Annotated in this window: 113 protein-coding genes, 1 tRNA gene, 2 rRNA genes and 6 pseudogenes (1 of these 122 running past the window's edge); 57 read left to right on the top strand and 65 right to left on the bottom strand. The window is 65.8% G+C overall.

Translation table 11 applies throughout. From position 1 onward, the window contains the following. Nucleotides 1–2: 2 nt before the first annotated feature. From pheT to rpmI, 5 genes are all read right to left on the bottom strand, one after another. Nucleotides 3–2,501, bottom strand: coding sequence for a phenylalanine--tRNA ligase subunit beta (pheT, locus tag AC1MH0_RS13395; RefSeq protein ID WP_480963187.1), 2,499 nt, complete (start codon nt 2,499–2,501; stop codon nt 3–5). Continuing rightward, entirely contained in the window at nt 2,498–3,592 is a 1,095-nt protein-coding gene (gene pheS, locus AC1MH0_RS13390) for a phenylalanine--tRNA ligase subunit alpha (protein WP_480965743.1), read from the bottom strand. The genes pheT and pheS overlap by 4 nt, the downstream gene beginning before the upstream one ends. Nucleotides 3,593–3,614: 22 nt before the next feature. After that, nucleotides 3,615–3,944, bottom strand: a complete 330-nt coding sequence (locus AC1MH0_RS13385) for a GIY-YIG nuclease family protein (RefSeq protein WP_121885696.1) — start codon at nt 3,942–3,944, stop codon at nt 3,615–3,617. 334 nt (nt 3,945–4,278) lie between these two features. Next, entirely contained in the window at nt 4,279–4,644 is a 366-nt protein-coding gene (gene rplT / locus AC1MH0_RS13380) for a 50S ribosomal protein L20 (protein ID WP_056054375.1), read from the bottom strand. 19 nt (nt 4,645–4,663) lie between these two features. Further along, the gene (gene rpmI / locus AC1MH0_RS13375; protein ID WP_031395289.1) at nt 4,664–4,867 is read right to left on the bottom strand and encodes a 50S ribosomal protein L35; all 204 of its coding nucleotides are present in this window, start codon (nt 4,865–4,867) and stop codon (nt 4,664–4,666) included. A 168-nt stretch (nt 4,868–5,035) separates the two neighbouring features. Here rpmI and AC1MH0_RS13370 point away from each other — a divergent pair, with 168 nt between their 5' ends. After that, nucleotides 5,036–7,171 carry an AsmA family protein gene (locus AC1MH0_RS13370; RefSeq protein WP_480963186.1) on the top strand — a complete coding sequence of 712 codons (2,136 nt, stop codon included), beginning with the start codon at nt 5,036–5,038 and terminating at the stop codon, nt 7,169–7,171. 590 nt (nt 7,172–7,761) lie between these two features. Here the strand turns inward: AC1MH0_RS13370 and AC1MH0_RS13365 are convergent. Next, nucleotides 7,762–8,601, bottom strand: a complete 840-nt coding sequence (locus AC1MH0_RS13365; RefSeq protein ID WP_480963185.1) for an inositol monophosphatase family protein — start codon at nt 8,599–8,601, stop codon at nt 7,762–7,764. 90 nt (nt 8,602–8,691) lie between these two features. On the opposite strand from AC1MH0_RS13365, the gene AC1MH0_RS13360 reads away from it, so the two are divergent. After that, entirely contained in the window at nt 8,692–9,231 is a 540-nt protein-coding gene (locus tag AC1MH0_RS13360) for a peroxiredoxin (protein ID WP_480963184.1), read from the top strand. Between the two features lie 93 nt (nt 9,232–9,324). Further along, nucleotides 9,325–10,380 (top strand): GGDEF domain-containing protein, encoded by a 1,056-nt coding sequence (locus tag AC1MH0_RS13355; protein ID WP_480963183.1) that lies wholly within the window; start codon nt 9,325–9,327, stop codon nt 10,378–10,380. A gap of 416 nt (nt 10,381–10,796) precedes the next feature. Here AC1MH0_RS13355 and AC1MH0_RS13350 read toward each other — a convergent pair whose 3' ends face one another. Both AC1MH0_RS13350 and AC1MH0_RS13345 read right to left on the bottom strand, forming a co-directional pair. Next, nucleotides 10,797–11,411 (bottom strand): YbhB/YbcL family Raf kinase inhibitor-like protein, encoded by a 615-nt coding sequence (locus tag AC1MH0_RS13350; RefSeq protein WP_480963182.1) that lies wholly within the window; start codon nt 11,409–11,411, stop codon nt 10,797–10,799. 3 nt (nt 11,412–11,414) lie between these two features. Further along, entirely contained in the window at nt 11,415–11,927 is a 513-nt protein-coding gene (locus AC1MH0_RS13345; protein ID WP_480963181.1) for a hypothetical protein, read from the bottom strand. 100 nt (nt 11,928–12,027) lie between these two features. On the opposite strand from AC1MH0_RS13345, the gene AC1MH0_RS13340 reads away from it, so the two are divergent. Together AC1MH0_RS13340 and AC1MH0_RS13335 are read left to right on the top strand one after the other, a co-directional pair. Then, nucleotides 12,028–12,453: a DUF1810 domain-containing protein gene (locus AC1MH0_RS13340; RefSeq protein ID WP_480963180.1), complete on the top strand. Its 426-nt coding sequence runs from the start codon at nt 12,028–12,030 to the stop codon at nt 12,451–12,453. A 95-nt stretch (nt 12,454–12,548) separates the two neighbouring features. After that, entirely contained in the window at nt 12,549–12,674 is a 126-nt protein-coding gene (locus AC1MH0_RS13335; RefSeq protein WP_259457500.1) for a hypothetical protein, read from the top strand. Nucleotides 12,675–12,794: 120 nt separating this feature from the next. Here AC1MH0_RS13335 and AC1MH0_RS13330 read toward each other — a convergent pair. After that, nucleotides 12,795–13,441: pseudogene (locus AC1MH0_RS13330) on the bottom strand (DsbA family oxidoreductase). Nucleotides 13,442–13,509: 68 nt separating this feature from the next. Between AC1MH0_RS13330 and AC1MH0_RS13325 the strand changes: the two are divergent. Continuing rightward, nucleotides 13,510–14,127, top strand: coding sequence for an alpha-ketoglutarate-dependent dioxygenase AlkB (locus tag AC1MH0_RS13325; RefSeq protein ID WP_480963179.1), 618 nt, complete (start codon nt 13,510–13,512; stop codon nt 14,125–14,127). Nucleotides 14,128–14,137: 10 nt separating this feature from the next. On the opposite strand, the gene gyrB is transcribed toward AC1MH0_RS13325, so the two are convergent. The 7 genes from gyrB to AC1MH0_RS13290 form a co-directional block, all read right to left on the bottom strand. After that, nucleotides 14,138–16,669 carry a DNA topoisomerase (ATP-hydrolyzing) subunit B gene (gyrB, locus tag AC1MH0_RS13320; RefSeq protein ID WP_480963178.1) on the bottom strand — a complete coding sequence of 844 codons (2,532 nt, stop codon included), beginning with the start codon at nt 16,667–16,669 and terminating at the stop codon, nt 14,138–14,140. A 514-nt stretch (nt 16,670–17,183) separates the two neighbouring features. Continuing rightward, nucleotides 17,184–17,984, bottom strand: a complete 801-nt coding sequence (locus AC1MH0_RS13315; RefSeq protein WP_480963177.1) for an OmpA family protein — start codon at nt 17,982–17,984, stop codon at nt 17,184–17,186. Between the two features lie 87 nt (nt 17,985–18,071). After that, nucleotides 18,072–19,304, bottom strand: a complete 1,233-nt coding sequence (locus AC1MH0_RS13310) for a DNA replication/repair protein RecF (RefSeq protein ID WP_480963176.1) — start codon at nt 19,302–19,304, stop codon at nt 18,072–18,074. 179 nt (nt 19,305–19,483) lie between these two features. After that, nucleotides 19,484–20,287: a Coq4 family protein gene (locus tag AC1MH0_RS13305; protein WP_480963175.1), complete on the bottom strand. Its 804-nt coding sequence runs from the start codon at nt 20,285–20,287 to the stop codon at nt 19,484–19,486. Nucleotides 20,288–20,489: 202 nt separating this feature from the next. After that, nucleotides 20,490–20,918 (bottom strand): type II toxin-antitoxin system PemK/MazF family toxin, encoded by a 429-nt coding sequence (locus tag AC1MH0_RS13300; RefSeq protein WP_480963174.1) that lies wholly within the window; start codon nt 20,916–20,918, stop codon nt 20,490–20,492. A gap of 8 nt (nt 20,919–20,926) precedes the next feature. Next, a complete protein-coding gene (gene dnaN, locus AC1MH0_RS13295) occupies nt 20,927–22,045 on the bottom strand; it encodes a DNA polymerase III subunit beta (protein WP_056017955.1) in 1,119 nt (372 codons plus the stop codon). 130 nt (nt 22,046–22,175) lie between these two features. Then, nucleotides 22,176–22,829 (bottom strand): outer membrane protein, encoded by a 654-nt coding sequence (locus AC1MH0_RS13290; protein ID WP_480963173.1) that lies wholly within the window; start codon nt 22,827–22,829, stop codon nt 22,176–22,178. A 140-nt stretch (nt 22,830–22,969) separates the two neighbouring features. On the opposite strand from AC1MH0_RS13290, the gene AC1MH0_RS13285 reads away from it, so the two are divergent. The 4 genes from AC1MH0_RS13285 to AC1MH0_RS13270 all read left to right on the top strand — a co-directional run bounded on the left by AC1MH0_RS13285 (nt 22,970) and on the right by AC1MH0_RS13270 (nt 26,475). Then, on the top strand, nt 22,970–23,653 hold the full coding sequence (locus tag AC1MH0_RS13285) for a histidine phosphatase family protein (RefSeq protein WP_480963172.1): 684 nt from the start codon (nt 22,970–22,972) through the stop codon (nt 23,651–23,653). Nucleotides 23,654–23,838: 185 nt separating this feature from the next. Then, nucleotides 23,839–24,291, top strand: coding sequence for a hypothetical protein (locus tag AC1MH0_RS13280; protein ID WP_480963171.1), 453 nt, complete (start codon nt 23,839–23,841; stop codon nt 24,289–24,291). A 224-nt stretch (nt 24,292–24,515) separates the two neighbouring features. Beyond that, the gene (rlmN, locus tag AC1MH0_RS13275; RefSeq protein WP_133029590.1) at nt 24,516–25,724 is read left to right on the top strand and encodes a dual-specificity RNA methyltransferase RlmN; all 1,209 of its coding nucleotides are present in this window, start codon (nt 24,516–24,518) and stop codon (nt 25,722–25,724) included. After that, on the top strand, nt 25,717–26,475 hold the full coding sequence (locus AC1MH0_RS13270; RefSeq protein WP_480963170.1) for a sulfite exporter TauE/SafE family protein: 759 nt from the start codon (nt 25,717–25,719) through the stop codon (nt 26,473–26,475). Before rlmN ends, AC1MH0_RS13270 begins: the two co-directional genes overlap by 8 nt. Here AC1MH0_RS13270 and AC1MH0_RS13265 read toward each other — a convergent pair. Both AC1MH0_RS13265 and AC1MH0_RS13260 read right to left on the bottom strand, forming a co-directional pair. After that, nucleotides 26,466–28,010, bottom strand: coding sequence for an ABC transporter permease/substrate-binding protein (locus tag AC1MH0_RS13265; protein WP_480963169.1), 1,545 nt, complete (start codon nt 28,008–28,010; stop codon nt 26,466–26,468). The two genes, AC1MH0_RS13270 and AC1MH0_RS13265, sit on opposite strands and share 10 nt — an antisense overlap. 10 nt (nt 28,011–28,020) lie before the next feature. Continuing rightward, on the bottom strand, nt 28,021–28,794 hold the full coding sequence (locus AC1MH0_RS13260; protein ID WP_480963168.1) for an ATP-binding cassette domain-containing protein: 774 nt from the start codon (nt 28,792–28,794) through the stop codon (nt 28,021–28,023). Nucleotides 28,795–28,842: 48 nt separating this feature from the next. Between AC1MH0_RS13260 and AC1MH0_RS13255 the strand changes: the two genes are divergently transcribed. Further along, nucleotides 28,843–29,634, top strand: a complete 792-nt coding sequence (locus AC1MH0_RS13255) for an SDR family oxidoreductase (RefSeq protein ID WP_480963167.1) — start codon at nt 28,843–28,845, stop codon at nt 29,632–29,634. Between the two features lie 144 nt (nt 29,635–29,778). Here the strand turns inward: AC1MH0_RS13255 and AC1MH0_RS13250 are convergent, their stop codons facing one another. Next, a complete protein-coding gene (locus tag AC1MH0_RS13250; protein ID WP_055881974.1) occupies nt 29,779–30,075 on the bottom strand; it encodes a 4a-hydroxytetrahydrobiopterin dehydratase in 297 nt (98 codons plus the stop codon). A 48-nt stretch (nt 30,076–30,123) separates the two neighbouring features. Here AC1MH0_RS13250 and AC1MH0_RS13245 point away from each other — a divergent pair, with 48 nt between their 5' ends. The 4 genes from AC1MH0_RS13245 to AC1MH0_RS13230 are packed head-to-tail and all read left to right on the top strand — an operon-like array spanning nt 30,124 to nt 32,851. Next, complete coding sequence (locus AC1MH0_RS13245; RefSeq protein WP_480963166.1) at nt 30,124–30,534, top strand: metallopeptidase family protein; 411 nt, start codon at nt 30,124–30,126, stop codon at nt 30,532–30,534. Next, nucleotides 30,531–31,103, top strand: a complete 573-nt coding sequence (gene ccmA, locus AC1MH0_RS13240) for a heme ABC exporter ATP-binding protein CcmA (protein ID WP_480963165.1) — start codon at nt 30,531–30,533, stop codon at nt 31,101–31,103. The genes AC1MH0_RS13245 and ccmA overlap by 4 nt, the downstream gene beginning before the upstream one ends. After that, complete coding sequence (locus AC1MH0_RS13235; protein WP_480963164.1) at nt 31,100–31,741, top strand: heme exporter protein CcmB; 642 nt, start codon at nt 31,100–31,102, stop codon at nt 31,739–31,741. The genes ccmA and AC1MH0_RS13235 overlap by 4 nt, the downstream gene beginning before the upstream one ends. A 9-nt stretch (nt 31,742–31,750) precedes the next feature. Next, the gene (locus AC1MH0_RS13230) at nt 31,751–32,851 is read left to right on the top strand and encodes an oxidoreductase (RefSeq protein WP_480963163.1); all 1,101 of its coding nucleotides are present in this window, start codon (nt 31,751–31,753) and stop codon (nt 32,849–32,851) included. 139 nt (nt 32,852–32,990) lie between these two features. On the opposite strand, the pseudogene AC1MH0_RS13225 reads toward AC1MH0_RS13230, so the two are convergent. From AC1MH0_RS13225 to AC1MH0_RS13190, 8 genes and pseudogenes are all read right to left on the bottom strand, one after another. Further along, nucleotides 32,991–33,617 (bottom strand): annotated as a pseudogene (locus AC1MH0_RS13225) (WecB/TagA/CpsF family glycosyltransferase); the annotation flags it as partial. A 294-nt stretch (nt 33,618–33,911) separates the two neighbouring features. Continuing rightward, nucleotides 33,912–35,513, bottom strand: a complete 1,602-nt coding sequence (locus AC1MH0_RS13220; protein ID WP_480963162.1) for a hypothetical protein — start codon at nt 35,511–35,513, stop codon at nt 33,912–33,914. Next, nucleotides 35,513–36,883, bottom strand: a complete 1,371-nt coding sequence (locus tag AC1MH0_RS13215) for an O-antigen ligase family protein (RefSeq protein WP_480963161.1) — start codon at nt 36,881–36,883, stop codon at nt 35,513–35,515. Before AC1MH0_RS13215 ends, AC1MH0_RS13220 begins: the two co-directional genes overlap by 1 nt. A 9-nt stretch (nt 36,884–36,892) precedes the next feature. Next, nucleotides 36,893–38,020: a glycosyltransferase gene (locus tag AC1MH0_RS13210; protein ID WP_480963160.1), complete on the bottom strand. Its 1,128-nt coding sequence runs from the start codon at nt 38,018–38,020 to the stop codon at nt 36,893–36,895. Continuing rightward, nucleotides 38,017–39,186, bottom strand: coding sequence for a glycosyltransferase family 4 protein (locus tag AC1MH0_RS13205; protein ID WP_480963159.1), 1,170 nt, complete (start codon nt 39,184–39,186; stop codon nt 38,017–38,019). The genes AC1MH0_RS13210 and AC1MH0_RS13205 overlap by 4 nt, the downstream gene beginning before the upstream one ends. Then, nucleotides 39,183–40,532, bottom strand: coding sequence for an oligosaccharide flippase family protein (locus AC1MH0_RS13200; protein WP_480963158.1), 1,350 nt, complete (start codon nt 40,530–40,532; stop codon nt 39,183–39,185). The genes AC1MH0_RS13205 and AC1MH0_RS13200 overlap by 4 nt, the downstream gene beginning before the upstream one ends. Beyond that, nucleotides 40,529–41,539: a glycosyltransferase family 2 protein gene (locus AC1MH0_RS13195; protein WP_480963157.1), complete on the bottom strand. Its 1,011-nt coding sequence runs from the start codon at nt 41,537–41,539 to the stop codon at nt 40,529–40,531. Before AC1MH0_RS13195 ends, AC1MH0_RS13200 begins: the two co-directional genes overlap by 4 nt. Next, nucleotides 41,536–42,765 (bottom strand): glycosyltransferase family 4 protein, encoded by a 1,230-nt coding sequence (locus tag AC1MH0_RS13190; protein ID WP_480963156.1) that lies wholly within the window; start codon nt 42,763–42,765, stop codon nt 41,536–41,538. The genes AC1MH0_RS13195 and AC1MH0_RS13190 overlap by 4 nt, the downstream gene beginning before the upstream one ends. Nucleotides 42,766–42,866: 101 nt before the next feature. Between AC1MH0_RS13190 and AC1MH0_RS13185 the strand changes: the two genes are divergently transcribed. After that, nucleotides 42,867–44,771, top strand: coding sequence for an acyltransferase family protein (locus tag AC1MH0_RS13185; protein ID WP_480963155.1), 1,905 nt, complete (start codon nt 42,867–42,869; stop codon nt 44,769–44,771). On the opposite strand, the gene AC1MH0_RS13180 is transcribed toward AC1MH0_RS13185, so the two are convergent. Continuing rightward, the gene (locus AC1MH0_RS13180; protein ID WP_480963154.1) at nt 44,755–46,230 is read right to left on the bottom strand and encodes an O-antigen ligase family protein; all 1,476 of its coding nucleotides are present in this window, start codon (nt 46,228–46,230) and stop codon (nt 44,755–44,757) included. The genes AC1MH0_RS13185 and AC1MH0_RS13180 overlap by 17 nt on opposite strands. A 336-nt stretch (nt 46,231–46,566) precedes the next feature. Between AC1MH0_RS13180 and AC1MH0_RS13175 the strand changes: the two genes are divergently transcribed. Beyond that, nucleotides 46,567–47,067: a Ros/MucR family transcriptional regulator gene (locus AC1MH0_RS13175; protein ID WP_480963153.1), complete on the top strand. Its 501-nt coding sequence runs from the start codon at nt 46,567–46,569 to the stop codon at nt 47,065–47,067. Between the two features lie 86 nt (nt 47,068–47,153). On the opposite strand, the gene AC1MH0_RS13170 is transcribed toward AC1MH0_RS13175, so the two are convergent. The 13 genes from AC1MH0_RS13170 to AC1MH0_RS13110 form a co-directional block, all read right to left on the bottom strand. Continuing rightward, complete coding sequence (locus AC1MH0_RS13170; protein ID WP_480963152.1) at nt 47,154–48,059, bottom strand: flagellar motor protein MotB; 906 nt, start codon at nt 48,057–48,059, stop codon at nt 47,154–47,156. Between the two features lie 4 nt (nt 48,060–48,063). Next, the gene (gene motA, locus AC1MH0_RS13165; RefSeq protein WP_056061555.1) at nt 48,064–48,927 is read right to left on the bottom strand and encodes a flagellar motor stator protein MotA; all 864 of its coding nucleotides are present in this window, start codon (nt 48,925–48,927) and stop codon (nt 48,064–48,066) included. 110 nt (nt 48,928–49,037) lie between these two features. Then, nucleotides 49,038–49,958 (bottom strand): flagellin N-terminal helical domain-containing protein, encoded by a 921-nt coding sequence (locus AC1MH0_RS13160; protein ID WP_480963151.1) that lies wholly within the window; start codon nt 49,956–49,958, stop codon nt 49,038–49,040. Between the two features lie 5 nt (nt 49,959–49,963). Next, complete coding sequence (gene flgK, locus AC1MH0_RS13155) at nt 49,964–51,310, bottom strand: flagellar hook-associated protein FlgK (RefSeq protein ID WP_480963150.1); 1,347 nt, start codon at nt 51,308–51,310, stop codon at nt 49,964–49,966. After that, on the bottom strand, nt 51,307–51,636 hold the full coding sequence (locus AC1MH0_RS13150; protein ID WP_426282793.1) for a rod-binding protein: 330 nt from the start codon (nt 51,634–51,636) through the stop codon (nt 51,307–51,309). Before AC1MH0_RS13150 ends, flgK begins: the two co-directional genes overlap by 4 nt. Then, nucleotides 51,633–52,739, bottom strand: a complete 1,107-nt coding sequence (locus tag AC1MH0_RS13145; protein ID WP_480963149.1) for a flagellar basal body P-ring protein FlgI — start codon at nt 52,737–52,739, stop codon at nt 51,633–51,635. Before AC1MH0_RS13145 ends, AC1MH0_RS13150 begins: the two co-directional genes overlap by 4 nt. Nucleotides 52,740–53,035: 296 nt before the next feature. Then, on the bottom strand, nt 53,036–53,716 hold the full coding sequence (locus AC1MH0_RS13140; RefSeq protein WP_480963148.1) for a flagellar basal body L-ring protein FlgH: 681 nt from the start codon (nt 53,714–53,716) through the stop codon (nt 53,036–53,038). Continuing rightward, the gene (flgG, locus tag AC1MH0_RS13135; protein WP_480963147.1) at nt 53,716–54,504 is read right to left on the bottom strand and encodes a flagellar basal-body rod protein FlgG; all 789 of its coding nucleotides are present in this window, start codon (nt 54,502–54,504) and stop codon (nt 53,716–53,718) included. Before flgG ends, AC1MH0_RS13140 begins: the two co-directional genes overlap by 1 nt. Nucleotides 54,505–54,517: 13 nt before the next feature. After that, on the bottom strand, nt 54,518–55,270 hold the full coding sequence (gene flgF, locus AC1MH0_RS13130; protein ID WP_120299608.1) for a flagellar basal-body rod protein FlgF: 753 nt from the start codon (nt 55,268–55,270) through the stop codon (nt 54,518–54,520). Nucleotides 55,271–55,294: 24 nt separating this feature from the next. After that, nucleotides 55,295–56,563 (bottom strand): flagellar hook protein FlgE, encoded by a 1,269-nt coding sequence (locus tag AC1MH0_RS13125; protein WP_480963146.1) that lies wholly within the window; start codon nt 56,561–56,563, stop codon nt 55,295–55,297. Between the two features lie 28 nt (nt 56,564–56,591). Then, entirely contained in the window at nt 56,592–57,272 is a 681-nt protein-coding gene (locus AC1MH0_RS13120; RefSeq protein WP_480963145.1) for a flagellar hook assembly protein FlgD, read from the bottom strand. Nucleotides 57,273–57,274: 2 nt separating this feature from the next. Further along, complete coding sequence (gene flgC, locus AC1MH0_RS13115; RefSeq protein ID WP_093400072.1) at nt 57,275–57,670, bottom strand: flagellar basal body rod protein FlgC; 396 nt, start codon at nt 57,668–57,670, stop codon at nt 57,275–57,277. Between the two features lie 18 nt (nt 57,671–57,688). Then, nucleotides 57,689–58,027, bottom strand: coding sequence for a flagellar basal body rod protein FlgB (locus tag AC1MH0_RS13110; RefSeq protein WP_353465287.1), 339 nt, complete (start codon nt 58,025–58,027; stop codon nt 57,689–57,691). A gap of 625 nt (nt 58,028–58,652) precedes the next feature. Here AC1MH0_RS13110 and AC1MH0_RS13105 point away from each other — a divergent pair. The 8 genes from AC1MH0_RS13105 to AC1MH0_RS13070 all read left to right on the top strand — a co-directional run bounded on the left by AC1MH0_RS13105 (nt 58,653) and on the right by AC1MH0_RS13070 (nt 64,944). Then, nucleotides 58,653–59,327 (top strand): motility protein A, encoded by a 675-nt coding sequence (locus tag AC1MH0_RS13105; RefSeq protein ID WP_480963144.1) that lies wholly within the window; start codon nt 58,653–58,655, stop codon nt 59,325–59,327. After that, on the top strand, nt 59,324–59,875 hold the full coding sequence (locus AC1MH0_RS13100; protein ID WP_480963143.1) for a hypothetical protein: 552 nt from the start codon (nt 59,324–59,326) through the stop codon (nt 59,873–59,875). Before AC1MH0_RS13105 ends, AC1MH0_RS13100 begins: the two co-directional genes overlap by 4 nt. Beyond that, the gene (locus tag AC1MH0_RS13095; RefSeq protein ID WP_480963142.1) at nt 59,872–60,366 is read left to right on the top strand and encodes a flagella basal body P-ring formation protein FlgA; all 495 of its coding nucleotides are present in this window, start codon (nt 59,872–59,874) and stop codon (nt 60,364–60,366) included. The genes AC1MH0_RS13100 and AC1MH0_RS13095 overlap by 4 nt, the downstream gene beginning before the upstream one ends. 99 nt (nt 60,367–60,465) lie before the next feature. Next, nucleotides 60,466–60,798 carry a flagellar biosynthesis anti-sigma factor FlgM gene (gene flgM, locus AC1MH0_RS13090; RefSeq protein WP_480963141.1) on the top strand — a complete coding sequence of 111 codons (333 nt, stop codon included), beginning with the start codon at nt 60,466–60,468 and terminating at the stop codon, nt 60,796–60,798. Further along, a complete protein-coding gene (locus tag AC1MH0_RS13085) occupies nt 60,785–61,102 on the top strand; it encodes a hypothetical protein (RefSeq protein WP_055881695.1) in 318 nt (105 codons plus the stop codon). The genes flgM and AC1MH0_RS13085 overlap by 14 nt, the downstream gene beginning before the upstream one ends. Before the next feature lie 186 nt (nt 61,103–61,288). Beyond that, nucleotides 61,289–62,134, top strand: a complete 846-nt coding sequence (locus AC1MH0_RS13080) for a lytic transglycosylase domain-containing protein (protein WP_480963140.1) — start codon at nt 61,289–61,291, stop codon at nt 62,132–62,134. 3 nt (nt 62,135–62,137) lie between these two features. Continuing rightward, a complete protein-coding gene (flhA, locus tag AC1MH0_RS13075) occupies nt 62,138–64,198 on the top strand; it encodes a flagellar biosynthesis protein FlhA (protein WP_480963139.1) in 2,061 nt (686 codons plus the stop codon). Continuing rightward, nucleotides 64,195–64,944: a FliA/WhiG family RNA polymerase sigma factor gene (locus AC1MH0_RS13070; protein ID WP_480963138.1), complete on the top strand. Its 750-nt coding sequence runs from the start codon at nt 64,195–64,197 to the stop codon at nt 64,942–64,944. Before flhA ends, AC1MH0_RS13070 begins: the two co-directional genes overlap by 4 nt. A gap of 2 nt (nt 64,945–64,946) precedes the next feature. On the opposite strand, the gene AC1MH0_RS13065 is transcribed toward AC1MH0_RS13070, so the two are convergent. From AC1MH0_RS13065 to AC1MH0_RS13055, 3 genes and pseudogenes are all read right to left on the bottom strand, one after another. After that, the gene (locus AC1MH0_RS13065; protein WP_480963137.1) at nt 64,947–65,354 is read right to left on the bottom strand and encodes a VOC family protein; all 408 of its coding nucleotides are present in this window, start codon (nt 65,352–65,354) and stop codon (nt 64,947–64,949) included. 284 nt (nt 65,355–65,638) lie between these two features. Beyond that, nucleotides 65,639–65,899, bottom strand: a pseudogene (locus tag AC1MH0_RS13060) (flagellin); the annotation flags it as partial. Between the two features lie 714 nt (nt 65,900–66,613). Then, nucleotides 66,614–67,021: pseudogene (locus tag AC1MH0_RS13055) on the bottom strand (flagellin N-terminal helical domain-containing protein); the annotation flags it as partial. A 258-nt stretch (nt 67,022–67,279) separates the two neighbouring features. On the opposite strand from AC1MH0_RS13055, the gene AC1MH0_RS13050 reads away from it, so the two are divergent. The 18 genes from AC1MH0_RS13050 (at nt 67,280) to AC1MH0_RS12965 (ending at nt 82,762) form a co-directional block, all read left to right on the top strand. Then, a complete protein-coding gene (locus AC1MH0_RS13050) occupies nt 67,280–68,581 on the top strand; it encodes a sigma-54 interaction domain-containing protein (RefSeq protein ID WP_480963136.1) in 1,302 nt (433 codons plus the stop codon). Further along, entirely contained in the window at nt 68,578–68,940 is a 363-nt protein-coding gene (fliE, locus tag AC1MH0_RS13045) for a flagellar hook-basal body complex protein FliE (protein ID WP_480963135.1), read from the top strand. Before AC1MH0_RS13050 ends, fliE begins: the two co-directional genes overlap by 4 nt. A 1-nt stretch (nt 68,941) precedes the next feature. Next, nucleotides 68,942–70,609 (top strand): flagellar basal-body MS-ring/collar protein FliF, encoded by a 1,668-nt coding sequence (gene fliF / locus AC1MH0_RS13040; protein ID WP_480963134.1) that lies wholly within the window; start codon nt 68,942–68,944, stop codon nt 70,607–70,609. Beyond that, nucleotides 70,606–71,616, top strand: a complete 1,011-nt coding sequence (gene fliG / locus AC1MH0_RS13035) for a flagellar motor switch protein FliG (RefSeq protein ID WP_480963133.1) — start codon at nt 70,606–70,608, stop codon at nt 71,614–71,616. The genes fliF and fliG overlap by 4 nt, the downstream gene beginning before the upstream one ends. Then, the gene (locus tag AC1MH0_RS13030) at nt 71,609–72,343 is read left to right on the top strand and encodes a FliH/SctL family protein (protein WP_480963132.1); all 735 of its coding nucleotides are present in this window, start codon (nt 71,609–71,611) and stop codon (nt 72,341–72,343) included. Before fliG ends, AC1MH0_RS13030 begins: the two co-directional genes overlap by 8 nt. Continuing rightward, nucleotides 72,343–73,668, top strand: coding sequence for a FliI/YscN family ATPase (locus tag AC1MH0_RS13025; protein ID WP_480963131.1), 1,326 nt, complete (start codon nt 72,343–72,345; stop codon nt 73,666–73,668). Before AC1MH0_RS13030 ends, AC1MH0_RS13025 begins: the two co-directional genes overlap by 1 nt. A 1-nt stretch (nt 73,669) precedes the next feature. Then, nucleotides 73,670–74,095 carry a hypothetical protein gene (locus AC1MH0_RS13020; protein WP_480963130.1) on the top strand — a complete coding sequence of 142 codons (426 nt, stop codon included), beginning with the start codon at nt 73,670–73,672 and terminating at the stop codon, nt 74,093–74,095. 648 nt (nt 74,096–74,743) lie between these two features. Beyond that, the gene (locus AC1MH0_RS13015; RefSeq protein WP_480963129.1) at nt 74,744–75,436 is read left to right on the top strand and encodes a flagellar hook-length control protein FliK; all 693 of its coding nucleotides are present in this window, start codon (nt 74,744–74,746) and stop codon (nt 75,434–75,436) included. Between the two features lie 18 nt (nt 75,437–75,454). After that, complete coding sequence (locus AC1MH0_RS13010) at nt 75,455–76,087, top strand: flagellar basal body-associated FliL family protein (protein WP_480963128.1); 633 nt, start codon at nt 75,455–75,457, stop codon at nt 76,085–76,087. 3 nt (nt 76,088–76,090) lie between these two features. Then, a complete protein-coding gene (locus tag AC1MH0_RS13005) occupies nt 76,091–77,053 on the top strand; it encodes a flagellar motor switch protein FliM (protein WP_480963127.1) in 963 nt (320 codons plus the stop codon). Beyond that, nucleotides 77,050–77,340, top strand: a complete 291-nt coding sequence (gene fliN / locus AC1MH0_RS13000; protein WP_056054132.1) for a flagellar motor switch protein FliN — start codon at nt 77,050–77,052, stop codon at nt 77,338–77,340. Before AC1MH0_RS13005 ends, fliN begins: the two co-directional genes overlap by 4 nt. A 5-nt stretch (nt 77,341–77,345) precedes the next feature. Next, nucleotides 77,346–77,600, top strand: a complete 255-nt coding sequence (locus tag AC1MH0_RS12995; protein ID WP_056054129.1) for a flagellar biosynthetic protein FliO — start codon at nt 77,346–77,348, stop codon at nt 77,598–77,600. A gap of 200 nt (nt 77,601–77,800) precedes the next feature. Beyond that, nucleotides 77,801–78,547, top strand: coding sequence for a flagellar type III secretion system pore protein FliP (fliP, locus tag AC1MH0_RS12990; protein WP_480965742.1), 747 nt, complete (start codon nt 77,801–77,803; stop codon nt 78,545–78,547). A gap of 4 nt (nt 78,548–78,551) precedes the next feature. Continuing rightward, nucleotides 78,552–78,821, top strand: coding sequence for a flagellar biosynthesis protein FliQ (fliQ, locus tag AC1MH0_RS12985; RefSeq protein ID WP_055874447.1), 270 nt, complete (start codon nt 78,552–78,554; stop codon nt 78,819–78,821). Between the two features lie 127 nt (nt 78,822–78,948). Next, a complete protein-coding gene (gene fliR, locus AC1MH0_RS12980; RefSeq protein ID WP_480963126.1) occupies nt 78,949–79,722 on the top strand; it encodes a flagellar biosynthetic protein FliR in 774 nt (257 codons plus the stop codon). Next, nucleotides 79,722–80,864, top strand: coding sequence for a flagellar type III secretion system protein FlhB (gene flhB / locus AC1MH0_RS12975; protein WP_480963125.1), 1,143 nt, complete (start codon nt 79,722–79,724; stop codon nt 80,862–80,864). The genes fliR and flhB overlap by 1 nt, the downstream gene beginning before the upstream one ends. Nucleotides 80,865–80,921: 57 nt before the next feature. Beyond that, nucleotides 80,922–82,367: a flagellar filament capping protein FliD gene (gene fliD, locus AC1MH0_RS12970; protein WP_480963124.1), complete on the top strand. Its 1,446-nt coding sequence runs from the start codon at nt 80,922–80,924 to the stop codon at nt 82,365–82,367. Then, on the top strand, nt 82,349–82,762 hold the full coding sequence (locus AC1MH0_RS12965) for a flagellar export chaperone FliS (protein ID WP_335337806.1): 414 nt from the start codon (nt 82,349–82,351) through the stop codon (nt 82,760–82,762). The genes fliD and AC1MH0_RS12965 overlap by 19 nt, the downstream gene beginning before the upstream one ends. A gap of 3 nt (nt 82,763–82,765) precedes the next feature. On the opposite strand, the gene AC1MH0_RS12960 is transcribed toward AC1MH0_RS12965, so the two are convergent. The 5 genes from AC1MH0_RS12960 to argH are packed head-to-tail and all read right to left on the bottom strand — an operon-like array spanning nt 82,766 to nt 87,384. Beyond that, the gene (locus tag AC1MH0_RS12960) at nt 82,766–83,719 is read right to left on the bottom strand and encodes a zinc transporter ZntB (protein ID WP_480963123.1); all 954 of its coding nucleotides are present in this window, start codon (nt 83,717–83,719) and stop codon (nt 82,766–82,768) included. Next, on the bottom strand, nt 83,716–84,489 hold the full coding sequence (locus tag AC1MH0_RS12955; RefSeq protein WP_480963122.1) for a precorrin-2 dehydrogenase/sirohydrochlorin ferrochelatase family protein: 774 nt from the start codon (nt 84,487–84,489) through the stop codon (nt 83,716–83,718). Before AC1MH0_RS12955 ends, AC1MH0_RS12960 begins: the two co-directional genes overlap by 4 nt. Further along, complete coding sequence (gene lysA / locus AC1MH0_RS12950; protein WP_480963121.1) at nt 84,486–85,748, bottom strand: diaminopimelate decarboxylase; 1,263 nt, start codon at nt 85,746–85,748, stop codon at nt 84,486–84,488. The genes AC1MH0_RS12955 and lysA overlap by 4 nt, the downstream gene beginning before the upstream one ends. Nucleotides 85,749–85,759: 11 nt before the next feature. Then, nucleotides 85,760–86,002 carry a hypothetical protein gene (locus tag AC1MH0_RS12945; RefSeq protein ID WP_056061645.1) on the bottom strand — a complete coding sequence of 81 codons (243 nt, stop codon included), beginning with the start codon at nt 86,000–86,002 and terminating at the stop codon, nt 85,760–85,762. Then, nucleotides 85,999–87,384, bottom strand: a complete 1,386-nt coding sequence (argH, locus tag AC1MH0_RS12940) for an argininosuccinate lyase (protein WP_480963120.1) — start codon at nt 87,382–87,384, stop codon at nt 85,999–86,001. The genes AC1MH0_RS12945 and argH overlap by 4 nt, the downstream gene beginning before the upstream one ends. Between argH and AC1MH0_RS12935 the strand changes: the two genes are divergently transcribed. Beyond that, nucleotides 87,383–88,012, top strand: coding sequence for a TlpA family protein disulfide reductase (locus AC1MH0_RS12935; protein WP_480963119.1), 630 nt, complete (start codon nt 87,383–87,385; stop codon nt 88,010–88,012). The genes argH and AC1MH0_RS12935 overlap by 2 nt on opposite strands. A 204-nt stretch (nt 88,013–88,216) precedes the next feature. Here AC1MH0_RS12935 and AC1MH0_RS12930 read toward each other — a convergent pair whose 3' ends face one another. From AC1MH0_RS12930 to AC1MH0_RS12915, 4 genes and pseudogenes are all read right to left on the bottom strand, one after another. After that, complete coding sequence (locus AC1MH0_RS12930; protein WP_480963118.1) at nt 88,217–88,714, bottom strand: DUF427 domain-containing protein; 498 nt, start codon at nt 88,712–88,714, stop codon at nt 88,217–88,219. Continuing rightward, nucleotides 88,711–89,073: a thiol-disulfide oxidoreductase DCC family protein gene (locus AC1MH0_RS12925; protein WP_480965741.1), complete on the bottom strand. Its 363-nt coding sequence runs from the start codon at nt 89,071–89,073 to the stop codon at nt 88,711–88,713. Before AC1MH0_RS12925 ends, AC1MH0_RS12930 begins: the two co-directional genes overlap by 4 nt. Continuing rightward, nucleotides 89,070–89,621 carry a TspO/MBR family protein gene (locus tag AC1MH0_RS12920; RefSeq protein ID WP_480963117.1) on the bottom strand — a complete coding sequence of 184 codons (552 nt, stop codon included), beginning with the start codon at nt 89,619–89,621 and terminating at the stop codon, nt 89,070–89,072. Before AC1MH0_RS12920 ends, AC1MH0_RS12925 begins: the two co-directional genes overlap by 4 nt. 238 nt (nt 89,622–89,859) lie before the next feature. Continuing rightward, nucleotides 89,860–90,003, bottom strand: a pseudogene (locus tag AC1MH0_RS12915) (diaminopimelate decarboxylase); the annotation flags it as partial. Between the two features lie 274 nt (nt 90,004–90,277). On the opposite strand from AC1MH0_RS12915, the gene AC1MH0_RS12910 reads away from it, so the two are divergent. Next, complete coding sequence (locus tag AC1MH0_RS12910) at nt 90,278–90,544, top strand: hypothetical protein (protein WP_480963116.1); 267 nt, start codon at nt 90,278–90,280, stop codon at nt 90,542–90,544. A 62-nt stretch (nt 90,545–90,606) separates the two neighbouring features. On the opposite strand, the gene AC1MH0_RS12905 is transcribed toward AC1MH0_RS12910, so the two are convergent. From AC1MH0_RS12905 to AC1MH0_RS12895, 3 genes are all read right to left on the bottom strand, one after another. Further along, a complete protein-coding gene (locus AC1MH0_RS12905; protein WP_480963115.1) occupies nt 90,607–91,095 on the bottom strand; it encodes a potassium channel family protein in 489 nt (162 codons plus the stop codon). Between the two features lie 11 nt (nt 91,096–91,106). Continuing rightward, on the bottom strand, nt 91,107–91,349 hold the full coding sequence (locus AC1MH0_RS12900) for a hypothetical protein (protein WP_480963114.1): 243 nt from the start codon (nt 91,347–91,349) through the stop codon (nt 91,107–91,109). A 68-nt stretch (nt 91,350–91,417) separates the two neighbouring features. Next, nucleotides 91,418–91,810 carry a MerC domain-containing protein gene (locus AC1MH0_RS12895; RefSeq protein ID WP_480963113.1) on the bottom strand — a complete coding sequence of 131 codons (393 nt, stop codon included), beginning with the start codon at nt 91,808–91,810 and terminating at the stop codon, nt 91,418–91,420. A gap of 132 nt (nt 91,811–91,942) precedes the next feature. Between AC1MH0_RS12895 and AC1MH0_RS12890 the strand changes: the two are divergent. Further along, nucleotides 91,943–92,671 (top strand): annotated as a pseudogene (locus AC1MH0_RS12890) (GTP-binding protein). Nucleotides 92,672–92,866: 195 nt separating this feature from the next. Here AC1MH0_RS12890 and AC1MH0_RS12885 read toward each other — a convergent pair. Together AC1MH0_RS12885 and AC1MH0_RS12880 are read right to left on the bottom strand one after the other, a co-directional pair. Then, entirely contained in the window at nt 92,867–93,310 is a 444-nt protein-coding gene (locus AC1MH0_RS12885) for a DUF3617 domain-containing protein (RefSeq protein WP_480963112.1), read from the bottom strand. A gap of 348 nt (nt 93,311–93,658) precedes the next feature. Next, nucleotides 93,659–94,459: a haloacid dehalogenase type II gene (locus AC1MH0_RS12880; RefSeq protein WP_480963111.1), complete on the bottom strand. Its 801-nt coding sequence runs from the start codon at nt 94,457–94,459 to the stop codon at nt 93,659–93,661. Between the two features lie 238 nt (nt 94,460–94,697). Between AC1MH0_RS12880 and AC1MH0_RS12875 the strand changes: the two genes are divergently transcribed. Then, complete coding sequence (locus tag AC1MH0_RS12875) at nt 94,698–95,402, top strand: SDR family NAD(P)-dependent oxidoreductase (protein ID WP_480963110.1); 705 nt, start codon at nt 94,698–94,700, stop codon at nt 95,400–95,402. Nucleotides 95,403–95,532: 130 nt separating this feature from the next. Here the strand turns inward: AC1MH0_RS12875 and AC1MH0_RS12870 are convergent, their stop codons facing one another. Beyond that, nucleotides 95,533–95,844 (bottom strand): ArsR/SmtB family transcription factor, encoded by a 312-nt coding sequence (locus tag AC1MH0_RS12870; RefSeq protein ID WP_480963109.1) that lies wholly within the window; start codon nt 95,842–95,844, stop codon nt 95,533–95,535. A gap of 131 nt (nt 95,845–95,975) precedes the next feature. Here AC1MH0_RS12870 and AC1MH0_RS12865 point away from each other — a divergent pair, with 131 nt between their 5' ends. Together AC1MH0_RS12865 and AC1MH0_RS12860 are read left to right on the top strand one after the other, a co-directional pair. After that, on the top strand, nt 95,976–96,710 hold the full coding sequence (locus AC1MH0_RS12865; RefSeq protein WP_480963108.1) for an SDR family oxidoreductase: 735 nt from the start codon (nt 95,976–95,978) through the stop codon (nt 96,708–96,710). Between the two features lie 78 nt (nt 96,711–96,788). Next, nucleotides 96,789–97,115, top strand: a complete 327-nt coding sequence (locus AC1MH0_RS12860; RefSeq protein WP_480963107.1) for a hypothetical protein — start codon at nt 96,789–96,791, stop codon at nt 97,113–97,115. Between the two features lie 184 nt (nt 97,116–97,299). Here AC1MH0_RS12860 and AC1MH0_RS12855 read toward each other — a convergent pair whose 3' ends face one another. Continuing rightward, nucleotides 97,300–97,521, bottom strand: coding sequence for a hypothetical protein (locus AC1MH0_RS12855; protein ID WP_480963106.1), 222 nt, complete (start codon nt 97,519–97,521; stop codon nt 97,300–97,302). A gap of 326 nt (nt 97,522–97,847) precedes the next feature. On the opposite strand from AC1MH0_RS12855, the gene AC1MH0_RS12850 reads away from it, so the two are divergent. Both AC1MH0_RS12850 and AC1MH0_RS12845 read left to right on the top strand, forming a co-directional pair. Then, entirely contained in the window at nt 97,848–98,162 is a 315-nt protein-coding gene (locus AC1MH0_RS12850; RefSeq protein WP_480963105.1) for a phosphonate transporter, read from the top strand. Nucleotides 98,163–98,173: 11 nt separating this feature from the next. Next, complete coding sequence (locus AC1MH0_RS12845; protein WP_480963104.1) at nt 98,174–99,463, top strand: GGDEF domain-containing protein; 1,290 nt, start codon at nt 98,174–98,176, stop codon at nt 99,461–99,463. A gap of 86 nt (nt 99,464–99,549) precedes the next feature. On the opposite strand, the gene AC1MH0_RS12840 is transcribed toward AC1MH0_RS12845, so the two are convergent. Beyond that, nucleotides 99,550–99,714 carry a hypothetical protein gene (locus AC1MH0_RS12840; RefSeq protein ID WP_480963103.1) on the bottom strand — a complete coding sequence of 55 codons (165 nt, stop codon included), beginning with the start codon at nt 99,712–99,714 and terminating at the stop codon, nt 99,550–99,552. Between the two features lie 108 nt (nt 99,715–99,822). On the opposite strand from AC1MH0_RS12840, the gene AC1MH0_RS12835 reads away from it, so the two are divergent. The 6 genes from AC1MH0_RS12835 to AC1MH0_RS12810 all read left to right on the top strand — a co-directional run bounded on the left by AC1MH0_RS12835 (nt 99,823) and on the right by AC1MH0_RS12810 (nt 106,799). Then, nucleotides 99,823–100,629 carry an AMP-binding enzyme gene (locus AC1MH0_RS12835; RefSeq protein ID WP_480963102.1) on the top strand — a complete coding sequence of 269 codons (807 nt, stop codon included), beginning with the start codon at nt 99,823–99,825 and terminating at the stop codon, nt 100,627–100,629. A 618-nt stretch (nt 100,630–101,247) separates the two neighbouring features. Further along, nucleotides 101,248–102,216 (top strand): cytochrome c oxidase subunit II, encoded by a 969-nt coding sequence (gene coxB / locus AC1MH0_RS12830; RefSeq protein WP_480965740.1) that lies wholly within the window; start codon nt 101,248–101,250, stop codon nt 102,214–102,216. Continuing rightward, nucleotides 102,213–104,759 carry a cytochrome c oxidase subunit I gene (gene ctaD, locus AC1MH0_RS12825; protein ID WP_480963101.1) on the top strand — a complete coding sequence of 849 codons (2,547 nt, stop codon included), beginning with the start codon at nt 102,213–102,215 and terminating at the stop codon, nt 104,757–104,759. The genes coxB and ctaD overlap by 4 nt, the downstream gene beginning before the upstream one ends. Then, on the top strand, nt 104,756–105,157 hold the full coding sequence (locus AC1MH0_RS12820) for a hypothetical protein (protein ID WP_480963100.1): 402 nt from the start codon (nt 104,756–104,758) through the stop codon (nt 105,155–105,157). Before ctaD ends, AC1MH0_RS12820 begins: the two co-directional genes overlap by 4 nt. Next, nucleotides 105,154–105,774, top strand: coding sequence for a cytochrome c oxidase assembly protein (locus AC1MH0_RS12815; RefSeq protein WP_480963099.1), 621 nt, complete (start codon nt 105,154–105,156; stop codon nt 105,772–105,774). Before AC1MH0_RS12820 ends, AC1MH0_RS12815 begins: the two co-directional genes overlap by 4 nt. Continuing rightward, the gene (locus AC1MH0_RS12810) at nt 105,771–106,799 is read left to right on the top strand and encodes a c-type cytochrome (RefSeq protein ID WP_480963098.1); all 1,029 of its coding nucleotides are present in this window, start codon (nt 105,771–105,773) and stop codon (nt 106,797–106,799) included. Before AC1MH0_RS12815 ends, AC1MH0_RS12810 begins: the two co-directional genes overlap by 4 nt. 328 nt (nt 106,800–107,127) lie before the next feature. Here AC1MH0_RS12810 and AC1MH0_RS12805 read toward each other — a convergent pair whose 3' ends face one another. From AC1MH0_RS12805 to AC1MH0_RS12790, 4 genes are all read right to left on the bottom strand, one after another. Next, nucleotides 107,128–107,508 (bottom strand): hypothetical protein, encoded by a 381-nt coding sequence (locus AC1MH0_RS12805; RefSeq protein WP_480963097.1) that lies wholly within the window; start codon nt 107,506–107,508, stop codon nt 107,128–107,130. Nucleotides 107,509–108,331: 823 nt separating this feature from the next. Next, nucleotides 108,332–108,408, bottom strand: a tRNA-Met gene (locus tag AC1MH0_RS12800). Nucleotides 108,409–108,531: 123 nt separating this feature from the next. After that, nucleotides 108,532–108,646, bottom strand: a 5S ribosomal RNA gene (gene rrf, locus AC1MH0_RS12795). A 224-nt stretch (nt 108,647–108,870) separates the two neighbouring features. Continuing rightward, nucleotides 108,871–111,440: ribosomal RNA gene (locus AC1MH0_RS12790) — 23S ribosomal RNA — on the bottom strand (it continues 226 nt past the right edge of the window).

Raw genomic sequence — 111,440 nt, 5'->3', positions numbered from 1 at the left:
GCTTAGACGCGCAAGCTCGCGCCTTGTTTTGCGGCCGCTGCGACCACCTTGTCGGCGATCGCCTTGATCTCTTCGTCGGTGAAGCTCTTGGCGGTCGGTTGCAGGACGATCTCGACTGCGACCGACTTGTGGCCGTCCTCGACCCCTGCCCCGGTGAACACGTCGAACACGCGGGCCGAGACGATCGCGACCTTGTCCGCCCCCTTGACCGCGCGGACCAACGTGTCGGTCGCGAGCGCCGCCGGCACGAGGAACGCGAAGTCGCGGCGGACGGCTTGCAGCGCCGGCGGCGTGTAGGCCGGGCGCGCGAAGCCGGTCGCGCGCTTGGGGGGAATCGCGTCAAGGTAGACTTCTACCGCGGCGACGGCGCCGTCGAGGTCGAAGGCCTTCAGGACGGAGGGGTGGAGCATGCCGAAGCTTGCCAGCACCGTCTTCGGCCCGAGGCGGAGCGTACCCGACTGGCCGGGGTGCCATGCGTCGCCGGCCTCCCCCATCACTTGCAGGTTATCGACGGGCGCGCCCGAGGCGGCGAGAAGCGCCAGAGCTTCGGCCTTCGCGTCATAAGCGTCGAAGGTCGCCGCTTTCCCATCGCGCCAGCCACGGGGGCGGCGGTCGCCCGCGAGGACTACGCCGAGTGTCGCGCGTTCGGCGTCGGCCAGATAGCGGCGGCCGATCTCGAACAGGCGGACGCTCTGCTGGCCACGCTTGAGGTTACGCCCCGTCGCTGCGAGCAGGCCGGGGAGCAGCGACGGACGCATGACTTTCAGGTCTTCGCTGATCGGGTTGGCAAGCGTCCAGGCACCGCCGCCGAAGGGGGCTGCTTCGGCTTCGGAGAGGAAGCTCCACGTTACCGCCTCGTCGAGCCCTCGGGCCGCCGCCGCGCGACGCGCCCTACGTTCCAGTTTCTGCTCGGGCGTAGCGGTCGGCTTGGCGACGCCGGGCATGCGCGGGAGCGGCGTCGAGGGGATCGAGTCGATGCCCTCAATGCGGACGACTTCCTCGACGAGGTCGGCGGGGCCGTCGACATCGCGGCGCCAGGTCGGGATCGTGACCGGCCATTTGCCTTCGATCGTCGAGAACAGCGCGTCGCTGAACGCGTCGGCGGACTGGATCGCGCCGATCGTGAAGCCGAGCGACAACAAGGTTCGCGCCTGGCGTTCGGGGGCGACGTGGAGGCCACCGAGCTCTGCGCTGAGGCGCGGGTCGTAGTGCATCACGCGGGGTTCGAGCGGGGGTTGGCCAGAGCGCGTGACGTCGCTCGCCGTGCCGCCGCAGATGTGGAGGACGAGTGCGGTGGCGATCGCGAGGCCGTCTTCGAGGAACGCCGGATCGACGCCGCGTTCGAAGCGGCTGCGCGCGTCGGAGGTGAGCGTCAGCTTCTGCCCGGTGCGGGCGATATGGTCGGGATCGAAATACGCGCATTCGATCAGCACGTCGGTGGTGCCCGCGGAGACGCCCGAATGCTCGCCGCCCATGATGCCGCCGATGTCGTGCACGGCCGTGTCGTCGGCGATGACGGTCATGGTCGCGTCGAGCGTGTAGGTCTTGCCGTTGAGCGCGACGACCTGTTCGCCGTCCTTGGCCTTCCGCGCGACGAGGCCGCCGGAGAGTTTGGCGCGGTCGTAGACGTGCAACGGGCGGCCGAGGTCGATCATCAGATAGTTGGTGATGTCGACGAGCGCGGAAATCGGTTTCTGGCCGATCGCGATGAGGCTGCGGCGCATCCATTCGGGGGACTCGCCGTTGGTTACGCCGGTTACGGTTTGGGCGAAGAAGGCGGGGCAGCCCTCCGGATCGAGCGTTGCGACATCGGGTCCGGATCCAGCCGTTGCTCCGCCATTGCCGCGACGGTGGGGATCGAGTTCGCCGTCTGCCCCTGCCGCACCTTGGGTCCCGGCGTCCGCCGGGATGACGGAGGGGGTGGGAATGGTCAGTGGCGTCAACGTGCCGAGGCCGGCGGCGGCGAGATCTCGGGCGATGCCGCGGACGCCCATGCAGTCCTGGCGGTTGGGCGTGATCGCCACGTCGATGACCGGGTCGGTGAGGCCGGCATAGTCGGGGTACGGCGTGCCGATCGGCGCGTCGGCGGGCAGTTCGATGATGCCGTCATGATCCTCGCCGAGTTCCAGTTCGCGCGTCGAGCACATCATGCCGTTCGATTCGACGCCGCGGATGCTGGCGAGCTTCAGCGTCACGTCGAGCCCGGGGACGTAGGCGCCGGGCGCGCCGAACACGCCGACCAGGCCGGCGCGTGCGTTGGGGGCGCCGCAAACGACCTGGAGGGGTCCGTTACCGGCATCGACCGACAGGATCTGGAGCTTGTCGGCCTGTGGATGGCGTTCGGCGCTGAGCACTTTGGCGATCTTGAACGCGGCGAGCTTCTCACCGGGGTTCTCGACGCCTTCGACTTCGAGGCCGATGCGGGTCAGCGCCTCGACGATCTGGTCGAGCGTGGCGCTGGTTTCGAGGTGCTGCTTGAGCCAGCTTAGGGTGAACTTCATGCGCCGACTCCGCCGGACAAGGTGGGGACGTCGAGGCTCGAAAAGCCGTAATGCTTGAGCCAGCGGATATCGCCGTCGAAGAACGGGCGGAGGTCGTCCATGCCGTATTTGAGCATCGCGAGGCGGTCGATGCCGCAGCCGAACGCGAAGCCCTGCCATTCGTCGGGGTCGAGCCCGCAGGCTTCGATGACCTTGCGGTGGACCATGCCCGAGCCGAGGATTTCCAGCCAGCCATCGGGCTCGGCGCCGCCGACGACGCGCTTGCCCTTCACCAGCGTGTAGCCGACGTCGATCTCGACCGACGGCTCGGTGAACGGGAAGTAGCTGGGGCGCAGGCGAAGGACGATGTCGTCGCGCTCGAAGAACGCCTTCACGAAGGTTTCGAGCGTCCACTTCAGATGGCCGAGCGTGATGCCCTTGTCGATCACAAGGCCCTCGACCTGATGGAACATCGGCGTGTGCGTCGCGTCGGAGTCCGAGCGGTAGGTGCGGCCGGGGGCGATGATGCGGATCGGCGGCTTTTGCGCCAACATCGTGCGGATCTGGACCGGGGACGTGTGCGTGCGGAGGAGCGAGAAGGTCGTCTTCTCGTCGGCGGTGCCAGCGGCCTTCGCGTCGATCCCCTGCTGGAGGTAGAAGGTGTCGTGCATCGCGCGCGCAGGATGCGTCTCGGGGATGTTGAGCGCGGTGAAATTGTGCCAGTCGGTCTCGATCTCGGGACCGGTCGCGACCGCGAAACCAAGATCGGCGAAGATCTCGGCGAGTTCGTCCATGACCTGGCTGACCGGGTGGATCGTGCCGGCGGGCGTGGCGTCGGCGGGCAGCGTCATGTCGAGCGTTTCGCTGGCAAGACGCGCGTCGAGCGCGGCGCGTTCGAGCGTGGCTTTCCGCTCGGCGATGCCGTTGGCGACGGCTTCGCGAAGGCCCTGGATAAGCGGGCCTTGGACGAGGCGCTCGTCCGGGGTCATCTTGCCGAGCGTCTTCAGCAGCGCGGTGATCGTACCCTGCTTGCCGAGCGCCTCGACCCGACACGCGTCGAGCGCATCGAGCCCGGATGCGGCGGCGATCGCCGTCAGCATGTGGTCGCGCATCTGGTTCAGGTCTTGCGTCACGTCATACTCCCAGGGCGGGTTCGGTCAGGCGGGGCAGCCCGAGGCCGATACCCAGATCGTCCCAATTTTCGTTGCGCGCTTCGATCAGGTCGATCTTCCACGCTCTTCGCCACTCCTTTAGCCGCTTCTCGCGTACGATCGCGGCCTCCATCGTGTCGAACATCTCGTAATAGGCGAGACGCTTGATGCCGTACCGGCGAGTGAAGCCGGGGATCAACCCCTCTCGGTGCTGAACCAGCCTTGCGAGCAAGTTTGAGGTGACGCCAATGTAGAGCGTGCCGTGGCGGCGGGAGTGGAGGATGTAGACGCAGGGCTGGAAGGTTTCGCGCATTTCGTGCTCCCCTTGTGCCCGCGTGGCGGATCATTTTGATCCATCATCAACACTCCTGTCATCCCGGCGGACGCCGGGACCCACGGTAGCGGGCCGGGTGATGGTAGCACGTTATTGCCGGCTCCGCCGTAACCGTGGGTCCCGGCGTTCGCCGGGATGACGGATAGGGGTTAGGCGGAACGGAGGTTAGGGATCGAGGATTGAGTTTGCGGTTGCGGTTTGCATGGCGAAACCTCGCGTTCCACCAGCGCTCAAACACTTCACGCCCCCAAACGCAGAAAGGGCGCCGGTGGTCTCCCACCGACGCCCTTCTAAACCTCACCTCAGTCGCGGATTACGCGGCTTGGGGGAGAGCCGCCTTCACCTGGGCGACGATGGCGCTGAATGCAGCGCCCTCGTGCATGGCGATGTCGGCCAGGACCTTCCGGTCGAGTTCGATCCCTGCAAGCTTCACGCCGTGCATGAACTGCGAGTACGTCAGACCCTCGGCGCGGACGCCGGCGTTGATGCGCTGGATCCAGAGGCCGCGGAACGTGCGCTTCTTAACCTTGCGGTCGCGATAAGCGTACTGTCCGGCCTTCTCGACGGCCTGACGGGCGATGCGGATGGTGTTCTTGCGACGGCCATAATAGCCCTTCGCCTGAACCAAAATACGCTTGTGCTTGGCGCGGGTGGTAACACCCCGTTTTACGCGTGCCATTGTCTAATTCCTTCTCAGCTCAACGCAGGCCGTAAGGCGCCCAGGCCTTCACTGCTGCTGTATCGGCCTTCGACAGCAGCTTGGTGCCGCGGTTCTGACGGATGTACTTGCCGTTGTGATGCGCCAGACGGTGACGCTTGCCGGCGACGCCGTGCTTGAGCAGGCCGGTGGCGGTGAGCTTGAAGCGTTTCTTGACGCCGCTCTTGGTCTTCAGCTTGGGCATTTTTATCCTTTCGGTTACGAAGGAGGACGCTGAAATCGCCGCGGCAGCCCACACTGGCCGGGCGATTCGTAGAACGCGTTCCCTTCGAGGAAGCGGGCCGCATAGACGCAATGATCCGCCATATCAACCGTTGTGGAACTGACGCGGCTGTCGTGCGATAGGCGAAACATGGACGACAGCCCGACGCAGCCGATCGAGACCCCTTCCGCGACCCCGGAAGCAGCCTCTGCGCAAAAACGTCGCAAGCGGCGGATACTGCGCAACATCCTGCTCGGGATCGTCGCGGTCCTCGTCGCGATCTGGATGGTGCTGTACATCACCAAGGGGCGCTTCCTGAAGCACCCGTTCGAGCGCGTCGTCGGCTCGCTCACCCACCGTACGCTGACCGTGCGCGGCGATTTCCAGCTTTATTTCGCGCCGTTCCGCATCAAGCTGTACGCGGAGAACTTCACGCTCTCGAACCCCGACTGGGCGAGCAAGCCGAATCTGTTCCAGGCGGACAAGCTCGACACGCGGATCGCGCCGCTGTCGCTGCTCTTCGGCAAGCGACGCTTGTACTGGCTCGATCTCGTCAACGGCGCGGTCGACCTCGAGTGGAACGCGGCGCATTCGGCGAATACCTGGACGTTCTCGAACAAGAAGGGTGGCAAGCCGCTCGAATTCCCGCGGATCGATGTTGCCACGGTCACGGGCACGACGGTGCGCTATCTCGATCCCCGAATGCGCGTGCTGGCGGACCTCAAGGTCGCCGATATCCGCTCGGTCGACGCGACGATCGGCCGCGCGGTCGGGCTGACCGGCAAGGGGCGGCTGCGCGAGACGCCGTTCACGCTGACCGCGCAGTTGCTGTCGCCGGACGCGACCGCCAATCGCGGGCAGAACAAGCTGGTCGCGCGGGCGCGGGCGGCGGGGAACATCATCGACGTCGCAGGCACGCTACCGAGCATCGCCGATGTCGAGAACGTGCCGCTCGCCGTCACGGCACGCGGCGCAAACCTGTCGACGCTGCTGGGCGTGATCGACGTCGCGATCCCGAACACGCGGACCTACAAACTGCGCGCGCAACTCATCAAGCAGGGCGACGAATACGCCTTCACACACCTGCGCGGCTTTGCGGGCCGGACCGATCTCGCGGGCAAGCTGACAATTACCAACGGCGCGCGCATCCATCTCGATTCGGTGCTCACGACTAAGAGCCTCGACATCATCGATGCGGCCCCATTCATCGGCTTCAATCCTGACATCGTTGAGTCGAAGGGCGCGGTGGCGGCCGCTGCCGCGACGGGCGCCGCGCCGCAACGGCTGCTGCCCGACGGGAACCTGCCGGTTGCGACGATGCAGATCTTCGATGCGGACCTGAAATGGACGATCGGGGTGGTGAAGTCGCGCAACCTGCCGATCTCCAACATTGACCTGACGCTCGATCTGGAGCGTGGGCGGCTGGCGCTGTCGCCGCTGACCTTCTCGATGGCGCGCGGCAACGTGGCCTCGGACGTCATCTTCGACACGCGCGCACGGCCGAGCGCGGTGTCCTACGACATCCGCCTCGCGCCGACGCCACTGGGCCGGCTGCTCAAGGGCTATGGCCTGACCGAGGCCGGGACGACCGGGACCGTCAAGGGTCGCATCAAGCTTGATGGCCGGGGCGACTCGATCCACGATTCGCTGGCGTCGTCGCGTGGCCGGATCGCGTTCGTGTTGCCGTCGGGCGCGCTTTCGGTGCGCAACGTGCAGTTGGCTGAACTCGACATCGGCACGTTCGCGCAGCGGATGTTCCAGGGGAAGCTCGACGAGCCGGTACAGATCAATTGCGGACTGATCGGCTTTACCGTGCGCGGCGGTGTCGCGGCGGCGGACCCGATCCTGATCGACACGCGCAAGAACGTGATCGTAGGTCGTGGCGGTTTCAGCTTCCGCAACGAGGCGGTGGATCTGGCGTTTCGGGCGGATTCGAAGAAGTTCAGCCTGTTTGCCGGGCAATCGCCGGTTAGTGTCGGCGGTTTGTTCGCGGCGCCAAAGCTCAACGTGATCTCGAAGGACCTGCTCGCGCGGGTCGGCAGCGGGCTCGGGCTGGCGCTGGTGGCGACGCCGGTCGCGGGGATTCTGGCGTTCGTCGATGTCGGCGATGCGAAGTCTACCGCGTGCGGGCCGGTGCTCTCCGGGGCTACGGCGGCGGCGCAGCGGACCACCAAGGGCCAGCCGCGCGATGACGTGGGGCATGGGACGACCGCCAAGGCCGAGGACGGGAAGACGAATGCTGCGGAGAAGAAGGGGCAGCGGAAGAAGTTCCTGGGGATCTTCTGAGGGGCGGCGAGGATAGTACGCCCCTCTCCTAGCTTGCCCGTCTTGGCGTCAGGCGAGCGCCGGTTCCGATGGTTGGGCTTGTGCAGGCGGCGGCTAGCGTTGTGTGTCCATGGATCCCGGCGTCCGCCGGGATGACGGACCGGGTGTGATCAGGGCTTGGTGGTGAACATACGGGCCGGTTGCTGTCTGTGGCCAGTTGCTGTCTGTGGCCGGTTGCTGTCTGTGGCCGGTAGTCGCACGTAGGTGTGAAGTCGATGCGCTGTTCAAGCTTGATCGCAGCGTTCGAGCTGGATAGCGGCCTGGCCACGACGCGGCCATCGCTGAGCACTCACTCCTCACCACACCAACCCCGTCACCCCGGCGGACGCAGGGGCCCCTGGTTGTGTCAGCTCAGACAGCTAGCGCTCCGTGTCCGTGGGTCCCGGCGTCCGCCGGGATGACGGAGGGGGATGGTGATGTAGGGCTTTGCGGTTTGCGAGACTGCTGTTGTGCCCTTCCACTTGCGGCATTGGGAAGCGCCAATCGCGTGCCGGACGCCAGTACGTACGTCCTGCCCCCCCTAGCCCCTCCCGCACGCGGGAGGGGAACCTTTATCCATGGTCATGGCCGTCATGCGCATCGTGATCGTGGCCATCCTGCAAGCGGTGCATCGCCTCCAGCACGTCGTCCATCCGCGCCGGGTCGCCGATCGCCAGCACATGACCTTCGCTGTCTGCGGTCAGCGGGTCGCCGTTCCAGTCGCACATGCGCCCGCCCGCGCCTTCGACTACCGGCACCAGCGCGGCGAAGTCGTAGAGCTTGAGACCCGATTCGCAGACCACATCGAGATGGCCGCTCGCGAGCAGGCCGTAATTGTAGCAGTCGCCACCATAGACAGGCCCCTGCCGCGGGTTGCCGCCCGAGATCGCAGCGACCAGTGCCAAGTAGTGCGGCACGTCGACCTCGTCGAACAGATGCGGGCTGGTTGTGGCGATCGTCGACCCCGCTAGTTCGCGGCAGGTGCGGGTGCGGACAGGTACGCCGTTCAAAGTGGTCGGACGCCGCGCTACACCGACCCAGCGTTCACGCTGGATCGGCTGGTCGATGATCCCCAGCACCGGCCAGCCATCCTCGACCAGCGCGATAAGCGTCCCGAAGATCGCGCGGCCGACGGTGAAGCTGCGCGTGCCGTCGATCGGGTCGAGCACCCATTTGCGGTTGGTGACGCCCGGCTTCTCGCCAAACTCCTCGCCGACGATGCCGTCGCCCGAGCGTTCGGCGTCGAGCAGCCGGCGCATCGCGGTCTCGGCCTCGCGGTCGGCGCGGGTGACGGGGGACTGGTCGTCCTTGATCTCGACGCCGTGCTCATGGCGGAAATAGGGTCGGATGACGTGGCCCGCGGCATCCGCGAGGCGGTGCGCGAGATCGATATCGGCTTGGGTTACTGGCATATTTCCAGCCTATCGAGCGCGAGCGTCACGGGCAATGGACGGATCGATCACGCCAGCGTAGGTCATTGCGATCTAAACGGAGTATCATCCATGCGCCTCGTCTCGACACTTGCCACTGCCGCTGCCCTCCTCGTCGCGGCGCCTGCGCTGGCGGCACTCGCGCCCGGCGCCAAGGCTCCGGATTTCACCACGCGCGGCGCGATCGCCGGCAAGGTGTTCACCGTCCACCTCGCCGATCAGCTGAAGAAGGGCCCGGTCGTGCTCTACTTCTTCCCGGCGGCCTATACCGGCGGCTGCAACGCCGAGGCACATGCGTTTGCAGAGGCCATCCCGGCGTTCACCAAGGCGGGTGCGACCGTGATCGGCATGTCGGCCGACAATGTCGAGACGCTCAGCAAGTTCTCGGCCGAGAAGTGCGCGGGTAAGTTCGCGGTCGCCAGCGCCGGGCCGAACGTGGTCAAGGGCTATGACGTCGCGCTCGGCAAGCAGATGGCAGGGCGCGACATCACCAAGCGCACCAGCTACGTCATCGCCAAGGACGGCCGCATCGCGTTCGTTCACGACGAGATGAACCCCGAGGCACATGTCTCGACGACGCTTGCCGCAGTCCAGAAGCTGACGGGCAAGTAAGGATCGATACCGGACCGGCAAATACCTGCCGGTCCGGTGACATTATGATAACGCTTTCGGGTCTATCGCCTCTGTAGGGACGCGGGGGATAAGATGCGCGGTGTCAAAATAGCGGGTTCGTTGTCGCATTCGGAACCGAATGCCGCGCTTTTCGAGCGAATCGGACTGTTCCTGGACGAGCACAAACTCAGTCCAGACCCCGCTCATTACGCGTTCGCGTTCGCGGTGCTGTCGGCCCCCGACGGCGGGCTCGCAGAGGCAGTCGCGCGGGTCACACGCAACGGCGTCCGGTTGACCCGGTCGGATATCGAGCAGCTTGGCGGAACGGTCGTGGATGGACCTCCGCTCGCACTCCCGCGTCGCGCCGGCGAAAAGGAACGAGCCGCGGCGGATACGACGCCGGATACCGCCGTGGCGTTGGTGATCGAAACGCAACAGCAGGTCGACGGCTTCGCGCAGATCGTCCGGACGATACGCGAAGAGACGCACGGTTTCGGACGCGACCTGGCCGACAGTGCGGCGGCGATCACCCAACTGGCCGAAATCGATGGCGTTGCCGAGATCACGAGCACAATGATCAAGCGTATCCACGACAGCGAAGTCCGCTTGGCGGCGGCAACGGCGGAAACGGATTCGCTGCGGTCGAAATTGGCCGAAGCGCGCGACACGGCACGGCGCGACGTGTTGACCGGCCTGCCCAATCGACGCGCGTTCGAGGAAGCTTTCGCGGCACGCGACCAGGATGCCGGACCCTATTGCATCGCGTTGTGCGACATCGATCGGTTCAAGCGCGTCAACGACGTGCATGGCCACGCGGTCGGCGATCGCGTGCTCGTCGCGATCGGGCAGGCGATGGCCGTAGCCTGTGCGCCGCACCTCGTCGTGCGGCACGGCGGCGAGGAGTTCGCGATGCTGTTAGGTGGCGTAGACCTGGTCGATGCCGCGGCAATACTCGACTCGGTTCGCGCGACCGTCGCTGGCAAACGCTTTCGCAATCGCGAGACCGACACCGCACTCGGCATCATCACCGTATCAGCCGGCGTTACCGCCGTGCAGGCAGGCGAAGCGGTCGACACCGCGTTGCAACGTGCCGATCGCCTGCTCTATACCGCCAAGTCGGACGGCCGCGATCGGGTTTGCACAGGCTGATCCCGGTAATTGGCGTAATTCGCGACCGAGACATGGTGAGTTTCCCCAACTCGATTACCCTCAAATAAGATTATCCTGGATCTTCAAGAGGTTAAGAAACTGGCACGCGCCATGCAGATCAATCGATATCGGCAGCCGGATGGTCCGGCGCCCGGCCATCGAAGGACTATCTCATGTCGATCCGTTTCGAAACCGCTCAGCGTATTGCCTTCTCGCTCGTCGGCGCACTGTTCTTCGCAGCCGTCGCAGTCGGTACCGCCGTCCCGATCATCCCCATCGCCTGAGCGGGACACCCATCACCATGAACCGTAGCATCCTCATCGGCCTCATCGCCTTTTCGACCACCATCCTGCTGATCGCGACACAGACCGGCGACGTCCTCGCCTGACCGACGAGGCGCCTCTCGGGCATCGAGATCAGGCGGGCGTAGCCATTCCGACCGGCCCCACGGGGGCTTCTTCCTCACGCGAATAAGTCCCGATCAGCAGGCCCGCCGCCAGCACTTGGCCCGTGATGGCCTCGATCACCGCCGAGCGCCCCGGCGTGGTGCCAACCTCCCCTGCCCCCGCACCGATTGCAAAGACCTGGAATGCATAGCGATGCTCGCCGTGACCGCTGGGCGGATCGGGTAGCAACCAGCCTTCGCGCAAATAGGAATTACGACCGACATCAACGGTACCAACGCCTTCTCCGTCCGCGGTAATGGCGCCTTCCGCCAGATGACCCGCATCGGCTTCCAGACCCCAGACGATCGCGTGGACCAGAGGTTGTGGGGCCGGAGCATCGGCATCCTCGACGATCAGGACCATGCGCTCAGTCCCGACCGGCGGTTCGCTCCAGACGAGCGGCGGCGATACCCCTTCCCCATCCGCGGTGAAGCGAGGCGGCAGCCGAGCCTCATGCGCGAATGCCGGGCTGGTCAGATCGAGCGTCTCGAAATCCTCACCGAGTTGGACGATCGCAAGCTTGTCGGTGCCGGCACGCAGGCCGCTCATCGCGTGGCCAAGCCAAGCGGGGATGTGTTCGAGCATGACTTATCCTTCCGATGGGCAGGTTTCGGCACGACGCACAGGCGCCGCACCATCATACCAGTCGCTCTGCGGGCCCATCTTCGCAGCATCATGGTAGCAGACCTGCGTCTTGCCGCGCTTCGGGTCGACGATCACCGTCCAGTTGTGATCGCCGCAATTATGCTCTTCGCATCCCCAGGATGCGACCCGGTCGCCCATCTTGAAAACCGGCGTGGCAGGCCCCGATCGACCGCGGATCATCTCGCGCAGCTTCGCATCGCCGACCGCGTTGACGAGACCCGTCGCGACGTCGGTGCGGTCGTAGAAATCGACGCCACCGACGGCATCGTGCGGGTATTTGCCGACGTACGCGGTGACCGGCGTCGTCTGCGCCTGACCGGCGATGGGTGTAGGCGCGCGCGTTTCGGGCGGCGTGAAACCGCTGGGCGATGCGGTCTTCGTCGGGTCGTCGTTCTGTCCGCATCCGCCGGTGATGAGCGGCAGCACGAACGCCGCGACCGCGATTGCCCTCTTCATGATAGCACCATCGTCATCGCCTGATCTCCTGAACCCCCTGTGCAACGCATCGACGGGTATCGCGGTTGCGAAGACGACGGGGCACGACCATCTCGATCCTATGGCTCATGATCTCGACCGTTTCGTAATCGCGCAGGACGGTGTCTATTCGGAAGCGCTTGCCGAGTTGCGGCGGGGTGCGAAACGCAGTCACTGGATCTGGTTCATCTTTCCACAGATTGCCGGACTGGGGCAAAGTCCGATGGCCAGAACCTATGCGATCGCCTCCGCCGACGAGGCACGCGCCTATCTTGCGCATGAGATACTTGGGCCGCGCCTGATCGAGGTCACGCGCGCCGTGACTGCCGCAGAGGGCTCCGCAGAAACGATCCTGGGCGGGATCGATGCGGTGAAACTGCGGTCGTCGATGACGCTGTTCGCCGCGGTCGCAGACGATCCGGCACCGTATCGCGCGGCACTCGACCGGTTCTATGGTGGCAAGGGCGACCAGGCGACGCTGGACCTGCTTGCGGCGCACCCGCGATAAGACGGCCCGCGATAAGACGGCCCGCGATAAGACGGGTGTATCGTCGGCGAAAGGTGTAGCATTAAGCGGGGCCTTCCGCCCCATGAGGTATGGTCATGGCCAAGAGCCAGAAGAAATCCAGCAAGGAAGTGCGCAAGCCCAAGGCCGAAAAGGCACCCAAGGCGAACGCGTCCAACCCGACCACCAAGGGCAAGCCGGTCGAGATGACGACGCTGAACTGAGCGGTCGAACCGGGTGTGACCCCGGTAAGATCTCCGACCAAGTAATGACGGGGTGGCGCCCGTCGATCGGGTCGGTTTCACGGACTGTTATCAGCCCGCCGTGGCATGACCCGAATCTCGTCAGCCGGCCGCGGCGATCTGGCGTAGCGCCTGTTCGAAGACCTCGACCGGTTGGCCGCCAGAGATCAGATGCCGGTCGTTGATCACGATCGCCGGCACCGCGTTGATCCCGCGCGCGCGCCAGAGTGCCTCGGCCGCGCGGACCTCGTCGGCATAGCGGCCCGATCGCAGCACATCCCCGGCGGCGACCGGGTCGAGCCCGGCCTTCTGCGCGGCATCGATCAGCACTTCGTGATCGCCGGGGTCGGCATTGTCGGTAAAATTGGCCGTGAACAGCGCGTGCTTGAGCGCCGCTTGCCCTCCCTCGATCTGCGCCCAGTGCAACAGGCGGTGCGCGTCGAACGTGTTATAGATCCGGCTCGCTTCGGTCATCACCATCGTGAATCCCAAGTCGCGCGCGCGGTCGACGATCATTGCGCGATTGGCCGCCGACTGCTCGGCGTCGATCCGTATTTCTCCGCGATATGCTCGCCGATATTCTGGCCGCCAGCGGGCATCGCCGGATTGAGTTCGAACGGCTGGAAGACGATCTCCGCGTTGAGCGCATCTTCGGCGCGGACCAGAGCCTCCTCCAGCGCGCGCAGGCCGATGATGCACCACGGGCAGGCGATGTCCGAGACGAAGTCGATCTTGAGATGGGCGGTCATTTCAGTCTCCGGGATGCGTGCTTAGCGGTAGATTGCAGCGGTGGAGTCGGCAACCATGGGGTCTTCGGATGGGCAGGTTGCGTGCCTACATGCCGTCGATGGGAAACCCGACTTTGGATCTCTTCGGAACACCGCGCCTCCCCGGGCTCGCGTACCGCGACGCACTGCTCGACCAAGACGAGGAGGCGATGCTGATCGCCCGGATCGACGAACAGGATCTGGCGCCGTTCCAGTTCCAGGGGTGGCTGGGCAAGCGGCTGACCAAGTCGTTCGGTTGGCATTATGATTTCGACACCAGCCAGTTCGGTGCGACCGATCCGTTGCCCGACTGGCTGCTACCGATCCGCGCGCGCGCCGCTGCATTCGCCAAGCTGCCTGAGGAGGCGCTCGTCCAGGCGTTGCTGATCCGGTACGATCCGGGGGCCGGAATAGGCTGGCACCGCGACCGGCCGGTGTTCGAGCATGTCGTCGGCATTTCGCTCGGCGTGCCGACGACGATGCGGTTCCGGCGGCGCAAGGCGGGCGGTTTCGACCGGGCCGCCGTACCGCTGGCACCGCGGTCCGTGTACCATCTCAGCGGCGAGGCGCGCCACGACTGGGAGCACAGCATCGCCGAGATGGAGGTGACGCGCTGGTCGATCACCTTCCGCAGCTTCACCGCCAGCGAACGGCAGGACCGGCGCTGACGGTCGAAACTCAGACGTCGAGGTTGGCGACGTTGAGCGCGTTGTCCTGGATGAACTCGCGGCGGGGTTCGACGACTTCGCCCATGAGCTGGGTGAAGATCTCGTTCGCGCTCTCGGCGTTGACCGCGGTGACACGGAGCATCGAGCGGACCGACGGGTCGAGCGTGGTTTCCCAGAGCTGCTCCGCATTCATCTCGCCAAGGCCCTTGTAGCGCTGGATCGCGAGGCCCTTGCGCCCCGCGGTCAGGATCGCGTCGAGCAGGTGGCTCGGCCGCGAGACCTGCGTCGAGCCGCGTGCGGCGACGGCCGTGACCGAGCCGATCACGCCGGCCTCGGGCTCTGCACCCTCTTCGGCCTCGGGCTCCTCGGCCTGCGACGCCTTGCTGGCGGGGACGAGATTCGACGTGCGCGCATAGCTCTCGGCGTGCTCGCCCGACAGCGCGTGGAGTTTGCGCGCCTCGGCCGACACCAGGAAGCTGGCCTCGATGATGTGGTGATCGGTGACCCCGCGCCATGCGCGCTGGAAGTGGATGCCGCCGTCTTCGGTCAACACCGCGGTCCAGCGGGCATCGCCGTCGTCGAGTTCGAGACGACGGGTAACGATCTCCAGACGCGAGGTGCGGTCTTCGACCGACGCCTCGGGATCGAACACGCCGCCGAGCGCGAGTGCCTCGATCATCCCGGCGTCGTAGCGCTTGGGGACGTAGCGCATCAGCGTCCGCATCCGGCGCGCGTGATCGACCAGATCCTTCAGGTCGCGACCCGAACGACCGCCGCCGGGACCGTCGAGCACCATCGTGTTGACGCCCGCATCGACCAGATACTCGTCGAGCGCCGCGTCGTCCTTGAGGTACACCTCCGACCGGCCCTTGGTCGCTTTGTAGAGCGGCGGCTGGGCGATGTAGAGGTACCCGCCCTCGATGATCTTGGGCATGTGACGGTAGAACAGCGTCAGCAACAGCGTGCGGATGTGCGCGCCGTCGACGTCTGCGTCGGTCATGATGACGATCTTGTGGTAGCGCAGCTTGTCCGCATTGAAGTCATCGCGGATGCCGGTGCCCATCGCGGTGATGAGCGTGCCGATCTCGCGGCTCGACAGCATCCGGTCTTCGCGCGCGCGCTCGGTGTTGAGGATCTTGCCGCGCAACGGCAGGATCGCCTGGAAATGGCGATCGCGGCCCTGTTTTGCCGAGCCGCCTGCCGAGTCACCCTCGACCAGGAACAGCTCGGACTTGGCGGGATCGCGCTCCTGGCAGTCGGCGAGCTTGCCGGGCAGCGAGGCGATGTCCATCACGCCTTTCCGACGCGTCAGTTCGCGGGCGCGCTTGGCGGCTTCGCGGGCGGCGGCGGCGTCGATGATCTTCGCGACGATCGCTTTCCCGTGCGCCGGGTTTTCCTCAAGCCACTCGGCCATCTTGTCGGCCATCAAGCTTTCCAAAGGCTGGCGGACTTCGGACGAGACGAGCTTGTCCTTGGTCTGGCTGCTGAACTTCGGATCGGGCAGCTTGACCGAGACGATCGCGGTCAGGCCTTCGCGCATGTCCTCGCCGGTGAGCTGGACCTTCTCCTTCTTCAACATCCCCGATTTCTCGGCATAATTGTTGAGCGTGCGGGTCAGCGCGGCGCGGAACGCGGCCATGTGCGTGCCGCCGTCGCGCTGCGGGATGTTGTTCGTGAAGGCGAGGACGTTCTCGTAATACGAGTCGTTCCACTGGAGCGCGACGTCCATCGTGACGTCGTCGCGTGTGCCGCTGATCGCGACCGGCTCTGGCATCAACGGCACCTTCGCGCGGTCGAGATACTTCACGAACGCGGCGATCCCGCCCTCGTAATAGAGCTCGACGGTCTTCATCTCCTCGTGCCGCGCGTCGGAGAGGAACAGGCGGACGCCCGAGTTGAGGAACGCGAGTTCGCGATACCGGTGTTCGAGCTTGTCGAAGTCAAAATCGGTGATCTTGAAGGTGGCCGGCGACGGGAAGAAGGTCACGCGAGTACCTTTTTGACCCTCCGTAGCGGGTCCGACGACCTTCAATGGCGCGACCGCGTCACCGAACGCGAAGCGCATGTAATGCTCTTCGCCGTTGCGCCAGATCGTCAGGTCGAGCCATTCGCTGAGCGCGTTGACGACCGAGACGCCGACGCCGTGCAGGCCGCCCGAGACCTTGTACGCGTTCTCGTCGTTGGTGTTCTCGAACTTACCGCCGGCGTGGAGCTGGGTCATGATGACCTCGGCTGCGGACACGCCTTCCTCGGTGTGGATGCCGGTCGGGATACCACGGCCGTTGTCGGTGACGCTGACCGAACCGTCGGCGTTGAGGACGATATCGATCCGGTCGCAATGCCCGGCGAGCGCCTCGTCGATCGCGTTGTCGCTGACCTCGAACACCATGTGGTGGAGGCCGGAACCGTCGTCGGTGTCGCCGATGTACATGCCGGGGCGTTTGCGGACCGCGTCGAGGCCCTTCAGGACCTTGATCGAGTCCGCGCCATAGTCGCCCATGTTCGGGAGGTTGGGATTGTTGGTTTCGGGGTTGGATGCCATGCCGAGTATATAGGCATTCGGGGGCCGAAACGGAAGCGAAATGGCCTGTAGGAGTGAGGCGTGCCGCGCCGGAAGTGCACGAAGTGCAGACGCTGGGAGCGTTTTGCGGCGCGTGTGCACTTCGAGGGCCGGGCAGGCTGGTTTCGAGGGGGTTGGGATCGCCATGCGGGGATGGTGACAGCTTGCGCGCGTGTAGGACAGCGGTTCGGGCGATCCCCCCGCGGAGAAGCCACCACCCCGGCGGAGGCCGGGGCCCAGGTGGAAAGGTTGCAGTAACGAGGTGCCGCGCTTCGTTAGCGAGGCCCCCCAACTGGGCCCCGGCCTTCGCCGGGGTGGTACAGCTTGGGTCGGGCTTGTCCCACTCCCCTCGGGGAGAGGGAGGGAGGAGCCGCAGGCGACGGGAGGGTGAGGGGGAGTTGGGATCAGCCTCGCGAGCCTCACTCCCCTCTCCCTTCCCACCGCAAGGGCCGCGGGCCCCTTCCCTCTCCCCGGAGGGGCGAGGGAGTCCGTTGCGTCAGAACCGGTCGGCGCGCTGGCCTAGCAGGGTCACTTCGACGCGGCGGTTGAGGCGCATGCCGGCCGGCGTTGCGTTCGTCGCAACCGGGTCGTGCTCGCCGTGGCCGACGACGCTGAAACGGGCGCGGACGACGTCCATGTCGTCGAACGCCTGGCGGACGCTCGCTGCGCGACGCTCGGACAAGTCCTGGTTATGCGCGTCCGTCCCGCGCGAGTCCGTGAAGCCGTCGATCGCAACCCGGACACCGGGGTTGCCGCGCAGGTAGCGCGCGAGCGGCCGCAGCTTCTCGATCGCGCCGGGACGCAACACGTCGCTGTCGGTACGGAACAGCACGTCCTCCTGCAGCGTCAGCGTCGCGCCGCGCGGGGTCTGGCGGAAGCCGTAGTTGCGCATCGCGCCGCGGTCCCAGGTCGTGGTGGTCTCGACGATCGTCGTCGTGCCGCGGTCACCGCGATAGCCGCTCGGATCGCGGCCATACGCATCCCAGTCGAACCGGTCGCGGCGGGGGCCGGCGATCCGCGCGAATTCGCGGTTGGCGTCGTCGGCTTCGCGGCGGCTGATCCGCCCGTCGCCGTTCGCGTCGAAGTTCGGCATCACGAATGCGATGCCGCGCCGCGTATTGCGCAGTTCGGGGAACAGGATCGGGACGCCGGCGCCTTCGAGGCGATAGCCGGGGCGCGACCAGGGGGCGCGGCTCATGTCGTACCGGCCGCCGTCGCGGGCCTGCGCGAACGCCGGAGCGGTGGTTGCTGCGATCAGCATCAAGCCGAGGGCGGTGCGCGTAAACTTCCGGGTCATTGCTCTCTCTCCGTATCTTCGATGGACGGAGCTCTGCCCGCGCCCGCTTGAACGCGCGGTGACGTCGGTCGACAGCGCGCGTTCAGCCTAACGCCCGACCGCGATCCGCGTTGCCTGTGCGCCGATCGCGTCGAACAGCGCGTCTTCGGTGCCGGTCATCCACACCTGGCCGCGGCCTGCGAGGCGGGCGAACAGCGCCGCGCGGCGGGATGGGTCGAGGTGTGCGGCGACCTCGTCGAGGAGCAGGACGGGGGGCTGGCCGGTGCGTTCGGCGACGAGGTCGGCGTGGGCGAGGACGATGCCAAGGAGGAGCGCCTTCTGCTCGCCGGTCGAGGCGAGCGACGCGGCGCGGTCCTTGTCGAGGTGCGTGACGATGAGGTCGACTCGGTGCGGGCCGCTGAGCGTGCGCCCGGCAGCGGCGTCGCGCGCGCGGCCCTGGGCAAGGTCGGATTGCAGGCGCGTGGTGTCGCCAGCCCAGCCTTCGAGTGTCAGGCCGGCGCGGGGGAACGGGCCGTCGTCCTGATGCGCAAGCCTCGTACCGAGCAGGGTAACGGTCTCGCGTCGGGCCGCGTCGACCGCGGCGCCGTGCTCGGCCATCTGCGCTTCGAGTGCGGAGAGCCAGTCGCCGTCGGGGCGGCCTTCGTCGGCAAGCAGGCGGTTTCGCGCGCGCATCGCGGCGTCATAGCGGGCGGCGTGGTGGGCATGGCTCGGGGCGAGCGCGAGCGTGAGGCGGTCGAGGAAGCCGCGGCGCTCGCCGGCTGGCGCGACGAAGAGACGGTCCATCGCGGGGGTGAGCCACAGGATCGTGAGCCATTCGGCGAGCGCGTTGGCAGTAGTGGTGGCGCCCTGGATGCGGACGATGCGGCGTTCCGGGGCAGAGGCGAGCGTGCCGGTTGCGACGTCGACTTCGCCAACTGCGGGCGCCTCGCCCGGCTGCATCTCGTCCTCTTCTAACTCCCCTCCCGCTTGCGGGAGGGGTCGGGGGAGGGGCGCGTTTTCCTCGGGAGCGGACGCCAGTACGTACGTCGCGCCCTCCCCTAACCCCTCCCGCAAGCGGGAGGGGAATTCTGTTGCGCTCTTCTGCGAGCGCTCTGGAAACAGAGTGGCCGCTACGCCGAATCCGCCTGCCCCGCCTTGTCGCGCCATCTCGCCGAGTGCGGCTCTCCGCAGCCCACGGCCGGGCGCTAGCAGCGACACCGCCTCCAGGATATTCGTCTTGCCCGCGCCGTTCTCACCAGTCAGCACGACGAACCCTGGTCCCGGCGCCAGCGTCAGGTCGGCATGATTGCGAAAATCGGTAAGGACGAGGCGCGAGAGCATTGCCTCGGCCTTAGAGCAGTTTCGAAACCGATTGCATCGCCCTTTTCCGTCCGCCCTGAGCGAAGTCGAAGGCGCGGTTCAAGCGCCGGTACTTCGACTTCGCTCAGCACGAACGGGTAAGGGACCGATCCGATCACATCTGCGCTAGCGACACGTCCAGTCCGCTATCGAGCATCACGTCAGGCGGCGATCCGCTCCGGCGCGATCGCGGCTGCTGCGGTCGCGGCCTTCTGCGTGCTGAGATACGATGCGAGCGCCGGTCCGAGTTCGCGCTGCGCTCGCAGATACGCGACGGGCGTGACGATCCCTAGCCGTTCGCGCGCGGCCTCCAGCGGTTCGTGGAGCAGTTCGAGATAATCTTCGCCCGATACCCACTTCGCCTTGCGACCGTTACGATAGCCTTCCCAGACCGCCTTCGCGAACAGCTTGCTGCCGGTGACTCGCATGCTCTTCAATGCCGCCGCGGAGCCGATCAGCGCCCAGCCGAGCCCGCCAACCTGCGCGTAACTGAACGCGACGAGTGCCGCTTCGCCCATGCTTTCATCCGCCTTGTAGCCGGTCAGCACGTGCCAGATGTCGTGCGTGTCGCGCACCCGCCGGCCGAACCATGCATAGGGATGCGCCAGGTCGTCCTCGGACGGCACGAGCCGCGAGACCTCGACCAGCCCGTCCGCGGAATAGCCCGTCGTCTCGAGGAAATTGCGATACGCCGCCCCGACCGTGCCGGGCGCAAAGCTCGCGACGAACGCGGGGTCGGAGAAACGCTGCGCCAGTTCGACGCGGTCATAGGCGATCCGCCCGCCCTGCTCGGAAGCGATCAGCCGCGCGTAGTTCATCGGCGCATTGCCGACGTTCAGCGCGCGCATGATCCGGAACACCTGCGTCGTGTCGTCGCCGTTGGCGAGCAATTTCTTGATCGCATCGAACGCCGTACGCCAATCGCGACGACCGGTCGTACCGGGAAACGGAGGAAGCTTCGCCATCGAGTCGACTCCTTACTGACATTACTGTTAGTATCAGGTTCGACGGTGGGTTCAAACAAAAAAGGCCATCCCGCAGGATGGCCTTTCGATGACTGCGGCTTCACATGCTTGGTATCGCAATATGTGAAGCCGGCTGCCTGTTTCCAGACAGTCTCCAAGCCCGATACTTTCGCAGAGCGGGAACACTGAAACAGGTGGGCTGTCAAACCCGGTTTGTCAAGGAATCAAGTCCGAGTCCGAAAAGCATGGCTGTCCGAATATCCTGCAACTGTTCGCTAGATACGCGTCCCGTCAGCCACTTTCGCGCGGCCCCACCAGATGTTCTCGAGCCTTTGAACCGATCCAGCCGGTCCAGCGACACGGTCGTGATGATATCGCACTTCGCCCACATGGCGATGCTATCGAACGGCGGTGGAAGAGCCTCCGATAACTCGATCCTGCAGTGATAATTCTCGGTCATCCGAGGTGCCGTCGTGCTGAGCGGTATGATCGTCGCCAATCGTCCGCGTCGTCGCAACCGTGGGCCGACGATAATCACGGGCCGGGCCTTCCGCATCTCGGGTGAGATCACCACGTCCTCATAGCGGCACATGACGATCTCACCCGGTTCCGGATGATAGAGAAGCCCCATGCTGAGCGTTAAACGCGCATCGGCATCAGCACGTACAGCGCGGGCGACTTGTCGTTCTCGCGGATCAGCGTTGGGGCGGCGGCATCCGCCAAGTGCACCTCGACCATGTCGCCGTCGATCTGTGCGAGGATGTCCATCAGATAGCGGCTGTTGAAGCCGATCTCGAAAGGGAGCGCGACGTAATCGCCGGGGACTTCCTCCGCGGCGGTGCCGTTCTCGGGCGATGTGACCGACAACGTGATCTTGTCACGATCGAGCGCCATCTTCACCGCCCGCGTTTTCTCCGTCGCGATCGTGGAGACTCGGTCGACGCCTTCCATGAAGCTTTTCGGATCGATCTTGAGGATCTTGTCGTTGCCGGTCGGGATCACGCGGCTGTAGTCGGGGAAGGTGCCGTCGATCAGCTTCGAGGTCAGGATCGCCTGGCCGAGGTCGAAGCGGATCTTGGTCGGCGACAGCGAGACGCCGACCGAACCGTCGACCTCGTCGAGCAGTTTCCGAAGTTCGCCGATGCATTTGCGCGGCACGATCACGTCGGGCATCGATTCGGCGCCCTCGGGACGCGGCAGCGTGACGCGCGCGAGACGGTGGCCGTCGGTGGCGGCGGCCTTCAGCACCGGGTTCGAGCTGTCGCCATCCGCCACGTGGAGGAAGATGCCATTGAGATAATAGCGCGTCTCTTCGGTCGAGATCGCGAAGCGCGTCTTGTCGATGATCTGCTTGAGCGTCTCGGCGGGCAGTTCGAACTGGGTCGGCAGTTCGCCCTCGGCGATCACCGGGAAATCGTCGCGCGGCAGCGTGCCGAGCGAGAAGCGTGCGCGGCCTGCGACGATGCTCATCCGGCCTTCCGACGCGGCGAGCTGGACCTGCGAGCCCTCGGGGAGCTTGCGCGCGATGTCGAACAGCGTGTGCGCGGACACGGTGGTCGCGCCGGGCTGGTCGACGGCGGCTGCGATCGATTCGTTGATCTGGAGATCAAGGTCGGTCGCCATCAGCTTGAGCGTGCCCTCGGCAGTCGCCTCGATCAGCACGTTCGACAGGATGGGGATGGTGTTGCGCCGCTCCACCACGGACTGGACATGGCTCAGCCCCTTGAGGAGCGTTGCGCGTTCGATCGTCGCCTTCATCGTAATTCCCCCCGCCACCGCAGCCGGACTCGGGGCTGGGGGCAATCCGCAGATGGCTTACCCAACAACAAAGGGTCGGAGCAAGCGCCCCGACCCTTCTTTGATCACGGTAAACGTCGCGTTAAAGCGATCAGAAGCGGAAGCCGTAGCTCGCCACGACCTGATGACGGTCGGTATCGACGTCGAAGCGGCTGCTGGTGCCGCCGGTCGCATAGTCGATGTTGCCGCGCTCATAGTTCGAATACCGATATTCGAGCTTGGCATAGCTGTTCGGGCCCATCGCGTGCTCGGCGCCTGCACCGACGCGCCAGCCGCCGAGCTTGAAGTTGGTGTCGGTGGTCTGGCTGGTGCTGCCGGCGAGCACGCTCAGCTTCGAGTTGGTGTAGCCGCCCTTGACGTACAGCATCGTCGTCGGTGCGACGACATAGCCTGCACGAGCGCCGACATAGATGTCGCGGCCCTGCTTGACGCGGCCATAGCCGAAGTCGCTGGTGTAATCGTTGCGGTCGCTCTTCGCGGTCGAACCCGTCAGTTCGGCTTCGGCACCGAGCACGATGTTGTCCGAGGTCGCGATATCGTAGCCGATGCCGCCGCCGTACAGCAGGCCGTCGATCTTCTGGTCGTCGCGCCCGTTATTATTGGACACGCTGCTGCCGGCGCCGGTGTGATCGTAGCCGAGCGTGGCCTCGACGCGGGGGCCGGTGAAGGTCGGGTTAGTCTGCGCGAGGGCGGGGGCGGCTACTGCGGTGGTGGCGAGCAGCGAGACGGCGATGAGCGTACGCATTGGGGTTACTCCTTACTGATCTGGCGCCCCATTACGCGGGGCGGACCGCTCCAATGGACTAACCGCGCAGGCGTTGCATGAACCCCAGATAAACGCGGAAATCCGTTGCTTTTGCGCCACAGGGGGTTGAAACGCGGGCCATGATTCCAAGCCAACGGCAGGGTGAAAGCGACGCCCGATCAACCGATATTCTGGCCCCGCGGAAAGGTCGCGATTTCGTCGCGCGACACGGCGAAACCGTGTTCAATGCGGCGCACCGGCTGCAGGGGGATGCCGCGCATACGCCGTTGACGCGCGCTGGCTTTGCGCAGGCGGACGAGCTTGGGCGGGCGTTGCGAGAAGAGCTGGGGGCGAAGCCGGCGCTGACGCTGTGGTCCTCCCCGACCGGCCGCGCGTTACAGACGCTGGCGGTGATCTGCGAGCATCTGGAACTGGACTGGCATGATGCGCGGACCGATCCGCGGCTGGTGGAGATCGACATGGGGTCGTGGGGCGGCCGCTATTATGCGGACGTTATCGACGAGGTCGGGCCGGTGATGCTGCCGGGTGGGACGCTGAAGCCTTCGCAGGACGGCGAGACCTATGCGGAGATCGCGGCACGAGTCGGCGGGTGGCTGGCGGATACGGCGGCGGATCCGGGCGACCGGTTGGTGATCATGCACGGGATTTCGAGTCGGGTGATGCTCGGCGTGATGACCGGGGCGGCGGTCGATCCAGTGCTCGGTGCGCCGGTTGCGAAGGGGTTGCCGCAGGGGTCGGTTACGCTCGTCGAGAATGGACGCGCTACGGTGCCGCATCTGGGTACGGGATTTGCTCCGGCGTGAAATTCGCGTGGGTCGAAGGTCTCTCATCGGGTTCAAGCACTTCTGCTCCCCTCCCTGGAAGGGAGGGGTTGGGGGTGGGTCGGTTTCCCTGTGTTCGAACCGCTGGGGCTCGATCGGGCCTACCCACCCCCCGCCCCGCCCTTCCAGGGAGGGGGGTTCTCTGGCGTTTGGTTTTGGCGGTGGGGGTGTTTGCGATTGCTGCTCCGGTAGCGGCGCGTGACACGGTCGGCGTCTACCATGGGTGGGGTGCGTTCCGGGACGCTACGCCAGCGCGGTGTTACGCGATTGCGCGGCCGGTGATGGCGGGGGGGCGTGCTTCGGGGTTTGCCAGCGTCGCGACATGGCCGAAACGGGGTTTGCGCGCGTCCTTGTATGTGCGGCTGAGTCGCGAGCGGGATCGGTCGGCGGGGGTGACGCTGACCATCGGCGAGCGGCGATTTGCGCTGGTGGCGAATGGGTTGGATGCGTGGGCTGGTGACGCGCCTAGCGATCGCGCGATCGTCGCGGCGATGCGGTCGGGGCGGAGTATGAGTGTGGAGGCGGTTGGTGTTGGGGGGCGGCCGTTCGTCGATGCCTATGCGCTGCCGGGCGCGGCGACGGCGATCGATGCGGCTGTGTTGGCGTGCAGCGGGGGGTGACGGTTTGCGGAGCGTACCCCAATCCGATGGTACCACCCCGGCGGAGGCCGGGGCCCAGTTGGAGAGGTGGTCATAACTACGGGCTGAGCGTCACCATCTTCGTCCCCCAACTGGGCCCCGGCCTTCGCCGGGGTGGTGCCTGTCTCCTGAGAGACGGCTGAGCGATTCCGCCCTCGTCCAGCAGCCAGTAGAAAAATCACGAAAATTCCGCTAAGGGCCGCCCCATGCAGACCGCCGCGAACCTCATGCCTATTCCCGGGCACATCGACCCCGTGCCCGTTCCCCGCAGCTTCGTGCCGCGTAGCGATGGGCGGATCGACCTGCTCGGGCTGTCGCTCGCCGATCTGCGGATGGCGCTGGAGACGTCGCAGCTTGAGGAGAAGCAGGCCAAGCTGCGCGCGAAGCAATTGTGGCACTGGATCTACAATCGGGGCGCGACCGAGTTCTCGGCGATGACCGATATCTCGAAGACGATGCACCCGTGGCTGGAGCAGCGCTTCGTGATCAGTCGGCCCAACGTGGTCGAGGCGCAGGTGTCGACCGACGGTACGCGGAAATGGCTGCTGCGCTCCGACGATGCGCAGGATTACGAGATGGTGTTCATCCCCGACGCGGATCGCGGCACGTTGTGCGTGTCGAGCCAGGTCGGCTGCACGCTGAACTGCACGTTCTGCCACACCGGCACGATGCGGCTGGTACGCAATCTGACGCCCGCCGAGATCGTCGGCCAGGTCATGCTCGCGCGCGACTCGCTCGGCGAATGGCCGAGCCAGCCCGAGGGGCGGATGCTTACCAACATCGTGATGATGGGCATGGGCGAGCCGCTGTATAATTTCGAGAATGTCCGCGATGCGTTGAAGCTGGTGATGGACGGCGCTGGCCTTGCGCTCAGTCGCCGACGGATCACGTTGTCGACGTCGGGCGTGGTGCCGATGATGGCGCGCGCGGGGGCCGAGATCGGCGTGAACCTGGCGGTGTCGCTGCACGCGGTGACCAAGGAAGTGCGCGATGAGATCGTGCCGCTCAACCGCAAATACGGCATCGAGGAATTGCTGCAGGCGTGCGCGGACTATCCGGGCACGAACAACGCGCGACGGATCACGTTCGAATATGTGATGCTGAAGGACAAGAACGACTCTGACGACGACGCGCGCGAACTCGTGCGGTTGCTGCGGAAGTACGAGCTGCCGGCGAAGGTGAACCTCATTCCGTTCAATCCGTGGCCGGGTGCGCAATACGAGTGCTCGACGCCCGAGCGGATCAAGTCGTTCTCGAGCATCGTGTTCGGCGCGGGCATCTCGGCACCGGTGCGGACGCCGCGCGGGCGCGACATCGATGCGGCGTGCGGGCAGCTGAAGACCGCGTCGGAGAAGAAGAGCCGCGCACAGATCGATCGCGAGGCCGCTGCCGAGGCTGATGCCGCCTTTGTCTGATCTGGGTTCGCTGGGATTGGCGGCGGGGGCGGGAATGCTGGGCGGCGCGATGAACGCGCTGGCGGGCGGTGGCAGCTTCGCGACGATGCCGTCGCTGATCGCGCTCGGCCTGCCCTCGCCGATCGCCAATGCGACCAGCAACGTCGCGGTCCAGCCGGCGGCGATGGCGAGCGCGTGGGCCTATCGGGCGGATCTCGGGCCGGTCGGCGGCGTCGGTATCCGGACGCTGGCGGGGATCACGTTCGTCGGCGGGCTGGTCGGCAGCCTGCTGTTATTCTTCACCCCGGCGACCGCGTTCGACGTGATCGTGCCTTGGCTTCTGCTGATGGCGACGCTCGCGATCGCGTTCGGCAAGCCCGCGTCGACCTGGCTGCACGCACGCGTCGCGATCGGGTCGCGCTCGCTGATCGCCGCGCAGACGTTGCTGGGGATCTATGGCGGCTATTTTGGGGGTGGCGTCGGGATGATGCTGACCGCCGCCTGGGGGTTATTGTCCGGTGCTTCGCCCGCCAAGCTCGCCGCGCCGCGCACGCTGATGCTGGCGACCGCGAACGCCGCCGCGACGATCGTGTTCGCGGCAACGGGCATGGTCGCGTGGACATTGTGCCTGCCGATGATGGCGGGCGGCGTGGTCGGCGGGTATTTCGGCGCGCGGTTCGGACGGAAGCTGCCCGACGGCGTGATCCGCGCCTGGACGCTGTTCGTGACCGCGACGACGACGATCGTGTTCTTCTACCGCGCCTATTCCTGAAGCCCGGTCTTCGCGGCGAGCCATTTCGCCGCGGCCTCCGGCGTTTCCTTGTCGGCATCGCGGTCGACCCGGTAGTTCGCGGCGCGCATCGCCTCGACCGGAATGCGGCCGACCATCGGCTTCAGCGCGGCGAGGAACTTGGCGTCCCCTGCCCGCTTCGGCGCCACCATCAGGATCGCGTCGTAGCCCGGGATCGCACGCCGCGGGTCGGTGAGCACGGTAAGCCCGTCCGCGGCGATCCGGCCATCGGACGAGAAGGCGGAGATGACGTCGACATTGCCGCTCTCCAGTGCGCGGTACATGAAGGTCGGGCTGTACGGCGTCGTCTTGGCGAAGCGGAGCGGATAGGCGCGCTTCACCGCGGCCCATTCGGGACGTTCGAGGAATTCGAGATCGCTGCCTAGCGTCATGCCCGGCGCGGCCTTCACCAGATCGTCGAGGCTGGCGATGCCTTTGGACTTCGCCGCGTCGCCCTTCATCGCGAAGGCGTAGGCATTCTCGAACCCGAGCGATCCGACCAGGCCGACATGATGCTCGCACCTCGCCCAGTCGGCGATCGCGGCGACCATCGCCGGGCGTTCGGGGACGTCGTTGCGCTTCATCTCGTTCGCCCAGATCGTCCCGGCGTAATCGACATAGACGTCGATATCGCCGCCGGAGAGCGCGCCGAAGACCACCGCCGAGCCGAGGCCATCGCGATATTCGACGGTGTAGCCGGCATGTTCGAGCCGGTCGCCGATCAGCCGCGCGAGGATATATTGTTCGGCGAAGTTCTTTGCGCCCACGACGACCGTGCGGTCTGCGCCACTTTTGGGCCAGAGCGGGGCGGTCGCCGCCGCGGTGCCCAAGACCAGCACCACCGCGCTCGCGATCCAAAGCCAGCGGCGGCGCGCGCGGATGCCGTATTCGATCGCTCCGATCAGCGCGTCCACTGCCAGCGCAAGCGCGGCCGCCGAGACGCAACCGGCGAGCACCAACGCCCAGTTCTGCGTCTGCAACCCCGCGAAGATCATGTCGCCGAGGCTCGGCTGGCCGACCGTCGTCGACAGCGTCGCCGCGCCGATCGTCCAGACCGCCGCGGTGCGAATGCCGGCGATCAGCACGGGCGCAACCAGAGGTGCCTCGACCAGCCGCAGTTTCTGCGCGGGCGTCATGCCGACCGCGTCCGCCGCCTGGATCACCGCGGGATCGATGCCGTGCAACCCCGCCACCGCATTTCGCAGGATCGGCAGCAGCGCGTACAGCGTCAGCGCGATCAGCGACGGGAGGAAGCCGAGCGCGGGGATGCCGCCGCCGACCAGCGCGGAGAGGCTGAGCAGCAGCGGATAGAACAAGGCGAGCAGCGCGAGGCTCGGGATGGTCTGGACGAGACTCGCGAAACCGAGCGACACGCGCGCCACAGTCGCGTTGCGCGCGGACCAGATGCCGAGCGGCAGGCTGATCGCGATGCCGAGCAGCAGCGCCGCCGCGGAGAGCAGGACGTGGTTGGCGAGCAGCGGCGGCACGCGGCCGAGCGCGTCGAGGAAAGCGCTCATGCGCCCCCCCTCATGAGACTAGCGCCTGCAAGCGTTCGGCCTGTGCGCGCGGCACCTGCACCAATGCCTGCGCGTCGTCGCCACCCTTGCCGGCGACGAGATCGGCGGGCGTGGCGTCGGCGACGATCCGTCCCGCCTTCATCACCAGCACGCGGTCGGCAAGCAGCAGCGCCTCCGCCATGTCGTGCGTGACGAGGATCGTGGTCAGCCCGAGCCGGTCGTGGAGTTCGCGGATCCGCGTGCCGAGCGCATCGCGCGTGACCGGGTCGAGCGCGCCGAACGCCTCGTCGAGCAACAGCAGTTTCGCGCCGGGTGCGAGCGCGCGGGCGATGCCGACGCGCTGGCGCTGGCCGCCCGAGAGTGCGTCGGGCATGCGGCCCGCAATGTCGCGGGGCAGGTCGACGAGGTCGAGCAGTTCGCCGACCTTCGCCTCGTCCGTGCGGCCAGCGATGCGCAGGCCGATGGCGATGTTCTCGGCGATCGTCATGTGCGAGAACAGGCCGATATTCTGGAAGACGTAGCCGATCCGACGGCGCAGTTCGGGCGCGGGCTCGGCGGCGACGTCGGCACCGTCGATCGTCACGCGGCCTTCGCTCGGCTCGACCAAGCGGTTGAGCGTCTTCAGCAGCGTCGACTTGCCCGAACCGGACGTGCCGACGAGCGCGACGAAACTGCCGCGTGCGATCTCCAGCGAAACGCCGTCGACGGCGATCGTCGTGCCCCCAGCGCCTGGGTATCTCTTGGTGACGCGTTCGAAAGCGAGCGCTGGGGAATTGTCTGGCATCTGCGCGCAGGATGCGGGAAACATACCGGAAAATCAAATGGAGAGGGTATGAGCCAGCAGGGCATTTTCATCACCGGCGGCGGATCGGGGATTGGCCGCGCCACCGCGATATTGTTCGCGCGGAAAGGCTGGCGCGTCGGGCTCGCCGACGTCAACGTCGCAGGGCTAGCCGAGACCGCCGCATTGCTGCCCGCGGGGATGGTCAGCACCTACCCGATGGACGTGCGCGACCGCGATGCGTGGGTGGCGTCGCTCGATGCGTTCGTCGCGACCACCGGCGGGCGGCTCGACGTGCTGTTCAACAATGCCGGGATCGGATCGGGCGGGCCACTCGCGGAGACCGACTTCGCCGAAATCGACCGGGTGATCGCGATCAACCTGGTCGGCGCGCTGAACGGGGCGCGGATCGGCCATGCGTATCTGAAGCGGACGCCGGGATCGTGCCTGCTCAACACCGCGTCGGCGTCGGCGATCTATGGCTCGGCGGGGCTCGCGCCCTATTCCGCGACCAAGTTCGGGGTGCGCGCGATCACCGAGGCGCTCGATGGCGAATGGGCGGCGGACGGGATCAAGGTGCGCTCGATCGTGCCGAGCTTCATCGACACGCCGCTGCTCGACTCCGCCGCGGGAAACACGAACCACTCGATCCGCGAGACGGTGACGGGTGCGGGGCTGGAGCTGACCGGCGTGGACAAGGTCGCGGAGGCGGCTTGGGCGGCGGTGCACGGCGACAAGGTGCACACTTTCGTGGGGAAGACCGCGCACCGGATGGCGTTCGCCGCGCGGTGGATGCCGGGTGCGCTGCGCAAGCGGATGCGGCGGGATATGCGGAAGGGCTGAACCCGCTTTAATCCTCCCCCGCCAGGGGGAGGTGGCTGGCACTTGCCAGACGGAGGGGGCGGTACGGGATGACCGAGGTTCCGTGTCCTCCCCCTCCGTCACCTTCGGTGCCACCTCCCCCTGGCGGGGGAGGATCGTTTTACCTCAGGCGTCGCCGACGATCGCGTCGATCGCTTCGGCCATTTCGATATCGCGCGGTGACAGGCCGCCTGCGTCGTGCGTGGTCAGCAGGATTTCGACGCGGTTCCAGACGTTCTTCCACTCCGGGTGGTGGTTCGCGCGCTCGGCGATCAACGCGACCTGCGTCATGAAGCCGAACGCCTCGACGAAATCGGCGAACACGATCGTCCGCGTGATCGCGTCGCGCGCATCGTCGTAATCCCATTCGTCGAGCCCATCGAGCGCCTCGGCCCGCTCGGTATCGTTCAGTGCTTCGATCATCGGGCTCTCCCTTGCCGCAACAGTTCGCCGACGCGTATGGCTGGCGGCATGAGCGGGCAAGCGACAATATCCGGGGAGGCCCCCGACGCCGACACGATCGAGGCGATCGCGCGGGCGACGATCGCCAGGCTACCGGTGCAGTTCGCCGAACATCTCGGCGACATCGTCTTCGCGGTCGAGGAGTTTGCCGACGACGAGACGCTGGCGGCGCTGGGCCTCGAACACCCGCTCGACCTGTCGGGACTGTATCACGGCCGCCCGCTCGGCGAGAAATCGTCGATGGACTCAGGGACGATGCCCGACCGCATCGTGTTGTACCGCCGCGCGATCCTGGAAGAATGGATCGAGACCGGGGTGCGCCTAGACGACCTCGTCGCGCATGTGACGATCCACGAGATCGGCCATCATTTCGGCCTGAGCGACGACGACATGCGCGCGCTGGAGGATAGCGCGACGTGAGTCTCGCGTTTCGCGACGTGGCGTGCGTACGAGGCGGAAGATTGCTATTCTCGGGCGTCTCGTTCGACCTCGGGCGGGGCGATGCGGCGATCGTCACCGGCCCCAATGGCGTCGGAAAATCGAGCCTGATCCGCATCGCCGCCGGCCTGCTCGCGCCGTTCGAGGGCAACGTGGCGTGTGACGCGGACAAGGCGCTGCTGACCGAGGCGAGCGCGCTCGACTCAGACCGCACGCTGACCGCTGCGCTTCGTTTCTGGGCCACGTTGGACAATGCGCCAGCCCCTGATACCCGGATCGCGCAAGCGCTGTCCGCCCTCGATCTGGATGTGCTCGCGGACATTCCGGTCCGCCTGCTGTCGACCGGGCAACGCCGCCGCGCGTCGATCGCACGCGTTGCCGCCAGCGGGGCGCCTGTCTGGCTGCTCGACGAACCCGCCAACGGGCTCGACACGGTGTCGATCGCTCGACTGGAAACGCTGATCGCCGAGCACCGCGCCACTGGCGGCATCGCGCTGGTCGCCACGCACCTGTCGCTAGCGATCCCCCACGCGCAGGAAATCGCGTTGTGATCGCGCTGATCCGCCGCGATCTGCGCCGCAGCGTGTCGAGCGGTGGCGCGACATTGGTGGTCGCGTTCTTCCTGCTGGTGGCGACGCTGTTCCCGTTCGCGATCGGCCCCGACGCGGCGTTGCTCGCGCGGATCGGCGGCGGGGTGATCTGGACCGCGGCATTGCTAGCGGCCCTGTTGCCGGTCGAACGCCTCGTCGGTCCCGATCTGGAGGCAGGCGTGTTCGACCAGTTCGTCGTCCGCAGAATGTCGCTCGCGCTGGTCGCACTGGCGAAGACGATCGCTCACTGGCTGAGCTTCGGCCCCCCGCTGATGCTCGCCTCGGTGATCGCCGCCGGCCTGCTCAACCTGTCGACCGACACGCTGCTCCGCGTCGAGATCGGCCTGCTGATCGGCACGCCTGGCCTTGCCGCGCTCGCGGTTGCCACCAGCGCACTGGTCGCGGGGGTGCGCGGCGGCGGGGCAGTGACGGGCCTCGTGATGCTGCCGCTCGCGGTCCCGTTGCTGATCTTCGGTGCGGGATCGCTCGATCCGGCCGGCGGCGCGGGCGCGGTCAAGCTGCTCGCCGCGGTCAGCCTCGTGCTCGTCGCGGGCGCGCCGTTCCTGGCGGCGGCGGCGATCCGCGCGGGCATGGACTGAGGGGTGAGCATGACGGACGAGCAAGCCGGCCCCATACGCGTCGGGCTGATCGGATACGGGTTCTCGGGCAAGACCTTCCATGCCCCGTTGATAGCGTCGGTCGCGGGGCTCGAACTTCGCGCGGTGTCGTCCAGCGATGCCGGGAAGGTGCAGGCGGACTTTCCGGGGATGGCGGTCCACGCCGATCCGCACGCGCTGATCGCGGCCGAGGACATAGACCTCGTCGTGATCGCCACGCCGAACGAGACGCATGCGCCACTCGCGCGAGCAGCGATCGCGGCGGGGAAGCATGTCGTGATCGACAAGCCGTTCACGCTCGATCTCGATGAGGGACGCGGGCTTGTAGCACTGGCGAAAGATCGGGGCGTGCTGCTGTCCGTCTTCCACAACCGCCGCTGGGACAGCGATTTTATCACCGTGCGCACCGCGATCGACGACGGTATGGTCGGCGACGTCACGCATTTCGAGTCGCATTTCGATCGGTTCCGGCCGGACGTCCGCGATCGCTGGCGCGAGCGATCGGGGCCGGGCAGCGGTGTCTGGTATGATCTCGGTCCACATCTAGTCGATCAGGCGTTGCTGTTGTTTGGCCTGCCGGACACGGTCCAGGCATCGATCGCGACACAGCGCCCGGGTGCGATGACCGACGATTGGGCACATGTCGTCCTGTCCTATGGCGAGCGCCGCGTGATCCTCCAGGCGAGCATGCTGGTGGCGGGCGGCGTCGACCGCTTCACCGTGCACGGCACCGCTGGCAGCATGACGAAGCGATTTGCCGATCGACAGGAGGCGCAACTTCTAAGCGGAATGCGGCCGGGCGACGCGAACTGGGGCGAGGATCCCGATCCGCTCGTGATCCACGTCGCCAACGGGCAACGCGAACAGCGCGCTATACCCGGCGACCAGCGTCTTTATTACCGTGGAATCGCGGCGGCGGTTCGGGGAGCCGCGAAAAACCCGGTCGCGCCGATCGAAGCGCTGGCGGTCATAGCCGTCGTCGAGGCGGCGTTCCTGTCCGCAAAGACCGGCACGACGACGGCATTGGCGCTGACCGATCGCGAGCGGGACGCCGCAGCCCGCGCGCTATCGTCCGCGACTGTACAAATCTGAACGATCCGTCCCGGCGCCGCGCGGGTATCGAATGCGTCGCTTGCGTAGCACCTCCGGTCGGTTGCCGATCCGGATCTTCTCTGACAGGATTGCGACGTGCCCGACCCCCTTCACCACGGCCTGTCACGAGATAGCGCCAGCCAAGCCGCACCGGTTCGCGTGCGGCACGGTAGAGCCACTCCAGCCCGGTCGCCTGCATCCAGCTCGGCGCGCGCGATACGCCGCCGCCATAATGATCGAACAGCCCGCCACAGGTCCGGATCCACGCGACCCCGCCGAGCAGGTGCCGGTTGTCGAGCGCGAACCGTTCCTGCGCGGGACTGCCCATGCCGATCCACAACACGTCGGCGCCGGACGCGCGGACCTTCGCGCAGATGTCCGGGATCGCGTCGGGCGAGAAGAACCCGTGGCGCGTGCCGACGACCTTGAGGCCGGGAAAGCGGCTGCGGAGATGTTGCGCGGCGCGGGCCGCGACGCCCGGGCGCGAACCGAGGAAGAAGAAGCGGATGTCGTCGCGCGCGGCGATGGTGGCCGCATCGAGCAGAAAATCGGTGGTGGCAATGCGCTCCTCGAGCGGTTCGCGACACAACAGCCGGCTGGCGAATACGAGCGGCATGCCGTCGGCATCGACGATGTCCGCGCCGTCGATCACGCGTCGATACGCCGCGTCGCGGTTATAGGCGGCGATCACGCTGCCATTGGCCGAGGTGACGATGCGCGGCTCCGCCAGGGTTCCGGCGCGCGCACGCACCGTGTCCGCAAGCATCAATGCCGCGAGTTCGCCGCGCCGCAGCCGGGCGATCTTCATCCCGCCGATCGTCACGGTCCGCACGCGGTCGTCGTTGCCACCGCCAGCGCCGTCACCAGCGCCAGCGCCGTTACCAGCGCCGTTACCAGCGGACGCATCGACGGCATGCGCCCCAGTCCTGTGATGATCGCGTGCAAACAGCGGCTCGCCTCCCCATACGGATTCACAAGACCGCAAATATCTGACCTGTATTGATGATGCTATGCGCCGACCTGCCAAGCGATGGCAACCCCGCGACCATAATTACCGACGCTACGGTGCAAGTCGATACACGTCGTATACTTCATCGCCAGACGCAGTCCGGAGCGTCGCAATCTTCGTAGTCGCCGCGCGAAACTTGGCGATGTCGTCCGGATCGAGGATCAGCGGCCCGAACGTGCCGCGATCGATCACTGCGCGCTGCCTTACATCGTCGAGCGAGGCGGAGAGCAGGATCACGACCGGCCTGTGCGTGGCCGTGGCGAGGCGCCGCGCGGTTGCGAGTAGGCGCCCCGGTGACATCGGTGCGGTCTCGGCGAGCGTCATCGGTACCAGCGCCGTGAACCGGTCGCGGCGTACGGACCAGGTCGGGTTGGCGCCGTAATAAGCGATACTCTCGATCAGGAAGTCCGGGTCGGCGATCACGACCGACCGGGACAGGCCGTTGGTCGCGAGCAGATCGACGAGCGCCTTCGCCTCGCCCTGTGGTTGCGCCTTCGCCGCCTGGACGACGGCGCGCGCGGTCGCGGGAAGCTGTGCGGCGAGCAAGGCGAGGAAGGCGATGCGGCCGATCCGCTCTGCGCGACGGGCGAATACCGTGTCACGCCAGCCGCCAAACCCCTTCGCCGCCAGCCAGTGCAGCACGACGAAGAACACGATCAGCAACGCATCGTGGCGGTAATGACCCGGGTAGACGAACACGAACAGCAGTTGCAGTCCACCCAGCGCCGCGATCGCCGCGACAAGCGCGGCGGGGCGGCGCGCGAAGGCGGCGACGCTGCCGGTGACGAGCGATGCCGCGAGGATCGTGACCGGCAGGCTCGCGTTGAAATTGCCGAAGATCCGCTGGAACTCGACGCCGGGTATGAGATGGAGCAGCGTCTGGCCGAGGCTCCGGTGCACGGCGGCGGGGGCGTCCTCAACCGAGGGATAGACCGACGCGAACGCGAGCAACGCCCCTGCTGCGGCGACGATCATCGCGGTGAGCCATTGCCGCTTCGCCCGGCTCCAGCCCCACCCCTCCCGCGCGCCCAGATCACCGAGCCAGAAAATTCCGAACGCTCCGGCGAGCACGACCGAATGGACGTTGGCGTTGCACAACAGGAACAACAGGCCGCCCTGAATGAGCCAGTAATACCGGCCCCGCGCCCGGACCTGCGGATAGGTCCACGCGAGCAGCAACAGCAGCAGCATCGCGATCCCGTAGTTCCGCGCCATCACGACATAGTCGAACGTCGCGAACCCGCCGAACGAGGTCAGCATCATCACCGGCAGGGACAGGCGGGCGACGAACACGAGGATCGCCGCGGCCACGATGCCGATCGCCAGCGCGAGGCCCGGCAGGACGAGGTTCGTCCCCAGCAGATCGGTCCCGAACCGCAGCAGTACGTGCCAGAGCAGCGGATGCCCGTAACCGCGCGCCGCCGCCGGCATCTCTAGGATCGATGTCCCCTGCGTCGCGAGGCTGAGCGCGCGCACCTCGTCGCGCCACATCACGTGATGCGCGACCAGGAACGCCACGAGCGCGAGCCACGCGACGAAGATCAGGAGGCGTAGCGGCAAGCGACTGCTCGGCGGTCGTCTGGCGCTATCCCCGGCGGGAAACAGCTCGTCCACCAACTTCCACCATCGCGCCGAGCCGATCGCGCGAGCCATCAGCGGCGCGACAACCGGGCCGGCCTCCGCACCAGCCGGGCCATCCGCCCGCGCAACGCATGATGCGCGCCGGGACTCGCATCGGATTCGCGATAGGTGATCGCGACCGCGATGAGCAGGAACACCTCGACTAGCGACGCCGCGTTCAGCAACGTGGATTCGGCCAGATTATGCCCTGCGCAGAAGATGATGACCGCCAGCAGAAGCGACCGCCGCGGCTTGTCGATCGACTGGCTGAGCAGCAACCGCAGCAACGGCCAGACGATCATCACGACGATCGCCAACAGCATCCCCGGCAGGCCGATCGTGACGAGCAGGTCGAGGAAGCCGTTATGGCCATGCGCGGCATAGACCGCGACCCATCCGCTGGTGAGCGTCCAGATCGGACTGTCCGCGCCGATCTGCCAGAACGAACTGAAGCCCGCGCCGGTCCAGAGATGCTCGCCGGCATATTCGAACAGCAGCGGCCAGATCGCGCCGCGCCCCGTCAACGCGCCGGGATCGTTGACGAAGTTGCTCAACGCCGTGAGATTCACGAACAGGATCTGCAAGGCCAGTCCGACGACCATCGCCAGGCATATCCCGAACGCAAAACGGTGGCTGGCGTCATAGGGCCGGATCGCGAAGCCCATCGCCAGCGCAAGGACGAGCGATATCTCTGACGTGCTCGAATGCGTGTAATACAGGAATATGCCGGCGGCGGCGACGACCAGGGCCGAGACGATCCGGGGGAACTGCCGGTTGTCGAACACGAAGAACAGCACGGTGAACGCGCACGCCGCCCCTGCGACGTTCTTGTGCGGAATGATGCCGCGCCAGTCACCGACCACCGACGATTCCTCGCCGAACACTTCGGAATGAATGCCGTAGGGCGTCAGGAACACCATCAGGTAGTTGACGACCAGCACTGCGATCAAGGCGTAGCGGACGAGTTTCAACGCGCGCTCGGGACCGAGATCGTTGATTTGCCGGAACGTGACCCAGACCACGAGTGCTGTCAGCGTGATGCGCCGGAACGAGATGAACGGTGCGATCGCCCAGCTTATCGAGAGGAAGCAATAGGCCAGCAACACCGCGAGCCCGACGGGGACGCAGAACAGCTGCCGCTTGCTCGGCATGCCGCTGCCGACCAGGAGCATCAGGAATATGACGACGTGCAGCGCCTGGTTTACCGCATCGCCCTGGCCGATCGCACCGCGAAACGCCCATTCCTGGAATGCCGACGTGCCGACCAGCACGAGCCCTAGAAACACCACGAAACAGGCGTTGGCGATGACGTAGCGACGACGAGTATGCAATCGCGCCGCGCGTTGCAGGGGCGTGATCGGCCCCGATGCGGGTCGTCGCGCTACGTTGATCGCCGTCGCCATGGCCCCTTCCTACCGTGTCAACGCCGTGGAAACCAGTACGGCTTCGTAACGATCCATCATTCGCGCGTTCGACGCCTCGCTGCCGAGCCGAGCAGCAAGGTTCGCCCAATACGACCGGCGCACCGGATCGTCCCGCAATTCCCGGAGCGCGGTCGCCAGCACCGCCGGATCCTCAAGCGGCACGACGATCCCGCACCGCGTTCCGTCGCGTGCGGTGATGCCCTCGACCTGCACCGGCACGTCCGACACGACCAGCGGCAGGCCGAGCCGCGCGGCCTCGATCAGCGCGAGGCTGTGCCCCTCGTAGCGGCTGACTTGGACGAAGACGTCGGCGGACGCAGCCTTGGCGAGCGCGGCGTCGCGCGGGATCAGGCCGGCGAAGGTCACGCGGTCGCCGAGGTCGAGGTCCGCGACGAGCGTGCGCAACACCGCCTCGTCCCCGCCGCCGCCGACGATCTCCAGATCCGCGCCCGGCGTTTCAGCCATCGCGCGTATCAGCATCGGATAGTTCTTCTGGTGTGACAGCCGCCCCAGCGCGACGACGCGCAACCGGTCGCCCGCCGCCTTTGCCCGAGGCAAGGCGTCGAGGACCCGTTCGACCCGCTCCGACAGTGCGTTGTGGATCGTGAGCGTCCGCGCACGATAGGTGGCGGGCTTGTGCGCCAGCGTCGCGCCGACCGCGTCCGACACGCTGATAATCCCGGCGACACACGACAGGCTGCCGGTCCAGCCGTCGATCCGGTCGAGCAGGCGGTTATGCGTGTCGGTCGGCGAATGATGCGACAGGAACACGCGCGTCTGCACGCGCGCGATCGTCACCGCGAGCGGCAGCAGCACGTTGGCGGCAGGCATCGCCGACACGACCGCGGCGGGTCGCTCGCGGCGCAGATAGCGGACCAGCGCGGCGAACGTGCGGACCGCGCCTAGCACCGATCGCGGGCGGGCGTCGGCAATGTGGTGCCAGACCGCCATGTCGACGCCTTCGCCCTCCGCATCGGCCGGCGGATAGAGGACGAAGCGCTTCACCGGATGGCCGCGTGCGATCAGTCCCTCGGCGATGTCGTCCCAGAGTTCGCGCAAGCCCCCGGCCGTCGAATGCGTCATCGTAAAATGGATAGCGCCGGTTCGAGCCGTCATGCCGGCCCGTCCAGCGCCGCGACGGTATGCGCCGACAGCCAGGCGCGATCCTCGGCATCGTCACGCACCCAGCGATCGATCATCTCGCCCCATTTGACCGGGTTCTGCATCCGGTGCCACGCCGCCGCCGACCCTTGCGACACCCGCGCATACAGCGCCGGATCGGTCATCAGCCGCGCGATCGCATCCGCCAACGCGCGTGGCTTGCCGGCGGCGAACACCAGCGCGCTCTCGCCGTCCTCCAGATGCCCGTCGAACATCGGATGATCCGACGCGATCACCGGCGTGCGCGAGGCGAGCCCCTCGAACAGCGTCAGCGGCAGGCCTTCGGGGAAGTTGTGACGGCTGGGCACGATCACCGCATCGGCGTCTTGCATCATCGCCGGGATCGCGCCGTTCGGGACGAGCCCGAGGAACCGGACACGGTCGGCGACGCCGAGGCGTGTCGCGAGCGCCGCGAACTTGTCCGTTGCGCCCAGGCCCGCGACGTCGAGCCGAACGTCGAGGCGGTCCTTCAGCAACGCCACCGCGCGGACCATGTCGCCGACGCCCTTCTTCGCGCTGATCGAGCCGACGAACAGCAGCGTGAAGGGCGGTTCCGACGCATGCGCCTTGCTGGCCTGAGTCTCGGGCGTGCGATCGTGCGGGAAATCCCACGCCAGAACCTTGTCCGCCCGCACCCCGATCCCCACCAGCGCCCGCGCGGCATTGGCCCCGTGATTGGCGACCAGAGTCACGCGGGGATCGTCGAGCAGCTTCGGCAACCGCCGGAACCTGACCCAGCGATAATAGGGATTGGCGAACGAATCGGCCATGATCACGCCCAGCCGGACATCGTGCTCCAGTCCCCAGCTGATCAAATGCAGCATCGGCCCGAACACGATCAGGTGGGTCGGCGCGAACCGCTCGATCAACTCCAGCACCGGTGCGGGATCCTGGTCCGGGTTGGTGTCCGCGCCGATCACCGTCACACCGCTGTCGAGCGTCTCCCAATAGGACGGCGCGAGCGAGCACAGGAACCCGACCGCCTCGTGCTCTGCCCGCCACGCGGCAAGCTGGCCGAGGACGTAGCCGTGACCGTAATAGGTCTCGCCACCGGTGGCGCGACGCAGGCGATCGGCCTCCCGATAGTCGCCGGCATAATGGACGATCAGCAGGCGGGTCATCCGATCCTCCCCAGCCCCGCCACCAGCCCCGCGAGCGGCGTGCCGAACCCGAGCTGCCAGCGGACCGCGAGCATCACCGCGAACACCGCGCAGGCCGCCCCGATCGCGAGCGCATCCTGCCGCCAGAAGCTCATCCGCACGCGGTGCAGCCCGACCGCGATATAGCCATATTGCAACAACTCGGTGACCGCGACCGCGACGACCGCGCCGGGAAAGCCCGCGAGCCGGTGGCCGATCGGCAGCAATATGGCGAGCGTCGCCAGCCGCATCATGTTGGCGACGCTCGCATAAAAGGGCCGCCCCGCGCTGAGCAGCAACGCCTCGTTGAGGTTGGACAATACCGCGAACACCGCGCCGCCGAGCAGCACCGACAGCATCCAGCTCGCTGCCTGGTAACGCGGATCGTAGATCAGCAGGATCAGGCCGTCCGCCACCGACGCCGCCAGCGCGAGCGCTGCGCAGACGCCGAGCGTGAACACCGCGCGCGAGCCGGCGATCGCCGCCATCTGCCCCGCCCGGTCGCCTTCGGAAACGCTGGCAAGCGCGGGGAAGATGATCTGATAGCTCATTCGCCGCGCGAGCGTCGTCGGCAGCTCGGCGATCGCGCGCGCGATGCCGTAGATCCCGAGCAGCGCGAGCGGCGCGACCCGGCCGAGATACAGCCGGTCGAGATTGGTCGCGGCGTACATCACGAGCGACGTGATCGCGATCCACTTGCCGAAATGGATGATCCGTCGGACCACGTCGCGGTCGAACCGGAGGCGCTGGCCGGGATCGGGCAGCAGATAGCTCAGCGCCGAGCGGATCGCGACCGCGAGGACGAGGCCGATGACCGGCGCCCAGACCGAGCGCAGCCAGGCCGCCAGTGCGACCTGCACCGCGAACGCCAGCGCCTCGCACGACAGTTCGAACAGGTTGCGGCGGCGGACCTCCATCTGCTTGACCAGCACGAAGATCGCGGTCGAGTGCGCGCCACCGATCATCGGCGACAGCGCCGCGACCAGGAAGATGCGGACGTCGATGCCGTAGGCGTGCGCGAGGAACGGCGCGGCGATCAGGAAAACCAGGCTCAACAGCACGCCGCGCAGCAGTTGCAGCGTCCAGGCGGTGTCGCGGAACTCGCGGTCGAGCCCGTCGCGGTGGTGGATGATGTTCTGCTCGATCCCGACATCGGTCAGCAATTCGACGCCGAGGCGGATCGCGTTGACCACCACCATCACGCCGAGGATCTCCGGCGCGAGCAAATAGGCAAGGACGATGTTGAGCCCGAACTTCAGCCCGGCGGACACGACGAAGGTCCCCGCAGTCCAGACGAACTTGCCGAGATAGCCGGACGCGGTGCTCATCGCCCCGGCGCGGACAGGTCGCGCGCGGCAACCGGCGCACCGGCGGGGCGGCGCGCGCGGACGAGCCCCTGGAGCATGCCGATCGCGATCACGTTCCACGTCACCAGTGAGTAGATCCCGACCCGCAGGCTCCGCCGGCGCATCGTCAGGAACGCCAAGGGCAGCAGCAGGATCGCGAGCAAGGCGATACCCTGCCCCATCGCGAGCGCGACGAGCATCGCCAGCCACCAGCCATAGACGATCACGCTGTAGCGCAACTGGGCGAACCCGCGCAGGACCTGCGACCAGTGCGGGCGGCCCCAGGCGGCGCGGATCACTTCGCCCGGGCCGCCGGCATAGCCGGTGCGCAACCGTCGCCACATCAACTGGTAGCCGCCGGTCGCGTGGCCGTGATGCTCGACCGCGGGCACGTCGATCCGCGCCAGCCGCCAGCCGTCTGCGCGCAACCGGGCGCCGAGCTCGTATTCCTCGAACGCGTGGAGGTTGCGGTCGGCGAAATGTCCGACGCCTTGCACGGCGGCGACGCGGTACAGCCCGCCGCAATCGAGCCGGTCGACATCGCCCGCCACCGCGCTTTCCTTAACGCGATCGTTACGCGCGCGGAGTTCGAACTCGATGCTGTCGGTGTTGACCTCGCGCACCCGGCCTCCGACCGCGGCGTGGCGAGGGTTCGCCTCGAGGAACGCGATGCCTGCTTCGAGGAAATGCGGGTCGAGGACCATGTCGCCGTCGAGCAGGTAGAAATAGTCGACGCCGGGGGTCTCGGACGCAGCCTGGAATGCGAGCTGTGCCCCCGTGCCACAGGACCGCTCGGCAGGATCGACAAGTTGCGCGATCCGTGTGCCGGGATGTGCCTGCGCCAACGCTATCGTGGCGTCGGACGAGCCGCTGTCCGCGAGCACGACCAGTCCGCCGCCGACGCGGTCGAGCGCGACGCGCGCGCTGCCGATCGCAGCGTCGATATGCGCCGCCTCGTTCAGCGCCTTGATCCCGACCGCGACAGTCACTGTGGCCCCGTACCCCCGACAGCGCGATAGCGTGCCAGATACGCCGACGCCATCGCCGCCGGACTGAAGCGCCGCGCAAGATCCTCGCCGTAGCGTGCCGCGGTCACGCGCGCGGTCGCCGGATCGTCGATGACCTTCGCCAGTTGCGCGCCGATCCCCGCGATGTCGGCGACCGCGGCCTTGAACGGATAGTCGGCCGGGATCGCCTCATCGAGGCCTGGAGCATCGGTCGTGACCAGCGCGATGCCCGCCATCAGCACTTCGAGCGGAAGCAGCGCAAACCCCTCGAACCGCGACGGCAGCAGGACCGCGTCATACTGGGACAGGCGTTGGGACAAGCGCTCGATCGGTGCGGTCATCCTGACGTCCCAGCCCGCCAAGCCCTCCGCGATTCCCTGCGCCACCAAGTCTCGAAACGCGCCTGAGCCGGCTATCGTGACCACGACATCGCGGCGCTGAGTGCGGGCATGAGCCTCTCGGAGGATGGCAGGCAACAGGTCGGCGCCCTTCTGGTGAACAAGCCGCCCCGCGAACAGCAGTCGGACCGGCCCCGCAGCCCTTTCGATCGGAGACGCCGTCGGTGGCGACACGCCATTATAGATGACGTCGGCGAGCGGACGGCACCTGCGTGTGACGATCGCCGCGTCGGCGTTGGCGGCGTTGCGCGACACCGCCACCGCGTCGCCCTTGGCCAGCCGTTGCGTCACCCACCGCCCGATGCCGCCCCAGGCGATCCACAATTCGCTGTTATGCACAGTCCGGAGCAACGGCGTGCGGCGGACGCGGCGCGAGATCAGCCCTGCCACTGCCAGCGTCAGCTCCGGTATCTCTGTGTGGACATGGATCAGGTCGGGTCGCTGCTCGGCCACTGCCCGTGCGAGCGACCGCGCCGCAAAGACCACGCCGCCCGACTTGAAGCCGCGTGCCGTGCCGAACCGGAACGGCACGTGCCAGCGGTCCAGCCGCTCGGCCATGTCCTGCCCGACCCCGCTTAGCGGCGACTGGCGCAGCACCGCGAACAGCGAGAACGCGACCCGGTCGCGCAAGGCATCGATCAACCCCAGCGCGACGTTCTCTGCGCCGCCCATGTCGAGATGCGTGATGACGTGCATCACCCGGAGCCGCGGCGCATCGGCGGGTCGCGCAGGCTCGTCGTTCGTACCCGTCACCCGATGATCCGCCCCCGCCGTCGTCTCCGCGTAGCAACGCCCGGCGGGCGCGTCCATGCGGACCCTAGCCGCGTACCCCCACCCGCTATAGACCGACGGCGCAATTGGGGGCGTCGGTATAGGTGAGCGAGAGCATAGCGACAGGATCGGCCGCGCGCGTGGGCACGCCGACGTCGACGCGGCAGGACGAACGCGCGCTTCGCTATCGGTCGGATATCGACGGACTACGGGCGCTCGCGATCCTGCCCATCCTGCTGCTGCACTGCGGCGTGACGAAGTTGCGGGGCGGGTTCGTCGGGGTCGACATCTTCTTCGTGATCTCCGGCTTCCTGATCACTGCGATCATGGTGCGTGACATCGCCGAGGAACGCTTCTCGATCGCGCGCTTCTATCGCCACCGGATCGTCCGCATCCTGCCGGCGCTGCTCGTGATGATGACGGTCACGCTAGCGCTCGGCTGCGTGCTGCTACTGCCCAACCAGTTGCGCGACCTCGGACGCAGCGCGGCGGCGACCAGCGTGTTCGGGTCGAACGTCTATTTCTACCTGACCTCGGACTATTTCGCGGCGGCGTCCGACGCCAAGCCGCTCGTCCACACCTGGTCGCTGGCGGTCGAGGAGCAATTCTATCTGCTCTACCCGGTGTTGCTGTGGTCGCTCCGGAGGCTATCGCGCCAACGTCTCGCGCAGGTGATCGCCGGCCTCGCACTCGTCTCGTTCGCGATCGGCGGGTGGCTGGCGACGACCTACCCTTCCGCCGCGTTCTTCCTGCTGCCCGCACGAATCTGGGAATTGTCGCTTGGCGCGCTGGTCGCGCTCGGCGCCGTACCGATAATCGCGAACCGATCGATCCGCGCGGCCCTGTGCATCCTCGCCATCGCAGTGATCGCCGCGAGTTGCATCGCAATCAGCAGCGGCTGGCCGTTTCCCGTTCCTTTCGCGCTGCCCCCCGCTGTCGCTGCCGCAGTGCTGCTGGCGTACGGCGGAGAGGGTCCGACAGCACGACTGCTCGGGGCATGGCCACTGCGCGCAATCGGCCTCATCTCCTATTCGGCCTATCTCTGGCATCGCCCGATCATCGCCTTCTACCAGATCCGCCACGGCTCGACGCTCGCCCCGGTCGAGACCGTCGGGCTACTCTGCGCTTCGCTCGGCGCGGCATGGCTGAGCTTTGCGCTGGTCGAGCGCCCGGCGAGCCGGCGCTGGCGCAGCGGATCGGGACTAGTCCCGCATGCCATCGCGGTCGTGCTGCTCGCGGCGATGGCGATCACTGGGCTGACGATCGCCGCGCAGGCCGACCACATTCGCCCGCTCTCGCCGCGCCAGGCGCTCGCCGCCAACTATCTTGGCTGGGACTCGACGGACGCGGGCAAACGGCAGTTCAGTACGGATCGGTGCTTCGTCCTGCCGACCGGCCACGGCTTCTTGCCCGATTGCCTGCGGTTGTCGGCGACCAAGCCCAACATCGCGCTGTTCGGCGACAGCCACGGCGCGCACTTCTCGCAAGCGCTGCGCGCGCTGCTACCGGACGCGAACGTCATCCAGGTTACCGCGGCAGGGTGTCGACCACTGCTGCACGGGAAGGGCCTGCCGACCTGTCGCAACACTATGGACGCCGCGTTCGGGACGTTGGATTTCGCGCGGATCGATACGGTTATCTTGTCCGCACGATGGCTCGACTTCGAACAGCCGGCGTTGCTCGACACGATCCGCTGGCTGCGAGCGCGGGGCACACGCGTCCTCGTGATCGGGCCCTCGGTGGAATACGACGCGGACCTGCCTGCGTTGATCGTGCGATCGGACGCGGACGGCAACCCGACGCTCGCGGACGGGTTTCGCCTGTCCGACCGTATCGCGCTCGATAGCGAGATGGCGGGGCCAATTCGCGCAACTGGCGCAGATTACGCTTCGGCGATCGACACAGAGTGCAGCGGCACGACCTGCCGCCTGACCACCGCCGATGGCACGCCGCTACACTTCGATCATTCGCACTTCACACCGGCCGGCGCACGGGCTGCGCTGGCGACAATCCTCGCACGTCACCCGGTCATTCGCCGGCGGTAAGTACCGGGCGATGCTTCCGCTTGCGACGGCGAAGTTCGCGCATCACGTCGTCGCCCGCCTGCTTGACTGGTGCGGTCCGCCTGTCGTCCATCGTGCAATAATGCGCGAGCGCGACTGCGAAGAAGAAGATCGTGCTGACGATGCCGTCGCGCTCGAACAGGCCGCTCTCGGTGATGTTGTGGCCGATGCAGAACATCAGCATCGCCGAGATCAACGCCCCCCGCCCCTTCGCGACGTCCGCGCTCGCGAGCAGCCTCCCCAATGGCCAGACCGCCATCGCGAAGACCATCAGCAGTACGCCGGGAATACCGACCGTCACGAGTTGGTCGATATACCCCGAATGGCCGACGGTGATCTTGGTGACATAGCCCTGGCCGTACTCGAAGATCGGGCTGCTGGCCTCGATGTTCCAGAACGATCCGAAGCCCGCGCCGAGCAGAGGATGATCGCTGGCATAGTTCAGCAGCGCGCCCCAGATCTGGCCACGCCCGGTAAATGCCTTTGGCTGGAGGAAGTTGGACTGGACCATGTCGGCATAGGCGCTGGTCAGGAACCAGAAGACCGATCCGACGATCATCAGGATCGGGATGATGTAGCGGCGCAGGCGGATGCTCACCGTCTCGAACACGATGCCGCCGATCGAGGCCAGCACCAGCATGCCGCCCGAGGTCTTCGACTGCGACCGGAACAGGAAATACCCGGCGACGAGGATCGCGAACAGGCGGATCGTCGGTCGGATCCGCTTGGCATCGAACAGGAACATGATGATGCACAGCGCACACACCGCACCGGCGAAGTTCTTGTGCCCGAGGAAGCCGCGCCAATTGCCGATCAGCGCGGTCGCCATGTCTTCGCCGGTCATGTGGACGCCGATCATCGGATCGAGCGCGACGACGATATAGGAGATCAGGATCGTCGCGAGCAGCGTGTAGCGGAGCAGGTCGACGTTCAGTTGATACCCGCCGTGCCGGACGAGGCTGAACACCATCCAGGCGACCAGCGTCGTCAGGAACACGCGCCGGAACGCGGTACCCGGATCGAGCGCCCAGGATACGCTGATCCAGCACCATGCGAGTGCCAGCAGCATCGGCCAGGTGAACGCGACCAGCGACTTCGAACTCGCCGAGGGGCGGATCGCGAAGATCGTGCCGGCAAGGATCGCAAGATAGCCGATCTGTCGTACGGCGTTCCCGTCGCCGCCATTGCCGCCCTCGACATTGGTCATCACCGGGCCGAGCATCACCAGTGAGATCAGCGCGACGATCGCGATCCGCAGCGGCATCAGTCGATCGCCGACGCTCTGCAGCATGGGAGCGTCGCCCCCTGCCTCTCCCTTGCCAAGCTTCGCAAGCCAATCGCTGCCCGAATAGGCGTCGGATTTCAGCTTTGCGGCCCCGCTTATGCTGCCGGAACGGTTCGCACGTTCGGATCGGTTCGCGCCGTCGGGACCTGAAAGCATGCAGAAACCCTCTCGATAGGATGCATCGCAGCTTCGGCGTGTTCCCGACAGGTTGCACGATAGCTGACGGGGCGGGCGACGATAGACGCGTGATCGTCGACCGAGTTCTACCTGTCGCGACGATAAGCGTCCAGCGATCAGACGCCCGCGATATCTAAGTCGTACTTGATTTGTTCACCGTCGAAGACTTTGATTTGAAGCAGTCGAAATGAACCGATCTTGGCACATGAACGCTTCCAATGTCGATTTTTACAATTTATTGGGCTGAAAACGTCTTTGGATGGTTGAACCCGATGTCGCACGCCGTTACGGGGTCCGCAGACAATGGAGTATACTATGGCCGAAGATACCACCGACCTGAATGCCGTCGAGCTGGCAACAGAACTGACGATCGCATGGCTCGGCAACCCGAATACCCGGAGTTCGGCTGATGACGTTCCCGCGTTTCTCGGCAAGATGCATGAGACCGTCTCGACGTTGCTCGGTACCACGACCGAAGCTGCTCCAGTCGAAGCTGCGGCCGAATACACGCCTGCCGTAACGGCACGCAAATCGCTCGCGTCGAAGGATCACATCATCTCGATGATCGACGGCAAGTCGTACAAGACCTTGCGCCGTCACCTCGCGACGCACGGCATGACGCCGGCCGAGTACCGCGAACGTTATGGCCTGAAGCCCGATTACCCGATGGTCGCCGAGAACTACTCGGAGAGCCGTCGCGCGATGGCGAAGAAGATCGGCCTCGGACGCAAGCCCGGCCCGCGCAAGACCGAATCGGCGCCTGCCCAGCAGACGACGCGCAAGCGCAAGACGGACACTGCCGCCGCCGCTGAATAAGCGACGCAGACGGTAGCGACAAAAAGGACCGGCGCCTCGCGGCACCGGTCCTTTTTTATTGTGCGTACCGTGAGAACGCGGCGGCGTTACTTGGCGAATAGCCCACGCCTGTAGAGCAACGTGATCGCAACGCGGCGGTTGCGCGGATCTGCGGGGTCCTTGACGATCAACGGTTCGCGGTCGGCGACGCCTTCGATCCGCTCGAACCGCTGCTCCGGTGTGCCACCCGACAACAGCCGCCGGCGCGTCGCCTCGGCGCGGCCTGACGAGAGCATCCAGTTGTTCATCGCGCGTGGGTCGCCATACGGCACGCTGTCGGTATGGCCGCGGATCATGATCGGGTTCTGCATGCCTTGTACCGATCCCGCGATCATCCCGATCAACGCCGACGCTTCCGGATCGAGCGCGGTCGTGCCGAGCGCGAACATCGAATAGTCCGCGTCGTCGACCAGATCGATCCGCATGCCGTCCTGCGTCGGCACGAAGCGGACATGGTTCTGCAGCCGCGACAGTTTCGCATTGCCCGACATCTCGCCGAGCACGCGCCGACGCAGCGCCTGGAAGTTCTTCTGGTCTTCCTTGGTGAGCGCTTCGCGACTCTTCAGCGAGCCCTTGGGCCCCGTCCCTGCCGATGGTCCACCCTTCCCCGCATCGGGAATAGCCAGCTGCGCCATGCTTGTCTGGCCCGGCTTCGGCCCGATGCGATTCTTGTCGAGGATCGATTCGCCACCGAACAGCCCCCCGCCGCCGATCCCGAGCGACCGCGTGTTTAGGATGGTCGGCGCGAAGTAATCGGCGATGCCCTTGCGCTGTTTCTCGGTGGTCGCGCCGACGATCCACAGCAGCAGGAAGAACGCCATCATCGCGGTTACGAAATCGGCGTACGCGACTTTCCACGCGCCGCCGTGATGGCCGCCATGCCCCTCGATATAGATCTTCTTGACGATGACCTTGGGCGGCTGGTTCGTCCCGTGAGGCGCGCGCGCGGCCACGACGTTACTTGCCCCTCAGCCCGTCGAAGACTTCGGCGAAGCCCGGCTGGTTCTTGTGCGCGATGCCCGAGCGCGCGGCCTCGATCACCAGCGGCTGCGGGTGGCCGTGCAGCGAGGCGATGATGATCTGCTTCACGACGTCATAGATCGACGCGTCGGCATCGAGCACCTGCTTCAACCGGTTCGCGAGCGGCGCGACGATGCCGTACGCCAGCAGCACGCCCATGAACGTGCCGACCAGCGCCGAGCCGATCATCGCGCCCAGGATCGACGGCGGCTTGTCGATCGACCCCATCGTCTTCACCACGCCGAGCACCGCGGCGACGATGCCCAGCGCTGGCAGTGCGTCGGCGAGGCTCGCGAGCGTGCCGTGCGCGGCCTCCTCCTCGTGATGATGCGTCTTGATCGAGTGGTCCATCACCTCCTCGACCGCGTGCACGTCGAGCGTCCCCGACGACACCACGACCAGGCGCAGCGTATCGGCGATCAAATTGACGAGCGCCTTGTCCTTGAGAAGCTTCGGGTACTCCGCGAACACCGCGGAGGACTGCGGATCCTCGACATGCGGCTCGAGCGCGATCGGCCCGTCCATCCGCAGCATCTTCATCAGCTTGCTGACGAGGAAGATGACGTCGAGATAGTCCTGCTTCTTGTACTTCGGCCCCTTGAAGACCTTCCCCAGGCCAGCGCCGAGGCCCTTCAGCTCCTTGCCCGAATTGCCGATGATCAGCGCGCCGGCGGCGGCACCGCCGATGATCAGCATCTCGTGCGGGATCGCCTCCATGACGGGGCCGAGCGCGCCGCCGGTGAACGCGAATCCGCCAAACACCATGACGAGCAGGACGACGATGCCGATGACCGGAAACATGGTGTTCGAATTCCCCCAGGGCCGACAGCGGCACTTGCGTCGCCACAGAATTAACCGCCTTTGGTAGCCAACCGGTTACCAAGACGACGTCGCGCGCGATTAAATTCGGATCAGCGCAGATAATCGAACAGCGACAGCGCGGAGAGCTTCGAGAAGCTCGCCTGCGTCGCCGACAGGATCGTCATCGTCTTCTGCAACTCGACCACCGTCGTGGTGATGTCGGTATCTTCCAGCCCCGACCGGGTCGCCTCGCGGTCGGCAGCGACATCGGTCAGCCGCGACATTTCCATATCGACGCGCGCGGCACGCGCACCGAGCGAAGCCTGCACCGCCGACACCTGATCCGACGCGGCGCTGATGTCGGCGAGCGACGTATCGAGCGAACTCGCCTTGAAGTCGTCCGACTGCAGCGCGGTCGCGATCGCCGAGAGCATCGCCAGCGTATTGGTACCGCCCTCGATGCTGCCATCCGGCCTCGCCTTGCCGCCGACGGTGAAGATGCGCGCGGCGGTTTCGTTCGCCTGGACGGTCTGGCCGTCGCCGATCGGGATGCCCGAGACCGGCTTCGAGGCGAGCGCGTAGCTGCCGCCCGCAGCCACCGCGGGCGCGCCGTCGGCACCACCGAACAGCGCCTGTCCACGCGCGTCCTTGGCGTTGGCGAGGTTGGTCAGCGTCGCGACGAGGCCGGCGATCTGTTCGCCGATCGCCTTGCGGTTGGCGGCGTTCAGCGTGCCGGTCTTCGCCTGCGTCACCAGCTCGGTCGCGCTCTGCAACTGGTCGCTGATCGCGGAGAGGCTGGTGTCGCCCTGCTTCAATACCGATTCGGCGGTGCCGAGATTGGCGGCATAGGCCTTGTCGTCGACGATATCGCGCTTGATCCCGGCGAGCCGCTGATACGCGGCGCTGTCCGACGAGGGCGCCGACAGCTTGGTCCCGGTCGAGATCTGGTTCTGCAACGACTCCGCCTTGGCACCGAGCGATGTCATCGACGCCGAAGCGCGGTCGTAGAACAGGCGAGTCGCGATCTGCATGGGCGTTACCGTAGATCGAGGATGGTCTGGAACGTGTCGCGCGCGGTCTGGATGACGCGGCTCGACGCCTGATAGGCCTGCTGGAAGCGCAGCAGGTCGACCGCTTCGCTATCGAGATCGACGCCCGACGAGGACGCGAGTGCGCTGACCGCACCGTCGCGGATTGCGGCCTGCGCATCGGCGACGACCTTGCGCTGTTCGAGCGCGGCGGCGTTGCCGGCGATCAGCGTCGTGGTGCGCGTTTCGAAGCCACCGCTGGTGCGGACTCCCTGCAACGCGGAGAGATTGGACGCATCGCGCTTGCCGCCGGTCGCGCTCGCCGCAGCGATCCCGCGCCCGTCGGCGAGTGCAACCGAGATGTCGGTCGGCGTAGTGCCGGTCGCGAACATCGCCGCCCCCGCATTGCCGTCGAGGTCGCGACCCTGCGCCTGCACCGCGTTGATCTTGCTCGTGAAGTCGGTAGCGATCGCATTGAGCGAACCACGCGCCGCGGCGATCCGCTGCGCCCCTTCCGCGAGCCCGGCAAGCGCTCCACCCGTCGGCGACAGCGCAGACGTGACGTTGCCGCGCGTGACGGCGAACTGGACCGCACCCTCGTCGTTGCGCGCATAGGACGCCTGCGCGCTCTCGCCGCCCGCGACGAAGACCGAGCCCGCCGCGCCGCCGAGCCGGACGGTCGTCCGCCCGAGATCGTCGAACGACGTGGTGATGTCGGTGATCGTGCTCATCTGTTCGAGCATCTGGTCGCGCTGGTCGGCGAGTTGCGCCGCAGTCGACGATCCCGGCGCGGTGCGCGCGATGCCGTCGTTGATCTTGGCAAGCGCGGTGCCGAGCGCATTGAGCGACTGCACCGCCTGCGATGCGGTCGAATCGAGATCGGCCGCCGCGGTATCGAGCGCCGCGCCGGTCGCGGTGAACGCCGCCGCCGCCGTGCCGGCCGATTCGAGCATCACAGCACGCGCCGGCTCCGAGGTCGGATCGGCGGCGAGTTTCTGCGCGGATGTGAAGAAGCTGGTGAGGCGGTCGCCGAGCTGGTTGTTGCCCAGCGCCGTCTCGATCCGGTTCATCCAGGTGACGCCGGCTTCGGTCTTGGCGAGATCGGTGCCCGCCGAGCGGACCGCCTGAGACCGGTATGCATCGGCGCTGCGGCCGATCCCCGTGACCGTGACGCCATTGCTGCTGACCGACTTTTGCGCGTTCAGCCCGCCATTGACCGACGACACTTCGGACAGCGTCGTCGTCCGCCGGGTATAGCCCGCATTGCCGGTGTTCGCGATGTTCTCCGACACCGTGGACAGCGCGGTCTGGTACGCGCGCACGCCCGAGGCGCCGATCGAAAGGAGATCGCTCATGGCGGCGAGTCTGCCGCGCCCTGGTTAAGATCGGATTGAGATTTCGCGAGAAAATCGGTCATCGCTTTGCCGATGCCGAGCGGCGTGTGCTCGGCCATCGACTTCGCGATCAGCCCGTCCTGCATGTCGGTGAAGGTGTCGATCGCCTTCGAATCGAACAGCGGGTCGGCGAGTTTCGCCTGGCGCATGCTCTTCAGCATCATGCCGGTGAAGACCGCCTCGAACTTCTCGCCCGCCTTGTCGAGGTTGTCCTTCGACTTGAGGCGGCTGGTGTCGGTCGAGATCCCGGTCGTGGGCGCGGCTGCGGGTGCGTTGAGCGGGCTCACAGGACGATCAACTCGGCCTTGAGCGCGCCGGCTTCCTTCAGCGCCTCGAGGATCGCGACCAGATCGGCCGGCGATGCGCCGATCGCGTTGACCGCCTTGACGATGTCGGCGAGCTTGGGGCCGGGCGCCAGCAGGAACATAGGACGACGCTCCTCCTCGACGGCGACGCGGCTGTTCGGGGTGATCGCGGTCTGGCCCTGGCTGAACGGCGCGGGCTGGCTGACCTGTGGCTTCTCGTCGATCCGCACCGTCATCTTGCCGTGCGTGATCGCCGCCGGGCCGACCCGGACCGCCGAGTTGATGACGACGGTGCCGGTGCGTGCGTTGACGATCACCTTGGCGGACGGTTCGGCGGAGACCACGTCGAGATTCTCGATCGTCGACATCAGCGTCGCGCGGACGTCGGCGCCGATCGGCGCGCGGACCGCGACGGAGACCGCGTCGATCGCCTGCGCGCTGCCGAAGCCAAGCTTCGAGTTGATCGCACCGGCGACGTTCTGCGCGGTGGTGAAATCGGCACGCGCAAGGTTGAAGGTGAGCGTCGGTGCGCTGTCGAACCCCGTCGCGACCGCGCGTTCGACGGTGGCACCCTCGGGGATACGTCCGGTCGAGGGCACGTTGACGACGATCTTCGACCCGTCCGCGCCTTCCGCGCCGAGCCCGCCGACCGCGAGGTTGCCCTGCGCCATCGCATAGATCTGGTTATCGGCACCGAGCAGCGGCGTCATGATGAGGCTGCCACCGCGGAGGCTCTTCGCCTTGCCCATCGATGCGACGGTGATGTCGAGGCGCTGGCCGGGCTTGGCGAACGGCGGCAGCTCGGCGGTGATCATCACGACCGCCGCGTTCTTCATGCCGGGGTTCGCCGATGGCGGCAGCTGCAGGCCGAAGCGCGACGCGACCGCCTTCAACGACTGGACGGTGTATTCGAGATTGTCGTCGCCCGTGCCTGGCAGGCCGACGACGATGCCGTAGCCGGTCAGCTGGTTCGAACGGATCCCCTGGAACCCGCCCAGATCCTTGATCCGGTCGGCCGAGGCCGGCGCGGCGATCAGGAGCGAGGCCAGGAGGGTGGTGAGGAGACCTGCGAAAGTACGAAACACGGTCTTTAGTCCTTTACCGTTCGTGCTGAGTAGCGACCGAGTAGGCGCGCAGCGGCGTATCGAGGGTGCGTATCGAAGCATGAGTTCCGCGCGCCAACCTGTCCTTCGATACGAGCCCTCGATACGCGCCTTCGGCACTACTCGGTCTCTACTCAGGACGAACGGGTTGGCGCTGACACGCGTGCCCTCACCCTTCGCCGCCTTCGGCGTCTCTCCCTCTCCCCTGGGGGGAGAGGGAAGGGGCCCGGCCGGCGCTTGCCGGGTGGGAAGGGTGAGGGCACGGGTCAACGAACGCATCAGAACGGGCTGACGACGGAGAAGAAGCGGCTGAGCCACCCCTGGCGGCCGGCGCGGGCGACGTCGCCCTTGCCGGTGTACGAGATCTGCGCGTCGGCTACCCGCGTCGACAGCACGCGGTTATCGCGGTCGACGTCGGCAGTGCGGACCAGGCCCTTGATCTTCAGGAACTCGTCGCCGCGGTTGAGCGTGACTCGCTTCTGCCCCTGCACCAGCATCGTGCCGTTCGGATAGACCTCGGCGACCGTGACGCTGACTTCGCCCGACAGCGAGTTCGCCTGGTCGGCCGCGCCTGTCCCGTTGAACGTCCGACCGCCGCTAAGCGTCGCATCGGTCTTGTTGAACAGGTTGAGCAGGCCGGTGGTCGGCGGCGTGATCGTACCCGATCCATTGCTGTCGAGTTTCGAGCCAGACGACTTCGACGCAGCAGTGCGCTCGACCAGCACGATCGTCAGCGGATCGCCGACTTTGCGCGCGCGCCAGCCTTCGTATAGCGCGGCATAACCGTCCTGCGCCTGGAAGATCGAGCCGGTCGCGACGACCGGTACCGGCTGGACCGGCAAGGGCCGCGCGACCGAGAAATCCTCGGGCGGCGCCTTCTTGCCGAACAGGCTGGCATCTGCGGACGATGCAGCGAGGATCGCGGCGAGGACGGCAAGCGAAGTTGAAGCGGTGCGCATCACAGGTTCTGGTTGACGTATTTGAGCATGTCGTCGGTCGCCGAGATCATCTTCGAATTGACCTCGTACGCGCGCTGGGTCTCGATCATGTCGACCAGCTCCTCGACGACGTTGACGTTCGACGCCTCGAGCATGCCCTGCTTGATGCCGCCGCGCCCGTCCTGCCCGGCGACGCCGACATTGGCTGCGCCACTGGCTGCGGTCTCGACGAGATAATTGTCACCGGTCGCCTGGAGCCCTGCCCCGTTCGGGAAGCTGGCGACCTGGATCTGGCCGATCTGCGACGCCTCGGTCTGGCCGGGAACGGTCGCCGACACGGTGCCGTCGCGGCCGATCGTGATCCCGGTCGTCCCCTCGGGCACGGTGATGCCTGGTTGCACCTGATAGCCTTCGCTGGTGACCAGCAGGCCCTCGGCGGAGCGCGAGAAATTGCCGGCGCGGGTGTAGCCGAGCGTGCCGCCGGGCATCTGCACCTGGAAATAACCGTCGCCGTCGAGTGCGAGATCGAGGCTGTTGCCGGTCGTCTGCATCGCGCCCTGCGTGTCGATCCGCGCGGTGCCCTGGATCCGCACGCCGGTGCCGAGGTTGAGCCCGGTGGCGTATTTCGTCTCGGCGGTGCTCTGCGCGCCGGGCGTCGTGACGGTCTGGTAGGCGAGCGTCTCGAACGCCGCACGGTCCTTCTTGAAGCCCGTGGTGTTCACGTTGGCGAGATTGTTCGAGATGACGCGCATGCGCATGTCCTGGGCGTCGAGCCCGGTGCGCGCGATATGCATGGCTGCGGATGACATTCGTCTGTTCCTTCTAGCTCGGCAGGCGCATCAGCGATGCACCGCTCTCGTCGATTTCCTTGGCGGATTTCATCATGTTGGCCTGGACTTCGTAGCTGCGCTGGTTCTCGATCATGTCGACCAGCGCCTGCGTCATGTTGACGTTCGATCCTTCGATCGCGCCGCCCTGAACCTTCGCGTCCATGTCCTCGGGCAGCGCCCCGCCGCCGCGTACGCGCAGCAGATTGTCGAGGCCCTTGACCGTGTCCGACCCCTTGGTGTCGGCGAGCTTGAGCTTGTCGATCACCTGCGTATCCTTGGCGTCGCCGCCCTGCGGCACGATCGAGATCGTCCCATCGGCCGAGATCGTCAGCGACTGGTAGGGTGGCAGGGTGATCGGCCCCCCCGAGCCGATCACCGGATGCCCGTCGCCGGTCTGCAGCACGCCCGACGGCGCGACCTCCAGGTCACCGCGGCGGGTGTACGCTTCCGATCCGTCCGACGCCTGCACCGCGAGCCATGCCGTCGTGCCGGTGATCGCGACGTCCAATGGACGCCCGGTCAGCTGGATCGCGCCCGGCGAACGATCGGCATCCGTCACCTCTTCCGAGGTCGGCGCGCGCGCCTCGATCGTCGAGCCGTCGCCCTTCAGGTTGAGCCGGTCGAACACCACGCGATCGGCGCGGAAACCGGTGGTCGACGCGTTCGCCATGTTGTTGGCGATCGCCGCCTGCGCCGCCATGTGCGCGCGCAGGCCCGTCGCCGCGGTGTAGACCAGCTTGTCCATTCAGGGTCCCCTGCTCGCTCGTGCTTAGCTGCGGATGTTGAAGATGGTTTCGGAGATCTGGTTGGCGGTATCCAAGGCCTTCGAGTTCGCCTGGAAATTGCGCTGTGCCGCGATCAGGTTGACCAGCTCCTCGGTGATGTCGACGTTCGATCCCTCGATCGTTCCCGACATCAGCTTGCCGAAGCCGTTGGTGTCGGCCGAGCCGAGCTTCGCCGAGCCGGAAATGCCCGTCGACTGCCAATAGCTGCTGCCGAGCTGGCGCAGGCCTTCGGGGTTGGAGAAGTTCGCGAGCATCACCTGCCCCAGCACCTGCGTGTCGCCATTCGAGAAGCTCGCATTGACGAGCCCCTTCTCATCGACCGTCACGCCCTGGATCTGGCCGACCGCCTTGCCGTCCTGCGTCCGCGAGGCGACGTTGAACGCGCTCGACAGCTGCGTCGTGCCGCTGCCGAAGGTGAAGGCGATCGCCTGCGGATCGGTCGAGTTCGCGGTGGTGAACTGGTCGAACTTGATCGCGGCGGTCGGCGCGGTCATCTTGCCGGTCGGGTCGAACGTCATCGACGTCGCGGCGGTGCCGTTCGTCGTCAGCTCCTTGTCGCCGACGAAGCTGTGGACTTCCCAGGTGCTGTTCGCGTTGGTGGTCGTCGGTGCCGATGTCCGCTTGAAATAGTTGGTCAGCGTCATCGCATTGCCACTGGCATCGTACACCGTGGTCTGCGCGGACTGGTTGTAGCTCGACGGATCGAACCGGTCGAACGTCGCCGTCGTCGGCAGCGCCGAATTGGCGTTGAGGTTGAGGGTCATAGTAACCGCCGAAGTCGGCACCGGCGTCCCACTCGTCTCGGGCAGGCGCAGGCTGATCGCGGAATCGGAGCCGGTCGCGACCACCGCGCCCGAGCCGTCGACCGGGAACACCTGTAGATGCGAGCCCTGCGAATCAACGACGTAGCGGTTCGAGTCGACCAGGAAGCCGCCGTTGCGCGTATAGTTGATCGAGGCGGATTCGATGCTCGGCTTGACCGCGAAGAAGCCGTCGCCCGACACCGCAAGATCAAGGCTGTTAGAGGTCTGGATCAGGCTGCCTTGCGCGAACTGCTGGCGATTGGCCTGGACGATCGCGCCCGAACCGATCTGCTGCGACGGCGCGACCGACACGCTCGAGGCGATCACGTCGGCGAATTCGGTGCGGCTCTTCTTGAAGCCGTTGGTCGCGACGTTCGCGAGGTTGTGCGAGATCGTCGACATCTCGGCTTGCGAGGCCTGAAGACCCGAGAGCGAAGTGTAGAAGGACATGGCGATTTAGCTCCTGGAAACTCTGGGTTCAGCCGATCTGGCGGACGGCGCTGGCGGGGATTTCGCCGAGGCCGGGAAGCGTGAGGATGGCGGCGCCGGTGGTGGTCGACACCGACTGGACGGGTGACCAGACCAGGCCGGTCGCGCCGACCGTGGTGCCGGCGTTCTGCGCGGCGACCTGGACGGTGAACGGGCCGTTGCCGGTTGCCGCACCGGCGGCGTCCTTGCCGTCCCAGTCGTAGCCGATCGTGCCCTTGGCCTGCTTGCCGAGCGACATGGTCTTGAGGACCGCGCCGTTCGCGTCGCTGATCGTGACGTTGACGTCGGTCGCGGCGCCGGCCAGCTCGACCGACCCGGCGATGCCGCCGGTTGCGCGGCCATAAGCGGTACTGCCCGGGGTCAGGACGGTCTTGCCGACATAGCCGAGCGCCTCGCCGGTGCTGGTGACGCCCAGCTTGTCGGCGATCGCCTTCATCGTCGTGTTCATCTCGGAAATGCCCGAGGTGGTCGAGATCTGCGCCATCTGCGCAACCATCTGGGTGTTGTCGACCGGGTTGAACGGGTCCTGGTTCTGCATCTGCGCGGTCATCAGCTTCAGGAAGTCGGACTGGCCGAGCGATGTCGAAGACTTGGTCGTGGTGGTCGCCGCGGCGGTCGAAGTGCGCGTTATGCCGAGGTTGGACAGCGTGGTATCGAAGGAGGTTGCCATGATCAGCGGCCTAATTTGAGGGTATCGATGATGAGCGACTTGGCCGTGTTCATCACTTCGATGTTGTTCTGGTAGCTGCGCGCGGTCTCCATCATGTCGACCATCTCGCGGGTTTCATCGACCGCCGCCTCGAAGATGTTGCCATCCTTGTCGGCCATCGGATTGTCGGGGTCGTAGCGCTTGGTCGGCGCGTCACCGGCCGTGACCACGCGCTCGACGTCGACCGTCGACATGCCGCTGGCGGCGTCGAAGCTTGTGCGGAACACCGGCTTCATCGTCTTGTACGCGGTCTCGGCAGAGCCAGTCGTGCCGCCGGCATTGGCGAGGTTCGACGCGGTCGTGTTCATCCGGACGAGCTGCGCGGACATCGCGCGGCCGGCGACCTGGAAGATCGTCATGGGCTGGTTGGACAAGTCTTATTCCCCCTTCAGCGCGCGAGTGATCTGGCCGATCCGCCCGTTCAGGAACGACAGCGTCGTCTGATACTGGACGGCGTTCTCGGCGAACGCGGTCTGCTCCTGGCTCAGCTCGACGGTGTTGCCGTCCATCGAGGTCTGCGTCGGGATGCGGTATTTGGTCGCGGCATTGGTGCTGCCGTCGTTCTCGACCGAGGCGAGCGCCGACCGGAAGTCGATGTCGCGCGCCTTGAAGCCGGGCGTCGAGGCGTTGGCGATGTTCGACGCCAGCACACCCATGCGCTGCGACCGCACCTCGAGTGCCGCCCCGTGAACTCCGAAAAGCGTGTCGCCTGACACAAGCCCGTCTCCTGGCGCATCCATTGCGCATCGGGACATAAGCAATGGGCGTGCCAGTTTTGGATGCGAGGGTGGCCGATGGTGCTTTGCCGGGTGGCGGCAAGGTGGGCGGCAAGCGGTTGCCGGTGTTGCAGGGGTGGGCGGCAAAGGGGTTGCCGGTTGGTGCGGTGGCTTGTTGAAAGCGGCAAACCGCACTGCCGGCCTGCAAGACCACTATGTTTCCCCGCGAAGGCGGGGACCCAGCCTGGACTCCCGCCTTCGCGGGAGAACAAGGAAGTGAGTGCCGACGGTCTCATATTGCCGCCACCCCGGCGAAGGCCGGGGCCCGGTTGGAAAGGTCGCAGTAACGAAGCGCAACCTTCAGTTAGCGGTGTCACCCAGCTGGGCCCCGGCCTTCGCCGGGGTGGCGGTTGAGTGCCAAAAGCATCGCCCTTCTTCCCCCCTCCCTCGTGAAGGGAGGGGTCGGGGGTGGGGGGGCCGCTTGGCAAGGGCACTGCATGCCAACGAACCCACCCACCCCTAGCCCCTCCCTTCACGAGGGAGGGGAACAGAAGAGTGAGCCCCAGGCATGACGAAAGGCGGCGCGCCCTCCCAATTGGCCCACCCCTTGCATCACCCCACGCACATGATCACGCTTGCCCAACTCCTCGACCCCGCAGCGCTCGCCATCGTCGGTGGCGGAACGGCGCTCGCCGTCGTCCTCCGCACCCCCCTCCGCGACCTCGGCCGAGCCCTCGCCGCCGTGACCACGCTCGGCCGCGGTCGGTTCGACGCCGATCCGCTGCTGCTACAGATCACCGCCCTCGCCCGCATCGCCAAGCGCCACGGCGTGATGGCACTCGATCGCTCGGTCATTACCGACGCCGACGTCGCCGCCGGCATCGCCGCAATCGTGGATGGCGCCGCCGCAACCGATGTAGCGACGATCGTCCAGCACCGCCGCCGAGCACGTATCGAGCGCCACGTCGCCGCCGCCGACGTCTGGGCCGGTGCCGCAGAAGTCGCCCCGGCGATGGGCATGATCGGCACGCTGATCGGCCTCGCGCAGATGTTCGCGACGATGAGCGATCCCGGCGCGATCGGCGGGGCGATGGCGGTCGCACTGCTCGCGACGTTGTACGGCGCGCTGTTCGCCAACCTGCTTTTCATGCCGATCGCCAACCGCCTCCGCGCGCAAGGACGGAACGAGGCGTTTGAACGCGCCCGGATCGAAGCGCCACTGGTAGCTCTTGCCGAACGCGAGACTCCGCGCGGCTACGTCGCACCCAGTTCGCCGCCGACGCTGGCTACCGTCGCGTGAACGCCAGCGAATATCCCGACGCGCCGACCGGCAAACCGCTCTGGCTGATCACGCTCGCCGACCTCGCCTTGTTGCTGGTCGGCTTCCTCGTACTTCTCCAAGCCACGCAGCATGTTGATGGCGCCGGCATGACCAAGGGTGATCTCGCCAAGGGCATCCGCGAGGGCTTCGGCGCTAACGATGCCGACCCCGCGCCGATGCCCGTCGCCGCCGCCGGCATCCTAGATTTCGCGCCCGGCTCGGCGATCCTGCCGACCACGCCGAGCGCCGTCGTCGCCTGGGCTCGGGAAGCAGCGCGTGATCCTCGCGTGATGCTCACCGTCACCGGCTCCACCGACGGCACGCCCGCCGATATCGACCGCGCGACCGGCAGCGCCGCGATCCTTGCCGCCGACCGCGCGCGGACCGTCGCCGCCGCGCTCGCCGCGGTCGCGCCGGCTCGCGTCCAGATCGTGACCGCCACCAAACCCGGCCGTCGTGCCGCCATCGTCTCCGTCGCCTTCGTCGGAGAACCCGCAACGGGCCAAATTCAGAGGACCGCTCAATGATCATCCCGTTCCTGCTCATGGCCGCGAACTTCCAGGATACCGCCACGCTCGACGCCTCGGTCGCCGCCTTTACCGGCCGTCCGACGGGTGCCGAGGGCGGCGCGCGCACGCCGGTCGACGCGCGGCTGCGGCTCGCGACCTGCCCGACGGTCTCGCTGTCGTGGCGCTCCGAACAGCATGATGCGGTCGTCGTGTCCTGCGCCGGGCCTGCGTGGCGGATCTTCGTGCCGGTCATCCGTCCGGCGAACGCACCCGCCGCGATCGCCGCTTCCTTCGTGCCAGCCGCGAAGGCCGCGCCGGTCATCAAGCGCGGGGATCCGATCGTGATCGAGGCGGGTACCGAAGGCTTCTCGATCAGCCGCGAAGGCGTCGCGATGGGCGATGCCGCTCCCGGCGGCCGCTTTATGGTGAAGGTCGACGACACCCGGACGCCGGTGCAGGCGATCGCGGTCGACGCTGGTCGCGCGACGCTCCCCGGCTGGTCGAACTGAGCCTGGCCGAACAAAATTCGGCAGACCGTTTAATTTTGCTAAAGGTTTTTACCGTGCGGCCGTTTCTCCAGATGTCAGCGCAAACCAGAGGATGCGGACATGGTGGACTCGATTGGCGCGAAGCCGTCTGTAGCAGGAGATCGGTTCGTCGCGCGCATTGCCGCGGCGACACCGGCGACGGGCATTCAGACGCCGGACCAGAATGCGGTCCAGCCGTCTTCATTTAAGGCGCCGGGCCAAAAATCGACTTCCGTGCTGCCCGAGTCGATCGCGCTGGCCAAGTCGATGGCGTCGTCGCCGCCGATCAACGCCTCGCGCGTCGCCGAGATCAAGAAGGCGATCGCCAGCGGCACCTTTCCGATTCTTCCCGCCACCATCGCCGATCGCCTGATGGCGCTCCGCTTGGACTGGATTTCCAATGAAAAGGCGTGATGCCCTCATCCGCGTGATCGACGCGCTGCACGCCGAGATCGCCGCGTTGAAATCAAACGACGTCGCCAGCCTGGAGCGTGCGACGGCCGACAAGCTGGCGGGAATCGAACAGGTCGCGTTGCTCGGCACTGGGCCTGCAGGGACCGAAATCCGCGAGCTGGCGGACGAAGCGAACCGGCTCAACGAGACCTGCCGGATCTATACGAACTTGATGGCGGCAAATGTTCGCCGCCGCCTGCAAACGCTGACCGGAGACGGTGCCGTTGCCGGCTATCGGCCGGGTCTGCGCGCGGCGTACGCCTGACTTCTGCGCCCCTCCCTTTTAACCTCCGTCATCCTGACGAAAGTCAGGATCCAGAGTAACAGAGGGTTGGACTACGTGGCTCTGGATCCTGACTTTCGTCAGGATGACGGTAGTGGGACCGGCAACCCCAGAAACTGGCACGACCCTTGCTGAGCATCCCCTGAACTAGGGGCACCGCACACGGGCATGACCGTCAATCCTATCACTACCGGCCGGATCCAGTCCGCGATCGCGCTTGCGAGCAGCAAGACGGGCGTGGATTTTGACTATCTGCTGGGCCAGGCGAAGCTCGAGAGCGGGCTGAACGCCAATGCCAAGGCCGGCACGTCGAGCGCATCCGGCCTCTATCAGTTCATCGAACAGAGCTGGCTGTCCGTCGTAAAGAAGCATGGCGCCGAGCACGGCATGGCGTGGGCCGCGAACAGCATCGGCCAGTCGTCGAGCGGCCGCCTCTCGGTCGGCGATGCCGGCACCAAGGCGGCGATACTGGCGCTGCGCAACGATCCCAATGCCGCCTCGCTGATGGCCGCCGAATACGCGTCGGACAACAAGGCGTCGCTCGAAGGCACGCTGAACCGCCCGGCGTCGGGGACCGACCTCTATATGGCGCACTTCATGGGGCTCGGTGGCGCGACCAAGTTCCTCAAGACGATGCAGGCCAACCCGCAGGCGAGCGGCGCCGCGCTCTTCCCCGCCGCGGCACGCGCGAACCACAACGTCTTCTACGACTCCAACAACCAGCCGCGCACGCTGTCCGCCATCTACGACCGGTTCGCCGACAAGCTCGGCGGTGCCGCCGCCGGGGCGAGCGCGACCGCGACACCCGCCAACTACGCCGCGCAGGCACTCGACGTGAACGGCAGCACCGTCATCACCGGCAGCAACGAAAGCGCCGACGACGCGCTCGCTTGGGCGACTACCGCGATGGGCAGGTTCACCGGCAAGACGACGCAGGCCGCCGCCAGCATCCTGCGCCCGACGCCCGACACCGCGCGCCTCGCCTACATGATGCTCGCAAGGTTGGGCGGCTAAGCCATGAACCGCATCCTCTCCAACGCCAGGGCGTCGGTCCTGCCGCTCGCGATCCTGCTGCTCGTGCTCGTCATGGTCGTGCCGATCCCGGCGTTCATGCTCGACATCTTCTTCGTGGCGAACATCGCGATCAGCCTGGCCGTGCTGATGGTCGCGCTCAACGCACAGAAGCCGCTCGATTTCTCCGCCTTCCCGACCGTGCTGCTGTTCGCCACCCTGTTCCGCCTCGGCCTCAACGTCGCCTCCACCCGCATCGTGCTCGTCCACGGCCACGAGGGCGAGAGCGCGGCGGGGCATGTCATCGAGGCGTTCGGGACGTTCCTGATCGGCGGCGATTACGTCGTCGGCATCTTCGTCTTCGCGATCCTGATGATCATCAACATGATCGTCGTCACCAAGGGCGCCGGCCGCGTATCCGAAGTCAGCGCACGCTTCACGCTCGACGCGCTGCCCGGCAAGCAGATGGCGATCGACGCCGACCTCAACGCCGGCCTCATCACCCCCGACGAAGCCAAGGCGCGCCGCGTCGAAGTCTCGACCGAGGCCGATTTCTACGGCTCGATGGACGGCTCGTCGAAGTTCGTGAAGGGCGATGCGGTCGCGGCGATGCTGATCCTCGCCGCCAACATCATCGGCGGCCTGATCCTCGGCCCCGTCAGCCACGGCATGACGATCGCGGATGCCGCGCACAATTACATCCTGCTCGCGATCGGCGACGCGCTCGTCGCGCAGCTGCCGAGCCTGATGCTGTCGATCGCCGCCGCCTCGATCGTCACGCGCGTCACCTCCGACAAGGACCTTGCCGGCCAGATCGGCGGCCAGTTCGGTAGCCCCCGCACCTGGACGCCAGTCGCGGTCATCCTCGCGCTGCTCGGCATCCTGCCCGGCATGCCGCATATGGTTATCCTGCCGGCCGCGGCGATCGCCGGGTTCGCCGCGTGGAAGCTGCGCCAGATCGAGCGCCGCCCCGCCCCCGTCGTGGTCCTCCCCGTCGAGACGATCGACCAGTCGAAGATCGGCTGGGAGGAAGTTACGGATGGCATGCAGGTCAATCTCGACATCGGCTACGGCCTGGTGCCGCTCGCCGACGAACGCCGCGGCTCGCCGCTGATGGGCCGGATCACCGGCGTCCGTCGTCAGTTGTCGAAGGAACTCGGCTTCGTCGTGCCGCAGGTCCGCGTCCGCGACGACATCAACCTCGCGCCGTACGTCTACCGCATCCTCGTCAACGGCGTCGTCGTCGGCGAAGACACCGTGTCGCCCGACGAGATGCTCGCGCTCGATACGGGCCAGGCGTTCGGCGACCTGTTCGGCAAGAAGGTCAAGGATCCCACCTTCGGGCTCGACGCGACCTGGGTCGATGCGGGCGACGCCGATGCCGCGACCGGTGCGGGCTATCTCGTCGTCGATCCCGGCACGGTGATGGCGACGCATCTCAACCACCTGCTCGGCCAGAACGCGTCCGAGCTGCTCGGTCAGGACGAAGTACAGGCGCTGCTCGACGGCCTCAAGGAACGCGCCGCGCAGCTGGTCGCAGCACTCGCACCGCTGCCGATCACGACGCTGACGCAGGTCCTGAAAGGCCTGCTCGCGGAGAACGTGCCGCTCAAGGAATTCCGTCGAATCGCCGGCGCGATCGCGGTCGCGGCGCAGCGCACGCAGGACGCCGAGGAGATCATCGAGACGATCCGTCCCGAGCTCGGCGCGCTCATCATCCAGAAACTGTGCGGCGTGCGCGAACCGCTGCGCGTCATGACGTTGGAGGGTCAATTGGAAGGTCTGCTCGGCCAGGCGATGCGCGCCGATCAATCGCGCCGCCATGTTATCGAACCCGATCTCGGCCGCCGCATCGTCGAGGCGCTGCAACGCGCCGCCGAACCGCTGATCGCCGAAGCGAAACCGTTCGCGCTGGTCGTCCAGCCGACCATCCGCATCGCGATCCGCAAGCTGGTGCGGACGTGCCTGCCCGATACGCCGGTCATGTCGTTCTTCGAAGTGCCCGAGGAGAAGGCGGTCGAAGTCGTCGCGGTCATCGGCGCCTCGCAACAGGCGCTCGCGGCATGAGCGCGCTTCCGATGCGTGGTGCGTTCGAAGACGCCCAGCCTTTGACGTACCGGCCACACCAGCGCCCCGGCGGCGAAGCGGACCAGCTCGTCAAACAGCACCTCCCGCTGGTCCGCCGGATCGCGTGGCATGTCCATGGCAGCATGAGCAGCAACGTCGAGGTCGAGGACCTGATCCAGGTCGGCCTGGTCGCGCTGGTCGAGGCCGCCGCGAATTTCGACGAACGCGGCATGCCGTTCAAGACCTACCTGATCACGCGCCTGCGCGGCAGCATGATCGACGAACTCCGGCGCCAGGCAACGAGCACGCGCGGCGCGATGCGTCGCCGTCGCCAGTACGCAAACGCCATCTCGACGCTGACCGCCCGCACGGGCAAGGCTCCCGGAGAAGACATGATCGCAGAGCATATCGGCGTCACGATTGAGAAACTTCGCACCGACTACGTCACCGCCGACTCGATCCGCTTCGACTCGATCGACGACATGTATGCCGACGACCTCCCCTGGTTCGCCGACGACACGCCGGATGCGTTCGAGCAACTCGCCGACAGCGACATGCGCGAGGCCTTGATCAAGGCGATCACCGCGCTCCCCGAACGCGAGGCGCAGGTGATCCAGCTCTACTATGTCGAGGAACTCAACCTCGAGGAGATTGGCGAAGTATTCGGCGTCGGCTCGGCACGCGTCTGCCAGATCAAGGCATCGGCGCATGCAAAGCTCAAGAAGGCGCTCGCCCGCCAGGTCTAGCGTCAGGGCGAGGTCGCATAGGACGACACCTCGATCAAATTGCCGTCCGGGTCGCGCATATAGACCGACCGGATCGGCCCCTGCGCACCACTCTTGATGACGGGTCCGACCTCGATCTCGACCCCACACGCCCTGACATGTGCCACAACCGCGTCCGGTGCAGAGCTGGTCAGGAAGCACAGATCCTGGCTACCCGCGCACGGCTTCACGCCGGTAAACCATTCGTGCTGCGATACGTCGGTCGGCCGCAGATTGATCTTGTTCCGCCCGAACGTCATGCTGGTACGCAACGCTCCGCTATCCGACGGGGTATCGACGCGTATCATGCCCAGAACCTGCCCATACCATTTTGCCGACACGTCGACGTCTCTCACGTTGAAGACGAGGTGGTCGATTGCGTCCAGGATCACGATCCATTCTCCAGCATGATTAGCTGGGTGAGAGAACGCAGGAGCCCGGCGTTCGCGCCATGCAGGCCGTCGAATCTCGGCATTCGAATTCTGGTCAGCGCGGTGGGGTAATCCGCGATAGCTGGGGCGCACCATGGCCCTGTCCCATCACCAGTCTCACGCCAAACATAAAAACCCCGGTGGCTTGCGCCACCGGGGTTTCCTCCGCCCCCGCTCCTTGCGAAGCGATGCGGGTCCGATCGGCACCGACACCCTTAGGGGGGCGGCGCCGGTGCCGGTCTGGATTACTGAAGCAGCTTCAGGACGCTCTGCTGGCTCTGGTTCGCCTGGCTCAGCATCGCGGTCGATGCCTGGCTTAGGATCTGGGCCTTGGCAAGCGCGGTCGTTTCGGCCGAGAAATCGGTGTCCTCGATACGGCTCTTGGCATCCGACAGGTTCGTCGAGGTCGTGGTCAGGTTGTTGACCGTCACCTGGAGGCGGTTCTGCACGGCACCCAAACCACCGCGGCCGGCGGTGACCTTGTCGAGCGCCTGGTCGATCAGCGCCATGGCGTCCGACGCCGACTGCTGCGACGTGATGTTGAGCGACTTGTCGGTCGTATCGCTGATGTTGAGCGCAGCAAGGGTCGACGCTTCAGCCTTGACCGAAATCTTCGTGTTGTCCGACGAGTCGAAGGTTACCGTGCCCTTTTGCTCGATACCGGTTGTAAGCGAAGCAGTGATCGGGGCACCCTGCGTATCGTTAGCGCCCGTGAAAACAGCAGCGTTCGCCGTCTGCAGCTTGATGTTTTCACCTGCGGCCGCGGTCAGCGTCAGCTTGCCAGCAGCGAACGTAGCGACGATGCCGGTCTGCTTGCCTGACGCGGAAAGAGCCGCGTTGATGGCAGTCGCGGCGTCGTTGCCGGCGCTGCCGTCTGCGATCGTAACGTTCACCCCTGCAACGCTGATCGCTGCAGCGGCGCCCGCAGGTGCGGTGTAGGCAATATCGACCTTGTTCGTCGCGGTAGCGGTGACGTTGCCGGTCGACAGCGCAACCGCGGCTTCCTTGGCGGTCGTCGTCGCGGTCACGTCGGTGCCGTTGAAAGCAGCCGTCTGGCCCCCGGACAGCTTGTTCAGATTGAACGAAGCGCCGTCTGCGATGGCCCCGGTCGTCTGCGTGATGCCGAGCGCCTTCGTCGTGGTGTTGGCCATCGTCATCGTGATCTTCTCGTCACTGTTCGTGCCGGTCTGCAGCTTGATGGTACCCGCAGAACCGTCGAGCAGCTTGACGCCGTTGAAGCTGGTCGTGTTCGAGATGTTCGAGACTTCCGCCGTCAGCTGGTCCATTTCGGCCTGAAGCGACTTGCGATCCGACACCTGCAGCGTGCCCGTTGCCGACTGCGTGGCGAGTTCCTTCATGCGCTGAAGCATGTTGGTGACCTCACCCAGCGCGCCTTCGGCGGTCTGCGCCATCGAAATGCCGTCGTTCGCGTTGCGAATGGCGACGCCCATGCTCTTGACCTGGCTGGTCATCCGGCTGGCGATGGCGAGACCGGCGGCGTCGTCCTTGGCCGAGTTGATCCGCTTGCCGGTCGACAGGCGCTCCATCGACGTCGACAGAGCGCTGCTGGCAGCGTTTGAGGCATTGGCCGCGCGCAGCGACGTGATGTTGGTTCCGATGACAGTCATTGCGAAATCTCCGTAAATGTTCCGACGATCCGCGCCGCCCCCATGGCGAAAACCCCGTGCCGTCGAAGTGAGTAACGGCCGCCCCGAACCGAGCTTTAGGAAAAAATTCGGCTCTCGCGCGTGCGCGGGCATGTGCGTGGTGGGCGCGGCTACGTGTACGCACGAACGCGCCCGGAAATATTCTGCCGTTCCCCGGCACCGTTTAACCGCACGTTTACCACCCCTGGGGCATCTGACGAATCGTCCAAGGGGAACAGCATGCGTTCGATTTTTCCATCAGCTGCAGTTACTTCGCGTAAATACGCGCTCGTCTCGTCGCTGCGTGCGCAGGGCTTTGGCGTGGGATCGTTCGAAACCGGCCAGCCCGGCGCGAACGACCTGTTTCTCGTCGCGGACGGCGAAGGCATCACCGCCCCTGCCTGCACCGTGGTGATCGGTTGCGAAGGGCGCAAAGTGACCCCGTCGCGCGATGGCTCTCCCGCACGGATCAGCTTTGCCGCCGAGGATACCGCGGTCGGCAACGGTTTTGCGCGTGCCCTAATCGGTGGCGCCGACATGCCGACCGCCGCCGACCCGGAATCGCTTGCGCTGCTCGCCTTGGCTGAGCGCGTTGCCGCTGCCGACATCACCGTGCTGATCAACGGCCCGACCGGCACCGGAAAAGAAGTCCTCGCCCGCGCCATCCACAACGGCTCCGCCCGCAAGGACAAGCCGTTCATCGCGATCAACTGCGCTGCGCTCCCCGAATCGATGCTCGAAGCTTTGCTGTTCGGTCACCAGAAGGGCGCGTTCACCGGCGCGTCGTCGGGCGGCGACGGGTTCTTCCGCGCGGCGAACGGCGGCACGATCTTGTTGGACGAAATCGCCGAGATGCCGCTGCAATTGCAGGCGAAACTGCTGCGCGTGTTGCAGGAGCGCGAAGTCGTGCCGCTCGGTGCGTCGGTGCCGCAGCCGATCGACGTTCGCGTCATCGCCTGCGCCAACCGAGATCTTCACGCCGAAGTCGCTGCTGGCCGGTTCCGCGCCGATCTCTATTACCGCCTCGCCGTGTTCCCGCTCGCGACCAAGTCGCTGGCCGAGCGCCCGCAGGACATCCCCGCGCTCGCGGCGACGCTGATCCTGCGTCATGCCGGCAACCGCAACGCCATTCCCTGGCCGAGCCACGCAGCGATCGAGCAGCTGATGCTGCACGACTGGCCGGGCAACGTCCGCGAGCTGGAGAACGTGATCCAGCGCGCGCTGCTGTTCTGCGGCGGCGATACGATCGAGGCGAACCACATTGTGTTCGACCGCCCGGTGACGATGACGTTCCAGCGTACCGCGGTGGTGACGCCGATCGCACCGGTCGCACCGCCTGCGGAGCCAGAGACGCTCGGCAACATCGTCCAAATGAGCGAGTTCGCGGCGATCCGCGAGACTCTCAAGGCATGCAACGGCAGCCGGATCGAGACCGCGAAACGCCTCGGCATTTCCGAACGCACGCTGCGCTACCGCCTCGCCAAGGCGCGCGAACAGGGTGACGACATCGGCAGCGTCCATAACTGGGCGGCCTCGGCATGAGCGGCGTCTCAGGCATTGGCGGCGGCGCGATGAGCGTCGACCGCGTGATGGCGCTGCGCTCGCAGATACTCGAGCGCAACCAGGCGCTTTCGCGTGCTGGGGCGGCGGGGAACGTCTCGCCGACCGAGACGGTCAAGCCGACCAGCTTTGCAGACTCGATGGAAACCGCGCTGAAGAGCGTCAACGACGGCCAGACCCAGGCTGCCAAGCTCAGCGAAAGCTATGAGCGCGGCGAGACGGTCGACATCGCGAAAGTGATGCTCGCCCGCCAGCAGGCGTCGGTCGGGTTCGAGGCGACGTTGCAGGTCCGTAACAAGCTGCTGTCCGCCTACAAGGATATCATGAGCATGCCGGTCTGACATGAGCACCGCACTCATCCCCACATCATCCGGCGGCACCGAACGGTTCGCCAATCCCCTCCAGCAGATCAAGGGCGCGTTCGCGCAGCCCGCGGTCCGTCGCTCGTTGCCGATGGCGCTGATGGTCGGCCTCATTGCGGCCGCCGCGCTCGCGTGGATGAGCCTGTCGACGCCGACGCAGAAGACGCTGTTCAGCGGCCTACCCGATTCCGACAAGGCTGCGGTCACGTCCGCGCTGACGACGGCCAACATCAAGAGCCATATCGACGAGGGCACCGGCGCGCTGACCGTCGGCGAGGACGATTACAGCCGCGCCAAGATGCTGCTCGCCGGCCAAGGCCTGCCCAAAGCAGCGCCAGGCGGTTACGCGATCCTCGACCAGCTACCGATGGGCGTGTCGCGCGCCGTGGAAGGCGAACGCCTCCGCCAGGCGCGTGAATCCGAGATGGCGAAGTCGATCGAGGAGATCGACGCGGTCGCCGAGGCGCGCGTGCATCTCGCGATGCCCGAAGCCTCCGTGTTCGTCCGCGACAACGCCGCGCCCTCCGCCTCGGTGATCCTGAAGCTTCAGGGCGGCCGTTCGCTGAGCGATGCGCAGGTCAGCTCGATCATCAACCTCGTCGCCTCGTCGGTTCCGGGGATGAAGCCCGAGGCGGTGACGATCGTCGACCAGATGGGCGCACTGCTCACCAAGGGCGGCGGCAATGACGGCGCGGGTGCGGCCAGCGACGCGCGGATCGATATCCAGCGCCGCGTCGAGGACAAGTATCGCACCCAGCTGATCGCCCTGCTCACACCGCTCGTAGGCGCGGGCAATTTCACCGCGGAGGTGCAGGCCGACGTCAATCTGGACGAGAGCCAGGCGACGCGCGAAAGCTATGAGAAGCAGGGCGTATTGCGCGCCGAGACGGGTAACTGGACCGGTAACCAGAAGGACGGTGCTGGCGCTGCTCCCGGCGGTATTCCGGGCGCACTGAGCAACACGCCGCCTGCTGCCAGCACCTTGTCGGCGCCACAAGCCGCGACCGGCAATCCCGGCACAGTGCAGCCGGTTGCCGGAGGTGCGGCCCCCGACGCGATGAAGCAGTCCGACCAGTATCAGCGCGCCTACGACCTCGGCCGCGAAGTGTCGGTCACGCGCGCAACGCCGGGTGGGGTCAAGCGCTTGTCGGTCGCCGTCCTGCTCCGCGATCCCGAAAAGGGCCGCCGCACCGCGATGGAGATCAACCAGATCAGCGATCTCGTGAAGAGTGCGGTCGGCTTCGACCAGGCGCGCAACGACAACGTCACGGTCATCAGCCGCAAGTTCGCGGGCGCCACCGATGCCGCCGCCGGCCCCGCGTGGTACGACAATGCGTGGCTGCCGGTACTCGCGCGCAACGGGACGGCAATCCTGATCGCGCTGCTGGTGCTGTTGCTCGGCGTCCGCCCGATCGCCAAGGCGCTGATGAAGAAGCGCGACGATGCCGGCACGCGTCCTGCACTAGGTCAGCCGATCGGCGCGGCGAGCGGCGACGGCATGGCGGTCGCAGCCCCCGTGAGCCTCGACCAGCTCGAGAACACACGCGGCTATGACGACCGGATCGGTGCGGTGCGCGGCTTCACCCGCGACAATCCCACGCGCGCAGCCCTGGCGGTGCGCGACATGATCAAGGCCGACGGGAAGTGAGCGAAGTCGCGATCAGGACTTATACCGGCGTCGAGCGCGCCGCGGTGCTGATGATGCTCGTCGGCGAGGAGGAGGCCGCGGCCATCCTTCAGAAGCTCGAGCCCGAAGAAGTCCGCCAGCTCGGTGCAGCGATGTTCAAGGTCGCCGACGTGTCGGAGCAGGAAGTCGAGGACGTGCTCGACGATTTCGTCGGTCGCGCCCGCGAGCGCACCGCGATCGGCTTCGACCCGCGCCCGCAGATCGAGGCGGTGATGAACCGCGCGCTCGGCCCCGAGAAAGCCGAGAGCGTGCTCGCCCGGATCACGCCTGCCGAGGCGGCCTGCGAACTCGAACTGCTCGACTGGCTCGACGCGCCCGAGATCGCAGCGATGATCGAGAAGGAACATCCGCAGATCGCCGCCGTGCTGATCGCCAATCTCGACGCGGCGATCGGCGGCCAGGTACTCGAGCTGCTGCCCGACGCGGTCCAGCCCGACATCCTCCACCGCATCGCACGGCTGGGGCCGATCACGCCCGAGGCGGTCGATACGCTGCGCACGCTGCTCGCCAATCGCACCAGCACGCCGTCGTCCGGCGCCGGCGTCACGCTCGGCGGCACCCGCGAGGCGGCCAAGATCCTGTCCGGCGCGCGCAAGGCGACCGAACAGCGCGTCATGCCGAAGCTGTTCAAGATCGACCGCGAAGTGGCGAAGGCGATCGAGGAGGCGATGTTCGTCTTCGATAACCTGCTCGCGCTCGACGACAAGAACCTGGGTACGCTGATCCGCAACGTCGACAGCGAGATCCTGACCAAGTCCTTGAAGGGCGTCGACGAGACGATCCGCAACCGTTTCCTCGGCTGCATGTCGGCGCGTGCCGCCGATGGTATCCGCGACGAGATGGAAGCGCGCGGGCCGATGAAGCTCGTCGAAGTGCTCGAAGCGCAGAAGGCGATGATCGCGATCGCGCGCGGGCTGGCGAAGGACGGCACGATCCAGATGGGCGGGGGGGAAGACGATTATGTCTAACGGCTTCACCGCGGGCTTCGCGTCGCGCCACACCACGACGGCGAACGTCCTGGCGAGCGCATTCGCACCGCCGTCGGGGTTCGCAGCGGCGGACATTCGCGAACGCGCGACGGTGCGTCCCGCGAACTTCGCGTCTCCGAACTTCTCTTCGGAGCCAAGCACCCCACGCCACTTCAGCCCGGCCGACAAGGACGCGAACCCGACCGCCGGCTGGGATCCGCTCGATCCGGTCAGCGAATCGTCGTTCATCGATCCACTCGCCGACGCGCACGCCGCCGGCTATGCGGAGGGCCTCGCTGCCGCGGCTGCCGCCGCACAGGAGACTGCCGCACGCGACGGCGCTCTGCTCGGCGATCTCGCCGACGTGCTCGGTGGCGATCGGTTCGACCGCGACCGGATCGCCACGCAACTCCGCCAGACCGTCCTCTTCCTGGTCGCCAAGCTGGTCGGCGACGTCGGCATCGCGCCCGATGTCCTCGCCGGTAGGATCGAGACCGCCGCCGAACTCCTGTCGGATGCCGCCGAATCCGCGTTGCTCCGCGTTCATCCAGACGACGTCGCGTTGCTCGAAGGCCGCCTGCCCAAATCGATCTTCGCAGCCGGCGATCCGAACGTCGCACGCGGCAGCTTCGTGCTCGAAAGCGCCTCGACGATCGTCGAGGATGGTCCGGAATTGTGGCTGGACCAGCTCGCGCAGGCGATCGACCGCGTGCCGGTGCCTCGCTGATGCTGAACCGATTCACGGCCGACTATCTCGAAACCCTGTCCAACGCCGACTTCGTCGCCAAGCCAAAGGTGTCCGGCCGCCTCGCCTCGTTCGACGGGCTGCTCATGGAAGCGGTCGGCCTCACGCTGCCCGTCGGCACTGTCTGCCAAGTCGGCGAAGGCGCGGCGAGCGTCGAGGCCGAAGTCATCGGCTTCCGCAACGGCCGGACGTTGATGATGAACCTCGGCGGCCCCGCGGCCCTTCTTCCGCGCGCACCGGTCAAGCCGATCGGCGCGCCGGGCGAGGCCGAAGTCGGTGCGGCCATGCTTGGTCGCGTCGTCGATGGCGCCGGCAAGCCGATCGACGGCCTCGGCCCGATCCGCGGCGCCGGGCGCTGGCCGCTCGCGGGCAAGCTCCAGTCGCCGCTCGATCGTGGCCGCGTGCTCGAACCGCTCGACGTCGGCGTGCGCGCGATCAACGGCCTGCTGACGATTGGCCAAGGCCAGCGCGTCGGCATCATGGCGGGCTCGGGTGTCGGCAAGTCGGTGCTGCTTGGCATGATCGTCCGCGCGGCGCAGGCCGACGTGATCGTGATCGGCCTGATCGGCGAACGTTCACGCGAAGTCGCCGACTTCCTTGAAACCAAGGTGGCAGGCGCAGCGCGCAAGCGCTCGGTGGTCGTGGCCGTCCCCGCCAACCACTCCCCCGTCCTCCGTATCCGCGGCGCGCTACGGTCACATGCGATCGCCGAATCCTTCCGCGATGAAGGCAAGAAGGTCCTCCTGATCATGGATTCGCTGACCCGCGTAGCCCATGCCGGTCGCGAGATCGGCCTCGCGCTCGGCGAGCCAGCGTCCGCGCGCGGATATCCACCCAGCGCTATCGCGATGCTGCCCAATCTCATCGAACGTGCGGGCGTCGACGTCCACACCGGCGGCTCGATCACCGCGATCTATACGGTGCTCGCGGACGGCGACGACGGCAACGATCCGGTGGTCGACTCGGCCCGCTCGATCCTCGACGGCCACATCGTCCTCAACCGCCACCTCGCCGAGCGCGGCGTCTATCCCGCGATCGACATCGGTCCGTCGGTCAGTCGCGTGATGACCGACATCGTGCCCGCGCACCACGCCAAGGCCGCACGGACGCTTCGTCGTCACCTCGCCACCTACGAGGAAAACCGCGATCTCGTCCTGATGGGCGCATACCGCCACGGCGCCGATCCCGCGATCGACGCGGCGATCGCGTGCCATCCGGCGGTCATGGAATATATCCGTCAGGACGCCGATGAGAACGTCTCGCTGAACGACGCGGTTGCTGAGTTGACCGGCGTGTTCGGCGGCTGAGATGGCGGATGCACGCGGCAAGACGCTGGCACGCATCCACCGCGTCCGCACGCTCCAGCTCGGCCTGACCCGCGCCGACGAAGCGCGTGCGCACGACAAGTTCGCCAGCGAACAGGCGTTGTCGGGCCGTATCGCGCTGCTTGCCGAAGCGGTCGCGCCGGTCCACGAAACGCAGGTCGCCGTGTCGCTCGGCGCCGCCGCGCACTACCGCGACCGCTTGCAACAATCCGCCAACGCCGCCGTCGAGCGGGTGCAGGCCGCTGGATATCACGTCGAACGCGCCGCCGAGGCAACGCGCGCCGCCAAGCGCGACCAGAGCGCAGTCGAGAAGCTGCTCGCGCGCGTCGACGCCGATGCGGTGCTGAAGGCCATTCGCGCGATGGAAGACGCGCCGGCGTTCCGGAGAGTTCGGCACGATCCTTGCTGAGTAAGGGCCAGACGCCTGAACGCGAGTGCCAGAATGATCCAGACTGCCGTCCTTTCCCGTGCCGTTCCCCTGCATCCGCGCGCATCATCGGCGAACGCTGCGGGCGAAACGGGAGATTTCGCGGAGGCTTTCGCACAAGCCGGCGACGGAGCGGAGCTAGAAACGTCTCCGCCTGTCACCGAGGACGATACCCGGCAGGACGACGCCGCGACCGGCAATGCGTTGCCGCTTCCGCAGATCGCGCCAGATCCTGCGTTCGTGTGGCAGCCGATCGTTGTGCCCTCGCCTGCGCCCTCTCCGACGACGGTCCAAAACTTGAACGTCACGGCTGGAAACGCGTCGAGCGTTGAACGTCTGCCGACCACTGTGCCGCCGTCCAACGCACCAGGTCTTGCGACAATTTCTAGTATGGCGACGGTCGTAGGCAATGCGACGAGCGGGCGGCCACCCGTCGCGGCGGCCTCTCTGCTCGCTACACCCCACCCCGCTCCATCGTTGACCGCGTCTTCTCTACCCGCGCCGTCCCTGCCGGCTTCGTCCTTACCTCACACGGCTCTGCAGCAGTCCTTCGCTTCCCCGCCCGTTGCACCATTGCCTGCGCCACTGCATCCGTCCGGCGCCCCTATCGAGCGCCTAGCTGCTGCCATCGTGGCTGTGATACCGCCCGTGTCGGCCGCGGCTCGGCGTCCCGCGCCGACGCAGATCGACATCCTACCTACCGATATCTCGCGGTGGACTATACCGGCCACGCCAGTCGCACTCGCCGTCTTCCAACCGGATATCGTCCAGCCACAGCCCGGTACGGTCGCCTCGGCTGCGATGGTGTTCGGCGCGGCGATCCAGGCCGCGACGAAGACGCGCGAGGAGCCCGACACGCCCACTCCAGCCTATACGCCGCTGACCCCGGTCGGCGCGACCACGGCGCACGAGATCAAGATTGCCGATGCGCAGCAGGCACCACTGGACATGCGCCAGGAGCGCTGGCCGCACGCGATGATCGAGCGGATCGAGATGTTGCGCGACGCCGCCGATGCGGTCGACACGCGCATCCGCCTCGTTCCCGATGCGCTCGGCGCGATCGACGTTTCGGTGAAGACGGAGGGCGACACCGTGCGCGTGCACTTCAACGCCGAGCAGACTGCGACGCGAACCTTGCTGGCGGATGCGCAACCGCGGCTCGCCGAACTCGCAGAAGCGCGCGGGTTGAAGCTTTCGCAAGGGTCGCTCGGTGAGGGTAGCGCGCATCAGCAGCGCGCGCCCGCGACGCCACGAACCCCGAATCGCCCCGCGCCGGTCTCGACCGTGATCGCGGACACGCCCGACGACATTCGAATCGCTTGATCCAGAGGACCACGAACCATGAGCGACAAAAAAGATAATCCCGACGCCGCCGCGCCCAAGAAGAAGGGCAAGATGAAGACGATCCTGATCGGCGGCGTCGCACTGATGGTGCTGGTCGGCGGTGGCGTCGGTGCGGGCGTCTATGCGTCCAATGCCGGGCTGCTTGGCGGTGGTGGTCACTCAGCCGAAGCCGAGGACGGCAAGCCCAAGCTCGTGCCCAAAAGCGAACAGAAGCACGCGACCGAAGGCGGTGAAGGCGGTGGTCATGGCGGCGACGAAGCAGCGCCCGAAAACCACGGCATGAAGCCCCCCGCAGGGCAGGGCGGCGACAAATATGCCTCGACCTACTACCCGATGGAGAAGGATTTCACCTCGAATCTCCAGGACTCGGTGCACTTCGTCCAGGTCGGCATCGCGGTCGCCACGCCGTACGACGACACCGTCATCACCAACCTGAAAACTAACGACATCGCGGTCCGTTCGGCGATCCTGATGGCGCTCGGCGATACCACCGAGGAGCAGGTGATGAGCAGCGACGGCAAGCGTCAGTTGCAGGTCCGGTTGGCGAAAGCGATCAACGATACGCTCAAGCAGAAGGAAGGCTTCGGCGGCATCGGTAACGTTTACTTTACCAGTTTCGTTGTTCAGTGAGGCATGGTTAACGAGGCCTCAGCAAAGACACGCGAGCGACGCGACAGGGACCGCTCCGGCGCGCCCAAGGACGGCGTGCTGCATCAGGGCGTGCTCGGCGGGGCCAAGCTCAATCCGTTCGGCGACCTGCATTCGTTGCAGCATCTCTCGGCGCGATTTGCGCGCGGCCTGCGCGGCGTGTTCGAGCCGTTGCTCCGCCAGGAAGTCCGCTGCTGGGCCGAGCCGCTGGTGGTCCAGCGCTTCACCGATTACCGCGCCGAGCGCAGCGATGCGCTGACCGCGTGGCTGCCGCTGATCATGACGCCGGGCATGGCGCAGGCGCTGTGCATCATGGACGGCAAGTTCGTGCTCGAGATGCTCGACATGTTCTTCGGCGGCACCGGTGCCGCGCCGCATACGTTGCCGACCGAGTTCTCGCCCGCCGCCGAGGCGATGGTCGCGCGGATCGGCCAGATGATCGCCGCGCCGCTGAAGACCGCGTGGGAGCCGATGGCACGGTTCGACTTCCTGCCGACCCGCGTCGAGGTGAACCCGGCGATGATCGCCGATCTCGATGGCGAGGACGCGATGATCGTCACGCGCTTCGGCATCGCGGCAGGCACCGCGAAGCCTGTGTTCCTTGATCTGGTCTACCCCGTCTCTGCGCTGAAACCGCATGCGCCGTCCCTTACCGCGAAGGTCGTCGGCAAGTCGGCCGAGCCCGATCCGGCGTGGCGCACCGAACTGACGCGGGCGGCGATGAACGTGCGCTTCCCGATCCGCTCGGTACTCGCCGAGCCGGTCGTCAAGCTGACCATGCTGATGGACCTCAAGCCCGGCGACGTGATCCCGATCACCATCTCGGGCGACGTGCCGGTGATGGTCGGCAACAACCGGCTCGGCTGCGGCACAGTCGGCACATCGAACGGCTTCGCCGCCATCCAACTCACCTCGATTACCAGTTTCGACGAAGGATTTGCAGCATGAACGACATGACCGGAGGCTTCCCAGTCGACGCCGCCGTGGCCGCCAATTTCCGGCTGCTCCAGGATGTCGACGTCAAGCTGACCGTCGAGATCGGCTCGACCAGCCTGACCTTGCGCGAGTTGCTGGCGCTAGGCGAATCCAGCGTGATCGAGCTCGATCGCCAGGCCAACGAGCTGCTCGACGTATTCGTCAACGGCACGCTGATCGGGCGCGGCGAAGTGGTGACGGTCGGCGAGCGCTTCGGCGTGCGGATGACCGAGCTCGTGTCGCCAGACAAGCGCGGCTGACCCCGATGCTCTGGACCTATATCCTCAAGCTCGTCATCCTGCTCCCGCTGGTGTGCGGACTGATGTTCGGGTGCCTGTACCTGTGGCGCAAGTTCGAGAGCCGGATCCCGGGCAAACCCTCGACGCGGCTGATCGGCGTCAAGGAAACGATGATGATCTCGCCGGGCCTGCGCCTCGCGGTGATCGATTTCGAAGGCCGTCGGCTGCTGGTTTCGGTCGGCCGTGGCGGCGTGCACCTGATCGACAAGGTCGACGCATGAGCGCGGTCGCTCGTCCGACGGTGACGCGGAAAGGCTCGGGTCCGTCGCTCTTCCTCGCTCCCAAACCCTCCCTGTTTTCCCGCGAACGCGGGAATCCAGGAGCCACCAACGGGGCGCTCCGTAATCCTGGATCCCCGCGTTCGCGGGGAAACAGTTTAGTGTGGATAGGGCTCGCACTGCTGCTCGCCCTCTTCCTCGCAATGCCCGCCTTCGCGCAAGGCGTCCCCGCCCCGACCAACCCCGCCGTCGGCGACGCGGTCGATCGCGCGCTCGGCCAGCTCGGCGGACAGGCTGCGGGCAATACCGGCCAGAGCGGCTCGCTCTCGCTCAGCCTGCAAGTCCTCATCATCATGGGGCTGCTCACGGTCCTGCCGGGCATCCTGCTGATGATGACCAGCTTCACGCGGATCATCATCGTGCTCGCGATCCTGCGCCAGGCGCTCGGGCTGCAACAGACGCCGCCGAACCAGGTGCTGCTCGGGCTGTCGCTGTTCCTGAGCTTCTTCATCATGGCGCCGACGATCAGCCAGATCAACACGACCGCGATCCAGCCCTATGCCGCCGGGCAGCTCCCCGGCACGCAGATGATCACGACAGCCGGCGTCCCGCTGCATGCGTTCATGGTCAAGCAGACGCGGATCAAGGACGTCACTATGTTTGCGCAGATCGCGAAATCCGGCCCCTATGCGACGCCGACCGACATCCCCTTCTCGGTGCTGCTGCCGGCGTTCGTCACGTCCGAGCTGAAGACCGCGTTTCAGATCGGCTTCCTGATCTTCCTGCCGTTCATCGTCATCGATCTGGTCGTAGCGACCGTGCTGATGTCGCTCGGCATGGCGATGCTGTCGCCGACGATCATCTCGATGCCGTTCAAGTTGCTGCTGTTCGTGCTGGTCGATGGGTGGGCGCTGACGATGGGCAGCCTCGCCAACTCGTTTGCGACCTGAGAGCATGGACGCGCAATATTTCCTGACCGTCGCCAACCAGACGATGTGGGTGCTGGCGCTTGCCAGTGCGCCGATCCTGATCCCGGCGCTGCTGGCGGGACTGATCCTTGGGATGATCCAGGCGGCGACGTCGATCAACGAGCAGACGTTATCGTTCGTGCCCAAGCTGGTCGTGGTCGCGGTGTCGATCCTCATCTTCGGGAGCCTGATCCTGGGGCTGCTGAGCGATTTCACGATCGGGATCTTCGAGCGCATTCCGGACTTGGTGAAGTGACCGCACTTGCTGCTCCCCTTCCGCTTGCGGGAGGGGTCGGGGGAGGGGTGTGCCCCACCGACCGGACGCCGGTACGTACGTCGCGCCCTCCCCTAACCCCTCCCGCAAGCGGGAGGGGAACTTACTGATGCTGGGCTTCGGGCTGTCGATCGAGCCGCAGTTGTGGGCGCTGGTATTCGTGATGATCCGCATCGGTGCGACGTTCATCGCCGCGCCGGTGTTTGGCAATGTCTCGGTCCCGCTCACCGTGCGCGTCACGCTGTCTGGCGCGATTGGGTTCCTCGTGCTTGCCGCGCACCCTATCGTCCCGCCGCAGAACATCTTCGCGGTCACCACGATCCTCTCCGCCGCCGCCGAGGCACTCGTCGGCCTTGCGCTCGGCTTCGTGCTTCAGATCGCGTTCGCCGCGCCGATGATCGCGGCCGAGGTGATCGGCGGCGCGATGGGGCTCGGTTTCGCGTCCTCGGTCGATCCGCAGAACGGCAAGTCCTCCCCCGCGCTCGGCCAGTTCTTCTCGATCATGCTGACGCTGCTGTTCCTGTCGGTCGACGGCCACCTGATCCTGATCGACCTGCTCGTGAAGAGCTACGACGTGCTCCCCCCCGGCGCCGCGTGGATCGGCGTCGAGCGGCTGAAGGCGATCGCGTTCTTCGGGGGCTATGCGTTCCTCGCCGGACTGCTGCTTGCGCTCCCGGTCGGCTTCCTGCTGCTCTGCCTCAATATCGTCGTCGGCATGTTGAGCCGCGCCGCGCCCTCGCTCAACCTGTTTGCGGTCGGCCTTCCCGCCAGCCTCGCGGTCGGCGTCGTCACGCTGGCGATCGCGTTCCCGACGATGGGCGATTACATGCTCGTCATCGTCCGCGAAGGCCTCGCCGCAACCGAAAACCTGGTTCTTGGCTGATGTCTGAGGATTCGGGCGAAAAGACAGAAGCACCAACCGCCAAGCGCAAGAAGGATGCGGTCGAGAAGGGCGACATCCTCAAATCGCGCGATTTCGCGACCGCTTTGAGCATGCTCGCCGGGGTCGCCTGGCTGATCTACGCAGGGCCGACTTTAATCACCGCGTGCAAGGCGATCATGAGCTCGAGCTTCCAGTTCACCCACGCCGACGTCGAGGATTTCTCCCCCTGGCGGCCGCTGATGGAAGCAGGCGGCAAGCTCGCGCCCTCGCTCGTCACGCTGTTCATCGTCAGCATCGGCGCCGCGATCCTCAGCCAGGCGGGGCTCGGCTCGCTCGGCTTCAACGGCGGCTTGCTCGCGCCCAAATACAGCCGCGTCGACCCGGCGGCAGGACTCAAGCGAATTTTCGGAGCGAACGGCTGGATCGAGCTCGGCAAGTCGTTGCTGAAGGTGATCCTGCTCGGCACGATCGGCGGTTGGATGCTGTGGAACGCCGCCCATTCGACGATGGGGCTCGCCTCGTCCGCCGATCTCAACCAGGCACTGTCGACGCTTGGCGGGATCTTCAAGGGCATCCTGATCGCGATGGCGTTCGGGCTGTGCGCGATCGCCGGCATCGATCTGCCGATCCAGATCATCCGCCGGCTGGGCAAGATGCGGATGTCGAAGCAGGAGGTGAAAGACGAGCACAAGTCGACCGAGGGCAATGGCGAGGCGAAGGGCCAGATGCGCGCCAAGATGCGGGCGATGGCGAGCGGCGGCCTGCGCAAATCGGTCGCGGAGGCACATGTCGTTCTTACCAACCCGACGCACTTCGCGGTGGCGCTGCGCTATGATCGCGGCAAGGACCAGGTGCCGGTGGTGGTCGCCAAGGGCCGCGGCGCGACCGCACTAGCGATCCGCGAACTCGCTGGCGAAGGCCGCGTGCCGATCCTCGAATATCCGACGCTTGCGCGTGCGGTCTATTACACGAGCAAGGAGGGGCAAGAGGTCCGCGACGACCTGTACACGGCGATCGCGACCGTGCTGGCGTTCGTGTTCGGGCTGAACGCGGCGGCGGGCGGGACCACGCCGGGAGTCCAGCCCTTCGTCACCGTGCCGAAGGATGCGCGTTTCGACGAAAACGGCATGAAACAGGCCTAAACATTCGCGCCGCATGGCCGTTCTAACAGACGAGCGCGCACGTGCAGGGATTTCACGATGGTAACTTCGACCACCAGCACGACCGCCACGCCGACACCGACACCCACTCCTACCGCGCAAAATGCCGTCAACGACGCGACCCAGGCACTGCTGAAGGGGCTGAGCGCGGGCTCCGGCGTCGATACCGGCACGTTGGTCACCTCGCTCGTCTCCGCGCAGTTCGCCGCGCGGACGGCCGCGTTGAAGACCAAGTCCGACACGATCACCGCGCAGATCTCGGGCGTCGGTACGCTCAAGAGCACGATGACCGGCTTTTCGACCGCGCTCGCCAATCTGGTGAAAGGCGGCAGCCTGCAGACCCAGCCGGCCAGCTCGAACGCTGCAATCCTGTCGGCCACCGCGCAGTCGGGTGCCAAATTGTCGGGGCTGTCGTCCAGCATCACGGTGACGCGCCTCGCCGCGGGACAAGTTGCGCGGACGACGACACCGGTCGCCGCGGCGGATCGCACCAAATCGCTGGACACCGGTGCGCTAACGCTGACCATCGGCGGCAAGGACACGGCGATCGACGTCGGCGACGGCAGCATCGACGCGATCGCCGCAGGTATTAACGCGTCTAAGACCGGCGTCACCGCCTCGGTCGTGACCGACGCGAACGGCGGCGCGTATCTCTCGGTCAAGGGCGCGACCGGCAGCGCCAACGCCTTCACGCTTAAGGGAGAGAAGGGCGACGCGCTCGACATCGGCGGCAGCACGGCGACGAAGACCAGCCTCGTCTCCACCGCGCAGAACGCACAGCTGACCGTCGACGGGATCGCCGTCGAGCGCCCGGGCAACACCGTCAGCGACCTGGTGACCGGCGTGACGCTCCAGCTCAACGGCATATCCACCGTCCCCGTTTCGCTTACCAGCACGCCCCCGACCGACGCGCTGACGCAAGCGGTCAACGATGTCGTCACGACCTATAACGAGGTCCTGAAGACAATCACAGAACAGACCGATCCGATCACCGGCAACCTTCGCGCGGATCCCGCCGCGAAATCGCTGCTGCGGTCGTTGCAGGCCCTAGTGTCGAAGCCGCTGGTCGGTGGCGCGATCGCCGGACTTCCGCGGTCGCTGTCGGAGATCGGCGTCGCCACCAACACCGATGGGACTCTGCGGGTCGATTCGGCGCTACTCGCCAAACAGCTTGCGGCGAACCCCGACACCGTCGAGGCGATGTTCGCGCCGTCGGGCACCAACGCGCTCGGCCTGTCCGCGACGTTGACGGCGCTGACCACCAGCGCGACCAGCACGGTGACCGGTCTCGGCGCATCGACCGTGCGCTACACCGCGGCGGAGGCCGATGTCGCCAAGCAGCAGGACAAGGTCACCGACCAGTCCGCGCAGCTGACCACGCGCCTGACGCAGCAATATGCGAGCATGAATTCGCGCGTGTCGGCGTATAAATCGACGCAGACCTTCCTCACCAACCAGATTGCCGCGTGGAACAAGGATTCGTGACCTACGCCAGCACGTTGATGCGCGACCCGTTCGCGACCTATCGCCAGATCGACGCGGTCGGCCAGACCGCTACGGCGGACGGCCCTGCACTCGTCCAATTGCTCTACAAGGAACTGGTCGCCGCGCTGCGCGCTGCCGCATGGGCCTGCGAAAAGCGCAAGTTCGCGATCAAGAGCGAGCGGATCACGCGCGCCACCGCGATCCTGTTCGCACTCGAAGCGGGACTCGACTTCGAGAAAGGCGGCCAGGTCTCGGAAACGCTCGCGCGACTATATGGCGGCGCGCGGAAAACCGTGATCAACGCCTCGCTCGGCCACGACCCACAGCCGTTCCGCGACTCCGCCGACATGCTCGACGAGATCGCGCAAGCGTGGCGGACCGCCAGCGCCGCGTAAACGCTACCGCTTGAACCAGTGGCGCATGGAGAAATACGCCACGACGCCGACCGCGATCAGCACGCAGGCTCCGGCGATCGCATCGAACGCCCACGGCTCCTCGGCATAGGGCAGGCCCTTCACGTTCATGCCGTACAGGCCGGTCAGGAACGTGAGCGGCAGGAACACCATCGCCGCGATCGAGATGATCAGCGAGCGGTTGTCGATCTGTTCGGCGCGCAGGTCGGTCAGCGTCTCGTGGATCAGCGCCGAGCGTTCGCGGATCGATTCTAGCTCTTCCGCCATCCGCGCGGCGCGGTCCGCCGCCGCCGCCAGATGCAACCGGTCATCGTCGGCCAGCCAGTCGCCGGGTAGCGCCGCCAGCTTCTCCAGCGCGGCGCGTTGCGGACTTAGGAAGCGTTTGTAGCCGATAGCCGCGACGCGCACCTTGCTGACCGCGCGGCGCAGTTCGAACACGCGGTTGGCGTCGAGCTGCTCCTCGCAATCGTCGAGTTCGTCGCCGAGCGTCGCCACGTCGGGATCGAGATCGGTGGTGATCGCGGTGGCGAACGCGGCGATCAGGTCGCCCGGATCGCGCACCTCGTGGCGCTCGACCATCTTCTCGACCTCGGCGACCGCGATCAGCGGCTTCCGCGTGACCGAATAGACGCGGCCCTTCACCGCCCAGATCCGCACCGACGCGAGCAGGTCGGAGGTGTCGAGCTCCTCCTTCGATCGCCCGCGCAAATTGAGGAACGCCCCGTCGCCGACCGCCTCGCAGCGTGGCCGGGTCTCGGTCGCGGTGAGCGCATCGACGACATAGTCGAGCAGCTTGGCCTCGTCGCGCAGCCACGCCTGCGCATGCTCCGCCGTGGTCGACAAATGCACCCAGACGAGGTCGGCCGCGCAGGTGAGCGCTTCCTTGACGTCGACGCGCGTCGCTTTTCCGTCGACGATCCGGAATGCGAAACCGCTCATCGCGCCATCTCGACTTCGACCGACAGGCCGGTGCCTGGATCGGCGGGCATCGCCTCGCACAGCCGCGCGGCGTCGGCACGCGCACGGTCGAGGATCGCCGCAGGGACATCAGCGCCGTGATAGATTCGGTCGGCGCTGGCAAGCGCGCGAGCCTGGCGGAGCGTCAGGTCCTCGGGATCGTCGGACAGGAGAACGAGTGTTATAGCCACGTCGCGCTTTGCAGCGGGCTCGGCTGTCGGGGCCAGCCATGCGTCCACATCGTGTGTCGGCGACAGCGGATCGAGCAGACCGCCCGCTCCCATCGCCGAAGCCAGCGCACGGCGACGCTCCCCCATATCGGGCCAGCGCTTTCGCAAGGCCCCCCGCGCAGCCTGCAACGCCAGCGCGAGCTTGCCGAGATCGGCAGGGATCAGTGCCTCCAGACGCTGGCGCAACGCCGCCGCCAACCCGGCCGAAACACCGCTCGTACCGATTGCGATAAGCACCGGCGCGCGATCGACGATGGCGGGCAGCGTGAAGTCGCACAACGCGGAACGGTCGACCGCGTTGACCAGGATGCCGCGCGCCTTCAGCCGTGCGACCGCCGCCAGCGCTTCGTCCTCGTCGTCGATCGCGACGATCGCGAGCGAAGCGCTAGCATCCTCGCCAACGACGTCCGCGCCTGCACGATCGAGCAACCGCCGTTTCGCGTCCGCCGCCTCGCCTTCGCCGAGCAGGATCACCGGGCGCCCTGCCAGCCTCACGAACAGCGGCAGGCTCTGGAGTATCACCGCTTGAGCCATTCCGGCACGCGCTCGGCAGCCAGGATCGTCTCGGGGTGGATGCGGTCGGCGACCACCGCGAACCGGTCGCCATCGACCAGCACCTCGGGCACCAAAGCGCGGCTGTTGTAGGTCGAGGCCATCGTCGCGCCATACGCGCCCGCAGTGCGGAAGATGCCGAGATCGCCCGACTTCACCGCATCGATATCGCGGCCCATCGCGAACGTGTCGCCGGTCTCGCACACCGGTCCGGCGATGTTGGCGGTCATCCGCTCGCCGGTCGGCGCGACCGCGACGAAGTCGTGATACGCGTCGTACATCGCGACGCGCGCGAGGTCGTTCATCGCCGCATCGACGATGACGTACGGGTTCACGACGCCGGGCTTTACCCAGATCACCTCGGTCAGCAGCACGCCGGCATTGCCCGCGATCACCCGCCCGGGCTCGAACATCAGTTCGACGTCCCAGTCGGCGGTTGCGCGCGCGACCATCGCGCCATAGTCGGCCGGGCTCGGCAGCACGTCGCCAGGCTTGTACGGCACGCCGAGCCCGCCGCCGAGATCGACGCGGCTGATCGTGTGACCGGCAGCACGCAGCTCCTCGACCAGTTCGCCGATCCGCGCATAGGCGGCCTCCAAAGGCGCGAGGTCGGCGAGCTGGCTGCCGATGTGGATCGCGACACCGCGCAGGTCGAGCCCGTCGTGCTTCGACAGGCGGTCGAACATCGCCACAGCCTGGTCGATCGCGACGCCGAACTTGTTCTCTTTGCGCCCGGTCGAAATCTTAGCGTGTGTGCCAGCATCGACGTCGGGGTTCACGCGCAGCACCGCCGGCGCGCGTTGGCCGCGGGCGTGGGCGAGCGCGGCGAGGACTTCGCCCTCTTCCTCCAGCTCCAGATTGAACTGGCCGATCCCAGCGTCGAGCGCCTGCGCCAGTTCGCGCCGCGTCTTGCCGACGCCCGAGAACACGATGTCCGATGCCGGGATTCCCGCCGCCAGCGCGCGCTGCATCTCGCCCGCGGAGACGACGTCGGCGCCGTATCCCTCGTCGGCGAGCACGCGCAGCACCGCGACGTTGGGGTTGGCCTTGATCGCATAGGCTAGATGGATGCGCCCCGCGCCCTTCAGCGCGTCGCGAAACACCTGTGCGTGACGGCGGAAGGTGGCAGTCGAATAGACATAGACGGGCGTGCCGACGGCTTCGGCGATCGCCGGCAGGGCGACGTCCTCGGCGTGCATGACACCGTCACGATAGGCGAAATGATCCATGATTCAGGTCTTCAATTCGGCGGCGGCAGGTCGAACTCGTCGCTGCGCCGCGGCTGGGATGTGGTGAGCAGCTCGTCGCTGCGCTGCGGGCGTTGCTGCGTCGTGGGGGTCAGCAACTGCTCTGGAGTCGGCGGCGTTTTCGCACCGTACGGCGCGATCGGGAGCGTCTTGCCCTCCGCGGGCACGAGTCCGTCCGCTGCGCCGCAACCCGACAGGGCCAGTGCCAATCCCACGATGCCGAAAAGCCGTTTCATGCTACCTCCCCCCGCGCCGTACGGATCGCAGCGCGCACATTGTCCGGCGCAGTGCCGCCGAAGCTGGTCCGGCTGGCGACCGACGCATCGACCGAGAGCACGCCGTACACGCGTTCGTCGATCCGCGCATCGATTGCCTTCAGGTCCTCGATCGGCAGCGCGTCGAGCGCGACCTTGCGCTCTTCCGCAAGCTTCACCGCGCGCCCTGTCACATGATGCGCCTCGCGGAACGGGAGCCCCGCCTCGCGCACCAGCCAGTCTGCGAGATCGGTCGCGGTCGCAAACCCGCTCTCCGCCAGCCCGCGCATCCGGTCGGTGCGGAACGTCGCGCTCTCGACCATGCCCGTCATCGCCGCGATCGACAGCGCGAGCAGGTCATGCGCCTCGAACACCGGTGGCTTGTCGTCCTGCATGTCCTTCGAATAGGCGAGCGGCAGGCCCTTCATCGTCACCATGAGCGCAGTCATGCAGCCGAGGATGCGTCCGGCATGCCCGCGCACCAGCTCGGCCGCATCGGGATTGCGCTTCTGTGGCATAATCGAGCTGCCAGTCGACCATTGATCGCTCAGCGCGACGAACCCGAACGGCTGCGACGCCCACAGCACGAACTCCTCGGCGAGCCGCGAGAGGTGGAGCGAGGTCTGCGTCGCGGCGGTCAGATACTCGATCGCGAAATCGCGGTCGCTGACGCCGTCGAGCGAATTGGTCATCGGCCCATCGAAGCCGAGCGCCTCGGCGGTCATCGCGCGGTCGATCGGAAAGCCTGTGCCGGCAAGTGCGGCCGAGCCGAGAGGCGATCGGTTCATCCTTGTGCGGGCATCGGCGAACCGCCCGACATCGCGCGAAATCATCGCGTGATACGCCATCAGGTGATGGCCGAGCGTCACCGGCTGCGCGGACTGCAAATGCGTAAAGCCGGGCATCACGCTCGCCGCATGTTCTTCCGCCCGGGCAAGCAACGCCGCCTGGAACCCGGCGAGCGCCGCCAGCGCCTGGTCGATCGCATCGCGCACCCAGAGGCGAAAATCGGTCGCGACTTGGTCGTTTCGCGACCGCGCAGTGTGCAGCCGTCCCGCGACCGGGCCGATCGCATCCGCCAGTCGCGCCTCGGTCTGCATGTGGATATCCTCGAGGACCAGATCCTCCTCGACGCCGTGTTGGGCATAATGCACCGCCACCGTGTCGAGCCCCGCCGCGATCGTCGCCGCATCCTCCGCCGACACGATGCCCTGCTTGCCGAGCATCGCGACATGCGCCTTCGATCCGGCAATATCCTGCTGCCAGAGGCGCTTGTCGAAGGGAATGGAGGCGTTTATCTCGCGCATGACCGCTGCCGGCCCTTCGGCAAACCGCCCGCCCCACATCGAATTGGAACCGTCCATGTTCTCGCGTCCTGTGTTCAATTCGCTACCTATCGCCGCCGTCATGGGGATGGGCCTGCTGGTCGCCGGCTGCGATAGGAAATCGACCGCGCCGGAGCAAGCAAACGTCGCCGCCGCGAACACCGTATCCGCCGATGAGGTCGCGGCAGGCCCTGCTCCCGACGAAGCGACCGGCCCGACGGTCAGCGCCGAAAAGCTCGATCGCAGCCACAAGGGCGAGACCGGGCCAACCGTCGCCTTCACCGCCCCCGATGGCAAGCCGGTCACGCTCGCCTCGTTCAAGGGCAAGCCATTGTTGCTCAACATGTGGGCGACCTGGTGCGCGCCGTGCGTCGCCGAGATGCCGACGCTTGATGCCGCCGCCAGATCGCTCGCCGGCAAGGTACAGGTGCTCGCCGTCAGCCAGGACATGCAGGGGGCTGAGAAGGTCGCGCCGTTCTTTGCCGAGAAGAAGTTCACGACGCTGACGCCGTATCTCGATCCGAAGCTGGGCCTGAGCCTTGCCTACCAGGCGAACCTCCCGACGACGATCCTCTACGATTCGGCTGGCAAGGAGGTGTGGCGGATGACCGGAGGCTATGAATGGAACACGCCGGCCGCCGCCAAGCTGATCGCCGAGGCATCGTAGCGCGGTATTTCGGAACCGCGAGCCGGAACGGGGTGTGCCGACCCGCCTTGGTGACGAGCCAAAGGTTGATGGCGAGCCGGCACCCTGCCCTAACGCGTCGGACGCGGCCCGCGGGGTAAACAATATCGAATTCGGTCGGAAATAGGGTGAACCGAGGATCCACTACCCCGGCGCATCCGGTCCACGGGGACATCGGGTGGCAAACTACCAGTATCGGCTGCCCGGCACGCCCATGAACGGGCCGGCGATATCCGACGTGATCCAGCCGCCGTAAAACTCGCCGGGCTGCGGGATGACGCGTTCGCCATCGACGAAGCAGCCGTCGAACGGCGCCGCGTAGAAGGCGACATGATCGCGCAAGGCGGCAAAACCGCGCGTCGGCGATGGATAGCTCCACGCGATGTCGTGGAAGACCTCGCCTGCGATCTCGACATCATAATAGACCGCGTTGCCTTTCCATTCGCAGAACGATTGCCGAGAAGACCGCCGCAGCGCCGCCATCAGTATGTCCGACGGCGGAATGTAATAGCTCGGGGGATGGCTCGTCTCGATGGTCCGAACGCTGTGCAGCGTGTTGGCGAGCACGACGCCGCGATGCTCGATCCGAACGTGGCGACCACTCGGCTGCGCGATCGCCGGGCGTGGATAATCCCAGACGCTTTCCTGGCCCGGTCGCGCGATATCGGGCGTGACGGGCCTCACCCCGTGTTCTCCATCTTCCGGGCAAAGGATTGCAGCCGGGGCCGAACACGCAGAAACGCACCGTAAACCCGCTCCAGACCAGCAAGCACGACCGGGTTGCGCGCCGCCAATCCAAGCGGTCGCAGCACCGGGATGGCGCGCCACATTGCCGCAAACGCCGCTGCGCCGGACAGCATCCGGTCACCCTCGCGGGCATGAAACCGTGCCAGCATCGCGCTCCGGTCGATCGGACAACTCGTGTTGCCGTTGCTCGCGTCGACGAAATCGATCGCGCCCCGTCGATCGAGACGACGCATCAGCGCGATCTCGCGTCGACACAGCGGACACCCGCCGTCATGCCAGACCGTCAGGCGGTTCATGCCTCGTCCGAGCCGTCGGACCGGTTCCGCTCCCAGATGCGCTCGGCCAGCAAGGTCGCGAACCCAAGCCACGCAACGAAGGGCACCGCGGTCGCGGCCGCCGTGCGATCGACCTTGGCCGCCGCCCCGACATAGGCAACGCCGCTCGCGATCATCGCGCCGGATACGACCGCGCTCGGCCCCAGTGCCTTGCGCCGGAAGAACAACTCGGTCCAGCCGCCAACCATGCCGGTATTGACCAGCCATAAGCCGACGGCAACGTTCCGCCGGGTATCCGCGGGACGGCGCAGCAGGCGATAGCCACCGACTGCGAGCCCGGTCTCGAGCATCGGCCATACCGCACCGAACGCGGCATCCGGCGGTGTGTAGCTCGGCTTGTCGAGCCGTTTGTACCAACGTCTGATACCGGGATGCGAGGGGTCGGGTGCGTTGCGGCGTCCCAGCACCGCACTCGCGCCGAGCACGGCTGCGACGACCGCCAACGCAGCAGGACGGGACAGACCGCCGCTGCGCTCGTCCGTGATCGCACCGTTTGGTTTCTGGGTCATGCTCGCCGTCCTCGTCTCGGGGCCCATCGCCCGCTGTCCCCACAGCGAAGCAGCGCCCGCGACGTTCCGTGGTCATGGCGGCGATCGTGACGGTCGGCGTATCGCGACACCGATGCGCGACGCCTTCGGTCCGATCTCGGCGTGCTCTATGCGGCGAATTTCTGGGCAGGAAGCGGTCGATATCGCGGGCGACGGCAAACATGTCGCCGCTTTCGCAGGTCGGCCCTGCAATGTTCGCGACCATCCGCTTGCCGCCCGGAGCGACGGCCTCGAAGCGGTGGAACGCATCGTACAGCGCCGGTCGGGCCAAGTCGTTCATCGCGGCATCGACGATGACGAAGAGATAGTCCGCCCCCGGCTTTACCCAGGTCACTCGTATCATCACAATGCCGGCAAGCCCCGCAACGGCCCGGCCCGGCTCGAACGTCAGCGCGACATCTCAGCCGCGCGTGACCTTCGCGACCATCGCAGCATAGGCGTCGAGCGTCGGGACCACGTCATCGACGAGGTAGGGAAGCTCAGGCCGCCGCAAAGATCGACCCGTGTTGTGCCGTGACCCCGCGCGCGTAGTTCACGCACCAGCGAACCGATGCGATTGTCCGCGACTTGCAACGGCGCAGTCCGGCGCGCTTGCAGGCAGCAGTGTCGGGGGCAGCATGCTCTACGGCTCCGGTCTGCGCACCGATCAGACCCTGCCGGATGGCAGCACGGTTCCCAATGGCGGCAAGCTGTCGCCCTATGCGCAGGTCAACCTCACCGCGAACCATCATTTCAGCGGACCGGGGATCGACATACGGTTCGACGTCATCAACCTCGCCGACCACAAATACGAAATCCGCGATGGCGGCGGGGTCGGCGTCGGCGCGCCGCAATACGGCCCGCGCCGCGGCGTGTTCTTTGGTATCAGCAAGGCGTTCGGCTAGATCGCAAGCCGTGGAGGTCTGTGTCGTGAGGACGGCGCCCCCCCCTATACGCGGTCTCGTGGCTACCCCTTGATCTGTTCTTCATGCGCGAGGTGGAGCGCGACTAGCCGCGCCAACAGCGGGGCCGGGAACAGCTGACCGATCAGCGCCTCGAGGTTGGACAGGCTGCGTGCAAGCGGCGTCAGCGGTACGATGTCGCCGAACCCCGTGGTCGTGATCGTCGTCAGGCTGAAATAGGTGAACGCCGCATTCGACGCGGTCGCGACGTGCGGATCGAAGCCGGACCCGCCGAACGCGCCGGACGCGTGCATCTCGATCGCCCCATAGGCGATGGCGAATAGCGACGAGACGTTGAGATACAGCAGCACGGCGCCGCGAACGCGGCGCGGGGTGACGCGCCCGGCCGCGAAGACATGCCGCGCGACCACGGCCGTCACCGCACCGTTAAACAGGAACGCGATCGTCGCGATGACCTCATGCTGTTCGATCGCGTCGAGGTGATGCGCACTCACCAGGATCCTGCACAGCAATGGCCATGCGGTCAGCAGCACGATCGACAGGATCAGTAGAAGCTGCAGCAGGCGATGCCGGGTAAGACCCGTGATGCAGATCGCGGCAAGGCCAGATGACAGATGTCGAGCAGCGTCCGTCCACATGCCGTGCCCTGCGCCAGCGGCACGACGATGAACAGCGTGATGCCCTGCAGCACCAGCAGCGCGGACAGACTATGATCGACGCGCCAGTTGTGTACCTCCTCCAGATCGCTCCACCAAGCGACGTCGTACGGACGATCTGCAGCGTTCATGGCCTCGATACTCTGCCGGAGAATTTTGGCTGTTACGGCGATCCGCCTGAATACCCGCTGACGGGAGATCACCAGGCGGCGCACCCCCGGCGCAAGCGCAAATTGGCGATGTGTGCCGCAGCCAGCACGATGCTGCCGGATACAGTCACGGCGATCTCCACTCTTCCTTCGGAGACCGCAAACGCGCCGAGCGTCATCAGGGTCAGTCCGATGACGCCGAGCAACAACGGCCAACGCGCGGCATGGCGCGCGTGTCCGCCGAGCAGCGCGATCACAGCCACTGGCACGGCGAACACCAGCACCCAGCGGTGGAAGCTCTCGGGTACCCCGACGACCGCCGACAGCGCGGGTGCTGCTGCGAGCAGGAGCGGTAGCGCGAGGCAGTGGATCATGCAGGCGGCAGATCCGGTCATTGCGATGCGGTCGAGCCAGTCGATCCCGCGGTCACGTACGTTTATCATCTTGTCATCGCCATATTTGGCACTCTAATGATACATTATATCATATCTGGCAAGGTGGATCGATGCGCGACGATACAAGAAAGCTTTTGCCGGTGACGGTGCTCCGGATTCCTCGGCGCGGGGAAAACCACGCTGCGCAACCACATCCTCGCCAACCGCGAGGGGCGGCGGGTGGCCCTGATCGTCAACGACATATCCGAGGTGAACATCGACGCGGACCTGGTGCGCAGTGGCGACACCCTGTCGCGCGGCGAGGACACGCTGGTCGAGATGACCAATGGCTGCATCTGTTGCACGTTGCGCTAGGATCTGCTCGTCGAGGTGCGCGCGTTGGCCGAGGCCGGGCGGTTCGACTGCCTGGTGATCGAGAGTACCGGCATTTCCGAGCCCTTGCCGGTTGCCGCGACCTTCGCGTTCAAGGACGGGGAGGACGCAAGCCTGTCGCACGTCGCGCGGCTCGGCACGATGGTGACGGTGGTCGACGCCGCGAACCTGCTGCGCGACTATGCGTGCGCCGATTTCCTGGTCGACCGCGGCGAAGCGCTCGGCGACGACGATCGCCGCAGCCTGGTCGGGTTGCTGGTCGAGCAGATCGAGTTTGCGGACGTCATCGTCCTCAACAAGGCCGATCTCGTCGAGGACGAGCAACTGGCCACCGTGCGCAAGCTCGTTGCCTCGCTCAACGCCGATGCGCGGATCATCGAGGCACGGCACGGCTGCGTTTCGCTCGGCGCGGTGCTGAATACCGTGCTGTTCGACGACGAGAAGGCTGAGTTGCACCCACTCTGGGCCAAGGAACTGTACGGCTATGCCGATCACCGTCCCGAGAGCGAGGAATACGGCGTCGAAAGCTTCGTCTAACGGGCTCGCGCGCCGTTCGACCCGCTGAAATTTCACGATGTTCGCGCGAGGCGGCTGGCCAGGGGTAATCCGCGCGAAAGGCCGATTCTGGTTCGCGACGGATTTTAGCGGAGATCGAGCCTGTGGCAGTTCCGGATCAGCGCGCTTCGTTCACGCTGGGAAGGCCATCCATCCGCATGACTGCGCATTGGTCCCCTATCGCGCGACGCGACCAACGTACGACGCGCGCTGATCCAGAACGATGTTGAGAATTCCCTTGGGCGTGGTGCCGTTCACAGTAGCTCGACCCGTAAACCCGGTTGCATCATACGTGCCCGTGCGATTGATACGCATCCAATCGCCCTTCTTCTGCGGGCAACTCAGCGTCTGCGTATAGCGGCCGCCGACGACATGCTGGCTGTCGATCCGGCATTGTGCTTTCGGGTCGGGCGCCAGAAGCGTCTCGATACCCTGTCCGCTCGACAGACGCTTGCGCTCCGCCTTCGACTTGCCCTTCATCATCCGGACCAAGAACCCGGGCACACCCGGTACGGTGATGTCCACGACCTTGGACGTCACGTCCCAATCGCCCGGCTGCATGACCTGCGCAGCAGCGGTATCCGATAAGGTTGCAAGTGCGAGCAGCAGATATTTGATCATGTTCAATCGTTTACGGACCTGTGCCGGATACGCAACCGACTGCCGAACCTGAGGGAGTGCCACGCTAGCCCATGCGGGGGGCAACCAAAGTTTCGGTGGAAGCCGCGCGTAGGCTTTGCAGTTGGCGTCGCACTGGTCATTCGCACAGCCGGGCGCGACCGTGATCCTCGAGGTAGCATGATGCCCGCGAGCGTCAGGTGATCGAGCGCACCGGTTCCGCGCGCCGTCCGATTCGATCGTCTCATCGTGGCTCATCGTGGCTCATCGCGAGATACCCGTGACCGACGAGCCGGCCGCGCCTTATGGCCGCTCGGCCGCGGCTATTCGTTCACCTCACAAAAACCGAGCTTAGGACGAAATAAAATCGGCAGGTGCGTCGGGGGTCTGGGGTGTCGATGATCGTCTAGTCGTGATCGCACGTGCCGCTTCGGCGACGTCGCGCGCAACCAGCGTCGGCTGTGGAACGCCGTCCAGGACGAGAGGCGCATTCATGCCGCGGGTGACCAGGGCGCCCTTCCATCCGAACGACTGCGCACCGATCGTGTCCCATGTATGCGCCGCGATCAGCCAGGTAGCGTCTGGCGTGGATCCCATGGTCTCCTGTACCAGCTGATAGGTTGCCGGCGTCGGCTTGAAGCGCTGTACGGCATCAACCGTAAACCGCTGGTCGAACAGCGATCCCAAACCTGCCCTGTCGAGCGGATCCGGCCCCGCACTCTTCGGCGAGTTGGTCAGCGTGACGATCGAAAATCCGGCGTCCTTCAGCACGCTCAGACCCTCGGCGACATCGGCGTGTACCGGCATGTCCGTCATCAGCGTACCAAGCTTGCGAACATGGTCGTCCGTAACCGCGACACCGTGGATCTCGCCGAGCATGCGCAATACGCTACCGCCCAACTTGCCAAATGGGACATAAGGCCCGGCAAGCGACAGCGTTTCCGAGTAGAGGATTACCTGTGCGAACCATTCCCGCATTCGACCGGCAACCGCGAAAATGTCGGTGAACAGCGGTTCAAGAAACTCGATGTCCAGTAGCGTTTCGTTGACGTCGAACACGATCAGCGGTCGATTATTCATTCGCGCGTCTCCAGGCATCTGTTCGAGCGTGATGGCGCATGTCCAACGATCGGAGCAGGTGCCCTGATCCATGGTCCGTCATCGATGTGCCCTTGCTCACGTTCTGAACCTCGAGGCCCGTCCAGGCTAGGCCGGAATGCCGGTACCCGCTCTTTCATGGCGACGAACTGAAGCCTTTCGTATCGCCGGCACCTCGGGACGCTGCGACCGCTGCGACTTATAAGTGCCTGTCTTCGTGGCACGAATAGCGAAGCTTGGCGTTGGGCCGCGGCAGGCCGAGTGCGTCGACCGCCGGAGAACAGGAAGAGTAATGTCGGGCAAGGTCGTCATCGTAACGGGAGCGTCGCAAGGTTTGGGAGAGGGCATCGCCAGCGGCTACCGCGAGCGCGGCTGGCGCGTCGTCGGCGTATCGCGCAGCATCGCCGACGCGGACGAGCCACACTGGCTAACTGTGGCAGGCGATGTCGGCAACCCGGCGACTGCCGAGGCGGTGGTCGCCCGAACGCTCGACCGGTTCGGTCGGATCGACACGCTGATCAACAACGCCGGTGTATTCATCGGCGAGGCATTCACCGACTATACCGACGATCAGTATCGAAGGATCGTCGCGACCAACCTAGACGGTTTCTTCCATATGACCCGGCACGCCGTGCCAGCGATGTTGCGCGGTGATGGCGGTCATATCGTCCAGATCGTCACAACGTTGGCCGAACACGCCAACGCCGAGTTTCCCTCGGTATTGGCATCGCTGACCAAGGGTGGTCTCGCCGCTGCAACGCGCAGTCTGGCAATCGAATACGCGGCGCGCGGTATCCGAGCCAATGCCGTGTCACCAGGAATCGTAGCGACGCCAATGCATCCTGTCGAAACGCGCGCTGGCCTCGGCCGTTACCACCCCATTGGCCGGATGGGCACGGTCGCCGACGTGGTGCAGGCCATCCTGTACCTCGAGGACGCCAAGTTCGTGACCGGTGAGATACTGCATGTCGACGGCGGTCAGGTTGCGGGGCATTAAATCGCCGCAGGCGCGCTTTTTGTGGCTGGAGATAGTCGACAGAGCGACAACGGTTGACCCGACCCGACCCGATCGCGTGAGTCCTGATACACTCTAGGCTGCCCTTATACTGCAAGCGTCGCGGTATAACTCAACGGACGTGGTTGGCGAGCACCACGTCGAGAAGACCAGGAAAGCGCTGGTCGAAATCCGAACGTCGCAGCGTGTTGATCATCTCTCGCCCAGCCTGGGTCGTCTCGATCAACCCCGCGGCGCGGAGCAGTTTGAGGTGATTGGACAGCGTGCTTTTGGGAATGGAGTCACACGGCGCTGCGCCCGTGCAACTCAGGCGCTCCGTAGCGGCTAAGCGGGCAACCATGCCCAACCGATTGGGATCGGCCAGCGCGTGAAGCGCGAGATCGAGTGGAACGTCGTCCAGCCTGGGATGCGTGAAGCGGGGCATGGCGCACATATAGGGAGATCGTATCGATTTAATAGTTCGGTAATGTTGAACTATTGAAGCGTCGGCTTATGTTTCGTCATGCCGGCAGCGCACGACGGCGTGATCGTGGGCCAAACTTTTGGAGAATCAGCATGTCACTTCAGGGCAAAAACGCGCTCGTCACTGGCGGATCGCGCGGCATCGGCGCGGCGATCGCCAAGCGCCTCGCAGCGGACGGTGCGGTCGTCGCGATCACCTATGCCGGCAACAAAGCGGCCGCAGACGCTACAGTGGCGGCGATCGAGAGCGCTGGCGGCGCTGCCTTCGCATTCCAGGCCGACGCCGCCGACCCTGCATCGCAGCGCGCAGGCGTCGAACAGGCCGCGACTGCGCTCGGTGCGATCGACATTCTCGTCCATAATGCCGGCGTCGCGGAGTTCTCTGCTGTCGCCGATGATACTGATGAAACCTTCGATCGCCAGTTCGGCGTCAATGTGAAGGGCATCCATGTTGGTACGCGAGCCGCATTACCACATATGAACGATGGAGGGCGGATCATCCTGATAGGCAGCGTCTCGGGCGAACTCGCCTTCCCGGCGACCGCGGTCTACAGCGCGACCAAGGCAGCCGTGGCGGCGTTGGCACGGGGCTGGGCTAAAGATCTCGCATCGCGCAACATCCTGGTAAACACGGTGCAACCGGGGCCCATCGACACGGATATGAATCCGGCCGATGGGGAATTCGCTCAGCAGATGATCGGATTCATACCGCTTCGCCGCTACGGCAAGGTCGGCGAGATCGCGGGCGCGGTCTCGTTCCTTGCCGGACCCGATGCGAGCTATATCACGGGCACTACACTGAACATCGACGGAGGGGCGGCCGCCTGAAGGTAGCGATCGGCCCCTCCGCCGAATTCGGAGGGGCTGATCGCGTTCAGGGCGTCAGGCAGGCACCCTGATGCAGTCATGCGACGCAAGACAACCCGTTCCTTAAAACATACGCGTGCCCTTTGCCCCTGCCGCCATGGCAATGGTGGGCGTTCCAAAAAGCGGGGCGGCAACGACCTGCCGGCGATCATCGTACGCAAGCAGGAGGCCGAGACCTTCGCGGCAATGATCCGCTCGGCGGTCGCACAACTGTCGTCGGAATGCGATCGCCGACCGCTTGTGCCGGGCATCGCTTTCCATCCCTACATCATGGGACAGGCGCACCGCGTACCGCCACTCGCGCGCGTCCCGACCGACCTGCGCGAGGCGGAACGATCCGCGTATCTGGTGGACGACCGCCGATGAAACAGCCGGTCACGTCGAAGCGAACGACCTGGCAATATGAGCCAGAGCCGATGAAGGCCCAGCGTTACGCCGAGCTTCATTCGACCATGATGTTTTAGCCACTTGCCCAGCTGAACGGAGAATGGTGGGCGGCACAGACTTACTCGTCGCCATCGAGTCGACGAGGTGTAGCGCCACCCCTTGCCTAAGCACCCTCGCGCTTCGCCCCGACGATCATCCGGCGTGCGATCTTGCGCACGGCCTCGTCGTCCTTGTCCGCACTGTCCGCCGGATCGCCGAGATGATCGAGACTGGCCTCCAGGAAGTCGAGGAGACCGGGGTGGCGCGACTCGACATACTCCATCAGTTTGAACAGCAGATGCTCGGTTGCGATTTCGCGGCGGCGAATTTTTACGGTTTCGTCCATCAGATCCTCCCTCTCATGCGCCCCAACGCCTTGGCGTGGCCGATGGATGCGCGAGGAACGCATAGAGAGTATGGATACCCTTGTTCCGAGTCCGAGCAGAGACAGATGGTCGGCCTCTGGACGCGCGACGACGCGGTGCAGGATCATATCGATAGCAGATTGGCCGACGCGATGCTTGGCGCCCGCGTTACCTGCTAAAGCTACGCGGCTCGAAAATTTCGCACATAATTAAACATCTTAGGCCACTGGGTTTCGCTGAGGAGCTTCTGATCGTGTCACCAACAAACGTAGATTTTGAAACGGTCGGCCTGCAGGTCCTTGAGGACATGGACGCTGCCGAACGCGATACCCTGCCGTTTGGCGTGGTAGGCTTTGCCCCGGACACCATCGTGGAGGTCTATAACGCGACCGAGGCCCGCATGTCTGGGCTGGATCCGGCCACCGTCGTCGGCGTTCCCTTTTTCGACGCCGTCGCGCAGTGCATGAACAACTTCATGGTGGCACAGCGGTTCGAAGACGAACCGGAGCTGGACGACATCGTCCCGTACGTCCTGACCCTGCGCATGCGGCCAACCAAGGTCCGGTTGCGACTGCTCGCGACCGCGGGAATGATGCGACGCTACATCCTCATCGAACGCTGAAAGCTGGTTGGATGACCGAAACCTCGGGCGAGGAGGAACTCCTCGAATTTCTATATGCCTGTCCGATTGGGCTGATCGAGTGCAACGCCGCGGGTGAGATCGGCTTGATGAACCCACACGCTATGCAGCACTTGCTGCCGCTGGCGGGGCCACGGGGCGTGAGCAACCTGTTTGCGGCATTCGAACGCCATGCGCCGGAACTCCGGAGCATGGCCGAGACTTTCGCAGCGGTCACCGGACGCATCTGCGACGGCCATCGCATCTTCGTCGACCTGGGACCGGGTAGGCGCGGCGCCACGCCGAAGGTTCTCGCCTGTTCGCTGGTCAAGCTCGGCGCCGACCGATTCATGGCGACGCTGGGCGATGTCAGCCAGCAAGTTCTCCAGGAGAACCGCCTGCGCCAGGCAGATACCTGGTTCGCCACGCTGTTGGATGACGTCAACGGCTATGCAGCACTGACGATCACGCCAGAGGGCGAAATAGAGGCGGCCGACACCTGCTTTGCCCGGCAGACCGGGTATGAGCCCGCCGACGTCACCGGCCACAATCTCGCCGACGTCCTCAGCACGGATCTTCCAGGCGGTGATCTGCGGCTCGACGAGCAACTGTCGATCGCCGTCCGCGAGGGATGGCATCTTCAGGAGGGTTGGCAGCAACGCGCAGACGGCGAACGCTATTGGTGCCAGCGTCTCGTCGTTGCTCGCTCGGCGCACGACAACGCCACGCTGCCAAAATTTTCCGTCATCATGCGCGATGTGCCACGACGCGAGGCCGCGACCGAAGATGTGCGCCGGCTACTGACGTGCGACCATTTGACCGGGGCCGCAAACCGACGGCATTTCAGTCAGGCAATGGCCAGAGAACAAGAAAGCTGGCGGGAACTTCGCCAATCGCTGTCGCTCGTCGTGCTCGATCTCGATCACTTCAAGGCGGTCAACGACACATACGGCCACCCTGTCGGCGATACGCTGCTCTGCCGGGTCACCGAAGCCTGCAGCGCGTTGCTGCCGCCACGCGGCGTCTTCGCGCGGCTGGGGGGGGAGGAATTTGGCGCCCTGCTGCCGCGATACGACCATGATCAAGCCATGGAACTTGCCGAGCGGCTTCGCGAAGCGATCGCCGCCGTCGTCGTCGAGGTTCCATCGGGCAGCTTGCGGGTAACGGCCAGCCTGGCCTGCGCAACCCTCGACGAGACCGAAGGATCGATCGATGCCCTCATCGCGCTGGCCGACAAACGTCTCTATTCCGCAAAGCACGCGGGACGGAACAGGGTCTTCGCCGCGGAGACCAGGGCCGCGTGACGAGGCCCGGCTTCGGACGGGCCGCCGCGCACCGGATTGCGTGCGCGGTCGTGGCCGCAGAAGTGCAGCGCTTGCGAGACGGCCCCCTACCCTGGCGGCCGCCGGGTGAATGGCCCGAAGAAATGTCCATCGCCGACGGGGGCTTGGGGCTGGATTCGCTCGAGCAGCTCGGCGCGCTCGGTGCTCTGGCCGAGACCTTCGGGCTCGATGACACCATGCTGGGTCGGGAAATGCCGCAAACGGTCGGCCACTGGATCGACTGGGTTATGGCGGGGCATGAGGCGAACGATGGTACGATAACCGTGATGACCTCCGGATCGACCGGGACCGCGCGACCATGCGGTCATCCCCTCGGCGTCTTGCTCGACGAAGCCGAATTTCTATCGCGCCGCTTTGCCGACCGAAGACGCGTGGTCTCGCTGGTACCGGCCAACCATCTCTATGGAATGATCTGGACCGCGCTGTTGCCAGACACCCTCGGCGTGCCCGTCGTGGTGCGTAGGGTGGGCGCCGCGCTCGATCTCGCCGCCGGCGATCTCGTCGTTGCCGTACCCCATCAATGGCACGCAATATCGCGGATGACGCGGCGGTTTCCAGCGGACATCATCGGCGTCAGTTCGGCAGGTGTCCTCGACGATGCCCAGGCAGTTGACCTCCTCGAGGCGGGGCTCGCGCAAATGATCGACGTCTACGGCTCGTCGGAGACCGGAGCCATCGCGTCGCGCAACGCGCCCGACACCATGTACGATCTGCTACCTCGCTGGAACCTGATCCCGAACGGCGGTGACGATTGGCATCTCACGGATTGCCGTGGCATCCCAATCGAACTGCCCGACCTGATCGAGCGAAACGGAGAGCGATCACTGCGACCGGTCGGCCGGCGCGATGGTGCGGTGAAGATTGCCGGCCTCAATATCTGGCCGAACTCCGTCGCCGAGGTTTTGCGGCATGCCGACGGCGTTGCCGAGGTCGCGGTGCGACTCCACGCGAACGGCAGGTTGAAGGCGTTTGTCGTGCCGGAAACAGGACGCGATACAAGCGATCTGGCTTCCCATCTCGATCGTTTTGTCGCGCAAAATCTGAAAGATCATGAGCGCCCCAAAAGCTTTCGCTTCGGAGCCGTCCTACCGCGCAACGCGATGGGCAAACTGGCAGACTGGGCATGATGCGTTCGCCACAGCCGCGCCTTTCGTCGAGAGCTCCGCTCGCCGGGGCGGCAGGACCAGCTCGCCGGTAAACGTGCACGGATCGTGCTCGTCGTCATGCTCGACATCCACGATTACATACTTGTCAGCCCGTTCGTCGGCTAAGGCTCATGGGGGCACAGTCCTTTTGGACTGTCTGGAACAGGCGTCTTGCCTAACGTCGCGTGACATATTGGGACGCCGGAGTCCTTTCTCAGACGCCCCTCGCCCGCCTATTTAAGTGTCGTTCCCCGCTTCAGTGGCCCGCAGCGTTCGAGATGGCCAAATCGCGTATGCAAGGCCCGTGGGGATGGCGTGACACCCCGGACCACGCGCACATCTCCACCCGCCGCAAGCTACTGCCGCTGACATTGTGTTCGAGCGGTTGGTCTGTCTCGCGACACTCTCAAAGACGCTCGGACTATCGCAACCGTTTTTCAGTCAGGCCTCTCCCAGCGGTACGGCTCGCGAGTCCAGCCTGAATGCGCTTACCCAGGTTGCTACGACGGCGTTGGCAACATGACATCCCTGTCATTTTCGGTTTACGCGCGCCTGCCCGCCGGGTTAGGGGGTGCGCTTCGCAAGGGTGGCAAGGTGATGATGCGGAAGGCTAATTTTCTTTCCGTGGGCGCGTGCCTGCCGCTGTTGGCGGCGTGCAACCGGCACCAGTCGACGCTCGCGCCGTTCGGCGAGGAGGCGGACAAGGTCCTCTCGATCACCATCGTTCTGGTCATCGGCGCGATCATCCTCGCGGGTGGTCTCGCGCTTCTCATGCGGCATGCGATGCGCGCGCCCGAAGGTCGCCTGACGCACAAGGGTGGGATGAAGCTGGTGCTGTGGCTCGGCGGCATCGGCCCTTCGATCCTGCTGCTGGGCCTGCTGCTCTACGCTCTCCCCGCAATGCGGCCGCGCGAGGTGGCCAACAGCGACCTCCGTATCGGCGTCGAGGGCGAGCAATTCTGGTGGCGCGTCCGCTATGCGCCGCCGGGCGGTTCGGTGGTCGAGACCGCAAACGAACTCCGCCTCCCCGTCGGCCGCACCGTCGAACTGTCGCTCCGCAGCCCCGACGTGATTCACAGCTTCTGGGTGCCGGGACTCGCCGGCAAGATGGACATGATCCCCGGCCGCACCAACCGCCTCGTCGTTCGCGCGACCAAGGCGGGGACGTACCGCGGCGTTTGCGCGGAGTTCTGCGGGCTCGGCCACGCGCTGATGGCGTTCGACGTGATCGCGATGGAGCCTACCGCGTTCGAGCGGTGGCTCGCCGAGCAGCGCAAGCCGGCGGTCGTCACCGCGTCGCCGGGCGCGCGCCTGTTCGCGAGTTACGGCTGTAGCGGTTGCCACAGCGTCCGCGGCGTCGGCCCGGTCGCGAAGATCGGCCCCGACCTGACGCACTTCGGGTCGCGCCCGACGCTCGCCGCGGGCGTGCTGCCGATGACCCATGCCAACATCGCCGGGTTCGTCCGCGATCCGGGCAAGACCAAGCCCGGCGTGCGGATGCCCGCTTTCCCGCAGATGTCCGCCGCCGAGGCAGACCAGATCGCAAGCTACCTTCAGGGGCTCAAATGACCACCGAGAGCACCCCGTACGTCGCCCCCGACCAGAATGATCCCGCGGTCCGCAAGGGCCAGGAAGATCGTTTGCGTGAAGTCTGGAAGCCGCCCACCGGCTGGTTCTTCCGCTGGACCGACGTCAACAACAACCGGATCGGCGTGTGGTACACGCTGACCGCGTTCGGGTTCATGCTGTTCGCGGGCGTGCTCGCGTTGATCATGCGCACGCAGCTGGCGGTGCCGAACAACGATCTCGTCACCGCGAACACGTTCAACCAGCTGTTCACGCTGCACGGCTCGATGATGATGTTCCTGTTCGCGGTGCCGATGTTCGAGGCGGTCTCGATCATCCTGCTGCCGCAGTTGCTCGGCGCGCGCGACCTGCCGTTTCCGCGGCTGTCGGGGTTCGGATATTGGAGCTTCCTGATCGGCGGCGTGTTCGTGTCGGGCTCGATCTTCTTCGATGCGGCGCCCGATGGCGGCTGGTTCATGTACCCGCCGCTGACGACCCGGACAGACCTCAGCGGGCTCGGCGCGGACATCTGGATGCTGGGCCTGAGCTTCATCGAGGTGTCGTCGGTGGCGGCCGCGGTCGAGCTGATCGTCGGCGTGCTGAAATGCCGCCCGCCCGGCATGCGGCTCAACCTGATGCCGCTCTACGCCTGGTACATCCTGGTCGTCGCGGTGATGATCCTGTTCGCGTTCCCGCCGCTGATCGCGGGCGACGTGCTGTTCGAGATGGAGCGGCTGCTGAACTGGCCGTTCTTCAACGCGGAGAAGGGCGGCGATCCACTGCTGTGGCAGCACCTGTTCTGGATCTTCGGCCACCCCGAAGTCTACATCGTCTTCCTGCCGTCGATCGCGCTGTTCGCGATGCTGATCCCGACGTTCGCGCAACGGCATCTGCTCGGCTATCCGTGGATCGTGCTGGCCGCGGTCGGGACGGCGTTCCTGAGCTTCGGGCTGTGGGTCCACCACATGTTCACGACCGGGCTGCCGAAGATCAGCCTCGCGTTTTTTGCGGCGGCGTCGGAAGCCGTTGCGATCCCGACCGGCGTGCAGATCTTCGTGTTTATCGCGACGCTCTGGGCGGGCAACGTCAAGAAATCGACGCCTTTGCTTTATGCGAGCGGGAGCCTGGCGGTGTTCGTGATCGGCGGGCTGACCGGCGTGATGGTGGCCGTGGCGCCGTTCGACTGGCAGGCGCACGATACCTATTTCATCGTCGCGCATCTCCATTACGTGCTGATCGGCGGCACGCTGCTGCCGCTGTTCGCCGGGCTGTATTATTACTGGCCGCTGATCACCGGCAAGAAGCTGAGCGACAAGCTCGGGCGGATCGCGTTCTGGATCATGTTCGTGGGCATGAACCTGACCTTCTTCCCGATGCATCTGTCGGGCCTGCTCGGCATGCCGCGGCGCGTGTTCACCTATCCCGAGGAGCTCGGGATCGGCGGGCTCAACCTCGCCTCGACGATCGGGTCGTACATGTTCGCGACGGGCGTGCTCATCGTCTGCATCGACCTCGCGCTGTCGCCGCGTCGCCCGAAGGCGCCGCGCAACCCGTGGAACGCCGGCACGCTCGAATGGCTCGCGCTGCCCGACGACGAGGATTGGGGCGTGCGCTCGGTCCCCCTGATCGAGAGCCGCTATCCGATCTGGGACCAGAAGAACTTCGTCCAGAAGGTCGACGAGGGCCGTTTCTTCCTGCCCGACGCGGAGGAGATGCGGCGTGAGTCGATCATCACTACCGTGCTCGACGCGCGCCCCCTCCAGGTGATCCGTCTCGGCACGCCGAGCGTGAAGCCGATGATGACCGCGGTCGCGCTAGCGGGCGTGTTCATCCTGACGACCTACCATCTGTATATCTGGTCGGCGGTCAGCGGCGTCGCGACGCTCGCCTGCGTGCTGTGGTGGCTGTGGACCGGGACCGCCGAGATCCCCGAAAAGCCGACCAAGCATATCGGCCACGGCATCGAGGTGCCGCTCTATACCTCGGGGCCATCGGCACCGGGCTGGTGGGCGATGTTCATCACGATGATGGCGGACGCGACCGCGTTCTCGGGGCTCGTGTTCGGCTATTTCTTCTTCTGGACGATCCACAACGACTTCCCGCCGAGCGGAGTCGGGCTGAACGGGCCGGGCGTGTTCTGGCCGATGGTCGCGCTGGCGCTGACGCTCACCGGCTGGGCCGCCACCGTCGGTGCGCGCGAAGTGCATCGCCGCGGCAACGTCGGTGCGGGTCGCGCGCTGCTGGTAGTCGGGATCGTCGCGACGCTGTCGAGCCTGTTCGCGGGGCTCGCCGGGCCGTGGTATTCGGGGCTCGATCCCGAACTCCACGTCTATCCGGCGATCGTCTGGACGCTGGCGATCTGGACTGCGGTGCACGCCGCAATCGGGGTCATCATGCAGACGTATACGCTCGCGCGTAGCCTCGCGGGGAAGATGACGCCGGTCTATGACGCGGACCTGCGCAACATCACCGTGTATCATCACTTCCTCGCGCTGACCGGGATCGTGACGTTCTGCACGATCGGCCTGTTCCCGGGTGTCGCATGACAGAGCCCAAATCTGACCGGAAGCATTGGGCGCGCGACTTGAAGGTCACGCTGTGGACGCTGATCGTCCCGCCGACGATCTGGGCGGTGCATTTCCTGTTCTGTTACCTGTGGGTCGCGGTGACGTGCGCGAAATCGTCGAGGCCGGGAACGGCGTTGACCGGCTTCCCGCTGGCGACGCTGATCGCGACGGTCGTGGCGCTGCTGGGAATCGTCGCGGCGGGCTACATCGCGCGTGTCCAGTCGGAGACGCCAGGCGATCCGGCCCCGCACGAACAGGGCACCGCGATCGACCGACTCCGCTTCCTCGCGCTGTCGACGCGGTTGCTGGCGGGGCTGAGCTTCGTCGCGGTGATCTTCACGGCGCTGCCCGTCATCATGTTCGGCGACTGCCGATGAGACGCGCGAGCCTCATCCTGGGCGTTGCGCTAGTCCCGCTCGGCTGGGCATTCGCCGCCGCGCCGCTCGGGATGGTCGGGCATATGGCGGGTCACATGATAGCGGTCGCCGTCGCCGCGCCGTTCCTGGCGTACGGGGTTGCCGGTTCGCGTCGGGACCCGGCCGAGCGTTGGCCCGAGGTCGTGACCCCGCTCGCGATGTCGCTCGTCGAACTCGTCATCGTCTGGCTCTGGCACCTCCCCGCGCTGAGGCTCCGCGTCGACATGCAGCCCCTCGTTCTGCTTATCGAGCAAGCGAGCTTCCTCATCGCCGGCGTCCTTCTCTGGAGCGCAGTGCTCGGCACACGCATTGGCGGCGCCACCGACCGTCGCGCGTCGGGCGTTGCCGCGTTGCTGCTGACATCGATGCACATGACGCTGCTCGGCGCGCTGATCGGCCTTGCCCCGCGCCCCCTCTACGCGATGATGGCGATGCACCCGGCAACACACGGCCTCGACGCACTCGAAGACCAGCAACTCGGCGGTGTCGTCATGCTGATGGTCGGCGCGGCAAGCTATTTCATCGGCGGGCTCGCGATGCTCGGCGGATTGTTGAAGACACGGAGCGCGACCGCATGACGATCCGGATAACCTGGGCGCGCGCCGCCGCCACCATCGTCGCACTGGCGCTCGCCGGGCTGTTGTTCGCTTGGTCGGGCGTGTTCAACATCGCCGCCTCGTCGGGCCATTGGAAGATTACCGACTGGTTCCTCCACTGGACGATGCGCAACTCGGTCCGCACCTACGCCGCGGTCACCGCCCCCGACGATCCCAAGGCGAACGAGGGTCTCGTCAGTGCCGCCGGCCTGTTCAAGGCCAGCTGCGCGTCGTGCCACGGTGCGCCCGGCGTTCGTCCGCTCCCCGTGATGCAGGCGGCGACGCCCCCTGCCCCCAACCTCTCGGTCAACGCGCGCGAGTGGACCGACAAGCAGATCTTCTGGATCCTCAAGCACGGCGTGAAATACACCGGCATGCCAGGCTGGGCCGCCAAGGACCGCGACGACGAAGTCCGCCGCATGGTCGCCTTCGTCCGCCTGCTGCCGGAGATGTCGCCTGCCACCTATCGCTCGCTGACCGAGGTGCCGGGTATCGCCGATGCCAGGATCGCGACGTGCGCCGGCTGTCACGGTGCCGACGGCCGTGGCCGTGGCCAGCCCGACATGCCGGTACTCGGCGGCCAGAGCCCGGCGTATCTCCGCGCGGCACTGGAGGCTTATGCGACCGGCAAGCGGCAGAGCGCGGTCATGGCGAACGCAGCAGCCACGCTGACGCACGAAGAAACGACGCGGTTGGCCGACCACTTCGCGGCAATGCCGGGGATTGGCGGCGTCAGGACGTCGGGATCGACGGAGGCTGCGCGAATCGATCACGCAGGCTTGCCAAAGGTCCAGCTCCCCGCCTGCTCCAGCTGCCATGCTCCCGGCAAGCCTTACCCCGTACTCGCCGGTCAGCGCGCTAGTTATATCGCGCAACGTCTCCGGAACTGGCGCGGCGACGAGACTGTAGTCGATGCGAGGAAGTCGCAGGCCACGATGCCGGTGATTGCTCGTCGCATACCGGAGGATATGATTGACCCGCTTGCGCAGTACCTCGCAGGCCGCTGACTTGCGCGGAGGCAATGCGGTCACACCTGGCATGCATGCCTATTTGTGTCGCGCTCGATCCCTACGGCCGTTTTCAGTTCCAGACGTTCAGCCGCGGTTTCGCGCCTACCGACTTCAGACATCCGTTTTATATGCGTTTGAGAGGTAAGACGTGGGACTTAGACAGCGATCCTTGAAGCGCCAGCAGTCGTTGGCGGTTTCGGTGACGTCGCAATGCGCGTCATGCGATCGAGCAGCGCGGTGGTCATCTTGGGGTCGCCCAAGACAGCGGGCCATTCGCCAAGAGGCGAGATTGGTCGTGGCGATGGCCCCGGCGCGTGCGTAGAGTTCACTGCCAGGCGAGAGAGCAGCTGCCGGCTGTACGCGCGAACGGCAGACAACCAGGCTCGTTGAGCATCACGACCTCGATGCGTGATAACTGAGTTGCGAGCTTACCGGGTTTGCCGCGGTGGGTTTCCTGCTCACGGCGGGTCCCAGGTCGATCATATTGTATCGGCGCTCGCGGGTGCCACTTCGCAGGATGTTGGCGGTAATGCCGCTGACGAGGTGCGTCTTTGCCGGTGCTCGTAGCACGGACGAGAGCGATGGTGCACTGGCCGGCCAAGAAGGAGCCGCCGTACGGCAAGCGCGCCAACTCATCCTCGACAGTCGTGCGATCAAGGCTGACGGTGTCGAGGTCCTTCACCACCGGCAGTTTGTCGACTGGCATCCGGTTGCGGACAGGCGCTGCATGGCGACGGGGCGTTTCCGGACGGAGCAGGTGCGTCCGGACTTCCATCATCATATGTTGCGCTACGAGCCGGTGCTGACCGTACCGTCAGAGGCACCGGCCATGTGCTTGAGCGCCAACTAGGCCATGTCGCCGATCATCTCATGCTGCGGTACGGAAACCTCGCAGGCTGTCGCAGTTGACACGCGGCGAACGGGACAGCGCAACGTCCTCGAGTGGGGATGGTCAACAGTCGTGGTGGCTCGCGCCGACGGATGACAATGCTGAGAATGACGTCGTCACGGGTGATACCTGCCAGCAGTGCTTCTCGGACGGCCGCCTCAATGAGATCGAGCCGTCGTCCAACCCAGCAGCACGCGCCCAAATGAACCGCCGACCGGCTTCATCGTCAGCCCCTAGCGTGCACCGGAGTCGTCACAGCGCACGCGGCAGGTCCTGGTCCCTGAACGGCATCAGATCGTAGAAACGCGTAGTTGGAACCTTCTCGCGTTGCGGTCACGCTTCGTCTTCCTCCAGCAGCGCATCGAGAGAATTCGTAGCCGCAAGCGATAGGCGAAAACGTCGATCCTACATCCCATCCTCGTTGATTGCTCTGTCGACAAGGTCACAACGCTGCGCGCGGCTTGACGACGACGCTGTACGTCCCGAGGCAGCCACGGTTCTAATCCCGCTCATCGAAGGCGTAACGATCTGGCCTGACGAGCCCAGTGGCCCGGACGCGAAGCAACTCGAACGCACCATAGCTCGGTAAAAACGACGACGCCGCCCGTAAGGGCGGCGTGGTGTCGAGGTTCTATAGTATTGGTTGCGGGGACAGGATTTGAACCTGTGACCTTCAGGTTATGAGCCTGACGAGCTACCGGGCTGCTCCACCCCGCGCCAAGATCCCATCAAGCTGTGCTTTGATGGGGCCCGAGTGTCCGCATGTGCGGAACTGAGTGTATGAGACGTTTGTGAATGGGTTTGTGATATGGTGTGAATGCATGTTGCACGAGCTTCAATGCCTGGCGACGACCTACTCTTCCATCGCTTGAGCGATAGTACCATTGGCGCAGTCGGGTTTCACGGCCGAGTTCGGAATGGGATCGGGTGGGACACCGACGCTATAGCCACCAGGCAATGGAGCCGGTGCGACATGCGTTTGCGTTCATATCTGGGTCCCTCGGGTTTCGCCTTGCGGCGAAGCCTGAGGGTTTTAAAATCGATACCGTGCAAGGTTAGTGGTATATTTGTGACCAATCCCTCGACGGCGAGGGGATTGGCAATCTGGCGTCGTCTTAATCATCCGCACTATCGAATGGCTAGCTGGTTGCCCAGTGTTGTCATTGATGGTGTGAGACTCTCAAGCGCGAATAGAGCAATTAGTATCGGTTAGCTCCATGCGTTACCGCACTTCTACATCCGATCTATCAACGTCGTGGTCTCCGACGGCTCTATGAAATCTTATCTCGAGGGAGGCTTCCCGCTTAGATGCTTTCAGCGGTTATCCCGTCCATACATAGCTACCCAGCTGCGCTCCTGGCGGAACGACTGGTACACCAGAGGTATGTTCAACCCGGTCCTCTCGTACTAGGGTCAACTCCTCTCAAATTTCGACGCCCACGGCAGATAGGGACCAAACTGTCTCGCGACGTTCTGAACCCAGCTCACGTACCACTTTAATTGGCGAACAGCCAAACCCTTGGGACCTGCTCCAGCCCCAGGATGTGATGAGCCGACATCGAGGTGCCAAACAACCCCGTCGATATGAGCTCTTGGGGGTTATCAGCCTGTTATCCCCGGCGTACCTTTTATCCGTTGAGCGATGGCCCTTCCACGAGGGACCACCGGATCACTATGACCGACTTTCGTCTCTGCTCGACTTGTCAGTCTCGCAGTCAGGCGGGCTTATGCCATTGCACTCTAACAGACGGTTTCCGACCGTCCTGAGCCCACCATTGCGCGCCTCCGTTACTCTTTAGGAGGCGACCGCCCCAGTCAAACTACCCGCCACAGAGGGTCCCTGTTCCGGCTTACGGAACGAGGTTAGACATCAGAAACAAACAGGGTGGTATTTCACCTATGGCTCCACATCAGCTGGCGCCGATGCTTCAAAGCCTCCCACCTATGCTACACAGTTTCTTCCTAATGCCACTCTGAAGCTGCAGTAAAGGTGCACGGGGTCTTTCCGTCTAACCGCGGGTACTCCGCATCTTCACGGAGAATTCAATTTCGCTGAGCATGTCCTGGAGACAGTGGGGAAGTCGTTACGCCATTCGTGCAGGTCGGAACTTACCCGACAAGGAATTTCGCTACCTTAGGACCGTTATAGTTACGGCCGCCGTTTACCTGGGCTTCATTTCAGAGCTTGCACCCCTCCACTTAACCTTCAGGCACCGGGCAGGCGTCAGGCCCTATACGTCGTCTTGAAGCCGACTTAGCAGAGCCCTGTGTTTTTGCTAAACAGTCGCTACCCCCTGGCCTGTGCCCCCTCAAAGTGCTTGCGCATAGTGAGGGCCTCCTTCTTCCGAAGGTACGGAGGCAATTTGCCGAGTTCCTTCAGGACACTTCTCTCAAGCGCCTTGGTATACTCTACCTGACCACCTGTGTCGGTTTCGGGTACGGTCTATACGGTGGGGCTATTTCCTGGAACCATTTCGAAGCCATCCCAATCCGATAAGGGATGACAACACACATGATCCGTCACACACCACCAGGCCCACGAATATTAACGTGGTTCCCATCGACTACCCCCTTCGGGCTCGTCTTAGGGGCCGGCTCACCCTGCGCGGATTAGCCTTGCGCAGGAACCCTTGGTCTTTCGGCGAGAGGGCATCTCACCCTCTTTATCGCTACTCATGTCTGCATTCGCACTTCCGATACCTCCACGACCCATTACCAGATCGCTTCACAGGCTTACGGAACGCTCCGCTACCGCGTACCACATCAGTGGCACACCCTAAGCTTCGGCACGTATCTTGAGCCCCGTTACATCTTCGCCGCAGGACCTCTTGCTTAGACCAGTGAGCTGTTACGCTTTCTTTAAAGGATGGCTGCTTCTAAGCCAACCTCCTGGTTGTTTTGGAAGTCCCACATGCTTTCCCACTTAGATACGATTTGGGGGCCTTAGCTGTAGGTCAGGGCTGTTTCCCTTTTGACGACGGACCTTAGCACCCGCCGTCTGTCTCCCGCATATCACTCTTAGGTATTCGGAGTTTGGTTAGGTTTGGTAGATCTCGCGACCCCCTAGCCCATCCAGTGCTCTACCCCCTAAGGTGTTCGTGCGAGGCACTACCTCAATAGTTTTCGCGGAGAACCAGCTATTTCCCGGCTTGATTGGCCTTTCACCCCTAAACACAACTCATCCGGTAACTTTTCAACGTTAATCGGTTCGGACCTCCAGTGCATGTTACTGCACCTTCATCCTGGTCATGCCTAGATCGCCGGGTTTCGGGTCTAATACATCAAACTCTGGCGCCCTATTCAGACTCGCTTTCGCTGCGCCTACACCTATCGGCTTAAGCTTGCTTGATACATTAAGTCACAGACCCATTATGCAAGAGGTACGCTGTCAGGCCATAAAAGCCCTCCAACTGCTTGTAGGCAATCCGTTTCAGGTACTGTTTCACTCCCCTCATCGGGGTGCTTTTCACCTTTCCCTCACGGTACTAGTTCGCTATCGGTCACATACGAGTATTTAGGCTTGGAGGGTGGTCCCCCCATGTTCAGACAGAATTTCACGTGTTCCGCCCTACTCGAGTCCTGAATTCTCACTTTCGTATACGGGGCTGTCACCCGCTATGGCGCTACTTTCCAGAAGCTTCTACTAGTTGAAATTCAGGCACTGGCCTGGTCCGCGTTCGCTCGCCACTACTAACGGAATCTCGGTTGATGTCTTTTCCTCCAGCTACTGAGATGTTTCAGTTCGCCGG

It is taken from the genome of Sphingomonas sp. AP28 (assembly GCF_056680455.1).
The sequence above is the reverse complement of the archived record's forward strand: the minus strand, read 5'-3'. Positions and strand labels throughout refer to the sequence as shown.

Coding starts and splice junctions, on each gene's coding strand:
- pheT (WP_480963187.1), bottom strand. CDS start 2,501: ATGAAGTTCACCCTAAGCTGGCTCAAGCAGCACCTCGAAACCAGCGCC.
- pheS (WP_480965743.1), bottom strand. CDS start 3,592: ATGCGCGACCACATGCTGACGGCGATCGCCGCCGCATCCGGGCTCGAT.
- AC1MH0_RS13385 (WP_121885696.1), bottom strand. CDS start 3,944: ATGCGCGAAACCTTCCAGCCCTGCGTCTACATCCTCCACTCCCGCCGC.
- rplT (WP_056054375.1), bottom strand. CDS start 4,644: ATGGCACGCGTAAAACGGGGTGTTACCACCCGCGCCAAGCACAAGCGT.
- rpmI (WP_031395289.1), bottom strand. CDS start 4,867: ATGCCCAAGCTGAAGACCAAGAGCGGCGTCAAGAAACGCTTCAAGCTC.
- AC1MH0_RS13370 (WP_480963186.1), top strand. CDS start 5,036: ATGGACGACAGCCCGACGCAGCCGATCGAGACCCCTTCCGCGACCCCG.
- AC1MH0_RS13365 (WP_480963185.1), bottom strand. CDS start 8,601: ATGCCAGTAACCCAAGCCGATATCGATCTCGCGCACCGCCTCGCGGAT.
- AC1MH0_RS13360 (WP_480963184.1), top strand. CDS start 8,692: ATGCGCCTCGTCTCGACACTTGCCACTGCCGCTGCCCTCCTCGTCGCG.
- AC1MH0_RS13355 (WP_480963183.1), top strand. CDS start 9,325: ATGCGCGGTGTCAAAATAGCGGGTTCGTTGTCGCATTCGGAACCGAAT.
- AC1MH0_RS13350 (WP_480963182.1), bottom strand. CDS start 11,411: ATGCTCGAACACATCCCCGCTTGGCTTGGCCACGCGATGAGCGGCCTG.
- AC1MH0_RS13345 (WP_480963181.1), bottom strand. CDS start 11,927: ATGAAGAGGGCAATCGCGGTCGCGGCGTTCGTGCTGCCGCTCATCACC.
- AC1MH0_RS13340 (WP_480963180.1), top strand. CDS start 12,028: ATGGCTCATGATCTCGACCGTTTCGTAATCGCGCAGGACGGTGTCTAT.
- AC1MH0_RS13335 (WP_259457500.1), top strand. CDS start 12,549: ATGGCCAAGAGCCAGAAGAAATCCAGCAAGGAAGTGCGCAAGCCCAAG.
- AC1MH0_RS13325 (WP_480963179.1), top strand. CDS start 13,510: ATGGGCAGGTTGCGTGCCTACATGCCGTCGATGGGAAACCCGACTTTG.
- gyrB (WP_480963178.1), bottom strand. CDS start 16,669: ATGGCATCCAACCCCGAAACCAACAATCCCAACCTCCCGAACATGGGC.
- AC1MH0_RS13315 (WP_480963177.1), bottom strand. CDS start 17,984: ATGACCCGGAAGTTTACGCGCACCGCCCTCGGCTTGATGCTGATCGCA.
- AC1MH0_RS13310 (WP_480963176.1), bottom strand. CDS start 19,304: ATGCTCTCGCGCCTCGTCCTTACCGATTTTCGCAATCATGCCGACCTG.
- AC1MH0_RS13305 (WP_480963175.1), bottom strand. CDS start 20,287: ATGGCGAAGCTTCCTCCGTTTCCCGGTACGACCGGTCGTCGCGATTGG.
- AC1MH0_RS13300 (WP_480963174.1), bottom strand. CDS start 20,918: ATGGGGCTTCTCTATCATCCGGAACCGGGTGAGATCGTCATGTGCCGC.
- dnaN (WP_056017955.1), bottom strand. CDS start 22,045: ATGAAGGCGACGATCGAACGCGCAACGCTCCTCAAGGGGCTGAGCCAT.
- AC1MH0_RS13290 (WP_480963173.1), bottom strand. CDS start 22,829: ATGCGTACGCTCATCGCCGTCTCGCTGCTCGCCACCACCGCAGTAGCC.
- AC1MH0_RS13285 (WP_480963172.1), top strand. CDS start 22,970: ATGATTCCAAGCCAACGGCAGGGTGAAAGCGACGCCCGATCAACCGAT.
- rlmN (WP_133029590.1), top strand. CDS start 24,516: ATGCAGACCGCCGCGAACCTCATGCCTATTCCCGGGCACATCGACCCC.
- AC1MH0_RS13265 (WP_480963169.1), bottom strand. CDS start 28,010: ATGAGCGCTTTCCTCGACGCGCTCGGCCGCGTGCCGCCGCTGCTCGCC.
- AC1MH0_RS13260 (WP_480963168.1), bottom strand. CDS start 28,794: ATGCCAGACAATTCCCCAGCGCTCGCTTTCGAACGCGTCACCAAGAGA.
- AC1MH0_RS13255 (WP_480963167.1), top strand. CDS start 28,843: ATGAGCCAGCAGGGCATTTTCATCACCGGCGGCGGATCGGGGATTGGC.
- AC1MH0_RS13250 (WP_055881974.1), bottom strand. CDS start 30,075: ATGATCGAAGCACTGAACGATACCGAGCGGGCCGAGGCGCTCGATGGG.
- AC1MH0_RS13245 (WP_480963166.1), top strand. CDS start 30,124: ATGAGCGGGCAAGCGACAATATCCGGGGAGGCCCCCGACGCCGACACG.
- AC1MH0_RS13230 (WP_480963163.1), top strand. CDS start 31,751: ATGACGGACGAGCAAGCCGGCCCCATACGCGTCGGGCTGATCGGATAC.
- AC1MH0_RS13220 (WP_480963162.1), bottom strand. CDS start 35,513: ATGGCTCGCGCGATCGGCTCGGCGCGATGGTGGAAGTTGGTGGACGAG.
- AC1MH0_RS13215 (WP_480963161.1), bottom strand. CDS start 36,883: ATGGCGACGGCGATCAACGTAGCGCGACGACCCGCATCGGGGCCGATC.
- AC1MH0_RS13210 (WP_480963160.1), bottom strand. CDS start 38,020: ATGACGGCTCGAACCGGCGCTATCCATTTTACGATGACGCATTCGACG.
- AC1MH0_RS13205 (WP_480963159.1), bottom strand. CDS start 39,186: ATGACCCGCCTGCTGATCGTCCATTATGCCGGCGACTATCGGGAGGCC.
- AC1MH0_RS13200 (WP_480963158.1), bottom strand. CDS start 40,532: ATGAGCACCGCGTCCGGCTATCTCGGCAAGTTCGTCTGGACTGCGGGG.
- AC1MH0_RS13190 (WP_480963156.1), bottom strand. CDS start 42,765: ATGGACGCGCCCGCCGGGCGTTGCTACGCGGAGACGACGGCGGGGGCG.
- AC1MH0_RS13180 (WP_480963154.1), bottom strand. CDS start 46,230: ATGCTTTCAGGTCCCGACGGCGCGAACCGATCCGAACGTGCGAACCGT.
- AC1MH0_RS13175 (WP_480963153.1), top strand. CDS start 46,567: ATGGCCGAAGATACCACCGACCTGAATGCCGTCGAGCTGGCAACAGAA.
- motA (WP_056061555.1), bottom strand. CDS start 48,927: ATGTTTCCGGTCATCGGCATCGTCGTCCTGCTCGTCATGGTGTTTGGC.
- AC1MH0_RS13160 (WP_480963151.1), bottom strand. CDS start 49,958: ATGCAGATCGCGACTCGCCTGTTCTACGACCGCGCTTCGGCGTCGATG.
- flgK (WP_480963150.1), bottom strand. CDS start 51,310: ATGAGCGATCTCCTTTCGATCGGCGCCTCGGGCGTGCGCGCGTACCAG.
- AC1MH0_RS13140 (WP_480963148.1), bottom strand. CDS start 53,716: ATGCGCACCGCTTCAACTTCGCTTGCCGTCCTCGCCGCGATCCTCGCT.
- flgG (WP_480963147.1), bottom strand. CDS start 54,504: ATGTCATCCGCAGCCATGCATATCGCGCGCACCGGGCTCGACGCCCAG.
- flgF (WP_120299608.1), bottom strand. CDS start 55,270: ATGGACAAGCTGGTCTACACCGCGGCGACGGGCCTGCGCGCGCACATG.
- AC1MH0_RS13125 (WP_480963146.1), bottom strand. CDS start 56,563: ATGTCCTTCTACACTTCGCTCTCGGGTCTTCAGGCCTCGCAAGCCGAG.
- AC1MH0_RS13120 (WP_480963145.1), bottom strand. CDS start 57,272: ATGGCAACCTCCTTCGATACCACGCTGTCCAACCTCGGCATAACGCGC.
- flgC (WP_093400072.1), bottom strand. CDS start 57,670: ATGACGATCTTCCAGGTCGCCGGCCGCGCGATGTCCGCGCAGCTCGTC.
- AC1MH0_RS13105 (WP_480963144.1), top strand. CDS start 58,653: ATGATCACGCTTGCCCAACTCCTCGACCCCGCAGCGCTCGCCATCGTC.
- AC1MH0_RS13095 (WP_480963142.1), top strand. CDS start 59,872: ATGATCATCCCGTTCCTGCTCATGGCCGCGAACTTCCAGGATACCGCC.
- flgM (WP_480963141.1), top strand. CDS start 60,466: ATGGTGGACTCGATTGGCGCGAAGCCGTCTGTAGCAGGAGATCGGTTC.
- AC1MH0_RS13085 (WP_055881695.1), top strand. CDS start 60,785: ATGAAAAGGCGTGATGCCCTCATCCGCGTGATCGACGCGCTGCACGCC.
- AC1MH0_RS13080 (WP_480963140.1), top strand. CDS start 61,289: ATGACCGTCAATCCTATCACTACCGGCCGGATCCAGTCCGCGATCGCG.
- flhA (WP_480963139.1), top strand. CDS start 62,138: ATGAACCGCATCCTCTCCAACGCCAGGGCGTCGGTCCTGCCGCTCGCG.
- AC1MH0_RS13070 (WP_480963138.1), top strand. CDS start 64,195: ATGAGCGCGCTTCCGATGCGTGGTGCGTTCGAAGACGCCCAGCCTTTG.
- AC1MH0_RS13050 (WP_480963136.1), top strand. CDS start 67,280: ATGCGTTCGATTTTTCCATCAGCTGCAGTTACTTCGCGTAAATACGCG.
- fliE (WP_480963135.1), top strand. CDS start 68,578: ATGAGCGGCGTCTCAGGCATTGGCGGCGGCGCGATGAGCGTCGACCGC.
- fliF (WP_480963134.1), top strand. CDS start 68,942: ATGAGCACCGCACTCATCCCCACATCATCCGGCGGCACCGAACGGTTC.
- AC1MH0_RS13030 (WP_480963132.1), top strand. CDS start 71,609: ATGTCTAACGGCTTCACCGCGGGCTTCGCGTCGCGCCACACCACGACG.
- AC1MH0_RS13025 (WP_480963131.1), top strand. CDS start 72,343: ATGCTGAACCGATTCACGGCCGACTATCTCGAAACCCTGTCCAACGCC.
- AC1MH0_RS13020 (WP_480963130.1), top strand. CDS start 73,670: ATGGCGGATGCACGCGGCAAGACGCTGGCACGCATCCACCGCGTCCGC.
- AC1MH0_RS13010 (WP_480963128.1), top strand. CDS start 75,455: ATGAGCGACAAAAAAGATAATCCCGACGCCGCCGCGCCCAAGAAGAAG.
- AC1MH0_RS13005 (WP_480963127.1), top strand. CDS start 76,091: ATGGTTAACGAGGCCTCAGCAAAGACACGCGAGCGACGCGACAGGGAC.
- fliN (WP_056054132.1), top strand. CDS start 77,050: ATGAACGACATGACCGGAGGCTTCCCAGTCGACGCCGCCGTGGCCGCC.
- AC1MH0_RS12995 (WP_056054129.1), top strand. CDS start 77,346: ATGCTCTGGACCTATATCCTCAAGCTCGTCATCCTGCTCCCGCTGGTG.
- fliP (WP_480965742.1), top strand. CDS start 77,801: ATGCCCGCCTTCGCGCAAGGCGTCCCCGCCCCGACCAACCCCGCCGTC.
- fliQ (WP_055874447.1), top strand. CDS start 78,552: ATGGACGCGCAATATTTCCTGACCGTCGCCAACCAGACGATGTGGGTG.
- fliR (WP_480963126.1), top strand. CDS start 78,949: ATGCTGGGCTTCGGGCTGTCGATCGAGCCGCAGTTGTGGGCGCTGGTA.
- flhB (WP_480963125.1), top strand. CDS start 79,722: ATGTCTGAGGATTCGGGCGAAAAGACAGAAGCACCAACCGCCAAGCGC.
- fliD (WP_480963124.1), top strand. CDS start 80,922: ATGGTAACTTCGACCACCAGCACGACCGCCACGCCGACACCGACACCC.
- AC1MH0_RS12960 (WP_480963123.1), bottom strand. CDS start 83,719: ATGAGCGGTTTCGCATTCCGGATCGTCGACGGAAAAGCGACGCGCGTC.
- lysA (WP_480963121.1), bottom strand. CDS start 85,748: ATGGATCATTTCGCCTATCGTGACGGTGTCATGCACGCCGAGGACGTC.
- AC1MH0_RS12945 (WP_056061645.1), bottom strand. CDS start 86,002: ATGAAACGGCTTTTCGGCATCGTGGGATTGGCACTGGCCCTGTCGGGT.
- AC1MH0_RS12935 (WP_480963119.1), top strand. CDS start 87,383: ATGTTCTCGCGTCCTGTGTTCAATTCGCTACCTATCGCCGCCGTCATG.
- argH (WP_480963120.1), bottom strand. CDS start 87,384: ATGGACGGTTCCAATTCGATGTGGGGCGGGCGGTTTGCCGAAGGGCCG.
- AC1MH0_RS12925 (WP_480965741.1), bottom strand. CDS start 89,073: ATGAACCGCCTGACGGTCTGGCATGACGGCGGGTGTCCGCTGTGTCGA.
- AC1MH0_RS12920 (WP_480963117.1), bottom strand. CDS start 89,621: ATGACCCAGAAACCAAACGGTGCGATCACGGACGAGCGCAGCGGCGGT.
- AC1MH0_RS12910 (WP_480963116.1), top strand. CDS start 90,278: ATGCTCTACGGCTCCGGTCTGCGCACCGATCAGACCCTGCCGGATGGC.
- AC1MH0_RS12900 (WP_480963114.1), bottom strand. CDS start 91,349: ATGAACGCTGCAGATCGTCCGTACGACGTCGCTTGGTGGAGCGATCTG.
- AC1MH0_RS12895 (WP_480963113.1), bottom strand. CDS start 91,810: ATGATAAACGTACGTGACCGCGGGATCGACTGGCTCGACCGCATCGCA.
- AC1MH0_RS12885 (WP_480963112.1), bottom strand. CDS start 93,310: ATGATCAAATATCTGCTGCTCGCACTTGCAACCTTATCGGATACCGCT.
- AC1MH0_RS12880 (WP_480963111.1), bottom strand. CDS start 94,459: ATGGATCAGGGCACCTGCTCCGATCGTTGGACATGCGCCATCACGCTC.
- AC1MH0_RS12875 (WP_480963110.1), top strand. CDS start 94,698: ATGTCGGGCAAGGTCGTCATCGTAACGGGAGCGTCGCAAGGTTTGGGA.
- AC1MH0_RS12870 (WP_480963109.1), bottom strand. CDS start 95,844: ATGCCCCGCTTCACGCATCCCAGGCTGGACGACGTTCCACTCGATCTC.
- AC1MH0_RS12865 (WP_480963108.1), top strand. CDS start 95,976: ATGTCACTTCAGGGCAAAAACGCGCTCGTCACTGGCGGATCGCGCGGC.
- AC1MH0_RS12860 (WP_480963107.1), top strand. CDS start 96,789: ATGCGACGCAAGACAACCCGTTCCTTAAAACATACGCGTGCCCTTTGC.
- AC1MH0_RS12855 (WP_480963106.1), bottom strand. CDS start 97,521: ATGGACGAAACCGTAAAAATTCGCCGCCGCGAAATCGCAACCGAGCAT.
- AC1MH0_RS12850 (WP_480963105.1), top strand. CDS start 97,848: ATGGACGCTGCCGAACGCGATACCCTGCCGTTTGGCGTGGTAGGCTTT.
- AC1MH0_RS12845 (WP_480963104.1), top strand. CDS start 98,174: ATGACCGAAACCTCGGGCGAGGAGGAACTCCTCGAATTTCTATATGCC.
- coxB (WP_480965740.1), top strand. CDS start 101,248: ATGCGGAAGGCTAATTTTCTTTCCGTGGGCGCGTGCCTGCCGCTGTTG.
- ctaD (WP_480963101.1), top strand. CDS start 102,213: ATGACCACCGAGAGCACCCCGTACGTCGCCCCCGACCAGAATGATCCC.
- AC1MH0_RS12820 (WP_480963100.1), top strand. CDS start 104,756: ATGACAGAGCCCAAATCTGACCGGAAGCATTGGGCGCGCGACTTGAAG.
- AC1MH0_RS12815 (WP_480963099.1), top strand. CDS start 105,154: ATGAGACGCGCGAGCCTCATCCTGGGCGTTGCGCTAGTCCCGCTCGGC.
- AC1MH0_RS12810 (WP_480963098.1), top strand. CDS start 105,771: ATGACGATCCGGATAACCTGGGCGCGCGCCGCCGCCACCATCGTCGCA.
- AC1MH0_RS12805 (WP_480963097.1), bottom strand. CDS start 107,508: ATGCCAGTCGACAAACTGCCGGTGGTGAAGGACCTCGACACCGTCAGC.